The sequence below is a fragment of the Variovorax trehalosi genome, from assembly GCF_051216415.1.
Classification (GTDB): Bacteria; Pseudomonadota; Gammaproteobacteria; order Burkholderiales; family Burkholderiaceae_C; genus Variovorax.
Window position 1 is genome coordinate 109,667 of record NZ_JBPJZG010000005.1, and the last position, 109,750, is coordinate 219,416.

A 109,750-nucleotide genomic window follows, 5' to 3' on the forward strand; every position below is an offset into this window, starting at 1 on the left:
GAAATCAACGCCTTCGCCGAAGAACAGGGCCGCCGTCCGCGCGTGATGATCTCCAAGCTCGGGCAAGACGGCCACGACCGCGGCGCCAAGGTGGTGGCCACGGCCTTCGCCGACCTGGGCTTCGACGTGGACATGGGCCCGCTCTTCCAGACGCCCGAAGAGTGCGCGCGCCAGGCCATCGAGAACGACGTGCATGCCGTCGGCGTGAGCACCCTCGCAGCCGGCCACAAGACGCTCGTGCCCGCCATCATCAACGAGCTCAAGAAGCAGGGCGCGGACGACATCATCGTGTTCGTCGGTGGCGTGATCCCGCGGCAGGACTACGACTTCCTGTACGAAGCCGGCGTCAAGGGCATCTACGGGCCGGGCACGCCCATTCCGGCCAGCGCCAAGGACGTGCTGGAGCAGATCCGCGCGGCGGTCGCTGCCTGACCGGGGCGCCAGACGTGGGCGATCTCTTGTCGCGGCTGTCGCTGCAGCCCGTGGATTCCAGCGATTTCGAGGACATGCTGGCCGTGCGCATCGATGCGATGCGCCCGAGCCTGGAGCGTGTCGGACGTTTTGACCTCACGCGTTCGCGCGAACGGCTGAGCGCCGGTTTCGCCGTGCCGTTCATGCATCACATCGTGCTCGATGGCGATCAGCGCGTGGGCTTCGTCACGCTCAAGCCAGAAGGCGCCGATGCGCTGCGGCTCGATCACCTGTACCTGCGCACCGGCTTCCAGGGGAGCGGTATCGGCGAATGGGTGCTGCGCTGGGCCAAGGCCGAAGCGCGCGAGAAGAACCTCGACATCAAGCTCACCGCGCTCGTGCAGAGCGATGCCAACCGCTTCTATCTGCGGCATGGCTTCGTGCTCGAAGGCGAGGAGGGCGTCGATCTGCACTACCGTTGGCGCGTGACGGCCGCGGAGGCCGCGTGCTGAACACGGTGCAGGCGCTGGAAAGCGCCGTGACCGATTCGCCGGGCATGGCGCAGCGCCGCGCGATTGCCAAGGCGATCACGCTGCTCGAATCGACCCGCACCGACCATCGCGCGCAAGCCGACGAGTTGCTCACCACGCTCTTGCCGCGCACCGGCAATTCGTTTCGCCTCGGCATCTCGGGCGTGCCCGGCGTCGGTAAATCGACCTTCATCGAAACGCTCGGCCTGCTGTTGATCGACAAAGGCCATCGCGTCGCAGTGCTCACCATCGACCCGTCGTCCACTGTTTCGGGCGGCTCCATCCTCGGCGACAAGACGCGCATGGAGCGGCTCTCGGTGCACGAGCGCGCCTACATCCGCCCGAGTCCTTCGAGCGGCACGCTCGGCGGCGTGGCCGAGAAGACGCGCGAGGCAATGCTGGTTTGCGAGGCTGCCGGCTACGACGTCGTGATCGTCGAGACCGTGGGCGTGGGCCAGAGCGAAACGGCTGTGTCCGGCATGACCGACATGTTCGTGCTCATGCAGCTGCCCAATGCTGGCGACGACCTGCAGGCGATCAAGAAGGGCGTGATGGAACTGGCCGACCTCGTGGTCATCAACAAGGCCGACATCGACAAGGACGCCGCCACGCGCGCGCAGGCGCAGATCACCTCGGCGCTGCGGCTCTTCGGCCACCAAGGCAACCCCGACCATGCGCATGCGGTGCACGACGCGCACAGCGGCGCCGAGGTGCGCTTCTGGCTGCCGAAGGTGCTGCAGCTCAGCGCGCTGGCGGGCACGGGCGTCGATGCGTTCTGGGGCGCCGTCACCGAATTCAGGCAACTGCAGACCGCCAACGGCAAGCTCGCCAAGCGCCGCGAAAAACAGGCCACCGCGTGGATGTGGGAGCGCATCGACGCGGGGCTGAAGCAAGCCTTCAGGCAGCACCCGCAGGTGCGCGAACTGCTGCCGCAACTCACCCAGCAGGTGGCGCAGGGCGCGCTGCCCGCATCGACCGCGGCGCGCAGCCTGCTCGCCGCAGCGGCCATCACGGCCAAGCCCTGAGCCATCTCATTGAAGACCACAGCTTCGGAAGCACACCATGCAAGAACTGATTGAACAACTCGAACAGCGTCGCGCCAAGGCGCGCCTCGGCGGCGGGCAGAAGCGCATCGATGCGCAGCACGCCAAGGGCAAGCTCACGGCGCGCGAGCGCATCGAGCTCCTGCTCGACGACAACACCTTCGAAGAGTGGGACATGTTCGTCGAGCACCGCTCGGTCGACTTCGGCATGGCCGAGCAGAAGATCCCCGGCGACGGCGTGGTCACCGGCTACGGAATGATCAATGGCCGCCTGGTGTTTGTGTTCAGCCAGGACTTCACCGTCTTCGGCGGCGCGCTCAGCGAAGCGCATGCCGAGAAGATCTGCAAGGTGATGGACCAGGCGATGAAGGTCGGCGCACCCGTCATCGGCCTCAACGATTCGGGCGGCGCTCGCATTCAGGAAGGAGTGGCATCGCTGGGCGGCTATGCCGACGTGTTCCAGCGCAACGTGATGGCCTCGGGCGTGGTGCCGCAGATCAGCATGGTCATGGGCCCGTGCGCGGGCGGTGCGGTGTACTCGCCGGCCATGACCGACTTCATCTTCATGGTGAAGGACTCGAGCTACATGTTCGTCACCGGTCCGGACGTGGTGAAGACCGTGACGCACGAAACCGTGACGGCCGAAGAGCTCGGCGGCGCCATCACCCACACCACGCGCAGCGGCGTGGCCGACATGGCGTTCGAGAACGACGTCGAAGCGCTGATGATGCTGCGCCGCCTGTACAACTACCTGCCGCTCAACAACCGCGAGAAGCCGCCGGTGCGCCTGGGCAACAACGGCCAGGGCGACCCGGCCGACCGCCCTGACTACTCGCTGGACACGCTGGTGCCAGACAACCCGAACAAGCCCTACGACATCAAGGAGCTGATCCTCAAGGTGGTGGACGACGGCGACTTCTTCGAGCTGCAGCCCGACTATGCGAAGAACATCGTGATCGGCTTCGCGCGCATGGAAGGCCAGACGGTCGGCATCGTGGCGAACCAGCCGCTGGTGCTGGCGGGGTGCCTGGACATCAAGAGCAGCATCAAGGCTGCGCGCTTCGTTCGTTTTTGCGATGCGTTCAACATCCCGGTCATCACCTTCGTCGACGTGCCCGGCTTCATGCCCGGCACGGGGCAGGAGTACGGCGGCATCATCAAGCACGGCGCCAAGCTGCTCTACGCGTATGCGGAGTGCACGGTGCCGAAGATCACCGTCATCACGCGCAAGGCCTACGGCGGCGCGTACGACGTGATGGCATCCAAGCACCTGCGCGGCGACGTCAACCTCGCCTGGCCGCGCGCCGAAATCGCGGTGATGGGCGCGAAGGGCGCGGTGGAGATCATCTTCCGCGAGGACAAGAACGATCCCGAGAAGTTGGCAGCCCGCGAGGCCGAGTACAAGGCGCGTTTTGCGAACCCTTATGTGGCCAGTGCACGCGGCTACATCGACGACGTGATCCTGCCGCACGAGACGCGCAAGCGCATCTGCCGCTCGCTCGTGATGCTGCGCGAGAAGAAGCTCGAGAACCCGTGGCGCAAGCACGGGAACATTCCGCTCTGAGTTCGTATGCGCAGCCACTACCCCCAGTTTCGCGAGGGTGCGGAGCCTGGATTGGTACCCAAGCTGGGCGGCCTGCCCTGGGGCTTGCCGTCGAGCCTCTGGCCTCTTTGCCGTGAGTGCCATCGGCCCATGAGCCATCTGGCGCAGCTGCCGGCCGATGGCGACGCGCTGCCGCTCGCCAGCGGCGAGGTGCTTTTCCTCTTCAAGTGCGAGTGGGACAGCATCTGCAGCTTCTGGGAACACGACGCGGGTGCGAACGCCGCGTTCGTCGTGCAGCGCGACACGTTAGGGGCCGGGCCGACCACGCCGCCTGTGGATGCGGCCGACGAGCAGCCCTTCCTGTTGCGCGAGATCGCGATCACGGGCTGGCGCGCCGATGACGACGGCGCGCCGCCGGAACTGGAAGAGGCTTTCTACGACTACCAGGCTCACTCCGAACTGCCGGAGGAAGTGGCCTATCCCCATGACTGGGCGAGCGCATGGCGCACGAAGAGCGGCGGCGTGCCGTTCTGGACGGCCAACGGCGCGCAGCAGATGCCCGCGGGGCGTCTGTTCCTGCAGATCGACAGCTGGGTCGACGTGGATGGCGAAACCGCCGAGGTAGCGAATTTCTGTTCCGACGGCACGGCGTATGTGTTCGTCGATCGCTCGCAAGCGCAGCCGGTCTATTCGATGTTCATCAACCGCTGAGGCGGTCAACAATAAACGGATTCAGCATGTTCAAGAAGATCCTGATAGCGAACCGCGGCGAAATCGCCTGCCGCGTGATTCAAACGGCCAAGAAGATGGGCATCCTCACCGTCGCCGTCTATTCCGACGCCGACAAGGAAGCCCGCCACGTCGAGCTGGCCGACGAGGCCGTGCACATCGGCGCTGCGCCCAGTCGCGAAAGTTATCTGCAGGCCGACCGCATCATCGCGGCCTGCAAGCAGACGGGCGCCGAGGCGGTGCACCCGGGCTACGGCTTCCTCTCGGAGAACGAAGCCTTCGCCCGCAAGGTCGAGGAAGAGGGCATTGCTTTCATCGGACCGAAGCACTATTCGATCGCGGCGATGGGCGACAAGATCGCCTCGAAGAAGCTCGCGAACGAAGCCAAGGTCAACACCATTCCAGGCTGGAACGACGCCATCGAGACGGCCGAGCGTGCCGTGGAAATTGCCAAGGACATCGGCTACCCGGTGATGATCAAGGCGTCGGCTGGCGGCGGCGGCAAGGGCCTGCGCGTGGCTTTCAATGACAAGGAAGCCTTCGAGGGCTTCACCTCGTGCCGCAACGAGGCGCGCAACAGCTTCGGCGACGACCGCGTGTTCATCGAGAAGTTCGTCGAGGAGCCGCGCCATATCGAGATCCAGGTGCTGGGCGATTCGCACGGCAACGTGATCTACCTGAACGAACGCGAGTGCTCGATCCAGCGGCGCCACCAGAAGGTGATCGAAGAGGCGCCTTCGCCCTTCATCAGCGACGAGACGCGCAAGGCGATGGGCGCGCAGGCGGTGCAACTGGCCAAGGCCGTGAACTACCAGAGCGCGGGCACGGTGGAGTTCGTGGTCGGCAAGGACCAGAGCTTCTATTTCCTGGAGATGAACACGCGGCTGCAGGTGGAGCACCCGGTCACCGAATGCATCACGGGGCTGGACCTGGTCGAACTGATGATCCGCGTCGCGGCCGGCGAGAAGCTGCCGCTCACGCAGGACGAGGTCAAGCGCGACGGCTGGGCCATCGAGTGCCGCATCAACGCCGAAGACCCGTTCCGCAACTTCCTGCCTTCGACCGGCCGCCTCGTGAAATTCCAGCCGCCGGCCGAGACCATGTTCGCGAGCGACACGGAGCACCTGAACGGCGTGCGCGTGGACACCGGTGTGTACGACGGCGGCGAGATCCCGATGTACTACGACTCGATGATCGCCAAGCTCATCGTGCACGGCAAGGATCGCCAGCATGCGATTGCCCGCATGCGCGAGGCGCTCAATGGCTTCGTGATTCGCGGCATCAGCAGCAACATCCCGTTCCAGGCGGCGCTGCTCGCGCATCCGAAGTTCGTCGCGGGCGATTTCAACACCGGCTTCATCGCCGAGCACTACGGGAAGGGCTTCCATGCGGAAGACGTGCCGCACACCGATCCGTCGTTCCTTGTTGCGCTCGCGGCCTATGTGCACCGCCGCTATCGCGCGCGTGCCTCGGGCATCAGCGGGCAGCTCGAAGGCCACGGCGTGAAGGTGGGCGAGCAGTTCGTGGTGGTGGAGCTGGGGCCGGAGGGCAAGCATGTGCAGCACCCGGTGTCGGTGACCGACTTCCACGGCAAGACCGGCGCGAGCGCCATCGCGGTGGGCGACAAGAGCTACAAGATCGACAGCAGCTTCGCGCTCGGCGCGATCCGGGTGCAGGGCATGGTCAACGACAAGCCCTTCACCGCGCAGGTCGAGCGTGGCGCGGGCAAGAACCCGCTGGCGCTGCGCGTGTCGCACGACGGCACGCAGATCGAGGCCATGGTGCTGTCGCCGCTGGGTGCGCGTCTGCTCGAATTGATGCCCTACAAGGCGCCGCCGGACCTGAGCAAGTTCCTGATGTCGCCGATGCCGGGCCTTTTGGTCGAGGTGTCGGTGCAGCCGGGGCAGCAAGTGCGCGCCGGCGAGAAGCTGGCCGTCATCGAGGCGATGAAGATGGAAAACGTGCTGTTCGCCGCGCAAGACGGCGTGGTGGGCAAGATTTCGGCCGGCAAGGGCGAATCGCTCGCGGTCGATCAAATCATTCTGGAGTTTGCATAAAGCTCACCCCCAGGCTTCGCGCACTTCGTGTCGCTTCTCCAACCCCCTTCCGGGGGCAACACCTGCGGCCCGGCGAAGCCGGTTCCGCGGTGTTTCCCGAACAGGCAATGCTTTGGGCAGTTCTGAAAGAGTTTTATTGATATGACGACCTCCGATCTTTTTTTTGAAACGCCCATCTCGGCGCCTGTCACGCTGCACCGGCCCGCAAAGCCGGTAACGCCGGAAGGCCCGTGGTCGGTGGAGGCGATCCAGGCGCTGCTCGACAAGCCGCTGATGGACCTGCTGTTCGAGGCGCAGACCGTGCACCGCCAGCATTTCCCCGAAGGCGACATCGAACTCGCGACGCTGCTCTCGGTCAAGACCGGCGGCTGCCCCGAGAACTGCGGCTATTGCCCGCAGTCGGCCGAGTTCGACACCGGCGTGAAGGCGCAGAAGCTCATGGAGGTCGACGAGGTGGTGCGCGCCGCGCAGGCCGCCAAGGACGCGGGCGCCACGCGTTTCTGCATGGGCGCCGCCTGGCGCGCGCCGAAGGACCGCGACGTCGAGAAGGTGGCCGTGCTGGTCGAGGCGGTGAAGGGCCTCGGCATGCAGACCTGCGCCACGCTCGGCATGCTGGAGCCGCACCATGCGCACCAGCTCAAGGCCGCGGGCCTCGACTACTACAACCACAACCTGGACACCGCGCCCGAGTACTACACCGACATCGTCGACACGCGCAGCTACCAGGACCGGCTCGACACGCTGGCCCATGTGCGCAGCGCCGGCATCAGCGTGTGCTGCGGCGGCATCGTCGGCATGGGCGAGCAGCCGGTGCACCGCGCGGGGCTGATCGCTCAGCTGGCCAACCTGAACCCGTACCCGGAGTCGGTGCCCATCAACAGCCTGGTGCGCGTGCCGGGCACGCCGCTGGCCGACTCGGAGCCGGTCGATCCCTTCGACTTCGTGCGCATGATCGCGGTCGCGCGCATCACGATGCCGACCGCGCGCGTGCGGCTGTCGGCGGGGCGCCAGCAGATGGGCGATGCGGTGCAGGCGCTGTGCTTCATGGCGGGTGCGAATTCGATCTTCTATGGCGACAAGCTGCTGGTCACCGGCAATCCCGATGTGGATGCGGACGTGCAACTGCTGCGCAAGCTGGGCCTGCAGTCGCGCCGCACTACGACCACTGAAACAGTGGAGGTCTGCGCATGACGACCACGGCGCGTCCCTTCAAGGTGCTGGGCATCCAGCAGATCGCGATCGGCGGGCCCGACAAGCTGCGGCTGCAGAAGCTCTGGGTCGACATGCTGGGGCTCGAAGTCACCGGCACCTTCAAGAGCGAACGCGAGAACGTCGACGAGGACATCTGCGCGATCGGCAGCGGACCGTTCAAGGTCGAGGTCGACCTGATGCAGCCGCTGGACCCGGACAAGAAACCCGCGGTGCACGCCACGCCGCTCAACCACGTGGGGCTGTGGATCGACGACCTGCCCAAGGCGGTCGAATGGCTCACGGCGCAGGGTGTGCGCTTTGCGCCCGGTGGCATCCGCCAGGGCGCGGCGGGGTTCGACATCTGCTTCCTGCATCCGAAGGCGAACGAGGAATTCCCGATTGCGGGCGAGGGCGTCTTGATCGAGATGGTGCAGGCGCCGCCCGAGGTGGTGAAGGCCTTCAACGCGCTCGCTTCAGCTACGCATTGAGCACCTTCCGGATCGGCGGCTTCACGTCGGAACGGTGCGGCGGCAGCATCGGCTGGTGCTCGCGCGCCGGGTTCAGGATGATCGAGGTCGCCGTCTCGGTGAGGATGCAGAACTTGGTGACCACCGCGTCCAGGTGGCTTACATCGATCACGGCGATCTCGAGGATCCAGCTGTCCTCGCCGGTCACGTTGTAGGCGTTCACGCATTCGGGCGTGTCCTGCACGAGCTTCACGACGAGGTCGTAGTCGGCACGGCCGACGCGGATGATCGCGCGGATGCCGTAGCCCAGCTTGCCGAGGTTGACGGTCGCGCGGTAGCCGCTGATGACGCCTGCGGCCTCCAGCTTCTTCACGCGCTCGGTCACGGCTGGTTGGCTCAGGTGCACGCGGCGGCCGAGTTCGGCCATGGTGAGGCGCGCATCGCCCTGCAATTCGGCGAGGATGCGGGTGTCGTGCGCGTCCAGGGCAGGGTTCAAGGTGAAGTCCATGGAACTCCTTTAAATCGACGGTGATGGATCGGCAGAACCGTGAAATATCCATGGTTCCCGGAAGGCGGCTTTCATACCATGGGCGGCGCTTCGATACCAACAAAACAATCACTTCGATATGCCGACCCTCGCTTCTCCCGCCCAAGCCGCGCCCGGTCCCGTGCGGCCCGCGCTGCCGCCTTTGCTGTGGCTTTGCCTTGCCGCCACCTGGGTGGTCTGGGGCTCGACCTACCTGGCGATCAAGTACGCGCTGATCAGCTTTCCGCCGTTCCTGCAGATGGGGTCGCGCTTTCTGTTCGCGGGGCTGGTGCTCGCGGCCTGGATGCGGTGGCGCGGCGCTGCATGGCCTTCGAGGGTGCAGTGGCGCAATGCGCTGGTCGTGGGCGCGCTGATGCTCGGCGGCGGGATGGGTGGCACGGCGCATGCCGAGGTGTCGATCGGCTCGGGGCTGGTGGTGGCCTTCATCGCGGTGGTGCCGCTGTTGATCGCGCTGCTGAACCTCATCTGGGGCATCAAGCCGACGCGCATGGAGGCGGCAGGTATCGCGCTGGGCCTCATCGGCGTGCTGATGCTCACGCAGGGCAGCGGCTTCCAGTCGTCGCCCGCGGGGCTGGTGGCGATTTCGATTGCCTGCATCTGCTGGTCGATGGGCAGCGTGCTGAGCCAGCGCAGCCTGCCGCTCGCGCCCGGCGCGATGGGCTTTGCGAGCGAGATGATCTGTGGCGGCGTGGTGTTGCTGGTGCTGGCGGCCGTCTCGCGCGAGAGCCTGGTGTGGCCTCCGGCGCCCGAGGCGGTCTGGGCATGGCTGTACCTGGTGGTGTTCGGCTCGCTGATCGCCTTCAACGCCTACATGGTGCTGCTCGCGAAGGCGCCGGCCGCGCTGGCGGCGAGCTACACCTTCGTGAACCCGGTGATCGCGATGCTGCTGGGCGTGTGGATTGCCAACGAGACCGTCACGCGCTTCGAGTGGTATGCGGTGTCGGTCGTGCTGGCGGGGGTGCTGTTGCTGCTCTTCAAGCGCCCGAAAAAGACTGAAGAGAGCTGAAGCGCTTTCTTCAGGTGCCCGGACGGCGCCAGAACGCCAGCGTGGCCGCCAGCAGCCACATGCCGGCCGCGCAACTGCGGTTCAGCACCTTGAGGCCGCGGCGCGAGAGCCAGCGCACAGCCTGCGTGCCGGCAGCCGCATAGGCCAGCATCACGCAGGTGTCGAGCACCACGAAGATCGCGCCGAGCAGCAGGTACTGCGGGCCTTGCGGCTGGGTGATGTCGATGAACTGCGGCAGGAAGGCCGCGAAGAACAGCACCGTCTTCGGGTTCGACAGCGCCACGAGCAGGCTGCGCATCAGCGCGACGCGCCCATGCGGCCGGACCTCGACGGCGGACTTGGCCAGCGCCGTGCCGAGATCGGTCGCCTCGCTGCGCCAGAGCTTGATGCCGAGCCAGACGAGGTAGGCGACGCCCGCCACGCGGATCGCGTTGAAGAGCATTTCCGATGCCGCGAGCAACGAACCCAACCCGAGCGCGACGACCGCGATCAGCGTGATGCTGCCGAGCGACGCACCCGCAATGCCCCAGCTCGCGCGCCGCATGCCGCCGTCGATGCCGTTGGACAGCGCCAGCAGCATCGTGGGGCCGGGAATGACGGCGAGGGCGAGCGAGGCGACGACGTAGATCAGCAGGGTGTCGAGTGTCATGGCTTGGAGGTGGTGGTTTTGGCGCGTTGTTCGGCGGCGGCGCGGGCGCGCGCCAGGGCGGCTTCGACGATGGAGCGCTTGCGCGTGTCGGCGGCTTGCGGCTCGGCGACGGCGGGGGCCGGTTCGGCCTCGCGCTTTGCAGCGTCACGGTGCTGGTCGTGGAGCTTGTAGCGTTGCAGCGCGGCTTCGGCCTGTGCCTGAGACCAGGCCTGCCAGCCGCTGCGGCCCGGCGTTTCGACTTCGAGCGAGATGCAATCGACGGGGCAGACCGGGATGCAGAGTTCGCAGCCCGTGCAATGCGCCTCGACCACCGTGTGCATGCGCTTGTTGATGCCGACGATCGCATCCGTCGGGCAGGCATCGAGGCAGAGCGTGCAGCCGATGCACCAGGCCTCGTCGATGACGGCCATGGCGCGGGGGCCTTCGGTGCCGAATTGCGGATCGAGCGGCAGCGCGGGGCGGCCGGTGAGCAGGGCGAGGCGGGCGATGCCTTCGGCGCCGCCCGGCGGGCATTGGTTGATATCCGCTTCGCCGTCAGCGATGGCTTGCGCGTAGCCGGCGCAATCGGGGTAGCCGCACCGTGTGCACTGCGTTTGCGGCAGTGCGTCGTTGATGCGTGCGGCCAGCCCGTTCACTGTGGGTTGCGCGCGCCTCAGCGCGCGGTGCGGGCGCGCGGCTTCTTGGCTGCGGCCACGGGCTTCTTGGCGGGGGCGGCCACAACAGCCTTCTTCGCGGCCGGTGACTTCTTGGCCGCTGCGGTCGCGACCTTCTGGCCCGGCTTGATCCGGTCTTCGGCGGCGAGGCTTTCGCGCGCACCGGCGCGGCTTTGCGGCTGGTCGTTCGCGGCGATGAACTTCACCAGCTTCGGGTAGACCAGCTCGCGCCAGCGGCGGCCGCTGAAGATGCCGTAGTGGCCCGCGCCCTTGACCTCGTAGTGCTCGCGCTTCGAATCGGCAACGCCGGTGCACAGGCTGTGCGCGGCCTCGGTCTGGCCCGAGCCGGAGATGTCGTCGAGCTCGCCTTCGACCGTCAGCAGCGCGGCCGTGCGGATGTCCTGCGGGCGCACGCGTTCGATCTGGCCTTCGGGGTTCTTCACGTCCCAAGTGCCGTTCACGAGCTCGAACTGCTGGAACACGGTGCGGATGGTGTCGAGGTAGTAGTCGGCGTCCATGTCGAGCACGGCGTTGTACTCGTCGTAGAACTTGCGATGGGCCTCGGCGCTGGCGTCGTCGCCCTTGATCAGGTCCTTGAAGTAGTCGTAGTGACTCGAGGCATGGCGGTCGGGGTTCATCGCGACGAAGCCGGTGTGCTGCAGGAAGCCCGGGTACACGCGGCGGCCTTCACCCGGAAAGCCCTGCGGCACGCGGTAGATCACGTTGTTCTCGAACCATTCGTAGCTCTTGTTCATCGCGAGGTTGTTGACCGCGGTGGGCGACTTGCGGGCGTCGATCGGGCCGCCCATCATCGTCAGCGTGAGCGGCAGCGGCTCCTTGCGGCTCGCCATGAGCGACACCGCGGCCAGCACCGGCACGGTCGGCTGGCACACGCTCACCACGTGGCAGTTGCCGTACTCGGCCTGCAGGCGGCGGATGAACTCCTGCACGTAGTTGATGTAGTCGTCGAGGTGAAATTCGCCTTCCGACATCGGCACGAGGCGCGCATTCTTCCAGTCGGTGATGTAGACCTTGTGGTCCTGCAGCATGGTGCGCACGGTGTCGCGCAAGAGCGTCGCGTAGTGGCCCGACAACGGCGCCACGATCAGCACCACGGGCTGGCTCTTGAGCGTCTTGAGGATGTGCGGCTCGTCGGTGAAGCGCTTGAAGCGGCGCAGTTCGCAGAAGGGCTTGTCGAGCTCGACGGCCTCCTGGATGACGACCTCTTCGCCATCGACCTTCACCGACTTGATGTTGAACTCGGGCTTCTCGTAGTCCTTGCCCAGGCGGTAGAGCAGGTCGTAGCCGGCAGCCATGCGCTGGGCCATCGGCAACTGGCCCCACACGGCGCCTTGGCCGTAGAGCTTGGAGGCCGCTTGCGCGAAGTCCGAGAACGGCTCCATCAGGGAACGCTGGGCTTCGTAGAGTTGATAGAGCATCGCTGGTCTTGGAGTGGAATGTTGCGGTGCAATATATCAGTGCATTTGCGGGCACGCAGGGGGCCTAACCCCTAGTCCGACCCTGCGACAGGGCCCTTCCAGCGAAAGGTGTGAAGGAATCGTCGCAAGACGGAGTCCTTCACACGTTGCTGTCACTTAGATGACTTTGGCGATCGACGCGCAGACGTAGTCGATGTTCTTGCTGTTGAGCGCGGCGACGCACATGCGGCCGGTGTCGGTGCCGTACACGCCGAATTCATTGCGCAGGCGCACCATCTGGTCCTTGGTGAGGCCCGAATAGCTGAACATGCCGATCTGCGTGGTGATGAAGCTCATGTCTTCCTTCACGCCGGCGGCCTTCAGGCCATCGACCAGCTTCTGGCGCATGGCCTTGATGCGCACGCGCATCTCGCCGAGTTCCTTTTCCCACAGGGCGCGCAGTTCGGCGTTGCCGAGCACCGCGGCCACGACGGCGCCGCCGTGGATCGGCGGGTTGCTGTAGTTGGTGCGAATGGCGATCTTGAGTTGCGACAGCACGCGGCCGGCTTCTTCCTTGTTCTCGCACAGCACCGAGAGGGCGCCCACGCGTTCGCCGTAGAGGCTGAAGCTCTTGGAGAACGAGGTCGAGACGAAGAACGTGAGGCCCGCTTCGACGAACTTGGCGACGGCGGCGCCGTCTTCCTTCAAGCCGTACCCGAAGCCCTGGTAGGCCATGTCGAGGAAGGGCACGAGGCCCTTGGCCTTGACCGTGGCGACGACCTGGTCCCACTGGGCAGCAGTGATGTCGTAGCCGGTCGGGTTGTGGCAGCAGGCGTGCAGCACGACGACGGTGCCCGCGGGCGCTGCGTTGAGTGCAGCCAGCATGCCGTCGAAGTTGATGCCGCGCTTGGCGGCGTCGTAGTAGGGGTAGCTTTCGACTTCGAAGCCCGCGTTGGTGAACAGCGCACGGTGGTTTTCCCAGCTCGGGTCGCTGATCAGCACCTTGGCCTTGGGGTTGAGCTTCTTCAGGAAGTCGGCGCCGACCTTCAGGCCGCCGGTGCCGCCGATCGCTTGAATGGTGGCCACGCGGCCCGAGGTGACCGGTTCGCTGTCGGCACCGAAAACCAGCGTCTTCACGGCGTTGTCGTACGCCACGATGCCGTCGATGGGGAGATAACCGCGCGCCGAGGGCGCTTTCATCATGTCTTGCTCTGCGGCCTGCACGCACTGCAGCAGGGGCAGCTTGCCGTTGTCGTCGTAATAGACGCCGACGCCGAGATTGACCTTGTTGGGGTTGGTATCGGCTGCAAATTGCTCGTTGAGGCCGAGGATCGGGTCGCGCGGTGCCATTTCGACCGCGGTGAACATAGACATGGAAAGGTCCTTTGGGATGAAAGCTTCGCTGGCAACCGGACTTGCGCTACGCTTTCCGGTTGCCTTGAATTTTACCGGCGCCATCGCCACCTGTCGGGAACAGCCATGCCAGAGAACACCGAAGCCATAGCAGACCTGAAGAAACTGGACCCGATCGGTCCGGCCAAACAGGGCGAATTCATCAAGTACCCCGGGTCCCCGTTCGAGCTTTTTCAGCCTTATCCGCCGGCCGGCGACCAGCCCAAGGCGATCGACGGGCTGGTCGAAGGGGTGATCGATGGCGAAGTGTTCCAGACGCTGCTGGGCGTGACCGGTTCGGGCAAGACCTTCACCATGGCCAACGTGATCGCCCGGCTGGGCCGTCCGGCCATCGTGTTCGCGCCCAACAAGACGCTGGCGGCGCAGCTCTACAGCGAGTTCCGGGAGTTCTTTCCGAAGAACGCGGTCGAGTATTTCGTGAGCTACTACGACTACTACCAGCCCGAGGCCTACGTGCCCCAGCGCGACCTGTTCATCGAGAAGGACTCCTCGATCAACGAGCACATCGAGCAGATGCGCCTGTCGGCCACCAAGAGCGTGCTGGAGCGGCGCGACACGGTCATCGTGGCCACGGTGAGCGCGATCTACGGCATCGGCACGCCCGAGGACTACACGCAGATGCGTTTCATCATGCGAGTGGGCGACAAGATCGGGCAGCGTGACGTGATCAGCCGGCTGATCCGCATGCAGTACACGCGCAACGAGCAGGACTTTGCGCGTGGCACGTTCCGCGTGCGTGGCGACACGATCGACGTGTTTCCGGCCGAGCACAGCGAGCTGGCGATCCGCATCGAGCTGTTCGACGACGAGATCGAGTCGCTGCAGCTGTTCGACCCGCTCACTGGGCGCATCCGCCAGAAGATTCCGCGCTTCACGGTGTACCCGTCGAGCCACTACGTGACGCCGCGCGACAAGGTGCTGGGTGCGGTCGAGACCATCAAGATCGAGCTGGCCGAGCGCCTGAAGGAGTTCGTGGGGCAGGGCAAGCTCGTGGAGGCGCAGCGCCTGGAGCAGCGCACCCGCTTCGACCTCGAGATGCTCGCCGAGATCGGTCACTGCAAGGGCATCGAGAACTACTCGCGTCACCTCTCGGGCGCGGCGCCTGGCGACCCGCCGGCCACGCTGACCGACTACCTGCCGAAGGACGCTCTGATGTTCCTCGACGAGAGCCACCAGATGATCGGCCAGCTCAACGCCATGTACAGCGGCGACCGGGCGCGCAAGACCACGCTGGTCGAATACGGCTTCCGGCTGCCCTCTGCAATGGACAACCGGCCGCTCAAGTTCGAAGAATTCGAAAAGCGCATGCGGCAGGCGATCTTCGTTTCGGCCACGCCGGCGCAGTACGAGAAGGACCATTCGGGCAACGTCGTCGAGCAACTCGTGCGCCCGACGGGGCTGATCGACCCCGAGGTCGAGGTGCGTCCCGCGACGCACCAGGTGGACGACGTGCTCGGCGAGATTCGCATCCGCGTCGACAAGAACGAGCGAGTGCTCATCACCACGCTGACCAAGCGCATGGCCGAGCAATTGACCGACTACCTGGGCGACAACGGCGTCAAGGTGCGCTACCTGCACAGCGATGTGGACACGGTCGAGCGGGTGGAAATCCTGCGCGACCTGCGCCTGGGCGCTTTCGACGTGCTGGTGGGCATCAACCTGCTTCGCGAAGGCCTGGACATTCCGGAGGTGTCGCTGGTGGCGATCCTCGATGCTGACAAGGAAGGCTTTTTGCGCGCGGAGCGCTCGCTGATCCAGACCATTGGACGCGCGGCGCGGAATCTGAACGGCAAGGCGATCCTGTATGCCGACCGCATGACCGACTCGATGAAGAAAGCCATCGACGAAACCGAGCGCCGGCGCACCAAGCAGATCGCCCACAACCTGGCCAACGGCATCACGCCGCGCAGCATCGTCAAGCAGGTGCGAGACCTGATCGACGGCGTCTACAGCGAGAAGACCGGCAAGGAAATGGCCAAGCTTGACCTGGAGCGCGCCAAGGTCGAGGACATGAGCGAGAAGGACATTGCCCGGGAAATCAAGCGCCTGGAGAAGCTCATGCTGGAGCACGCCCGGAACCTCGAATTCGAGAAGGCGGCGCGGGTTCGGGACCAGTTGGCGCTGCTGCGCGAGCAGGCCTTCGGGGCGTCTGGTGGCGACAACATCGTGATCTTGCCGTCGTAGGCCGGAAGTCCGCGTTCTTCAAGGGGTCGGCGCTGGGGTTTACCCCAGCAGAGTTGAGGGGCTTCTGCTATACTTGACCGAAACACTCAACAACAAAAACTAGAACTTCGCGATGAAGGACCGACTCCTACCGACTGGTTCACCAGCGTCAAGGGTCGGGCAGGGCGGAGACGAAGTCACCGCGGTCCAGGACCAAGGTGTCATTTCAACGGTAAGCACTTGAAGGAGCTTGCGATGCGTCTCACTACCAAAGGCCGTTTTGCGGTCACCGCCATGATCGATCTGGCCCTGCGCCAGAATACAGGTCCGGTCACCTTGGCTGCAATCAGTCAGCGGCAGCAGATTTCGTTGTCATACCTCGAACAGCTGTTCGGCAAGCTGCGCCGTCACGAACTCGTCGAGTCGACCCGTGGCCCCGGCGGCGGCTATAGCCTCGGCCGCAAGGCTGCGGATATCACCGTGGCCGACATCATTGTTTCCGTCGATGAGCCCATCGATGCCACGCAATGCGGCGGCAAGGAAAACTGCCTCGGCGAAGCCGGCCGTTGCATGACCCATGAACTCTGGGCCTCGCTGAACCAGCGCATGGTCGAGTTTCTCGACTCGGTCACCCTGCAGAAGCTGGTCGACGATCAGATCGCCAAGGGCGTGCAGATCGAGAACAAGCCGGTCGTCAAGCGTGCGATCTCGGCGCAGCCGGTGGTCAAGCCGATTCGCGTGAATGCGCCGAATTCGGTGTTTGCCCTCGGCAACGCCTTCGCCAAGTCCTGATGCCCTGAGTCGCGGCAAGTGCCTTCGGGCGCTGCCGCGAGAGAAGCCCAGACCCAAGAACAACCACCCCCACGCCAGCCCGAGCCAGCCATGGACGTCACTCCTCATTTCCCGATCTATCTTGATTACGGCGCGACCACGCCGGTCGACCCGCGTGTGGTCGACGCCATGATTCCCTGGTTGCGCGAGCACTTCGGCAACCCGGCGTCGCGCAGTCACGCATGGGGCTGGGAAGCTGAAGAGGCGGTCGAGAAGGCGCGCGGCCAGGTGGCCGACCTGATCAATGCGGACCCCCGCGAGATCGTCTGGACCTCGGGTGCCACCGAGTCGATCAATCTCGCGCTCAAGGGCGCGGCCCAGTTCTACAAGGGCAAGGGCAAGCACCTGATCACGCTGAAGACCGAGCACAAGGCCGTGCTCGACACCATGCGTGAGCTTGAGCGCCAAGGCTTCGAAGTCACGTACCTCGACGTCGAGGAAAACGGCCTCGTTGATCTGGAGAAATTCAAGGCGGCGATCCGCCCCGACACCATCTTGGCCAGCGTGCTGTTCGTGAACAACGAAATCGGCGTGATCCAGGACGTGGTCGCGCTCGGCAACGTCTGCCGCGAAAAGGGCGTGATCTTTCACGTCGACTCGGCCCAGGCCACCGGCAAGGTCGAGATCGACATCACGAAGCTGCCCATCGACCTGATGAGCCTCGCCTCGCACAAGACCTACGGCCCCAAGGGCATCGGCGCCCTGTACGTGCGTCGCAAGCCGCGCATTCGCCTCGAAGCGCAAATGCACGGCGGTGGTCATGAGCGCGGCATGCGCTCGGGCACCTTGCCCACGCACCAGATCGTCGGCATGGGCGAGGCTTATCGCATCGCCAAGCTCGAGATGAAGGACGACATCGCTCACGCGGCTCGCCTGCAGAAGCGCCTGCTCGATGGCCTGAAGGATGTCGAACAGGTGTTCATCAACGGTGACCTCGAGCGCCGTGTGCCGCACAACCTGAACATGAGCTTCAACTACGTCGAAGGCGAGTCGTTGATCATGGGCATCAAGGGCCTGGCGGTGTCGTCGGGTTCGGCCTGCACCTCGGCCAGCCTCGAGCCCAGCTATGTGCTGCGCGCCCTGGGCCGCAGCGACGAGTTGGCCCACAGCAGCCTGCGCATGACCATCGGCCGCTTCACGACCGAAGAAGAAATCGACTACGCCATCTCGACCATCAAGCACAACGTCGCCAAGCTGCGCGAGCTGAGCCCCCTCTGGGAGATGTTCCAGGACGGCGTCGACATCAGCACGATCCAGTGGTCGGCCCACTGACTCCGGCCCGCCCAAGGCTCCACGATTGAACAAAGTTTGAGAGGCACACCATGGCATATTCTTCCAAGGTCATTGACCACTACGAAAACCCCCGCAACGTCGGCTCCTTCGAAAAGGGCGACGACTCGGTAGGGACCGGCATGGTCGGCGCACCGGCCTGCGGCGACGTGATGAAGCTGCAGATCAAGGTCAACCCTGAAACCGGCGTGATCGAAGACGCACGCTTCAAGACCTACGGCTGTGGCTCGGCCATTGCCTCGTCCTCGCTCGTGACCGAATGGGTCAAGGGCAAGACGCTCGACGAAGCGGCTGCGCTCAAGAACGCGCAGATCGCTGAAGAGCTGGCGCTGCCGCCGGTCAAGATCCACTGCTCGATCCTCGCGGAAGACGCCATCAAGGCCGCCGTGAGCGACTACAAGGCCAAGCACGGCGCCAAGACCGCCGAGTCGGCCGCCGAAGCTGTTCACTGAAATGGCCGTCACGCTGACCGAAGCCGCTGCGCGCCACGTCACCCGATACCTCGGCAAACGAGGCAAGGGCGTGGGCGTGCGGCTGGGCGTGAAGACCACGGGCTGCTCGGGTCTTGCCTACAAGCTCGAGTACGTCGACGAGTTCACGCCTGAAGATGTGGTGTTCGAAGACCACGGCGTGAAGGTGCTGGTCGATCCGAAGAGCCTGGCCTACATCGACGGCACGCAGCTGGACTTCGTGCGCGAAGGCCTGAACGAAGGCTTCAAGTTCATCAATCCGAACGAACGCGACCGTTGTGGCTGCGGGGAAAGCTTCCGCATCTGATGCGTCGTCGCTGACCGCGACCACAGCCGCCACCATGTCATGTGCTGGCGGTTTTTTCTTGCCATGAACCTGAACGACACCGACTTTCAACTGTTCGCCGTCCCGGCGACTTTCGCGCAGAACCGCGCCGCACTCGATGCGCGCTGGAAAGAACTGCAGCGCGAGGCGCACCCCGACCGCTTTGCTGCGCAGGGCGCCGCGGCGCAACGCGTGGCCATGCAGTGGTCGGTGCGGATCAACGAGGCCTACCAGCGGCTGAAGGATCCGATTCGCCTCGCGAGCTACATCTGCGAACTGCACGACGCGCCGCTCAACGCCGAGAACAACACGGCGATGCCGTCCGACTTCCTGATGCAACAGATGGAATGGCGCGAGGCGCTCGACGACGCCGGTGACATCGCCGCGGTCGAGAAGCTGCAGGCCGAGGTCGAGGCTGCCCGCACACGCGCGCTGTCGTCCCTCGACTGGCTGATCGACGAGAAGGGCGACTACCCCGCCGCCGCGCAGCAGGTGAGAGCCCTCATGTTCATTGAGCGCTTCGGCGAAGACGTCGAAGCCAAATTCGATCAGTTGGGACAATAAGCCCTTATGGCTCTTCTTCAGATTTCCGAACCCGGCCAGGCGCCCGATCCGCATCAGCGCCGCATTGCCGTGGGGATCGACCTCGGCACCACGCATTCGCTGGTGGCCGCGGTGCGCAACGGCGTGGCCGAGTGCCTGCCCGATGACCAGGGCCGCGTGCTGTTGCCCTCGGCCGTGCGCTACCTCGACGGCGACCGCCGGCAGATCGGCTTCGAGGCGCTCGCCGCGCGCGCGCAAGATCCTGCCAACACCATCACCTCAGTCAAGCGGCTCATGGGCCGAGGCCTTGCCGACATCGCGAACCGCGAAGCCATGTCGTACCGCATCGGCGGCGACGACGGCGGCATGGTGAAGGTGCAGACCTCGGTGGGCGAGAAGTCGCCGGTCGAGATCAGCGCGGAGATCCTGGCCACGCTGCGCTTTCGCGCCGAAGACACCTTCGACGATGAGCTCTACGGCGCCGTCATCACCGTGCCGGCCTACTTCGACGAAGGCCAGCGCCAGGCCACGAAAGACGCCGCGCAACTCGCCGGCCTCAATGTGCTGCGCCTGATCAGCGAGCCCACGGCCGCTGCGATCGCCTACGGCCTGGACAACGCGAGCGAAGGCGTCTACGCGGTCTACGACCTCGGCGGCGGCACCTTCGACATCTCGATCCTGCGATTGACCCAGGGCGTGTTCGAGGTCATTGCGACCGGCGGCGACTCGGCGCTCGGTGGTGATGACTACGACCACGCGCTCGCCGATTTCGTGCTCGAACGAACCGGCTTGAAAGTCGGCAGCGACGCCGACAAGGCCGCGGTGCTCGTGGCTGCGCGTGCGGCGAAAGAGGCGCTGACCGATGCGGACGCCGTGGCGTTCCACGCCGACGTGGCCGGCGCCGTTGCGCGATTCGACCTGACGCGCGCGCATTTCGATGCGGCCACCAAGGCGCTCACGGACAAGACCATCGCCGCCGTCCGCAAGGCCCTGCGCGATGCCAAGCTCAAGGCGGACGACCTGCAGGGCATCGTCTTGGTCGGCGGCTCCACCCGCATGCCGCAAATCCGCGAGGCCGTGGCCGCGTTCTTCGGCCGCAAGCCGCTGGTCAACCTGAACCCGGACGAAGTCGTCGCGCTCGGCGCGGCGATCCAGGCCAACCAGCTGGCCGGCAACAACGGCGCAGGCGAGTTGCTGCTGCTCGACGTGATCCCGCTTTCGCTCGGCATCGAGACGATGGGCGGCCTGGTCGAGCGCATCGTGCCGCGCAACCAGACCATCCCGACCGCGATGGCGCAGGACTTCACGACTTACCAGGATGGCCAGACGGCCCTTGCGCTGCATGTGGTGCAGGGCGAGCGCGACCTGGTGTCCGACTGCCGCAGCCTCGCGCGCTTCACGCTGCGCGGCATCCCGCCGATGACGGCCGGCGCGGCGCGCATCCGCGTGACCTTCACTGTCGATGCCGATGGCCTGCTGAGCGTCAGTGCCAAGGAACAGGGCAGCGGCGTCGAAGCCAGTGTGACCGTCAAGCCGTCGTATGGACTCTCCGACGACCAGATCGCGACCATGCTGCAGGAGAGTTTTTCTACGGCGCAGCAGGACATGCAGGCGCGCGCGCTGGTCGAGGCGCGCGTCGATGCCGACCGCATGCTCCTTGCCACGCAGAGCGCCCTCGATGCCGACGGCGACCTGCTGAACGAAGACGAACGCGCCGTCATCGATGCGTCGATGGCCAGGCTGCGCGAAGCCGCCAAGGACAGCAGCGAAGCCGCAGCCATCGAAGCCGCCACCAAGACGCTGGCCAACGACACCGAAGCCTTCGCCGCCCAGCGCATGAACGCGGGCATCGCGCGCGCCCTTGCCGGCCGCAATGTCGAATCCCTCTAGAACAACAACATGCCCACGATCAAGATCTACCCGCATCCCGAGTACTGCCCGCAAGGCGCCGAGATCACCGCGCCCGCCGGCACCTCGATCTGCGAGGCGCTGCTCGACAACCACATCAACATCGAGCACGCCTGCGAGATGAGCTGCGCCTGCACCACCTGCCACGTGATCGTGCGCGAGGGCTTCAATTCGCTCAACGAAGCGGAAGAGGGCGAAGAAGATTTGCTCGACCGCGCCTGGGGTCTGGAGCCGCAATCGCGCCTGAGTTGCCAATCGATCCTGGCGCAGGAGAATGTGGCGATCGAGATTCCGAAGTACTCGATCAACCACGCCAAGGAAAACCACTGATGTCGCGCCAGATCGTTCTCGATACCGAAACCACCGGGCTTTCCGCCGAGAACGGCGACCGCATCATCGAGCTCGGCTGCGTGGAGCTGTTCGCCCGCAAGCTCACCGGCAACGACCTGCACATCTATTTCAACCCCGAGCGCGAGAGTCATGAAGACGCGCTCAAGGTGCACGGGCTGACGACCGACTTCCTGCGCGACAAGCCGAAGTTCGCCACGCTGGGCAACGACATCATCGAGTACCTGCGCGGCGCCGAAATCATCATCCACAACGCGGCCTTCGACGTCGGGTTCCTCAACAAGGAATTCGAGCGCGCCGGGTTGCCGCCGCTGCGCAGCTTTGTCGGCGAAGTGACCGACACGCTGGCCATGGCCAAGCTGGTCTACCCGGGCAAACGCAACTCGCTCGATGCGTTGTGCGACCGCTTCGGCGTCGACCGCTCGAACCGCACCTTCCACGGCGCCAAGCTCGACGCGCAGCTGCTGGCCGACGTCTACATCAATCTCACGCGCGGGCAGGACGCGCTGCTGATCGACGTGGCATCGAACGAACCGGCGCAGGGCACCACCGTGGTGGCGATCGACCTGAGCCAGTTCGAGCTGCCGGTGATCACCGCCGGTGAGCAGGAGCTTGCGGCGCACGAAGCGGTGTTGTCGCAGCTCGACAAATCCAGCGGCGGCCGCACGCTGTTTCGCCAAAACGGTGGAAATGCTGTGGCATAATCGAAGGCTTCGCGCAACGCGATTAATTCCACGGCACAGCACTCGCTGTGCCACGGGCGGTTAGCTCAGGGGTAGAGCACAGCATTCACACTGCTGGGGTCGGAGGTTCGAAACCTCCACCGCCCACCAATTCCACGACACGGCACCTTCGGGTGCCGTTTTCGTTGGTGCGGCCGATGTCAGCGAAAAGGCACGCTGCGATAGGGGCTGCGGGCATCGCTCAGCAGCATGCGGTTGGTGCGCAGCAAGTGTTCTTCGCGCGCGTCGGAATACCGCCAGATCAAGCCGCTGGCGATGTATGCGGCACTCACTTGCGACCAGTCGGCGTAGGCCTCGCGCACTTGCGAGTTCAACGCGCCAGCGAAACCTGCGAATTCCGCGCGTTCGATGAAGCCCAGCTGCACCGCCCACCGCGACAGGCTGGCCAATCGCACGGCATCCCAGGCGACCAGGTCGGAGATCTGGGACGGCGAAACCTTGAAGTGCTTGCGCAAGGCATTGACCCAGCTCGTGCTGCCCGACACCAGTTGGCTCAGGTCCGTCACCGACCGCCCACTCTCCGCCGCCAGCGCGCGGTAGTCTAGGCTCTTGCGCGCCTTGATCTGGAAGAACGCGGGAAACCACGCATCCATGACCAATCGCAGCACGGCCGGCGTGCTCTGGGTTGCTGAATCGACCGCCGCAACGGCCTGCCACGTGGACAGGTAGGTCGAACGCTGTCCCTCCTCCGCGAGCCAACGCGCCGTTTCCTCGAAACTCTCCCGGTCATGCACGCTCCAGACTTCCGAGATGCCCTGGCGCAACTCGTCGTCGTCTTTTCCGGTGGCCACGGCATTCACGTAGTCACCGTTGAACGCGGACAGCGGCGCGCTCAGCGTGACCAGCCATTGCTCTTCTGCGGTGAGTGTCTCCGCGGTGCCGAAATGAAGCTTCTCGTTGTCGAGCAGCGCATGCCCGAGCGTGTCCCTGATGCCCATTGATTTCCCTCCGGTTTTTGAAGTCTGTCCGCGTCCGGCTCGGATGCCGGCGTCCGAGCCGGATCTTAAACAGCGGCTCGTGGATTCGATCTTCTTCTTTGAGGCGGAGCGCAAACTGTCGGCTCTCGCTGACGCGAAGTGCGGTTGCATGCTTGCCGGCCCTTTGCGGCAACGTCTTACAAGGAAGGAAAGGAGACGACCATGGCCACTCATCCCGATCTTCCGACCCCCGTCACACCCAACCTGCCCGTAGAGCCCGACGAAGGACCGAGCACACCGCCCGACGAGCCCACGGACCCGGAGCCGCCGCCCTCCGTCTCGTGAATCTGCAGCGCGGGCCGCGATAAGCTCGCGCCATGGACGAACTCGATTGCGCCGTCATCGGCGGTGGTGTGGTGGGGCTGGCAGTGGCGCGCGCATTGGCGCTCGCGGGCCGCGAAGTGCTGGTGCTCGAATCCGAAGGTGCCATCGGCACCGGGACCAGTTCGCGCAACAGCGAAGTCATTCATGCCGGCATCTATTACCCGCAGGGCTCGCTCAAGGCGAAGCTGTGTGTGAAAGGGCGGAACGCGCTTTACGCGTATGCGGCGGAGCGCGGCGTGCCGCACCAGCGTTGCGGCAAGCTCATCGTGGCGACCTCTGCCGAGCAGGTGGGCCAACTCGAAGCGATCCGCGTGAAAGCCGCCGCCAATGGCGTCGATGACCTCGTGCAGATCACCGCCCAACAGGCCCGAGAGATGGAGCCGCAACTGCATTGCACGGCGGCGCTGCATTCGCCCAGCACCGGCATCGTCGACAGCCACGCGCTCATGCTGAGCCTCCTCGGCGACCTGGAAAACGCGGGCGGCATGCTGGCACTGAAATCGCCCATCACCCGCGCCGAGTGCGGTAGCGGCGGCATCGTCCTGATCGCCGAGGACGGAACGGCGCTGCGGTGCCGCAGCGTCGTCAATGCAGCGGGGCTCTGCGCGCCATCGTTGGCCCGGCGCTTCGAAGGACTGCCTGCATCGGCAATCCCGACCGAGTATTTCGCCAAGGGCAACTACTTCACCCTGTCGGGCCGCGCACCCTTCAGCCGCCTCATCTACCCGGTGCCCGAGCCCGGTGGACTGGGCGTTCACCTGACGATCGACCTCGGCGGCCAGGCCAAGTTCGGCCCCGATGTGCAGTGGGTCGAGTCGGCCGACGACCTCGTGGTGAACCCCGCCCGCGGCGATGGCTTCTATGCCGAGGTGCGCAAGTACTGGCCCGCGCTGCCGGACGGCGGATTGATTCCCGGCTACGCCGGCATGCGGCCCAAGATCTCGGGCCCGGGCGAGCCGGCGGCCGACTTCATGATCGACGGCCCCGCGTCGCACGGCGTGCCGGGGCTGGTCAACCTGTTCGGCATCGAATCGCCGGGGCTCACCAGCAGCCTTGCAATCGGCGCCCATGTCGCCCGGCTGCTGGCCGATGCATGAGCCATCGCACGCACAAGTCTGCACATCTGCCGCGCATGAGGGGCTTTCGAGCCTGTAACATGACACCACGCCATTTGCTGGCGTGAAGCCGCCGGCGCGGTGCCGGTGTCATCACGGAGGAAAGATTCCAATGAGTGCATCCAACAATCTTGAAGCAGCAGCCGAAGACATCGCAAGCGACGTGCGTGGTGTGCTGGCCAGCAAGGACCTGGATTCGGTTCCCCACATCAAGGCGCTGCGCCAGCGCATCGATACCAAGCTCGCCATCGCGCGCGAACTCGCCGCCGAGAAGAGCAAGCTCGCCGCCAAGAAGGCGCGCGAGGCGGCCTCCGCCACCAACGCCTACGCCCACGACGAACCTTGGCAGATCGCAGGCGCCGCACTGGCCGTCGGCGTGCTGGTGGGTCTGTTGCTTGGCCGCCGCTGATCGCGCTGATCCAAGCGCGTACCGCCGGATTGTTCGTCACCGCTGGTTGAGCGGGGCTGGAGCATGCCCATGAGGCTACTCTCCCTGTTCGGGCTGAGCGGCCACATCCGCCGGTTGCGCATCGTCGCCGCCGAAGGCGCACTGGCGGCCGAAGACCGGGTGCAGCTTTTGCGCATGGCCTGGGAGGACGAGAAGCAGCGCCTGAAGCTGATGCTCATCCTCGTGGTGGCCGTGCTCGGGCTGACCACCGTCACCGTGGCCTTGCTGTCGATGGCAGTGGTGGTGCATTTCTGGGAAACGCCATACCGCATCACGGCTGCGTGGTCGGTGGCCGGCGTATGGATCGTGCTCTGGCTGGGCGCTGCCGCCGGCCTGTTGCTGACCCTGCGCAACGCTTCCAACAGCTTCATCCCGGCCCGCCAGGAGTTCGAGCGCGACTGGGCCTGGGTACAGGACAGCTTCGGGCTTGGCAAGGACCCGGAAGACGAAGAAGCGCCACGCCCCCCGCGCCCAGCCACGCGCGAGGAATTGCTGGCGCGAATGGCAATTCAGCGCGAGCGCATCGCGACCCTGAAAGGTGGCCGCGAGACGCAGCCGGCGAGTACCGGGCGCGAGGCTCCTCCGCCGAACGAAACGGCCACCGCCGCCGCGCTGCGGATCGCACGGGCGCATCCCGTGGCTGCCGGCGTGGCCGCTGCGGCCGCCGTGGTGGTGATCCGCCCGAAGCGCCTGCTGCGCTGGGCGGCGGTCATCGCGCCGATCCTCTGGCGCATGCGCTGAAGAAAGAAGGAAGGTCTCAGGCCTTGCTGCGATCGCGCAGCAGCGCTTGAGCCGTCTCGCGGACCAGCGCCGGGCCGCGGTAGATCAGCCCGGTGTAGATCTGCACCACGTCCGCGCCCGCGGCGATCTTGGCCTTGGCATCGGCCGCACTGAGGATGCCGCCCACGCCGATGATCGGGAAGTCTTTCCCCAACGCCGCGCGCAGCTGCGCAATCACGCGGTTGCTCGCTTCGCGCACCGGCGCACCCGACAGGCCGCCAGCTTCTTCAGCATGCGGCAGACCGACCACCGCGTCGCGCGCGAGCGTGGTGTTGGTAGCGATCACGCCGTCCATGCCGTGGCGCTGCAGCGTCGCGGCGATGACCGCGACCTGGGCTTCATCGAGATCGGGGGCGATCTTCACGAACAGCGGCGAGCGCTTGCCATGGCGCGTGGCCAGCGCTTCGCGCCGCTCGGCCACTGCACCGAGCAGCGCATCGAGCGCCTCGTCGCTCTGCAGCGTGCGCAGGTTGGCTGTGTTGGGGCTCGAGATGTTGATCGTCACGTAGTCGGCATGCGGGTACACGCCGTCGAGGCAAGCCAGGTAGTCGTCCACCGCGCGCTCGATCGGCGTGGTGGCGTTCTTGCCGATGTTCAGGCCGAGCAACATCGGCGTCTTGCCGCCGCCGCTCTTGCGGAAACGCGCTTTCTGTACGTTGGCCAGGAATGCGTCGAGCCCTTCGTTGTTGAAACCGAGCCGGTTGATCAGCGCATCGCGCTGGGGCAGGCGGAACATGCGCGGCTTGGGATTGCCCGGCTGCGCTTTCGGCGTCACCGTGCCGACTTCGACGAAGCCGAAACCCATGGCTGCGAAGGCGTCGATGCAGCGGGCGTTCTTGTCGAGGCCGGCCGCCAGGCCCACGCGGTTCGGAAAGGTCAGCCCGGCCAGCGTGACGGGATCGTCCACGCGCGGGGCGGAATAAGCACAGGCAAGCGGCGTGTTCTGCGTGCGGGCCAGGCCGTCCAGGGTGATTTCATGGGCGTGCTCGGGGTCGAAGCCGAACAGGAAAGGGCGGGCCAGGCCATAGAGCGAAGAGGGCAGCAGCAGGGGCATCGGATAATTCTCGACTTCAATGAGCCAAGGATTCTCCGCGATGACCGCACCCGCCTCCCCATCCCCCGCGCCCGCCGCGCTTTCCCAGGACGAACTCAAGGCCCAGGTCGGCCGCGCCGCATTGGCTTACGTGGTCAAGGGCGAGATCGTCGGCGTCGGCACCGGCTCGACGGTCAACAAGTTCATCGACGCGCTGGCGACGATCAAGGACGATATCAAGGGTGCCGTCTCGAGCTCCGTCGCGTCGACCGAGCGCCTGCGCGCGCTGGGCATCCCGGTGTTCGACAGCAACGAGGTGGAAGAACTCGCCGTCTACATCGACGGCGCCGATGAAATCGATCACCGGGGCTTCATGGTGAAGGGGGGCGGTGCGGCGCTCACGCGCGAGAAGATCGTCGCGGCGCAGTCGAAGCGCTTCGTCTGCATCGCCGATGCGTCCAAGCTGGTCCAGACGCTCGGCGCCTTCCCGCTGCCGGTGGAAGTGATCCCGATGGCGGCGCGCCGCGTGATGCGCCAGTTCGCCAGCCTGGGCGGCATCGCCCAGGTGCGCGAGAAAGACGGCCTGCCGCTGGTCACCGACAACGGCCAGCACATCGTCGATGTGACGGGCCTGCAGATCGCCGATCCGCTCGCGTTCGAATCCGAGGTGAGCCAATGGCCGGGCGTGGTGACGGTCGGCGTCTTCGCCCACCAGAAGGCCGATGTGTGCCTGCTGGGCACCGCGACGGGCGTGAAGACGATGCAGTTCGACTGAAGCGGCGAACCGCCTGGCGTCAGAACTTGATGCCGGCCGGGTTGCCTGCGCCCGGATCGCTCGGTGCGGCGGGCGGTGGCGCGGGTTGCGCGGCGGGTGCCGCAGCGCGGGGCGCAGGCGCGGCCTGCTGCGCTGCGATCAGGGGGCGAGCCGGCGCATTGCGGTAGCCGGCGGGCAGGCTGTTGCTCTTGGGATAGCCGGCCGCGTCGAGGTATTGCGACCACTCGTTGTCCGCGTACCCCTTGAGCTGCTGCGAACCGATGGTGAGCAGCGGCAGCGAACTCTGGCTGCTCAGGCGCTGCAGCGCCTCGATCTCTTCATTGCTCTTGACGGTGCGCTCGTCGAACGGAATGCCGCGCTTGGTGAGCAGCGTGCGCGCCGCGCTGCAGGGCGCGCAGTCGTCGCTGGTGTAGAGCGTGACGGGATAGCGTTGCGCCACCTGCCGCAGTTCGTACGGCAACCCCGCCGTGTTGGCCGGTGCGGCGGCGCCCTGCGGCCCCGCGGCGGGCTCGGTGCTGGCGGCGGGCGCGCGGTCGGAGAAAGTGACCTTGCCGTTCTTGTCGACGTTGCGATAGATCGGCTGGGCCATCGCGCCCGCCGCGACGAGCAGCAAGGCGAGGCCGGTCAGGCAATGCGACGGGGATTTGTAAGAGGTCAGATACATGTCCCGAGTATCGCAAGCTTCAGCGCCGCATCAAGCGGGCTGGGCCTCGGCCATGCCCTGGTGTCGCAGCAATGCATCAAGCTGGGGTTCGCGGCCGCGGAAAGCCTTGAACGAATCCATCGCGCTGCGGCTGCCGCCGGCCTCCAGGATGGCCTGGCGGTATTTGCGGCCGGTCTCGATGTTCGGCTCGCCGTCGGCGCCCACGGTTTCCTCGAAAGCCGCATAGGCGTCGGCGCTCAGCACCTCGGCCCACTTGTAGCTGTAGTAGCCGGCTGCGTAGCCGCCCGAGAAGATGTGGCTGAAAGTATTCGGCGTGCGGCTGAAAGGCGGCGAGGGCATCACCGCCACTTCGCTGCGCACCTTGCCGAGCAGCGCCATCACGTCACCCGTCTTGGCAGCGGCCGCTTGGTATTCGGTGTGCAGCAGCATGTCGAACAGCGAGAACTCGATCTGGCGCAGCGTTTGGAGCCCGCTCTGGAAGTTCTTGGCGGCGGTCATCTTGTCGAACAGCGCGCGCGGCAGCGGCTCGCCGGTGTCGACGTGGGCCGTCATGTGGCTGAGCACGTCCCACTCCCAGCAGAAGTTCTCCATGAACTGGCTGGGCAGCTCGACCGCATCCCACTCGACGCCGCTGATGCCCGAGACGTCGCGCTCGTTCACCTGCGTGAGCATGTGGTGCAGGCCGTGGCCGAACTCGTGGAAGAGGGTGGTCACGTCGTCGTGCGTGAGCAGCGGCGGCTTGCCATCGACACCGCTCGCGAAGTTGCAGACCAGCTGCGCGACCGGCGTCTGCAGCACGCCGTTGTCGGGGCGGAGCCACCGGGCGCGCACGTCGTCCATCCAGGCACCGCCGCGCTTGGCGGCGCGGGCGGAGGGGTCGAGGTAGAACTGGCCGACCTTCTGGCCGGCGCGCTCGATGCGATAGAACTCGACGCTCGGATGCCACGTCGGCGCGCTGTCGCGGCGGATCGACACTTCGAACAGCGTCTCCACGATCTTGAACAGTCCGGCCATCACCTTCGGCGCTGGGAAGTACTGCTTGACCTCCTGCTCGCTGAAGGCGTAGCGCGCTTCCTTGAGCTTCTCGCCGATGTAGCTCCAGTCCCAGGGCTGCGGGTCGGTGATGCTCAACTGCGCGGCGGCAAAGGCGCGCAGGTCAGCGAGATCGCGTTCGCCGTAGGGCTTGGCCTTGGTCGCAAGGTCGCGCAGGAACTTGACGACCTGCTCGGGCGATTCGGCCATCTTCGGCACGACCGAGAGCTCGCCGAAATTCTTGTAGCCCAGGAGCTTGGCCTCTTCTTCGCGCAGCGCGAGGATCTCGGTGATCAGCGCGGTGTTGTCGAAAGCCGCATCGCCGAATTCGCTCGCGCGCGTGACATAGGCGCGGTAGAGCGTTTCGCGCAGTGCGCTGCTCTTGGCGAACTGCATCACCGGCAGGTAGCACGGCATCTTGAGCGTGAGCTTGTAGCCGTCCTTGCCGTCGGCTTCGGCGGCCGCGCGTGCGGCGCTCACCACGTCTTCAGGCACGCCTTCGAGCTCGCCGAACTTGGCGTAGTAGGCGAAGGCGTCCGTGGCATCGAGCGCGTTCTCGCTGAACTTCTGGCTCAGCTCGGCCTGGCGTTCCTGGATGTCGGCAAAGCGCTTCTTGGCGTCGCCCTGCAGCTCGGCGCCACCCAGCACGAAGTTGCGCACGGCGTTGCGGTGCGCCTGGCGCTGCTCGGCGTTGAGCGTGGCGACGTCGATGGCCTTGTACTTCGCGTAGAGCCGTTCGTCGGAGCCCAGGCGGGTCCAGAAGGCGGTGACGCGCGGCATGGCCTCGTTGTAGGCGGCGCGCAGCTCGGGCGTGTCGGCCACGGCGTTGAGATGGCCGACGGCGCCCCAGGCGCGGCTGAAACGTTCGGAGGCCACGTCGAGCACCTTCGAGATCGCATTCCAGTCGGCGGGGAACTCGGACGCCGTCACGGCCTGCAGCGCTGCCTCGGCATCGGCCAGCAGCGTGTCCACGGCGGGCGCCACGTGCTCGGGCTTGATGCGGTCGAACAGCGGGAGGTCGTTGAAGTCCAGGAGCGGGTTGGTCATGTGAGATATCCAGGTCGAGCGTAGCGAAGCCGTTTCGGGAACCACCGTGGAACCAGCTTTGCCGGGCCACCGGTGGTGCCCCTTGAGGGGAAGGCGGCTACACGCAGTGAGCAAGCAACGGGGTGGTTCTTATCTTGCGGCGCGTTCGGCGGCTTCAAGGGTGTTGACGAGCAGCATGGCGCGGGTCATCGGACCGACGCCGCCGGGCACGGGGGTGATCCAGCCGGCCACTTCCTTCACGCCGTCGAAATCGACGTCGCCGGCGAGCTTGCCGTCTGCCTTGCGGTTCATGCCGACGTCGATGACGACCGCGCCGGGCTTCACCATGTCAGCGGTCAGCAGGTTGAGCTTGCCGACGGCCGCGACGATCACGTCGGCCTGCCGCGTGATGGCGCCCAGGTCTTGCGTGGCGCTGTGGCAGATGGTCACGGTGGCGCTCTTGGCCAGCAGCATCATGGCCATCGGCTTGCCGACGATATTGCTGCGGCCGATGACCACCGCGTGCTTGCCGCGCAGGTCGTAGCCGATGGCTTCGAGCATCTTCATGCAGCCGTGCGGCGTGCAGGGCCAGAAGCCGGGGGCACCGGTCATCAGCGCGCCGGCGCTGGCGACGTGGAAGCCGTCCACGTCCTTGGCGGGCGAGATGGTCTCGATGACCTTCTGGCTGTCCATGTGCTTCGGGAGCGGCAACTGCACCAGGATGCCATGCACCTTCGGGTCGTCGTTGAGGGCGCGGATGCGGGCCAGCAGGTCGGCCTCGGTCATGTCGGCGGGGTAGGTCTCCAGCGTGGCTTCGAGGCCGGTCTGCGTGCTGTCGTTGACCTTGTGCTTCGTGTAGACCTGGCTGGCCGGGTCTTCGCCCACGAGGATGATGGAAAGGGCCGGGTTCACGCCACGCGCCTTGAGTGCGGCGGTGCGGCCTGCGACTTCGGTGCGGATGGTTTTGGCGAGGGCGTTGCCGTCGATCAGTTGGGCGGTCATCGGTTTCGATTTTCCAAGTAAAAACGCCCGCTTGCGCAGGCGTGGGGGATATGCATTGCTATCGGGGAAATAGCTTCTAGGCCTTGGCCGCGGGGGCCGCCTGTCCGAGGGCGATCTTCAGCAGATCGGCCACGGTGTTGGCGTTGAGCTTTTCCATGATGTTGGCGCGGTGCGCCTCCACCGTCTTGATGCTGATGCCCAGGTCGTCGGCGATTTGCTTGTTGAGGCGGCCGGCGACGATGCGCTCGAGCACCTGCGCCTCGCGGCCGGTGAGCTTGGACAGCAGCGCGTCGCGGCTGGCCGACTGCTGGTGCTGCGTGAAGGCGCCGCGCGCGTGTTCGAGCATGCGCTCGACCAGCGTGACGAGTTCTTCGTCGTTGAAGGGCTTCTGGATGAAATCCATCGCGCCCTTCTTCATGCTGTCCACCGCCATCGGCACGTCGCCGTGGCCGGTGATGACCACGATCGGCAACGGAGAGCGCCGCTCGATCAGTCGATCCTGCAATTCGAGGCCGGTCATGCCGGCCATGCGGATGTCGACGATCAAACAGGCGACTTCGCGCGGGTCGTATCGGGAGAGAAAGGATTCGGCGGAATCGAAACAGCGGACTCTGTAGTCCTTGCCTTCGAGCAGCCATTGCAGCGAATCGCGTACGGCTTCGTCATCGTCGACGACGTAGACCGTGCCCTTCTTCGGAATCAAACTCATGCAGGTACCTTTGCCTCGTCGCTAGCTACGGAACTGATAGCGTCCAACACCGGAATCCAGAAGGAAAAACGGCATCCGATCACATCCGGGCCATTGTAGATGTTCTCCGCCTGCATCCGGCCGCGATGCGACTCGACGATGGTGCGGCACAAATTGAGCCCGATGCCCATGCCTTCGGGCTTGGTCGAGAAGAAGGCTTCGTAGAGCCGATCCATCACCTCGGGCGACAGGCCCTTGCCCGTGTCCTGCACCGAGAACTCGATGGCGTTCTGCCCCTCGATGGTCTTGGGCAGCACGCGCAGCTCGACGCTGCGGCGCGCGAGCGGCCTGTCGGCGAGGTCGATGGATTCGGCCGCGTTCTTCAACAGGTTGACCATCACCTGTTCGATCAGGATCGGGTCGACCCGCACCACCGGCAGCCGCGCGGCCACGTAGTGGTTCAGGCGCACGTTGCGCCGACGCAGCTCGATGCCCGCCAGTTCGACGGCTTCGCTCACCATGGTGGCGACGTCGGCGGGCGTGCGGTTGGGCTCGCTGCGCTTCACGAAGGAGCGGATGCGCTGGATGATCTGGCCCGCCCGCTGGGCCTGCTTGGACGTCTTCTCCAGCGCCGCGAGCAGAGCCTCGGTGTCGATCGTCTGGCCCTTGATGCGCGACATCATCCCGTTGCAATAGTTGGTGATGGCGGTCAGCGGCTGGTTGAGCTCGTGAGCGACGCTGGAGGCCATCTCGCCCATCGTGATGAGGCGGCTCGCGGCCTGGGCCTTGTCGGCCTGCGCGGCGGCTTGCTCTTCGGCATCGCGGCGCGGCGTGATGTCGGTGGCGATCACGAGTTGTGCGAGGCGGCCGTCCACCCATGTGAGGTAGCGCGAGCGCACTTCGAGCCATTTGCCCAAGTGCGGCACGAAGATTTCGTTGTTCGCGGCCTGTGCGGCAGTGAGCGTGTCGATGGGGAGGCCGGCATACGGGTCCACATCGTCCAGGCCTTCGTCGTGCGCGTTCGATGCCGGTACGCCAGCTTGTGCCACCATGCCCAGGTGGCCGACGGTGTCCGAGCCGAACCAGAGACGGTACAGCTTGTTCGCGAACAGCAACTCCTCGCTGCCGATGGGCGCGACCGACACCGCGGCGTCGAGCGCTTCGAGCACCGTGGTGAAGCGTTCGTAAGACGCCGACAACTGCTCGCGGATGCGTGTGGGCTCGGTGATGTCGGTCATCGACGTCATCCAGCCGGTCTGGTGGCCGCGTGCGTCGATCAGCGGAGAGACATAGAGGCGGGCGTTGAACACGCTGCCGTTCTTGCGCTTCACCCGCACCTGGAAGCCGCCGGGGAGGGCGCGGCCGTGCAATTCTTCTTCCAGCCGCTCGTTCATCACTTCGCGGTCGGATTCGAGCCAGTAGGGGAAGGGCGGCGACTGGCCGACCAGTTCGGCCTCGCTCCATCCGGTCATCGCGCAGAACGCGGCGTTCACGTAAGTGATGCGGCCTTGCAGGTCGAGCACGCGCATGCCGGTCAGCATGGAGTTTTCCATCGCGCGCCGGAAGTTGGTTTCTGCCACCAGCCGCTGCTGCGCCTGCAGGCGCCGGCGCGTGTGACGCCAGGTGCCGATCAGCATCCAGCTCGTGAGCACGCTGAGTGCGCAGACCAGCCAGAAGAGTCCGTTGCCCACCACGCCCTGCGAAGTGCGGTAGGCCTGTGCGCGCAGGATCAGCGCATTGCCGACGGGCGACACGGGCACTTCGTATTCATTGGTCCGCTCCGACCACGGCAGCAGCCGCGTGCCGCTGTCCTTCAGGCTGGTCGTGTTGCCGGCGATGACGTTGCCCTTAGCGTCGAGCAGCGAGACCGCGTAGCGCGCCTGTACCTCGGAGGGCATGCCGTAGCGCAGCAGTCCGTCGACCGAGAACTCGCCGAGCACGACGCCCGCGAACAGGCCCTGGTCGAAAAGAGGGATGTGCAGCTGCAGCATCGCGGCCGGGTCGCCGCCGGCCACCGGCTGCGAATACACCGGCTGTCGCAACTCGCGCGCCAGGGCGTAGTTGCTCTCGATGTCGCCGGGCCGCAGCACATCGCCGATCAGGTGCTGCTGCGCGGGGTGCACGCTGGGCGCCGCATAGCCGGCCTTGAAGCGGCGGCGGTCGTCGATCCAGGTGATGGTCTGCAGCTCGGGGAACTGGCTCACGAGCGATTCGGCGCGGCTCGTGAATTCGGTGGGATCGATCTCGCGGTTGGAGGCATCTCGCGCGATGCGCATCAGCTGTTCCTGGCGCTCCAGCAACCGAAGGCGCATGCGCTGCTGGGCGTATTCGACGTCGCGGCGCACCGACTCCTGCTCGCGCTCGACCTCCTCGGTGCGCAGGTACCAGAAGGCGGAAACGATGGCGGCAAGGAACAGCAGCACCGCCGCCATCGGCGCGAGCATGGCGACCGCGTCCTGCAGCACCGGCGTTTGCCGGCGCCACCAGCGGCGCCACCAGGAAAGTGGCGAGGCGTTCACGGCACTGCGGGCAACCGCTAGCGGGGAGGAAAAAGGCATCGCGCGAGTTTAGGGGATGCCCCTCGGGAAACATCGGAAAAGCGCCAGTGCCATTGATCCCGTCGCGGTCGGGTCTTGTCGGTGAAATTCACAAAAATATCACATTAAGAAATCATCACGCGCCATTTGAAATTGGAAAGTTTCTATGCGAAACTCGCCCGCGTTTATTGCAGAGCGCACTAAATTACAGCCACAGCCCTAAAAGGAGAGACAAGCATGTCGGCAAATCCCGAGAACCTGTTCGGCTCGGCCGCAAACGATGCGGACGCCCAGGAGACCCGTGAATGGATGGATGCACTGTCTTCCGTCATCCAGAGCGAGGGTCCCGAGCGGGCCCACTTCCTTCTCGAGCAGCTGCTCGAACATGCCCGGCAGCACAGCATCGACAAGCCGTTCTCTGCCAACACCGCCTATGTCAACACCATCGAGCCCGATCAGGAAGAGCGTTGCCCCGGCAACCTCGAGATCGAGGAGCGTCTGCGCGCCTACATGCGCTGGAACGCGATGGCGATGGTGGTCAAGGCCAACCGCCACCACCCCGCCGAAGGCGGCGACCTGGGCGGCCACATCGGCTCCTTCGCCTCGCTGGCGAACATGTTCGGCGCCGGTTTCAACCACTTCTGGCACGCCGAGAGCGAGAACCACGGCGGTGACTGCCTCTACATCCAGGGCCACGTCTCCCCCGGCATCTATGCCCGCGCCTACCTCGAAGGTCGCCTGACCGAAGAGCAACTGCTCAACTTCCGCCAGGAAGTGGACGGCAAGGGCCTCTCCAGCTACCCGCATCCGAAGCTGATGCCCCAGTTCTGGCAGTTCCCCACGGTGTCGATGGGCCTCGGCCCGCTGATGGCGATCTACCAGGCGCGCTTTCTCAAGTACCTGCATGCCCGCGGCATTGCCAATACCGAGAACCGCAAGGTCTGGGTGTTCTGCGGCGACGGCGAAATGGACGAAGTCGAATCGATGGGCGCCATCGGCCTCGCAGCGCGTGAGGGCCTCGACAACCTCGTCTTCGTCATCAACTGCAACCTGCAGCGCCTGGACGGCCCGGTGCGCGGCAACGGCAAGATCATCCAGGAGCTGGAAGGCGAGTTCCGCGGCTCGGGCTGGAACGTCATCAAGCTGATCTGGGGCAGCGGCTGGGACCAGCTGATCGCACGCGACAAGGAAGGTGCGCTGCGCAAGATCATGATGGAGACGAACGACGGCGATTACCAGTCGTTCAAGGCCAACGACGGCGCCTACGTTCGCAAGCACTTCTTCGGCCGCGACCCGCGCACGCTGGAGATGGTCGCCAAGATGAGCGACGACGACATCTGGCAGCTGCGTCGCGGCGGCCACGACTCGCAGAAGGTCTATGCGGCCTTCGACGCGGCCGTCAAGCACAAGGGCCAGCCCACGGTGCTCCTGATCAAGACGGTCAAGGGCTTCGGCATGGGCAAGATCGGCGAGGGCAAGAACAACGTCCACCAAACGAAGAAGCTCAGCGACGAGGACATCATGGCCTTTCGCGACCGCTTCAACATTCCGATTCCGGACAGCCAGATCGCCGACCTGCCGTTCTACAAGCCGGCCGACGACACCCCGGAAATGAAGTACCTGCACGAGCGCCGCAAGGCCCTCGGCGGCTACCTGCCGCACCGCCGCACCAAGGCCGACGAGAGCTTCACGGTGCCCTCGCTGGACACTTTCAAGTCGGTGATGGAGCCCACGGCCGAAGGCCGCGAGATCTCGACGACGCAGGCCTATGTTCGCTTTCTCACGCAACTCCTGCGCGACAAGGCGCTCGGCCCGCGCGTGGTGCCCATCCTGGTGGACGAGGCCCGCACCTTCGGCATGGAAGGCTTGTTCCGCCAGATCGGCATCTACAACCCCGCAGGCCAGCAGTACACCCCGGTCGATAAAGACCAGGTCATGTACTACAAGGAAGACAAGGCCGGCCAGATCCTGCAGGAAGGCATCAACGAGGCCGGCGGCATGTCCAGCTGGATCGCCGCGGCCACCTCGTACAGCACGAACAACCGCATCATGGTGCCGTTCTACGTGTACTACTCGATGTTCGGCTTCCAGCGCATCGGCGACCTGGCCTGGGCGGCCGGCGACATGCAGGCCCGCGGCTTCCTGCTGGGCGGCACCTCGGGACGCACCACGCTGAACGGCGAAGGCCTGCAGCACGAAGACGGTCACAGCCACATCCTGGCCAACACCATCCCGAACTGCGTGAGCTACGACCCGACCTTCGCGCACGAAGTGGGCGTGATCCTGCACCATGGCTTGAAGCGCATGGTCGAGAAGCAGGACAACGTCTATTACTACTTGACGCTGCTGAACGAGAACTACGCGATGCCCGGCCTTCAGCCCGGCACCGAAGAGCAGATCATCAAGGGCATGTACCTGTCCAAGCAGGGCCCGGTGGTCAAAGCTGCCAAGGGCAAGGAAGCACCGACAGTGCAACTGCTGGGCAGCGGCACCATCCTGCGCGAGAGCTTCGCGGCGCAAGAGTTGCTCGAGAAGGACTGGGGCGTGTCGGCTTCCGTGTGGAGCTGCCCGAGCTTCAATGAGCTCACCCGCGACGGCCAGGACGCCGACCGCTGGAACCTGCTGCACCCGGACCAGACCCCGCGCGTGCCCTTCGTGGCGGAGCAACTCGCGCCCTCCACCGGCCCGGTGGTCGCATCGACCGACTACATGAAGGCCTATGCGGAACAGATCCGCCCCTTCATCCCGAAGGGCCGCACCTACAAGGTGCTGGGCACCGACGGCTTCGGCCGCAGCGACTTCCGCAACAAGCTGCGCGAACACTTCGAGATCAACCGCCACTACATCGTGGTGGCTGCGCTCAAGGCGCTGAGCGAAGATGGCACCGTGCCGGTGGCCAAGGTGGTGGAAGCGATCAAGAAGTACGGCATCAATGTCGACAAGGTCAACCCGCTCTACGCTTGAACATCAACAACCAACGAACGAACGGCGCCTTACGGCGGGAGACAACGATATGGCAGCAGTGGAAGTGAAGGTGCCGGACATCGGCGATTTCGATGAAGTCGCGGTGATCGAGGTGCTGGTGAAGGTGGGCGACACGGTCAAGGCCGAGCAGTCGCTCATCACGGTGGAATCGGACAAGGCGTCGATGGAGATTCCTTCGTCGACCGCCGGTGTGGTCAAGGAAATCAAGGTCGAGGTCGGTGGCAAGGTGAAAGAGGGCTCGGTGGTGCTCGTGCTCGAGGCCGAAGGTGCCGCTGCCGCACCGGCCCCCGCGGCTGCAGCAGCCCCGGCTCCTGCGGCCGCTGCCCCGGCGCCCGCACCGGCGGCGGCACCTGCCGCAGCCTCCGGCCCGGTCGAGATCAAGGTGCCGGACATCGGCGACTTCAAGGACGTCGCGGTCATCGAGCTGCTGGTGAAGCCCGGCGACACGATCGCGGCCGACCAGTCGCTGATCACGGTGGAGTCGGACAAGGCATCGATGGAGATTCCGTCGTCGGCTGCCGGCGTGTTGAAGGAACTCAAGGTCAAGGTCGGCGACACGGTCAACATCGGTGACCTGATCGCGATCCTGGAAGGTTCGGCAGGCGCTGCGGCGCCCGCGCCGGCACAAGCTGCTGCCGCCGCCCCGGCTGCGGCAACCGCCAGCGCCCCCGCGCCGGCCGCTGCTTCGCCGGCCCCGGCCGCAAGCCCCGCCGCCGCTGCACCGCACGACCCCACCACGGCGCCCAATGCCAGCCTGCCGCACGCCTCGCCCTCGGTACGCAAGTTCGCCCGCGAACTCGGCGTGCCGCTCGAAGAGGTCAAGGGCTCCGGTCCCAAGGGCCGCATCACGCAGGAAGACGTCCAGGGCTTCACCAAGGCCGTGATGAGCGGACAGGCCAGCACGAAGGCCTCGGCGGCCAAGGCGCCGGCCGGTGGCGGCAGCGCCGATGGCGCGGCGCTGGGCCTCATTCCGTGGCCCAAGGTCGACTTCACGAAGTTCGGTCCGGTCGAGCGCAAGGACCTCTCGCGCATCAAGAAGCTCAGCGGCGCGAACCTGCACCGCAACTGGGTGATGATTCCGCACGTCACCAACAACGACGAAGCTGACATCACCGAGCTCGAGGCCTTCCGCGTCTCCACCAACAAGGAGAACGAGAAGTCGGGCGTGAAGGTCACGATGCTGGCTTTCGTGATCAAGGCGGTGGTTGCCGCGCTGAAGAAATTCCCCGACTTCAACGCCAGCCTCGATGGCGACCAGCTCGTCTACAAGCAGTACTTCAACATCGGCTTCGCGGCGGACACGCCCAACGGGCTCGTGGTGCCGGTGCTGAAAGATGCCGACAAGAAGGGCATCCTGCAGATCAGCGCCGAGATGGGCGAACTCGCGAAGAAGGCGCGCGACGGCAAGCTCGGTTCGGCCGACATGCAGGGCGGGTGCTTTTCGATCAGCTCGCTCGGCGGCATCGGCGGGACGCATTTCACGCCCATCATCAACGCCCCCGAAGTGGCCATCCTCGGCCTCTCCAAGGGCCAGATGAAGCCGGTGTGGGACGGCAAGCAGTTCGTGCCGCGCCTGACGCTGCCGCTGTCGCTGTCGTACGACCACCGCGTGATCGATGGTGCCCTGGCTGCGCGCTTCAACGCCTACCTGGGCCAGGTGCTCGCGGACTACCGTCGAATCCTCCTATGACCACGGTAGTGGCCGTCCGCAAGGGCGGCCAGGTCACGATGGCAGCCGATTCTCTGGTGACCTTCGGCGACACGCGGCTCTCGCACCGTGCCGAGAAGAACCAGAAGATCTTCACCGTCGAGGATGCGGCGGGCACCAGCCTGTTCGCCATGGCCGGCGCCGCGGCGCACTTCCTGGTGCTGCAGCACGCGCTGGCCGCGCAGGAGCGCGAGAAGCTCCTGTTCGGCAGCAAGCACGAGATCTTCCGCACCTTCACGATGCTGCATCCGGTGCTCAAGGACTCGTTCTTCATGCAGACCAAGGAAGACGACCACGAGCCGTACGAGTCGAGCCAGTTCACGATGCTGATGGCCAACCAGAGCGGCATCTACGGCATCTACAGCTACCGCGAGGTGTTCGAGTTCAAGCAGTTCTGGGCCATCGGCTCGGGACGCAGCTTTGCGCTCGGCGCCATGCACGCGGCCTATGACATCAAGTCGCGCACCTCGCGCGACGTGGCGGAGGCGGGGATCGCCGCCGCCTGCGAATTCGATCGCAATTCGGCCCCACCGGTCGACGTTCTCACACTCAAACTGAAAGTGTCCAAATGAGCGAACAACAAATCAAGGTGCCCGACATCGGCGACTTCGACGAAGTCGCGGTGATCGAGGTGCTGGTCAATGTCGGAGACACGGTCAAGGCCGAGCAGTCGCTGATCACGGTCGAATCGGACAAGGCGTCGATGGAAATTCCTTCGTCCGCCGCGGGCGTGGTGAAGGCCGTCGCCGTGAAGGTGGGCGACAAGGTCAAGCAGGGCTCGGTCGTGTTGACGCTGGAGGTGGACGGTGCCGCGGCGCCTGCCCCTGCGGCCGCCGCACCCGCGCCTGCCGCGGCGGCTCCTGCGCCCAAGGCTGCGGCACCTGCGCCGGCGCCGGCCGCAGCGCCCGTCGCTTCCACCTACGGCGGCAAGGTCGATGTCGAGTGCGACGTGATCGTGCTCGGCGCAGGCCCCGGCGGTTATTCGGCAGCCTTCCGCGCGGCCGACCTGGGCCTGAAGGTCGTGCTGATCGAACGCTACGCCACGCTCGGCGGCGTGTGCCTGAACGTGGGTTGCATCCCCTCGAAGGCGCTGCTGCACGTGGCTTCCGTCATGGATGAAGTGAAGCACTTCGCCGACCTCGGCGTGAGCTTCGCCGCACCCACGGTCGACCGCGCCAAGCTGCTCGGCCACAAGAACAAGGTGGTGGGCAAGCTCACCGGCGGCCTGACGGCCATGGCCAAGATGCGCAAGGTGACGGTGCTGCGCGGCGTGGGCAACTTCATCGACCCGTACCACCTGGAAGTCGAAGAGACCTCGGGCACCAGCTGGGACACTACCGGCAAGAAGCAGACCGTCAAGTTCCGCAACGCGATCATCGCGGCCGGCTCGCAGTCGGTCAGCCTGCCGTTCATGCCCAAGGGCGATCCGCGCATCGTGGATTCCACCGGCGCGCTCGAAATGGGCACCGATCCCAAGCGCATGCTCGTCTTGGGCGGCGGCATCATCGGCCTCGAAATGGGCACGGTGTACTCCACGCTCGGCGCGCGCCTGGACGTGGTCGAAATGCTCGACGGCCTCATGCAGGGCGCAGACCGCGACCTCGTGAAGGTCTGGCAGAAGATGAACGCGCCGCGCTTCGACAACATCATGTTGAAGACCAAGACGGTCGGCGCCGAAGCCACGAAGGAGGGCATCAAGGTCACCTTCGAGGGCGAGAACGCGCCGAAGGAGCCACAGGTGTACGACCTCGTGCTGCAGGCCGTGGGCCGCAGCCCCAACGGCAAGAAGATCGGTGCCGAGAAGGCCGGCGTCACGGTGAGCGACCGCGGCTTCATTCCGGTCGACATCCAGATGCGCACCAATGTGCCCCACATCTTCGCCATCGGCGACATCGTGGGCCAGCCCATGCTGGCGCACAAGGCGGTGCACGAGGCGCACGTGGCGGCCGAGGTGATCGCCGGCGAGCAGAAGGGCGACAAGGAGCTCTCCAGCGCCGCCTTCAACGCCCGCGTGATCCCCAGCGTGGCCTACACCGACCCCGAGGTGGCGTGGGTCGGTCTCACGGAAGACCAGGCCAAGGCCGAAGGGATCAAGGTCAAGAAGGGCCACTTCCCGTGGACCGCTTCGGGCCGGGCCATCGCCAACGGCCGCGACGAGGGCTTCACCAAGCTGCTGTTCGACGCCGAGACGCACCGCATCCTGGGCGGCGGCATCGTCGGCACGCATGCCGGTGACATGATCGGCGAGATCGCGCTGGCCATCGAGATGGGCGCGGACGAGATCGACATCGGCAAGACCATCCACCCGCACCCGACGCTGGGCGAGAGCATCGGCATGGCGGCGGAAGTGGCACACGGTACCTGTACCGACCTGCCGCCGGCGAAGAAGGCGGCATGAGCAAGGCGCCGGGGCGCAATCGAGCGCCCACAAAAAATCCCGCCGCGGCGGGATTTTTTTCGTCCTGATCCTGGCGGATCGGAAGGGAGATCAGTCGTCGCCGGTGCGGGCGTTGGCTGCAGCGGCCTTGATCTCTTCGGTCGGTGCGCCGCCGAGCACGCGACGGGCGCCGTCGAAGCGGCGCTGCCAGTAGCTGCCGTTCATGTCTTCGACACGAACCTGGGCACCCGAGCGGGGCGAGTGGATGAACTTGCCTTCGCCGACATAGATGCCGACATGGCTGAAGGCGCGGCGCATGGTGTTGAAGAACACGAGGTCGCCGGGCTTGAGCTGGCTGCGGTCGATTTTCTCGGTGGCGGCGGCTTGCTCTTCGGCGCGGCGGGGGAGCATGTGGCCGACGGTCTGGTTGTACATCGCGCGGACGAAGCCGCTGCAATCGAAACCGGACTCTGCCGTGTTGCCGCCACGGCGGTAAGGAACGCCCAAGAAGCCGATGGCGGTGACCACCAGGTCGGAAGTTCGCTCGGTGACTGTTTGACGGACCTGCTTGAGTTGCCCGATCAGACCTTTGTCTGCAAGCAGGCCGGCCAGTTCGTCATCGGGTCGGTCCTGTTGAGGGGCTGCATGAACAGCGACGGCAAAGAGGAGGGACGCGGGTAGGACGAAAAAACGCATGGCGCGTAGGATATTGATGACGCGCGGTTATGTCAATTTAATCTGAATTAGCGAATGTGTCTGCAAATCGTTGATTTGCTTGATGTTTTTCGATCCGGTCGAAGAAAAAATGTAACGGTCGACCTTTATGGCCCATAAGTGATTCGTTTCGAATGGGCCTTCGCCGCCGGGGTGAACTGTCGGAAGGACTGGGTGCTGACGCTATTTCCCGCCAAGATGGCTTCAACTATCCGGAAAAGACATGAACTTTCGATTTAAGGCTCTTATTCGCCTTTTGCGCCGCACCGCCGTGGTCACTGGCTTGGGTTTTTGCGGCTTTGCCCTGGCGCAGGCGCGGCCTGAAACATTGGCATCCGGCCTCGAGAACCCTTGGGGCGTCAGCTTTCTGCCGGGCGGCCGCTTCGTTGTGACCGAGCGCCCCGGGCGACTGAGGTTGATCGGCGCAGACGGCAAGCTCGGCCCGCCCATCGCAGGCTTGCCTGCCATCGCGGCGGGCGGCCAAGGCGGTTTGCTCGACGTGCTGGCCGACTCGGCCTTCGAGAAAAACCGCACGCTGTACTTCTGCTTCTCCGAGCCCGAGGCCAGCGGTTCCGGCAACAGCACCGCGCTGGCGAGCACGCAGTTGTCGGCCGATGGCGCGCGGCTGGAGAACCTGAAAATCATCTTCAGCCAGAAACCCAAGGTGGCGAGCCGCGCGCATTTCGGCTGCCGCATCGTCGAGGCGCGCGACGGCACGCTGTTTCTCACGCTGGGCGACCGCTTCAGCCGCAAGGAAGATGCGCAGAAGCTCGACAACCACCTGGGCAAGGTGGTGCGTGTCAACAAGGATGGTTCGGTGCCGAAGGACAACCCCTTCGTCGGCAAGGCGGGCGCGCTGCCCGAGATCTGGAGCTACGGCCATCGCAACGGGCAGGGCGCCGCACTCGCGCCCGATGGCCGCTTCTGGATGACGGAGCACGGCCCGCAGGGTGGCGACGAAATCAACATCCCGCAGGCCGGCCGCAATTACGGCTGGCCGGTGATCACCTATGGCGAGAACTACGGCGGCGGGAAGATCGGCGACGGCATCACCGCCAAGGACGGCATGGAGCAGCCGCTGCACTATTGGGTGCCGTCGATCGCGACATCGGGCATGGCGTTCCTGACGAGCGACCGCTACGGCGCTGCCTGGAAGGGCAACCTTTTCGTGGGCTCGCTGAAATTCGGCTACCTCGACCGCATCGAACTGAAGGACGGCAAGATGGTCGCCGAGCACAAATTGCTGGCCGACAGCCGGGCACGCATCCGCGACGTGAAGCAGGGACCGGACGGCCTGCTCTACGTGCTGACGGACGAAGCCGACGGGAAGCTGCTGCGCCTGCGCCCGAACTGAGGGCGCGTTCAGCCGGGGCAGCCCGGCAGCGGCAGGGTCGGCAGCATGCGGCGCCAGAGCCGCGTCCACTCGGGCCAGTCGTGGCGGCCTTCCGTCGTGAAGACGCGATCCGCGGGCAATGCGGCCGCGAGCAATCGGTGGCTGTAGGCAAAGCGGTCGTCGACCGCATAGCCGAGATAGAGCGGCGGTCGCGCGCCGAAGGTGGCGGTGGTGCCGACGTAGCCGCGCAGCCATTGCCAGAGCTGGGTTTCGTTCGGCGTGCGCGGGTCGCTGCCCGGGGGATCGCTCAACGGGCCGGTCCAGCGGGCGATGCCGCCGGCATTGGCGATGTCGGTGCTGAGTCCGCGCTCGCCAAGATAGGGCGCCAGGGTGACGAGCCCTGCGAGTTCACCGGGATGGGTCTGCGCATAGAGCAGCCCACCGAAACCGCCGACCGAGATGCCGACGATCCAGATCGACTTGTAGCCCTGGCTGCGCGCGGGTGCCATCACGTCATGGCTCAGGCGGTCGAGGATGGTCTTGCTGTTGTAGTAGCCGAGGTGCGCGTCGACCCGCATCACGTCCACCGCGAGTCTGTTGTCGTTCAGGGCGCTGACGAAGCCTTCGCGCACGAACTCGTCGGGGTGCGAGTACGCGCCGGGCAGCATCACGATCAGCGTGTCGGCGTTTGCTGTGCAGGTGCTTTTCTCGAGCGTGGTCTCCAGCGGGGCCTTGGCCGTGCGCAGGCCGCCGCAGCCGGTGGCCAGGAGGGCCGCACAAAGCGCCGAAAGAATTCGCATCCGCCGAAGTCTAGGCGCGCAACGACACCGGCAGGTCGACCATCACCGGTTGGCCGGGCGCGGTGCAACCGGTGTCGCAGCACTTGCCGGGCTGGCGGTTCTTCGTGATGGCGCGTGCGGGGTCGTGCGGCGCCGCGGCTGCTGATCCGTCCGCCGCGATGCCGCGTTCGAGGATGCGTTCGACCAACTCGACCTTGGAGCCGACCGGATAGTTGCGCCAGATCTCCTGCTTCATCGCTGCCGGCGAGCCGCCGCCATGCAGGCTGATCACGCTGTACCAGCCGCCTTGGTAGCCCGCAGTCAGGTCTTCGATGAAGCGGGCTGTCTCGATGCGCTGCTCGTAGGGAATCGCCGGATTGGCGCGCAGCACATCGGACAGGCGGGCAGCGGTCTCGGGGTTGTGGTCTTCATCCGGGCCGGGCAGGGTGACGATCAGGCCGCCGCTCACGTAGTGCGCGATGCGGTGCATGTCGTAGATCTTGGTGGCCAGCAGCAGCTTGCCGATGTTGCTGAACACGGGGTCGGGCATGAAGACTTCGCAATGCTCGTCGGCCTTGCCGTAGACGCTGGCGGCCACGCCGCAGGCGAAGAAGCTCTCGGTGATGGTGATGAGTTCGACCATCTGCTCGCGCAGGTGGCTCTCCTTGCCGGGGTCGAAGCCGTTGGCCTCGCACATCAGCGCGCCGGCGCCGATCAGCAGGTCGCCGAAGCCCGCGCGGGCGCCGATGCAGCTGTGGCGATGGTGGGTGGCGTAGCTGTAGGTCAGGTGTCCGGAGTGCTCCCATTCACCGGCGTAGAACACGCGGTCCCATGGCACGAAGACCCGGTCGAACATGCACACGCCGGTGCTCTGGCCGTATTTGCGGCTGAAGAGGGCGTCGCCGTGCTCCAGCTTTTCGCCGGGCCGACCGGCCGGGCGCGCGACGATGGTGAGGCCGGGCGCGTCCAGCGGCACGGCGCAGCACACGGCGAAATCGGCGTCTTCGCGGCCCATGTTGCGGCAGGGCATGACCAGCAGCTCGTGCACATAGGGCGCGCCGGTCACGATGGCCTTGGTGCCCGAGATGACGATGCCGCGCGCATTTCGTTCGACCACATGCAGGTAGCTGTCGACGTTCGCCTGCTCGTGCGGCCGGCGGCTGCGGTCGCCCTTGGCGTCGGTCATGGCGACGCCCAGGGTCAGGTCCTGGTCCTGCACGCGGTGCAGGTACTCGTGGAAGCGCGCGGTGTGCTCGGTGCTGCCGCGCGCGTCGTCGATGCGGGCGGACACCTGGGCGATTGCGTTGAGCGCATCGTGCGTGAGGTAACGCTGGGCGCAGCCGGTTTCCTGGCAGACCAGCCGCACGGCCTCCAGCTTGTTGAGCAGGTCGCCCGAGCCGGTGTTGATGTGCGAGAGCCGGTTCACCCGCTTGCCGCTGGTGTGCTGCACCGCGGTCATCAGGGGCTCGTACTGCGTCTTCAGTGCGTAGTCGTAAGTGAGGGCGATGGCATTGATGCCGGGCTGGAAGGCGGCTTCGTCGGCCACGCTGTCGACGCGGCGGCCGTCCACGAACACGTTGGGGCTGTAGCGGCGAAGCGATTCGCGGTAGTCGGCGCCGGACATGAGGGCGGCGGCGGGGAGTGGGGCGTTCATCGTTTGTCTCCGGATTTTGATCGTCGGCGCAAATATTTGAACACCGTTCATTTTTTATATCAATGTTAAAAAATATGAGCTAGAGCGCGGTCCCAGGCCTATAGTGCCGCCCATGCACGCCAAGCTCCAACGCCGACAGACCCTCACCGACGCCCGCCGTGCCCTGGTGCTCGACGCCGCCCGCACGGTGTTTTCGGAGGCGGGGATCGAGGGCGCGAGCATCCGGGAGATCGCCAGGAAGGCCGGCTACACGCCGGGCGCCATCTATTCGTACTTCGAGAGCAAGGAGGCGATCTACGCTGCGCTGCTCGACGAATCGCTGCTGCGCCTGCAGGCTGCGGTGGCCGAGGCGAAGGTGTCCAAATCCCGGCCCGAAAAGACCTTGGCTGCCAAGGCGCAGGCCTGGTTCGACTTCTACGCGGCGAACCCGCGCGACCTCGACCTCGGCTTCTATCTGGTCCACGGCATGCGGCCCCGGGGGCTGACCAGCGAGCTGGACCACGAACTCAACGATCGCCTCTACGACGCCCTGCGCCCCTGCGAAGACGCGCTGCTGGCCATGGGTCTCGACGCTGCCCTCGCGCTGCAGGAAAACACGGCCCTCTTCGCCCACGGCGTCGGCCTCTTGCTGATGCAGCACACCGGCCGCATCCGCATGTTCCGGCAGTCGGCCGATGCCCTGTTCAAGACCTATCTGGCGCAGCTGACGCAGCGTTCCGCCATCCCGTCGGCGAACGAAGATGCCGGCGAGCCGGCCCGGGCGGGCCAACCTGATCTTTTCGGTGGTACGGTTCAGCCCCATTCATCCGATACCTGAAAGACCCCGTTCATGCTGCTCGACGCCTCGCTCTCCCAACTCGTTCTGGTCGACTACCAGGCGCGGCTGATGCCGGCGATCTTCGAGGGCGAAGCGGTCGCGCAGAACGCGGTGCGGCTGGGCAAGCTGGCGCGGCTGTTCGAGGTGCCGGTGTTCGGCACCGAGCACAACCCCTCCAAGCTGGGCGAGAACGTGGCCGACATTCGGGCGCTCTGCCAGCGCACCCTTCCGAAGATGCATTTCAGCGGCGTGGAAGAGGGCCTGGGCGAATGGCTGCGCGTGCCGGCCAAGGCGCCGCAGGGCAATGCGCGGAGCCTGCCCAAGCATCTGCAGAAGCCGGCCGCCTCGGCCGAGGAGCGCAACACCATCGTGATCGCCGGCTGCGAAGCCCATGTCTGCCTGCTGCAGACCGCGCTCGACCTGCTAGAAGACGAGTTCGAAGTCTGGGTGGTTACCGACGCCTGCGGCTCGCGCACCGAGCGCAACCGCGACGCCGCCTTCGACCGGCTGGCCGGCGCCGGCGCCGAGCTCGTGACGACCGAGATGGTCGCTTTCGAGTGGCTGCGCACCGCGGAACACCCCGCATTTCCGGAAGTGCTCGCGCTGGTCCGATAGGCGGACCGCGGCCTGCCGGGCAGGGCTCGGCCGGATTGTTCCGGCCGTCAGCTTGCTGCAAGATCGGTCCCCATAATTATGAATTCAGTTTTGGCGACGCTGCCAGGACCGGACGAATAACAGGAGACAAATCCAGATGAGCCGCTACGAAGAGTTCTATCGCCAGTCCGTCGACGCGCCCGAGGCCTTCTGGGCCGAGCAGGCGAAGCTGATCGACTGGCAAAACCCCGCAGAGCAGATCCTCGACGCCAGCCAGCCGCCGTTCGCGCGCTGGTTCGTGGGCGGCACGACCAACCTGTGCCACAACGCGGTCGACCGGCATCTGGCCGCGCGCGGCGACCAGCCGGCGCTGATCTTCGTTTCCACCGAAACCGGCGTCGAGAAGAGCTACAGCTTTCACGAACTGCACGCCGAGGTGCAGCGCACCGCCGCCAGCCTGGTCGAACTCGGCGTGGGGAAGGGCGATCGCGTACTGATCTATATGCCGATGATTCCCGAGGCCGCCTTCGCGATGCTGGCCTGCGCGCGCATCGGCGCGATCCACTGCGTGGTATTCGGCGGCTTCGCGAGCGGCTCGCTCGCCACGCGCATCGAGGATGCCGAGCCCAAGGTCGTCGTGAGCGCGGATGCGGGCTCACGCGGCGGCAAGGTCATCGCATACAAGCCGCTGCTCGACGAGGCGATCCGCCTGTCGAAGTACAAGCCGGCCGCGGTGCTGCTCACCGACCGCGGTCTCGCGCCCATGGACCTGACCGCCGGCCGCGACCACCTGGCCAGCGAACTGCGCCAGAAACACCTCGATGCCCAGGTGCCCTGCACGTGGCTCGCCTCGACCGACATCAGCTACACCATCTACACGAGCGGCACCACCGGCAAGCCCAAAGGCGTGCAGCGCGACGTGGGCGGCTACGCCGTGGCGCTGGCCGCGAGCATGAAGCACATCTTCGACGGCCGGCCCGGCGAAACGTATTTCTCCACCAGCGACATCGGCTGGGTCGTGGGCCACAGCTACATCGTCTACGGTCCGCTGATCGCCGGCATGGCGACGATCATGTACGAGGGCCTCCCCACCCAGGGCATCGACCAGCAGCCCGACGGCGGCATCTGGTGGCGCCTGGTCGAGAAGTACAAGGTGACGGTGATGTTCAGCGCGCCCACCGCCGTGCGCGTGCTCAAGAAGCAGGACCCGGCGCTGCTGAAGAAATACGACCTGTCGACCCTGCGCGCGCTGTTCCTCGCGGGCGAGCCGCTCGACGAGCCGACCGCGCGCTGGATCAGCGAGGGCCTGGGCGTGCCGATCATCGACAACTACTGGCAGACCGAATCGGGCTGGCCGATGATCACCATCGCCAATGGCGTCGAGGCCAAGCCCAGCAAGTTCGGCAGTCCGGGCATCCCGATGTATGGCTACCGCATCAAGATCCTTCACGAATCGACCGGCGAGGAACTGACGGCGCCGAACGAAAAGGGCGTGGTGGTGGTTGAGGGTCCGACGCCGCCCGGCTTCATGCAGACCGTGTGGAAGGACGACGCGCGCTTCGTCAACACCTACTGGAAGAGCGTGCCCGGAAAGATGGTTTATTCGACCTTCGACTGGGGCATCCGCGACGCGGACGGCTACTTCTACATCCTGGGCCGCACCGACGACGTGATCAACGTCGCGGGCCATCGGCTCGGCACCCGCGAGATCGAGGAAAGCATCTCGGGCCACGCCAGCGTGGCCGAGGTCGCGGTGGTCGGCGTGGCCGACGCGCTCAAGGGACAGGTGGCGATGGCCTTCGTCGTCCCGAAGGACGGCCGCGCCGTGACCGACGCCGATGCGGCCCTCAAGCTCGAGGGCGAGATCATGAAAGTCGTGGCCGACCAGCTCGGCGCCCTGGCGCGGCCCGCCCGCGTGCGCTTCGTCTCGGGCCTGCCCAAGACCCGCAGCGGAAAATTGCTGCGCCGCGCCATCCAGGCGGTGTGCGAGCAGCGCGACCCGGGCGACCTGACCACCATCGACGACCCGGCCGCGCTGCAGCAGATCAAACAGTTACTCAATCAGGGCTGACATCTCTCCAATGGGGGTTGCAGACCCCCATGGAGCCGTCATATGGTTGACGTGGCACAATGCCAAGGTACTCAGGCCCTTCCCCAGCCACAGTCGCATCCGCCAATCGGTTCAGCCGTGTCGCGGAAGGTTTCTTAACCAGCTAGTGCTTCCTTCAGGGAAGCGAAGGTCAGCGGATCATGAGCGATTCCTCTACGCCCACGGCGTACACCGCCTATCAAGGCAACACCTACCTCTTCGGCGGCAATGCGCCCTATGTCGAAGAGATGTACGAAAACTACCTCTCCAATCCCGGCAGCGTTCCCGACAACTGGCGTTCGTACTTCGACGCCCTGCAGAACGTTCCCGCGGCCGACGGCACCAACACCCGCGACGTCCCGCACCTGCCGGTCATCAACGCCTTCGCCGAACGCGCGAAGCAGGGCACGACCAAGGTCGTACAGGCCAGCGGTGCCGACTCCGAACTCGGCCGCAAGCGCACCTCCGTCCAGCAACTGATCGCCGCCTACCGCAACGTCGGCGCACGCTGGGCCGACCTCGACCCCCTCAAGCGCGCCGAGCGCCCGGCCATTCCGGAACTCGAGCCCTCGTTCTACGGCTTCACCGATGCCGACCTCGAGACGGTGTTCAACACCAGCAACACCTTCTTCGGCAAGGAGACCATGTCGCTGCGCGACCTGCTCAACGCCTTGCGCGAAACGTACTGCGGCACGATGGGCGCCGAGTACATGTACACCACCGATCAGAACCACAAGCGCTGGTGGCAGCAGAAGCTCGAAAGCGCCCGCACCAACCCGAAGCTGAGCGCCGAGCAGAAGAAGCATGTGCTGAACCGCCTCACGGCCGCCGAAGGCCTTGAGCGCTTCCTGCACACCAAGTACGTCGGGCAGAAGCGCTTCTCGCTCGAAGGCGGCGAGAGCTTCATCGTCTCGATGGACGAGCTGATCACCCAGGCCGGCGCCAAGGGCGTGCAGGAAATCGTGATCGGCATGGCCCACCGCGGCCGCCTGAACGTGCTGGTCAATTCGCTCGGCAAGATGCCGGCCGACCTGTTCGCCGAGTTCGACCACACCGCTCCGGAAGACCTGCCCAGCGGCGACGTGAAGTACCACCAGGGCTTCAGCTCGGACGTGACCACCCCCGGCGGCCCGGTGCACCTGAGCCTCGCGTTCAACCCCTCGCACCTTGAAATCGTGAACCCCGTGGTCGAAGGCTCGGTGCGCGCCCGCATGGACCGACGCGCCGACCCGTTGGGCAAGCAGGTGCTGCCCGTGATCGTGCACGGCGACGCCGCCTTCGCAGGCCAGGGCGTCGTGATGGAAACGCTGGCGCTGGCCGAAACCCGTGGTTACTCCACGGGCGGCACGGTGCACATCGTCATCAACAACCAGATCGGCTTCACCACCAGCGACCCGCGCGACAGCCGCTCGACGCTGTACTGCACCGACATCGTCAAGATGGTCGATGCGCCGGTGCTGCACGTGAACGGCGACGACCCCGAAGCCGTGGTGCTCGCCACCCAGCTCGCGCTGGAGTTCCGCATGGAATTCCAGAAGGACGTGGTCGTGGACATCATCTGTTTCCGCAAGCTGGGCCACAACGAGCAGGACACCCCCTCGCTCACCCAGCCGCTCATGTACAAGAAGATCGCCCAGCACCCCGGCACGCGCAAGCTGTACGCCGACAAGCTGGCCGCGCAAGGCCTGGGCGACACGCTCGGCGACGACATGGTCAAGGCGCAGCGCGCCGCTTTCGACGAAGGCAAGAACACCGTCGATCCGGTGCTCACCAACTTCAAGAGCAAGTACGCCGTCGACTGGAGTCCGTACCTCAACAAGAAGTGGACCGACGCCGGCGACACCGCCATCCCGTCGTCCGAGTGGAAGCGCCTGGCCGAGAAGATCACCACGGTGCCGGCCGGCTTCACGGTGCATCCGCTCGTGAAGAAGGTGCTGGACGACCGCGCCGCCATGGGCCGCGGCGACGTGAACGTCGACTGGGGCATGGGCGAGCACATGGCCTTCGCCTCGCTGGTGGCCAGCGGCTACCCGGTGCGCCTGTCGGGCGAAGACTCGGGTCGCGGCACGTTCACGCACCGCCACGCCGTGCTGCACGACCAGAACCGCGAGAAGTTCGACGAAGGCACCTACACGCCACTGCAGAACGTGGCTGAAAACCAGGCACCGTTCGTAGTGATCGACTCGATCCTGTCGGAAGAAGCCGTGCTCGCGTTCGAATACGGCTATGCCTCCAACGACCCGAACACGCTCGTCATCTGGGAAGCCCAGTTCGGCGACTTCGTGAACGGCGCGCAAGTTGTGATCGACCAGTTCATCGCCTCGGGCGAAGTGAAGTGGGGCCGCGTCAATGGCCTGACCATGATGCTGCCGCACGGCTACGAAGGCCAGGGCCCCGAGCACAGCTCGGCACGCCTGGAGCGCTTCATGCAGCTGAGCGCCGACACCAACATGCAGGTGGTGCAGCCCACCACGGCCAGCCAGATCTTCCACGTGCTGCGTCGCCAGATGGTGCGCAACCTGCGCAAGCCGCTGATCATCATGACGCCCAAGTCGCTGCTGCGGAACAAGGACGCGACCTCGCCGCTGTCCGAGTTCACCAAGGGCAGCTTCCAGACCGTCATTCCCGACAGCAAGGGCCTGAAGGCCGAGAAGGTCAAGCGCCTGATCGCCTGCTCGGGCAAGGTCTACTACGACCTGGCCAAGAAGCGCGAAGAGCAGGGCAACGACGACGTGGCGATCATCCGCGTCGAGCAGCTCTATCCGTTCCCGCACAAGGCCTTTGCCGCCGAGATCAAGAAGTACCCGAACCTCGTGGACGTGGTGTGGTGCCAGGACGAACCGCAGAACCAGGGCGCCTGGTTCTTCGTGCAGCACTACATCCACGAAAACATGCAGGACGGCCAGAAGCTGGGCTACTCCGGCCGTGCCGCTTCGGCATCGCCGGCGGTCGGGTACTCGCACCTGCACCAGGAACAGCAGAAGGCGCTCGTCGATGGCGCATTTGGCAAGCTCAAGGGCTTCGTGCTGACCAAGTAATCCAAGCCTCTTTCACACGAACACCCTCAAGAAAAACACGGAGCAATCTCCAAATGTCTATCGTAGAAGTCAAAGTCCCCCAGCTTTCCGAATCCGTGGCCGAAGCCACCATGCTCACCTGGAAGAAGAAGGCCGGCGACGCCGTCGCCGTCGATGAAATCCTGATCGAGATCGAGACCGACAAGGTCGTGCTGGAAGTGCCTGCGCCCTCGGCCGGCGTGCTCGCCGAAATCGTGCAACCCGATGGCGCCACCGTGGTGGCCGACCAGCTGATCGCCAAGATCGACACCGAAGGCAAGGCCAGCGCCGCTGCCCCGGCTGCAGCACCCGCCGCCGCCCCGGCACCTGCACCTGCAGCTGCAGCTGCTGCTCCGGCAGCCGCTGCAGCCGCCACCGGTGGCTCGAAGTCCGACGTTGCCATGCCCGCCGCCGCCAAGTTGCTGGCCGACAACAACCTCAAGACCGGCGACGTCGCCGGCACCGGCAAGGACGGCCGCGTCACCAAGGGCGACGTGCTCGGTGCCGTGGCTTCGGGCGCCAAGCCCGCGGCTGCCGCCATTCCCGCACCAGCCGCCAAGCCTGCACTGCCACAGGTCGCCGCACCGGTCGGTTCGTCCGACCTGGGCGAGCGTCCGGAACAGCGCGTGCCAATGAGCCGCCTGCGCGCCCGCATCGCCGAGCGCCTGATCCAGTCGCAATCGACCAACGCGATCCTGACGACCTTCAACGAAGTGAACATGGCGCCCGTCATGGAACTGCGCAAGCGCTTCCAGGACAGCTTCACCAAGGAACACGGCGTGAAGCTCGGCTTCATGTCCTTCTTCGTGAAGGCCGCGGTGCATGCGCTCAAGAAGTACCCGGTGATCAACGCCTCGGTCGACGGCAACGACATCCTGTACCACGGCTACTTCGACATCGGCATCGCCGTCGGTTCGCCGCGCGGCCTGGTGGTGCCGATCCTGCGCAACGCCGACCAGATGAGCTTTGCCGACATCGAGAAGAAGATCGCCGAGTACGGCAAGAAGGCGCAAGACGGCAAGCTGGGCATCGAAGAGATGACCGGCGGTACCTTCTCCATCTCGAACGGCGGCACCTTCGGCTCGATGCTCTCGACGCCGATCATCAACCCGCCCCAGTCGGCGATCCTCGGCGTGCATGCCACGAAGGACCGCGCCGTGGTGGAGAACGGCCAGATCGTCATCCGCCCGATGAACTACCTGGCCATGAGCTACGACCACCGCATCATCGACGGCCGCGAAGCCGTGCTGGGCCTGGTCGCGATGAAGGAAGCGCTGGAAGATCCGTCGCGCCTCCTGTTCGACATCTGATCCACCCCCAGTCTTTGCGCACTTCGTGTCGCTTCGCCAACCCCCTCAAAGGGGGCAACACCTGCGGTCCGGCAAAGCCGGTTCCGCGGTGTTCGCGAAGGAAACCTGATCCACGCTGCGCGATGGACAACTGAAACGGAAACCCAATGACCAAACAATTCGACGTCGTCGTCATCGGTGGCGGCCCCGGCGGCTACATTGCCGCCATTCGTGCCGCTCAACTCGGCTTCAACGTGGCCTGCATCGACGAGTGGAAGAACGCCAAGGGCGGTCCCGCACTCGGCGGCACCTGCACGAACGTGGGCTGCATTCCCTCGAAGGCGCTGCTGCAATCGTCGGAGCACTTCGAGCACGCCGGCCACGGCTTTGCGGACCACGGCATCAACGTGTCGGGCCTCTCGCTCGACATCGCCAAGATGCTGGCCCGCAAGGACCAGGTCGTGAAGCAGAACAACGACGGCATCACCTACCTGTTCAAGAAGAACAAGATCACGTCGTTCCACGGTCGCGGCTCGTTCGTGAAGGCTGTCGAAGGCGGCTACGAGATCAAGGTGGCGGGCGCCGCCGAGGAATCCATCGTCGGCAAGCACATCATCGTGGCCACGGGCTCCAATGCCCGCGCGCTGCCGGGTGCGGCCTTCGACGAAGAAAACATCCTCTCGAACGACGGCGCGCTGCGCATCGGCGCCGTGCCCAAGAAGCTCGCGCTGATCGGCTCGGGCGTCATCGGCCTGGAAATGGGCTCGGTGTGGCGCCGCCTCGGCTCGGAAGTGACGGTGCTCGAAGCGCTGCCCACGTTCCTGGGCGCGGTGGACGAGCAGATTGCCAAGGAAGCCAAGAAGGCCTTCGACAAGCAGGGCCTGAAGATCGAGCTGGGCGTGAAGGTCGGCGAGATCAAGTCGGGCAAGAAGGGCGTCTCGATCGCCTGGACCAACGCCAAGGGCGAAGCCCAGGTGCTGGACGTCGACAAGCTGATCGTGTCGATCGGCCGCGTGCCCAACACCATCGGCCTGGCGGCCGATGCCGTGGGCCTGGCGCTCGACGAGCGCGGTGCGATCACCGTGGACGGCGACTGCAAGACGAACCTGCCCAACGTGTGGGCCATCGGCGACGTGGTGCGCGGCCCGATGCTGGCGCACAAGGCCGAGGAAGAGGGCGTTGCCGTGGCCGAGCGCATTGCCGGCCAGCATGGTCACGTCAACTTCAACACGATTCCGTGGGTGATCTACACGCACCCCGAAATCGCGTGGGTCGGCCAGACCGAGCAGCAGCTCAAGGCCGAAGGCCGCGCCTACAAGGCCGGCACCTTCCCGTTCCTGGCGAACGGCCGCGCGCGCGCACTGGGCGACACGACCGGCATGGTCAAGTTCCTGGCCGATGCCGCGACCGACGAGATCCTGGGCGTGCACATGGTGGGCCCGCAGGTCAGCGAACTGATCTCCGAAGCCGTGGTGGCGATGGAGTTCAAGGCAAGCGCCGAAGACATCGCGCGCATCTGCCATGCGCACCCGTCGCTGTCGGAAGCCACGAAGGAAGCCGCCCTGGCGGTGGACAAGCGCACGCTCAACTTCTGATGCGCTGATCCCTTGGCCAGCGTCAAAGAGGCTTACGAGAAGGAACTCGCCGTGCGCGGGTTCCACAGCGATCCCGCGCAACTGCGCGCCGTGGAGGCGCTGGATCGCTGTGCGAACGAATGGGCCGAGTACAAGGCCCAGCGTTCGAATGCGCTGAAGAAGTTCATCAACCGGCCCGAGCTGCCGCGCGGCGTCTACATGTACGGTGGCGTCGGGCGGGGCAAGAGCTTCCTGATGGACCTGTTCTTCAACGCGGTGCCGTTGCGCCGCAAGACGCGCCTGCACTTCCACGAATTCATGCGCGAGGTGCACCGCGAGCTGCGGGAGCTCCAGGGCACGGTCAATCCGCTCGACGAGCTGGGGCTGCGCATCTCCAAGCGCTACAAGCTGATCTGCTTCGACGAGTTCCACGTGGCGGACATCACCGACGCGATGATTCTTCATCGGCTGCTGGTATCGCTGTTCGAGAACGGCGTGGGTTTCGTCACCACCTCCAATTTCAAGCCCGACGACCTGTATCCCGGCGGGCTGCACCGCGACCGCATCCTGCCCGCGATCGCGCTGCTCAACGAGAAGCTCGAAGTGCTGAGCGTGGACAACGGCACCGACTATCGCCGCCGCACGCTCGAGCAGTTGCGCATGTACCTCACGCCGAACGATGCCTCGGCCGAGAAGGAAATGCGCAAGGCCTTCGACAAGCTGGCCGAGACGGCCGACGAAAACCCGGTGCTGCACATCGAGTCGCGCGAGATCCGCGCGCGGCGCAAGGCCGGCGGCGTGGTCTGGTTCGACTTCAAGACGCTCTGCGGTGGTCCGCGTTCGCAGAACGACTATCTGGAAATCGCGAGCCAGTTCCACACGGTGCTGCTGTCCGATGTGCCGCACATGCCGGTGCGCATGGCCTCGGAAGCACGCCGTTTCACCTGGCTGGTGGACGTCTTGTACGACCGTCGCGTGAAGCTCATCATGTCGGCCGAGGTTCCGCCGGAGGCGTTGTACACCGAGGGGCCGCTGGCGCACGAGTTTCCGCGCACGGTTTCCCGGCTCACCGAAATGCAGTCGAGCGAGTTCCTCTCCCTGGAACGCCGCATCGTCGATACCCGACTCACATGAAAAAAATCGCCCTTGCCCTGCTGATGACGTTGGCCAGCCTGCCGCTTTGGGCGCAGTCGAACGCCGCGGCCGGCAATGCCAACCTTGAGGCCGAGCGCAGCCGGCTGTCCGCCGAGCGCGACGCGATCGAGGCGCGCTTCGTGCAGGAGCGAACCGCCTGCTACAAGAAGTTCGCGGTCGAAGACTGCCTGCGCGAAAGCCGTGGGCGGCGGCGCCAGGAGCTCGACAGCATCAAGCGCCAGGAAACGGCGATCAACGACATCCAGCGCCAGCGCGCCGGCGCGGCGGAGCAGCAGAAGCTCGACCAGAAGGCGGCCACACAGCGCCCGGCGGACAGCCAGGAAAAGCGCGACCAGTCGGCCAAGGAACAGAAGGACCGCGAGCAGCGCGCTGCCGACCATGCCACCAGCCGGGCGGCCAATGCGGGCGAAGCCGCCGAGCGCCAGAAGCAGTTCGACGACAAGCAGAAGGCGCATGCCGACGCGCAGGCCAAGGCCGCTCAGCGCCGTGCCGAGGGGCCCGCCGAGGCGGAGCGTTTTGCAGAAAAGCAGCGCAAGGCGGAAGAGCACAAGGCGAGCCGCGAGCGCCAGAACGCCAACCGCTCCAAGCCGCGCGGCGCACCGCTGCCGCCAGCGGCGCCCGCGTCATCGCCGGCGCGCTGAGGGCGCGGCAATCAGGCCGCCGTTGCGGTGGCCGTCGCCGTTGTCGGCAGCGGATCGAGCTTCAGCACGGCAATCGAAATGTTGTCGCCCGTGCCGCGGGCCCGACGACGCGCTTCGCCTACCAGGATCTCGACCGCATCGCGCGGCGGCTGCGCGTACAGCACGCTTGCGAGCTCCGCGGGGCTGAAGTAGTGCCAAAGGCCGTCGCTGCACGCCATCAGCAGGTCGCCCGTCTGCATCTTCGGGATGTAGTGCGGGGCGATGGGCGGTGGCGTCGTGGCCATGCCAAGGCAGCCGAGCAGGATGTTGCCCTGGGGATGCACGTTGGCCTCGGCCTCGCTGATCTGGCCGCGATCGACCAGCGCCTGCACGTACGAATGGTCGCGCGTGCGCTTGATCAGTTGCCCGTCGCGGAAGTGGTAGATGCGGGAGTCGCCCGCATGGATCCAGGCGCAGTCGCCCTTGGGATTCATGAGGAACGCCGCCAGCGTGCTGTGCGGCTCCTGCTCGCTCGAGATCGCGGTGAGCTTGATGACCGTGTGCGCGTCGTCGAGCAACTGGCGCAACACGGCTTCGGGGTCGTCGCGGTCGGGGTGGTAACGGGTGAAGAGCTGGCGCGCGGTCATCAGCACCTGGTCGGAGGCCTTGCGGCCCCCGCTGCGGCCACCCATGCCATCGGCGATGACGCCCAGGACACAGCCCGGCGTGCGCGGATGGCTCATCATCAACACCTGGTCCTGTTGATAGGGGCGGTCTCCCTTGTGGAGTCCGGTGGCGGCGGCAAGTCGAAAGCCTTGGGTCATGAGCACATGTGCGCCAAAGGCGCGCTTCCTGTCTTCTCGTAAATTCGTATCAGGACGTATTATCGAATGAACATGCGCCGCGCAAACCCTGCGTTCGCACACCCACCGTTGGACTCCAATCTCCACTCCCTTTCCCGCCAGCTGATCGAACTGCGCATCGAGCACGCCGATCTCGACGCCACCATCGATCGCCTCGCCGAAGCCTCGCCGCAAGACGAGCTTTTGCTGCGGCGCCTGAAGAAGCGCCGTCTCGCGCTGCGCGACCAGATCACGCGCGTGGAGAACATGCTCGATCCGAGAGAGCCCGCGTGAGCGACACGCTCGAAGACAAGGTGCGCGATGCGTTCGCGCAGGGCGGGGCGCTTTCGCACGCCGCCGATCAATTTCGCGAGCGCACGGGCCAGACCGACATGGCGATGGCGGTGGCCCGCACCATCGACCAGGGCGGCGTGCTGGTGGTCGAGGCCGGCACCGGCGTCGGCAAGACTTTTTCGTACCTCGTGCCGGCGCTGTTGAGCGGCGAGCGCGTGTTGCTGTCGACCGCTACCAAGACATTGCAAGACCAACTTTTCGGCCGCGATCTGCCGCGGCTGGTCGAAGCCTTCGGCTTGCCGGTGCGCACGGCACTCCTGAAGGGGCGTGGCAGCTACCTCTGCCTGCACCGGCTCGACACGGCGCGCCACGACGCCTCCTTGCCCGAGCGCGGCAGCCTGCGCACGCTCGCCAAGATCGAGCAATGGTCCAAGGCCACGCGCACCGGCGACCTGGCCGAACTGCCGGGGCTCGACGAGCGCTCGCCGCTGATTCCGCTGATCACGTCCACACGCGAGAACTGCCTGGGCGCGCAGTGCCCGCAGTTCAAGCCCTGTCACGTCAACTTGGCGCGGCGCGAGGCGCTGGCGGCGGACATCGTGGTCATCAACCACCACCTGTTCTTTGCCGATCTCGCGGTGCGCGAGACCGGCATGGCCGAACTGCTGCCGACCGTGAGCGTGGTGGTGTTCGACGAAGCGCACCAGCTCAACGAGACCGGCGTGCAGTTTCTCGGCGCGCAGCTCGGCAGCGGCCAGGCGCTCGATTTCGCGCGCGACATGCTGGGCGCCGGCCTGCAGCATGCGCGCGGGCTGGTCGATTGGCAGCAACTGGTGGCAGCGGTCGAGCGAGCCGCGCGCGAGCTGCGGCTCGTGGTCGGCAAGCAATGGCCCGGTGCCAAGCTGCGCTGGCTGGGCGAGTCGCCAGAGGGCGTCGATTCGAGTGCCTGGCAGAAGGCGCTCGAAGATCTGCAGCATTCGTTCGAACTCGCGGCCGAAGGGCTCGATACCGTCAGTGAAATTTCTCCCGACTTCGTGCGGCTGCACGAGCGGGCGCAGCAGCTCGCCAAGCGGGCTGCACGTTTCGCGTTGCCATGCGCGGTCGATTCGGTGCGCTGGGTGGATGTGGGCTCGCAACTGCGGCTGGTCGAATCGCCGCTCGACATTGCCGAGGCGATGCGCAAGCGCGTGCTCAAGATCAGCGAACCGGACGACAGCGATGACAGTGACACCGACGCGTACGGCGAGCGCCCTGCGGCACAGGAGCGGGAACACGACCGCCGCGCCTGGGTGTTCACCTCCGCCACGCTGGGCGATGAGCCAACCCTGCGCTGGTTCACCGAACCGTGCGGGCTGGGCGATGCCGAGGTGCTGCGCGTGCAGAGCCCGTTCGACTACGCATCGCAGGCTGCGCTCTACGTACCGCGCGTTTTTCCGAAACCGAACGATGCCTCGCACAGCGCGAAGGTTGCGCAACTGGCCGCACGCGGCGCAGCAGAGCTCGGCGGGCGTACGCTGGTGCTGACGACCACGCTGCGCGCATTGCGCACCATCGGCGATGCGATGAAGCAGCACTTCGAGCTGCTCGATGCGGCGGTGCGGCCCGAGGTGCTGGTCCAGGGCGAGTTGCCCAAGCGCGTGCTGATGGAGCGATTCCGTGAAGGCGCGAACGAGGGCCGCGCCGGTTGCGTGCTGGTGGCGTCGGCGTCGTTCTGGGAGGGCTTCGATGCGCCCGGCGATGCGCTGCAACTGGTGGTGATCGACAAGCTGCCGTTCCCGCCGCCCAACGATCCGCTGGTCGAAGCCCGTTCACAGCGCCTGGAAGCGCAAGGGCGCAGTTCGTTCAGCGACTATTCGTTGCCTGAGGCGGCCGTGGCGCTCAAGCAGGGGGCGGGGCGCTTGATTCGCCGCGAGACCGACAGCGGCGTGCTGGCGATCTGCGACACGCGGCTGGTGGCGATGGGCTATGGCCGCCGCTTGCTGGCGGCGCTGCCGCCGATGCGGCGGCTGGAGAGCGAAGCGGACTTCGAGAGCGCCATCGGCGCCCTCAAGAATCCGTACTAGCCAGCGCTGGTTACCAGACCTTCCACCAGGGGTCGTTGTTGCCCTTGAAGCCGTTCGCCAGGTAGGTGCTCTGCGGATAGTTGGTGGTCAGCACGCGCTGGGCATCGTCGCGCAGGTCCTTCATGCCGAGGGCGTCGTACGACTTCACCATGATGTACAGGGCTTCTTCGAGCGCCGGCACTTCGCGGTAGTCGGCCAGCGCGATCTGCGCCCGGTTGATCGCCGCCAGGTAGGCGCCGCGTGTGTAGTAGTAGCGCGCCACGTGAACCTCGTACTGCGCGAGCGAGTTCACGATGTAGTTCATGCGCTGGCGCGCGTCGGGGGCGTAACGCGAATCGGGGAAGCGCGTGACGAGGTCGCGGAACGACTCGAACGATTCCTTGGCGGCCTTCTGGTCGCGCTCGGACAGGTCCTGGCGCGTCAGGAACGCGAACATGCCCAGGTCGTCGTTGAAATTGATCACGCCCTTGAGGTAAAGCGCGTAGTCGAGCGCCGGGCTGGCCGGGTGCAGCTTCATGAAGCGGTCGATGGTGGCGATGGCATTGGCCTTTTCGCCGCCCTTGTACTGGGCGTAGGCCTTTTCCAACTGCGCCTGCTGCGCGAGCGGGGTGCCGGCGGCGCGGCCTTCGAGCTTCTCGTACAGCGGCACGGCCTTGTCGTAGGCGCCCGAACTGGACTCTTCCTTGGCTTCCGAGTAAATGCGGTTGGGGCTCCAGGAAGCGGTCTTGTCTTCCTTGGTGGTGGAGCAGCCGGTAGCGAGCAGAGCCGCCGCGCTGAGCGCGATCCAGGCGGGGACCGATAATTTGGCGCGAAACATCACATACGGCTTTCGTGAAACAGTTGCCTTCAATTATATCGACCGACCCTTTGGCCGATCCCCCGGAAACCATGGAGCTCGAAGAGGGCGCCGATCCGGTCGATGCAAGCGAGTTGCGCCCCTTTGTGGTCAGCGAGGTGCTGCACGGCCAACGGCTCGACCGAGCGCTGACCGCCCTGGTGCCCGAGTTTTCCAGAAGTTACCTGCAGCAGTTGATCGAGGCCGGCGCCGTCGAGTTCCAGGGCCGCACGCTCACCAAGGCTTCGGCCACCGTGCGCGCGGGGCAGGCGGGGCACATCGAACTGCGCCCCACGCCGCAGAGCCAGGCCTTCCGGCCGGAGCCGATGGACCTGGTCACCGTGTTCGAGGACGAGCACCTGCGCATCGTCGACAAGCCGGCCGGCCTGGTCGTCCATCCGGCCCCCGGCCACTGGAGCGGCACGCTGCTGAACGGGTTGCTGGCGCTCGACCCGAAGGCCGTGCTGCTGCCCCGCGCAGGCATCGTGCACCGGCTCGACCGCGATACCAGCGGTCTGATGGTCGTCGCGCGCACCCGCGCCGCGATGGATGCGATGGTGGCGTTGATTGCCGCGCGCGAGGTCAAACGGCAGTACCTGGCGATCGGACAAAAGCCGTGGATCGGTGCCGCCGCCCGCCAGGTCGATGCCCCGATCGGGCGCGATCCGCGCAACCGCCTGCGCATGGCCGTGGTCGACCTGGAGCGCAACTCGGGCAAGACGGCCCGTACGTTGATAGAGCGCCTCGACAGCCATTCGGAAGGCTGCGTGGTGCGTTGCACGCTCGAAACCGGCCGTACCCACCAGATCCGTGTGCACATGGCGTCGATCGGCCATCCGCTGGTCGGCGATGCGCTGTACGGCGGCGCCCCGGCCGTCGGACTGGCGCGCCAGGCGCTCCACGCGTTCCGGCTGGCCTTCGTGCACCCCGTCACGCAAGCCGCGCTCGAGTTCCGTTCGCCGCCGCCATCCGACATCGCTCAGGCTTTGCAGTCCTGGGGGCTGGACTACAATCGCGCCTGACGGCCCAAGGGCCGCGCCGGCCCCCCGAAGCCGGCCCTGCGTTGCACTCGCCGCGTGCCGGCAACGCCTCCTTCTTTCATCCTTCTGAACAAGCGCCCCCGAGGCGCCTTTTTCCCGGATAACGCGAACCATGAATACGGCGGATGCCAAGCGCATTCTCGAAACCGCCTTGATCTGTTCGAGCCAGCCGTTGCCGGTGCGCGATCTGCGCGTGCTGTTCGACGACGAGTTGGGTGTGGACACCATCAAGGTGCTGTTGCTTGAACTGCAGGAAGACTGGGCGCAACGCGGCCTGGAGCTGGTGAGCGTCGGCAGCGGCTGGCGCTTTCAGAGCCGGCCCGAGATGCGCGACCACCTCGATCGCCTGCACCCCGAGAAGCCGCCGCGCTACACGCGCGCCGCGCTCGAGACGCTGGCCATCATTGCCTACCGCCAGCCGGCCACGCGCGGCGACATGGAAGACATCCGGGGCGTCACGATCAACTCGCTGATCCTGAAACAGCTCGAAGACCGCGGCTGGGTCGAGGTGATCGGCCACCGCGAAACCGTCGGCCGGCCCGCGCTGTATGCAACCACGCGCCAGTTTCTCGATGATCTCGGTCTTGCCTCGCTCGACCAGTTGCCGCTGATCGAAACGCCCGCGCAGCAGGCCGCGCTGGTCGATGCGCTCGAGCAGGCCTCCGGCAACCAGCCGGGCCTGCCCATGGACGCCATCCCCGAGTCGGATGCCGATGCATCCGCCGATGGCGATGCGGAGGCGATGCCGGAAGAAGCGCCGATCCCAGCCGGCGACTCCGTCGAAGCCGCTCCCGAAGTGCTGGAAGCCGCCGCTGCGCAGGTGGCTGAAGACGCCGTGTCCGCCGAAGCGGACGAAGCACCGCTTCCCGCACCCGACGAAGCCGCGTCTCCCGCCGAAGCCGAACCCACCCCCGTCACCGATTCCGACCCCGATGCCGCGTCCCAGGACGAGGTCGATCCCCACGCAGTTTCTCCGGAAAAACCTCATGAGCCCATCTGACACCGACGACGCGGGAATCCTGCCGATCGCGCCTGAATCCGAGAAGAAAGAGGCGCAAGCGCCCGAACAGGCTGCGGATGCTGGGATCGATTCCGCCGCGCCTGCGGATGGCGAGGCGCCCAAGAAGCGGCGTCCGCGCAAGAAGAAGGTGGTCGAGGCCGCCGCCGATGAGGCCGAGGCATCTCCGGCGGTCGAGGAGGCGGCTCCTGCAGCGCCTGCGGTCGAGTCGCCTGTTGTCGTTGCCGAGTCAGAGGAAGCCGCTCCGGTAGCGACCGTTCACCAGGAGCGCCCGACAGAGGAAGCTTCCCGCGGTGACCAGAGCGACCAGGGTGATGACGAGGACGAGGACGAAGAGCCCGACGAGGAAGAAGACGACCTCGACCGCGCCCGCCGTGCCGCCGAGCGCGAGCAGCGCAACGCGCTGCCGCCCGAGCCGATCCGCTTCGCGGACGTCATCTCCGGCCAGTTCGACGCCGACGAGGAAAGCCCCGAGGTGCCGCCGCTCAAGCGCGTGCTGCTGCCCGAGGCCGATTCGCCCAAGCTGCACAAGGTGCTGGCCCAGGCCGGCCTGGGTTCGCGGCTCGAGATGGAATCGCTGATCCTGCAGGGGCGGATCTCGGTCAACAATGAGCCGGCGCACATCGGCCAGCGCATCCAGTACGGCGACCAGGTCAAGATCAACGGCAAGCCGATCCGCTACCGCATCGCACCGCCGCCGCCGCGCGTGATCGCGTACCACAAGCCCGTCGGCGAAGTGGTCACGCATGACGATCCGCAGAACCGGCCCACCGTGTTCCGCAAGCTCCCGCGCCTGCAACAAGGCAAGTGGCAGTCGGTCGGCCGGCTCGACCTGAACACCGAAGGCCTGCTGCTGTTCAGCAGCTCCGGTGACCTCGCCAATCAACTGATGCATCCGCGCTTTGGCCTGGAGCGCGAATACGCGGTGCGCGTCCTGGGCGCCCTCAGCAGCGAAGAGAAGCAGAAGCTGCTCGACGGCGTGCGCCTCGAGGACGGCATGGCCCAGTTCGGCACCATCGAAGAGGGCGGCGGCGAAGGTTCTAACTGCTGGTACCGCGTCACGATTTCCGAAGGCCGCAACCGCGAAGTGCGCCGGCTGTTCGAGTCGGTGGGCCATGCGGTCAGCCGGCTGATCCGCATCCGCTACGGCGCGATGGTGCTGCCGCGCGGCCTGAAGCGCGGCGCCTGGATGGAGCTCGACGAGCGCGACATCCGCGCGCTGTTCCAGGCCTCCGGCGGTGCGGCTGCGCGCCCCGCGGCACCTCAGCAACGCGGCCCAGGTGGCCCCGAGGGTGGCGGTCGCAATGGGCGCAACAAGAAGCGCCGTGGCAACCGCAATGGCGGTGGTCAGGGGCAGGGTCAGCAGCCCCGCGAAATGCGCGATGACGGGCGCGAGGCGCCCATTCCGAATCCGCTGGGCGACGGTCGGCCGCCGCGCGGCGATCGCGGTGGCCGTGCCAACCGCGGCGGCGGCAACGGCGGCCCGCCGCAGCAGCGCCGCGGCAATGCCGGCGGCAACAACCGCCAGGGGCAGGGCGGCGGCAATCGCCAGCAAGGTGATGATCGCCAGCCGAGCGGTGCCAACCAGCCCGATCCGATGAAGACTTCGCTGGGCTACATCGGTGCCGACAGCTTCTCGCGCCAGCGCAAGGAGCAGCGCGGAGGGCAGGGGCGCCGCAGCGGTGGCGGTGGCGCCCCGGGTGGCGGCGGTTACGGCGGCCCGGCCGGCTCGCGCCGCCGCGGACGCTGAAAGCCAGCCGTCACGGCGCGGCTTTCGCGGGGTTTTCACCAACCCTGAGGGCTGCGCCGGTTAAAATCAGAGGCTTTGTCGACTCGTGACGAAACAAATTCGTTGCAGTTGTGACAAAACACTTCAAAATCAAAGCTGCAGGAAGCATTTCAATGGCTATCGAACGTACCCTCTCCATCATCAAGCCCGACGCCGTCGCCAAGAACGTCATCGGCAAGATCGTCTCCCGCTTCGAAGCTGCCGGCCTCAAGATCGTCGCCGCCAAGCTGGTGCATCTGTCGCGCAACGAAGCCGAACAGTTCTACTCGGTCCACAAGGAGCGTCCCTTCTTCAAGGACCTGGTCGAGTTCATGATCTCGGGCCCCGTGTTCGTGCAAGTGCTCGAAGGCGAAAACGCCATCGCCAAGAACCGTGACCTGATGGGCGCCACCGACCCCAAGAAGGCAGCCGCCGGCACCATCCGCGCCGACTTCGCCGACAGCATCGACGCCAACGCCGTGCACGGTTCGGACGCCGCTGAAACCGCAGCGAACGAAGTCTCGTTCTTCTTCGCCGGCCTCAACGTCTACGCACGCTGAAGCTGTCTGCCGACTGATTCCATGACCACGGCCAACCTGCTCGACTTCGATCTCGAGGGTTTGGCTGCGTTCTGCGAAAAACTCGGCGAGAAGCGTTTCCGCGCCACGCAGCTGTTCCGCTGGATCCACCAGCGTGGCGCCAGCGACTTCACCCAGATGACCGATCTGGCCAAGTCGCTGCGCGAGAAACTCGCGACCACCGCGCGCGTTGAGGCCCTGCCGGTCCTCACGCAGCACGAATCCAAGGACGGCACGATCAAGTGGCTGTTCGACGTCGGCGGCGGCGATGCCGTCGAAGCCGTATTCATTCCCGAGGACGACCGCGGCACCCTGTGCGTGTCGTCCCAGGCCGGCTGTGCGGTCGGTTGCCGCTTTTGCTCGACCGGGCATCAGGGCTTCAGCCGCAATCTCAGCACGGGCGAAATCACCGCTCAGCTGTGGTTTGCCGAACATTTCCTGCGCAAGCACCTCAAGCGCGACGACCGCGTCATCTCCAACGTGGTGATGATGGGCATGGGCGAGCCGCTGCAGAACTACACCGCGCTGGTGCCCGCCTTGCGCACCATGCTCGACGACAACGCCTACGGGCTGTCGCGCCGCCGTGTCACCGTGTCGACCTCCGGCGTCGTGCCGATGATCGACCGCCTGGGCACCGACTGCGCGGTGGCCATGGCTGTTTCGCTGCACGCGCCCAACGATGCGCTGCGCGACGACCTCGTGCCGCTCAATCGCAAGTACCCGATTGCCGAACTGCTCGAAGCCTGCAAGCGCTATCTCGAACATGCGCCGCGCGACTTCATCACCTTCGAGTACTGCATGCTCGATGGCGTGAACGACCAGCCCGAGCACGCGCGCCAACTGATCGAGCTCGTGCGCAAGCACGATGTCTCGTGCAAGTTCAACCTGATTCCGTTCAACCCGTTTCCGGCCTCGGGCCTGCTGCGCTCGCCGCAGCCGCGCGTGCTGGCATTCGCCCGCACGCTGAGCGAGGCGGGCCTCGTGACCACCGTGCGCAAGACGCGCGGCGACGACATCGACGCCGCCTGCGGGCAGCTCGCCGGCGACGTCAAGGACCGCACCCGCGCCGCCGAACGCATGGCCCAGCGCCGTGCGACGGAACGCCCCGTTGTCTTGCATCCGATGCGCAAGACCCCCACCGTCCCCCAGGAGCATTGAAGCGATGAGCCAGGCCTTTCCGATGACCACCGCGAGCACGCAGCGCCTGCTGGCTGCAAGCCTTGCCGGTGTCGCCGTGGCGTTTCTGCTCGCGGGCTGCGTCAACACGCGGACCACCACCACCAGCCTGGCCGACACCAGCTCGGGCAAGGGCGCCGAGATGGTCACGGAGTCCGACGAGACCAACCGCCAACGCCGCGCGCGCCTGCGCATGGAACTGGCTTCGGGCTACTTCGAGCATGGCCAGACCACCGTTGCGCTCGACGAAATCAAGCAGGCGCTGGTGGCCGACCCCAACTACGCGGACGCCTACAACCTGCGCGGCCTCGTCTACATGCGCCTGGAAGATGCCGGCCTGGCCGAAGACAGCTTCCGCCGCGCGATCGCGATCGCTCCGCGCGATCCCAACATCCGCCACAACTACGGCTGGTTGCTGTGTCAGCAGAACCGCTTTGGCGATGCCGCGCAGCAGTTCACCGAAGCGCTGGCCGTGCCCAGCTACAACGACCGCGCCAAGACGCTCATGACGCAGGGCGTTTGCGAACTCAAGGCCGGGCTGCGCCCGCAGGCCGAGCGCAGCCTGTTGCAGGCCTATGAAATCGATGCCGGCAATCCGGTGGTCGGCTTCAACCTGGCCTCGGTGCTGGCGCAGCGCGAGGAGTGGCAGCGTGCGCAGTTCTACATCCGCCGCGTCAACAACAGCCCCTCGGCCAGCGCCGAGACGCTCTGGCTCGGCATCAAGATCGAACGGAAGCTCAACAACCGCGAGGCCATCGCGCAGTTGGGAGGCCAACTGCAACGCCGCTTCCCCCAATCGCGGGAGGCATCAGCGTACGAGCGCGGGAATTTCAATGACTGAACGGGTTTCGGAGTTCGGCACTTCCGCGGCATTGCCGCTCGAGGAAGGCGACATCACGCACAAGACAGCCGGCGACCTGCTGCGCGAGGCGCGCGAGGCGCACGGACTGCACATCGAAATGGTGGCGGCCGCCCTCAAGGTGCCGCCGCAGAAGCTCGCGGCGCTGGAAGCAGACGACATCGATTCACTGCCCGACCCGGTCTTCGCGCGCGCCCTGGCCAGCAGCGTCTGCCGGGCCTTGCGCATCGATCCGGCGCCGGTGCTCGCCAAGCTGCCGAACACCAAACAGGCGGGTCTGGCGGTGGCCGACCGGACCCTCAAGACCAACATCGTCTCCGGCACGCCACGCTGGAACGGCGGGCGCTCCAGCGTGCTGCCTTCGCGACCGCTGCTGACGGTGGTCGTGCTTCTGCTGATCGGCGCAGGCGCGCTGTTCTGGCTGCCGCAGTCGGTCTTCGATCAGATCGGCGCTTCGGTGTCGCGCCTCACGTCACGCAGCGCGTCCGACGCGGCCCCGACGGGCGACGCGCCTGCGGCCGGGTCGGCTTCGGGCACGCCGGGCGTTGTTGCCGAAAATGTTCCCGTGCAGGCCGTCGCGCCCACCGGACCGGCGGGTGAAGCGTCTGCGGTGGCTGCAAATGCCCCTGCAGCTGCAGCTCCTGCAGCCGTCGCGCCCGCCGCGGCATCTCCTGTTGCCGCCGCAAACAGCAGCCAGCAACTGGTTTTCGTGGCTCGCGAAGAGTGCTGGATCACCGTGACCGAAGCCGGCGGCAAGCAACTGCTGCGCCGCAGCCTGCAGGCCGGCGAAACCGTCGGGCTGTCGGGCACGCTGCCGCTCTCGGTGGTGGTGGGCCGCGCCTCGGCCGTCGATGTGCAGGTGCGCGGAAAGGCCTACGATCTGAAGCCTGTCACGCGCGGCGGCGGCGTGGCGCGTTTCGAGGTGACATCGTGACCAATCTCGTAGCCTGCACTCCCCAGCCCATCGAATCGGCAGCGCCCAAGGCGCGCCGCTCGCGCCAGGCCAGCGTGGCCTGGGGCCCGCGTGTCGTCACGGTGGGCGGCGACGCGCCGGTGCGCGTGCAGTCGATGACCAACACCGACACGGTCGACGCCATCGGCACGGCCATCCAGGTCAAGGAACTCGCCATCGCGGGCTCCGAGATGGTCCGCATCACGGTCAACACGCCCGAAGCCGCGGCGCAGGTGCCCTACATCCGCGAGCAGCTCGATCGCATGGGCATCGACGTGCCCCTGATCGGCGACTTCCATTACAACGGCCACCGCCTCCTTACCGACTATCCGGCCTGCGCCGAGGCGCTGAGCAAGTACCGCATCAACCCCGGCAACGTGGGCAAGGGCGACAAGAAGGACAAGCAGTTCGGCCAGATGATCGACGCCGCGATGCGCTGGAACAAGCCGGTGCGCATCGGCGTGAACTGGGGCAGTCTCGACCAGGAGCTGCTCGCCAGCCTCATGGACACGAACAGCCAGCGCGCCGAGCCCTGGGACGCCAAGCAGGTGATGTACGAGGCGCTGATCACCTCGGCCATCGAATCCGCGAAGCTTGCCGAATCGATGGGCATGGCCGGCAACCAGGTCATCCTGTCGTGCAAGGTGAGTGGCGTACAGGACCTGATTTCGGTCTACCGCGAGCTCGCCAAGCGCTGCGACAACCCGCTGCACCTGGGCCTGACCGAAGCCGGCATGGGCACCAAGGGCACGGTGGCGTCGGCCACGGCGCTGTCGATCCTGCTGCAGGAGGGCATCGGCGACACGATTCGCGTGTCGCTCACGCCGCAGCCGGGCGAATCGCGAACGCAGGAAGTGCTGATCGCCAATGAAATCCTCCAGGCCCTGGGCCTGCGCGTGTTCGTGCCGAGCGTCACGGCCTGCCCGGGCTGCGGGCGCACAACAAGCACGACCTTCCAGGAGCTGGCCAAGCAGATCGACGACTACCTGCGTCTGCAGATGCCGGTCTGGCGCAAGAAATACCCGGGCGTCGAGACGATGAAGGTGGCCGTCATGGGCTGCATCGTCAACGGCCCCGGCGAGAGCAAGCACGCCGACATCGGCATCAGCCTGCCCGGCACCGGCGAGGCGCCCGCTGCGCCGGTCTTCATCGACGGCGAAAAGGCCCTCACGCTGCGCGGCGACAATATCGCCAACGAGTTCCACCAGCTCGTCGAAACCTACATCGAAAAGCGCTTCGGCCAGCCCCAGGCTGCCGACGTCGCCTGACCACTTTCTCCCATGGCTGACAAGATCAATGCCGTCAAAGGCATGAACGACATATTGCCGGCGAGCGTGCCGCGCACCGACCGCTTGCCCGATTCGGCCCTGTGGTCGTGGTTCGAGCAGACGGTTCGCGGACTGCTGGCCCGCTACGGCTACCAGTACATGCTGACCCCGGTGGTCGAGCCGACCGCACTCTTCGTGCGCGGGCTGGGCGAGGTGACCGACATCGTCGAGAAGGAGATGTACTCCTTCACCGACTCGATGAACGGTGACAAGTTGACGCTGCGCCCCGAGGCCACCGCCGGCATCGTGCGGGCCATGGTCGAGCACAACGCGCTCTACAACGGCCCGCTGCGCCTATGGACGATGGGCCCGATGTTCCGGCACGAGCGCCCGCAGAAGGGCCGCTACCGCCAGTTCCACCAACTCGACGTTGAGGCGCTGGGCTTCGCCGGGCCGGACGTGGACGCCGAGCTGATCCTCATGGTGCGTGCGCTGTGGCGCGAACTCGGCCTCCTCGAGGGCCAGCACGTGCGGCTCGAGATCAACAGTCTCGGCCAGCCGGCTGAGCGCCAGGCCCACCGCGAGGCGCTGATTTGCCACTTCGAGGCGCATGCCGGGCTGCTCGATGCCGATGCACAGCGCCGTCTGCACAGCAATCCGCTGCGCATCCTCGACACGAAGAACCCCGCCATGCAGGCGATGGTCGAGGCTGCGCCTCAACTGATGGATTTTCTCGGCGAAGAATCGCGCGCGCACTTCGATGCGGTGCGCGCGGTTCTCGATGCTGCCGGCCTTGCCTACCGCGTCAACCCTCGCTTGGTGCGTGGCATGGACTACTACAACCTGACCGTGTTCGAATGGGTCACCGACCAGCTCGGATCTCAAGGCACGGTCTGCGGAGGAGGGCGCTACGACGGCCTCATCGGCCAGATGGGCGGCAAGCCCGCGCCGGCGGTGGGCTTCGGCCTCGGCATCGAGCGCCTGCTGCTGTTGATCCAGGAACTCGGCCTGCCGGTGCCAGGCACTGCGCCCGCGGCTTACGCCATCGTGCCTTCGGCTGTAGCACTGCCGCAGGCGATGGTGGTGCTGGAGCAACTGCGCGCGGCCGGTGTGTCCGTCGTGCAGCACGCGGGCGGGGGCAATATGAAGGCGCAGTTCAAGAAGGCCGATGCGAGCGGAGCACGCTTTGCGCTGGTCTTCGGCGAGGACGAGCTTGCCCGCGGCGAAGTCACGGTGAAATCCCTGCGCGACGGCAGTGGTGCGCAAGTGGCTCGCTCGCTTGCGGATGTGACCGCCTGGGCCGCCACCCTACAATTGCCGGCTCCCGGGGAATCATCGGACCATTCCTGAATCTTTAAGCCTCATGGAGACGCAGGGCGTGCAACCCGGCGCACCGCGGCTTTCGAGTCCTTCCAACCACTGACAGCGCATGGCAACCCATCTCGATCTCGAAGAACAGGAACAGCTCGACCAGCTCAAGCATTTCTGGAATACCTACGGCACCCTGATCACCTGGGTCGTGCTGCTCGTCGCCGGCGCCTTCGTGGCTTGGAACGGCTGGCAGTACTTCCAGCGCAGCAAGGCTGCCCAGGCTGCAGCCCTTTACGACGAGGTCGAGCGCAGCACGCAGTCCGGCGACGTCGAGCGCATCCAGCGTGTGCTGGGCGACATGAAGGAACGCTTCGCCGGCACCGCCTATGCGCAGCAGGCGGGCCTGCTGGCCGCCAAGACGCTGTACGAAAAAGGCAAGGTCGAGGAATCGCGTGCCGCGCTGGGCTGGGTGGCGCAGAGCGCCATCGACCCGGGCTACCAGGCCATCGCGAAGCTGCGGCTCGCGGCCGAACTGCTCGACGGCAAGTCGTACGACGAGGCCCTCAAGCAACTCGACGGCAAGGTGCCCAAGGATTTCGAGCCGCTGGTGGCCGACCGCAAGGGCGACATCTACATGGCACAGGGCAAGCGCGACGAGGCGCAGCAGGAATACCGCAAGGCCTGGACGGGCCTGGGCGCGACCTCCGACTACCGCCGCCTGGTCGAGATCAAGCTGAACGCGGTCGGTGTCGACCCGAAGAGCCTGGCGCCCACCATCACTGTCACACCCGCAGCCCCCAAAAACTCCTGATCGCATCATGAATTTCAAGCGTCTCATGCCTGAATCGGGCGCCTTGCGCGCAGGTTCCGCTCTTGTTCTGGTAGCGCTGTTGGCCGCCTGTTCCGGCACCAGCAAGCCGAAGCCGGCCGAGCTGCCCGCCAATCCCGCCTTGCTCGGCGTGCGCCAGGCCTGGAGCGTGAAGATTCCGGAAGTGAGCTTCCCGCTCACCACCGACGTCAGCGGCGACATCGTGACCGTGGCCGGCAACGACGGCACCATCGTGGCCATCGACGCCCGCGCCGGCCGTGAAACCTGGCGCGCCAATGCGGGCGCCACGCTGGCGGCAGGCGTCGGCAGCGACGGCACGATGGCCGCAGTGGTCACCACCAACAACGAACTTGTTGCCATCGAAGGCGGCAAGGTCCTGTGGAAGCAGAAGCTGTCGGCCCAGGCCTTCACCGCACCGCTGGTCGCAGGCCGCCGCGTGTTCGTGCAGACGGCCGACCGCAGCATCAGCGCCTGGGACGGCCAGAGCGGCCGCCGCCTCTGGCTGCAGCAGCGCCCCGGTGAAAACCTGGTGCTGCGCAAGTCCGGCGTGCTGATCGCCGTGGGCGACACCCTGGTCGCGGGCATCGGCGGCCGGCTGGTCGGCATCAATCCGGCCAACGGCACGTCGCGCTGGGAGTCGCCCATCGCAGCACCGCGCGGCACGAACGACGTGGAGCGCCTGGTTGATCTGACCGGCAGCGTGAGCCGCTTCGGCGATGGTGTTTGCGCGCGGGCCTATTACGCCAGCGTCGGCTGTGTCGAGACACAGCGCGGTGCGCTGGTCTGGAGCAAGCCGGCCTCGGGCGCGGATGGTGTCACCGGCGACGAAGGCTTTGTCTACGGCACCGAATCCGACGGCAGCGTCACGGCCTGGCGCCGCGGCGACGGCGAACGCGCCTGGCAGTCGACCCGTTTCAAGAACCGTGTGCTGACCTCGCCGCTCGCGGTGGGCCGCTCGCTGATCCTCGGCGAGGACACCGGGTCCCTGCATTTCGTTTCGCGCGAAGACGGCGCGTTGCTCAATCGCGTCACGCCCGATGGCTCCGCCATCACCGTTGCGCCGGTCCTGGCCGGCAACACGGTCGTGGTCGTGACTGCCAAGGGCGGCGTGTTTGGCTATCGCCCTGAATAATTTCTTCTTTTCCCACTCTCAAGGCCCGACCATGAAAACCGCGCCATCGAAAGGCCGGCCATGAAGCCGGTCGTGGCCCTGGTCGGCCGTCCCAACGTCGGCAAGTCGACGCTCTTCAACCGCCTGACCCAGACGCGCGACGCCATCGTCGCCGACTTCGCCGGCCTCACGCGCGACCGCCACTACGGCAACGGTCGCCTGGGCAAGCACGAGTTCATCGTGATCGACACCGGCGGCTTCGAGCCCGATGCCGGCAGCGGCATCTACAAGGAAATGGCCAAGCAGACGCGGCAGGCCGTGGCCGAGGCCGACGTGGTGATCTTCGTGGTCGACGCCCGCGAAGGCCTCTCGGCGCAGGACCACGACATCGCGAACGAACTGCGCCGGCTGGGCAAGCCCTGCGTGCTGGCGGCCAACAAGGCCGAAGGCATGCACGACGGCACCAAGCTGGTCGATTTCTATGAATTGGGCTTCGGCGACGTGCATGGCGTGTCCGCGGCGCACGGGCAGGGCATGCGCGACCTGGTCGAGCTGGCGCTCGAGCCGCTGAACCTGCCGGACCCGGATGACGAGACGGACGAAGACGACGTCAACAAGCCGATCAAGCTGGCGGTGGCCGGCCGGCCCAATGTCGGCAAATCCACGCTGATCAATACCTGGCTCGGCGAAGAGCGCCTGGTGGCCTTCGACATGCCGGGCACCACGCGCGACGCCATCTCGGTGCCGTTCGAGCGCAACGGCCAACGCTTCGAGTTGATCGACACCGCGGGCCTGCGCCGCAAGGGCAAGGTGTTCGAGGCGATCGAGAAGTTCTCGGTGGTCAAGACGCTGCAGGCCATCGAGTCGGCCAATGTCGTGCTGCTGCTGCTGGACGCCACACAGGGTGTGACCGACCAGGACGCGCATATTGCCGGCTACATCCTCGAGAGCGGCCGCGCGGTGGTGATCGCCATCAACAAATGGGACGCGGTCGACAGCTACCAGCGCGAGCAGATCCAGCGGCAGATCGAAACCCGGTTGCCGTTCCTGAAATTTGCGTCATTGCATTTCATTTCGGCCATCAAGCGCCAGGGTCTCGGTCCTGTGTGGCAGGCCATTGCACAGGCCCACAAGTCGGCCACCCGCAAGATGTCGACGCCGGTGCTCACGCGTCTATTGTTGGAGGCGGTGCAATTCCAGGCGCCCCAGCGCGGCGGCATGTTCCGGCCCAAGCTGCGCTATGCGCACCAAGGCGGCATGAATCCGCCGGTCATCATCATTCACGGCAATTCGCTGGAGCATGTGACCGACGCGTACAAGCGATTCCTGGAAGGACGCTTCCGCAAGGAATTCGACCTGGTGGGCACGCCCTTGCGGATCCAGTTCAAGAGCTCGCAGAATCCCTTTGCGGACAAGGACAGCTGAATTGCGTTTTGGGGTGCTTGGCCACCGATGGCGGCCGATGAGTTGCAGCTGGAACGGAAGTTCCGTCTTTTGAGAACCGTTATTTTCTCAAGGCTTTTGACTCCGATTGCTGCAGCGCAGAAACCCTGTGTTAAGGTCATCTCTCCAACAACTACTCTTGAACACGGAGAATATCGTGAGCAATAAAGGGCAACTTCTGCAAGACCCGTTTCTGAACACCCTGCGTCGCGAGCATGTGCCGGTTTCCATTTATTTGGTGAACGGCATCAAGCTGCAGGGCCAGATCGAGTCTTTTGACCAATACGTCGTGTTGCTCCGCAACACAGTGACGCAAATGGTCTACAAGCACGCCATTTCCACCATCGTGCCGGGTCGTGCCGTCAACTTCTCGGCTGCCGAGAACGACGACGCCGCAGCCTGATCGCGCGGAGCGCGGCGGAGCCCCCTCCGTCGCGCTTTTTCCATTTTCTGATTCCGCTTGTCTGAACTGATCCACCGCCAGGAAGGCGCCGCCGTTCTCGTCGGCGTCGACTTTGGGCTGCCCCATTTCGACAGCGAACTTGAGGAACTCGGCCTGCTCGCGCAGACCGCGGGCCTCACGCCTGTCGCCCGACTCACCTGCAAACGCAAGGCGCCCGATGCGGCGCTGTTCGTGGGCAGCGGCAAGGCCGACGAGATCAAGGAGCTCGCCGCCATGCACCAGGCGAGCGAGGTCATCTTCGACCAGTCGCTGAGCCCGGCGCAGCAGCGCAACCTCGAGCGCCAGCTCGACATCGCGGTCTACGACCGCACCTTCCTCATTCTCGAAATCTTCGCCCAGCGCGCGCGTTCGCACGAAGGCAAGCTGCAGGTCGAGCTGGCTCGCCTGCAGTACCTCAGCACGCGGCTGGTCCGCCGCTGGTCTCACCTGGAGCGCCAGACGGGCGGCGCAGGTGTGCGCGGCGGCCCGGGCGAAAAGCAGATCGAGCTCGACCGCCGGATGATCAGCGAGTCGATCAAACGCACGCGCGAGCGCCTGGCCAAGGTGCAGAAGCAGCGCAGCACGCAACGCCGGCAGCGGGAGCGCCGCGAGACCTTCAACATCTCGCTCGTGGGCTACACGAACGCGGGCAAGTCGTCGATCTTCAATGCACTGGTCAAGGCGCGCGCCTATGCGGCCGACCAGCTTTTCGCCACGCTCGACACCACGACCCGCAACCTCTACCTCGGCGATGCGAAACGCCAGGTGTCGATTTCCGACACCGTCGGCTTCATTCGCGACCTGCCGCACGGGCTGGTCGATGCGTTCAAGGCCACGCTGCAGGAGGCGGTCGATGCCGACCTGTTGTTGCACGTGATTGATGCTTCCAACCCGCATTACCCCGAGCAGATGGTCGAGGTGCAGTCCGTCTTGCGCGAGATTGGCGCGGACGCCGTTCCGCAATTGTTGGTATTCAACAAGCTCGACGCTCTTGAAAGCGCGCAACGTCCACTGCATCTGCAGGACGAGATGGAAATCGATGGCGTTCAGGTCCCCCGCATCTTCCTCAGCGCCAAAAGCGGCGAGGGCGTGCCGTTGCTGCGCGCCGAGCTGGCACGGCTATCGGGCTCCGTAGCCGATACGATGACCCCTGCGGACGACACTGAATTGCACGATGCTGCCCTTTGATTGGGCACAATCCCGCCACTGACAAGAGAACGAAGCGAATGAATGCAAAGCCAGCGTGGAGAGGGTTTCTGGGCATGTTCAATCTGAACGATGGCCGATGGGGTCGCGGCGATGAGCCGTCGTCCTCCAACGGCGACCGCCCAGCCGGCAACCGGCCCCCCGATGCCGATCCTCCGGGCGCACCGACGCCCCCGCCTTCGGGCAACAACAACAACAACGGCAACCGCCCCCGCGGCCAGGGGCCCAACCAGGGCCCGCCCGACCTCGATGAACTCTGGCGCGACCTCAATCGCAAGCTCGGTGGGTTCTTCGGCGGCGGCAAGGGCGGCGGCAACCGTCCCAACGGCAGCAACAGCGGCGGTGGCGGCAACGGCTACAGACCCGACATGAAAAACGCAGGATTCGGCCTCGGCCTGGTGGCTGCCGTGGCCCTCCTCATCTGGCTCGGTACCGGCTTCTTCATCGTGAACGAAGGCCAGCAGGCCGTGGTCACGCAGTTCGGCCGCTACAAGTCGACCGTGAACGCCGGCTTCAACTGGCGCCTGCCGTACCCGATCCAGCGCCACGAGGTGGTGGTGACCACGCAGATCCGTTCCACCGACGTGGGCCGCGACGCCATCGTGCGTTCCACGGGCCTGCGCGAATCGGCCATGCTCACGGAAGACGAGAACATCGTCGAAATCAAGTTTGCCGTGCAGTACCGCCTGAGCAATGCGCAGGCCTGGCTCTACGAGAGCAAGTCGCCGGCCGAAACCATCGTTCAGGTGGCCGAGAGCTCCGTGCGCGAAGTGGTCGGCAAGATGAAGATGGACGCGGCGCTCGCCGAAGAGCGTGACCAGATTGCCCCGCGCGTTCGCGCGCTGATGCAAACCATCCTGGATCGCTACAAGATCGGCGTCGAAGTCGTCGGCATCAACCTGCAGCAGGGTGGTGTGCGTCCTCCCGAGCAGGTGCAGGCAGCGTTCGACGACGTGCTCAAGGCCGGCCAGGAGCGCGAGCGCGCCAAGAACGATGCGCAGGCCTACGCCAACAACGTGGTGCCGCTCGCCACCGGTACGTCTTCGCGCTTGAAGGAAGAATCCGAGGCCTACAAGGCGCGCATCGTGGCGCAAGCGCAAGGTGATGCCGGCCGATTCAGCGCCGTGCTGGCCGAGTACCAGAAGGCGCCGCAGGTAACCCGCGATCGCATGTACACCGACGCCATGCAGCAGATCTACGCCAGCACCACCAAGGTTCTGGTCGACACCAAGGCAGGCTCCAACCTGCTGTACCTGCCGCTCGACAAGATCATGCAGCTGAGCGGCAACAACGCGGCCGCCACACCCGTCGATGCTGCCAGCCCGAGCGTGGCTGGCACCGCACCTGCCCAGTCGTCGGTGATTCCGGTGGCTCCGCCCACGGGCGAGACCCGTGCACGCGACGGTCGTTCGCGTGAACGCGACGTGCGCTGAAAAAGGCCAAGAAGAACATGAACAGAATCGGATTCATCGCCTCGTCGATCCTCGTCTTGCTCGTGCTGCTGAGCTCGACCCTCTTCGTGGTCGACCAGCGCCAGTTCGGCGTGGTCTATGCCCTTGGTCAGATCAAGAGCGTCATCACCGAGCCCGGCCTCAACTTCAAATTGCCGCCGCCGTTCCAGAACGTGTCGTACATCGACAAGCGCCTCCTGACGCTGTCGAGCATCGACACCGAACCCATGCTCACGGCTGAAAAGCAGCGCGTGGTGATCGACTGGTATGTGCGCTGGCGCATCAGCGATCCGCAGGCCTACATCCGCAACGTCGGCCTCGACGAGAACGCGGGCGCCATGCAGCTCAACCGCGTGGTGCGCAATGCGTTCCAGGAAAACATCAACAAGCGAACCGTGCGCGACTTGATCTCGTTGCGTCGCGAGGCCCTCATGGCCGACGTGCAGCGCGAAGTTCTGGCCGTGGTGAAGGGTGCCAAGCCCTGGGGCGTCGATGTGGTCGACGTGCGGATCACCCGCGTGGACTACGTGGAAGCCATTACCGAATCCGTCTATCGCCGCATGGAAGCCGAGCGCAAGCGCGTGGCCAACGAGCTGCGTTCGACCGGCACGGCTGAAGGCGAAAAGATCCGCGCCGATGCCGACCGCCAGCGCGAAGTGATCGTGGCGAACGCCTACCGCGACGCCCAGAAGATCAAGGGCGAGGGCGATGCCCAGGCTGCCGCTTCCTACAGCGAGGCCTTCGGCCGCGACCCGCAGTTCGCCCAGTTCTATCGCAGCCTCGAGGCCTACAAGCAGAGTTTCAACAAGAAGAGCGACGTGATGGTGGTCGACCCGTCGTCCGACTTCTTCCGCGCCATGCAGGGCTCCGGCTCGGCGGGCAACGCACCGCGTCGCTGATCCGCTCCGGGGCTTCGTGAGCGCCGAGACCTTCTGGAGCGCGCTGGCGCTCGTCCTGGTGATCGAAGGCATCCTGCCCTTCGTGTCGCCAGGAGGGTGGCGGCGCGGCTTCGGGCAGCTGATGCAATTGCGCGACGGGCAGCTGCGTTTTTTCGGTCTTTGCAGCATCTTGCTGGGCTTGGTACTCCTTTGGGTTTTGGCGTAGCGCGGTCCCGGTAGAATCCCGGTTTAACCACGCCCCCGATCCCCATGTCCGCCTGGGTCCTCCCGGATCACATTGCCGATGTGCTGCCTTCCGAGGCGCGCCACATCGAAGAACTTCGACGCCAGCTGCTCGATACCGCCCGTGGCTATGGCTACGAGCTGGTGATGCCGCCGCTGCTCGAGCACCTCGAGTCGCTGCTTTCGGGCACCGGCGAGGCGCTCGACCTTCAAACCTTCAAGCTCGTGGACCAGCTCTCCGGCCGCAGCATGGGCCTTCGCGCCGACACCACCCCCCAGGTGGCACGCATCGACGCCCACCTGCTGAACCGCGACGGCGTGGCGCGCCTGTGCTACTGCGGCCCGGTGCTTCACACCCGGCCCGACCGTCCGCATGCGACGCGCGAGCCGCTGCAGTTCGGCGCCGAGATCTACGGCCACGCCGGCCTCGAGGCCGACACCGAAACGCTGCTGCTCGCACTCGACTGCCTCGATGCCGCGGGCCTGCGCGACGGCGTGATCGTCGACCTGGCCGATGCCCGCATCGTGCGTGCGCTGTTTGCCGGCGTGCCGGTCGATGCCGCCGCGCTCGCTCGCGTGCATGCCGCGCTGGCCGCCAAGGATGCAAGCGAGCTGCACGGGCTCACCAAGGATTTCCCGGCCGCTTCACGCGACGGGCTGCGCGCGCTGGTCCAGCTGTATGGCGACGCGGCGGTACTCGACGAGGCAGCCAAGGCCCTGAAGGGCACGCCGGCCGTGGCCGCAGCGTTGGCCGACCTGAAGCAGCTTGCCGCGGGCCTGAACGGCACCGCAGGGCGCGAAATCAGCTTCGACCTGGCCGACCTGCGTGGCTACGCCTACTACAGCGGCATGCGCTTCGGCATCTACGTGCCGGGCGCCGCCGATTCGCTGGTGCGCGGCGGCCGCTACGACGAGGTGGGCGCCGTGTTCGGCCGCAACCGCCCGGCCGTCGGCTTCAGCCTGGACGTGCGCGAGCTGGTCGGCGTGCTGCCGGCGCGCCCGCTGCGCGCCGCCATCCGCGCGCCCTGGAGTGACGCGGCGGGCCTGCGTCAGGCCATCGCCCAATTGCGCAAGGCCGGTGAAACGGTTGTCTGTGTGCTGCCGGGACACGGCAGCGAAATCGATGAATTCCATTGCGACCGCGAGCTTGTCGAGCAAGCCGGCCAATGGAGTGTCCGAGCGATCTGAATTTTTAAGCAATGGAACGAGCATGAGCGTAACCACCGGAAGAAACGTGGTCGTCGTCGGCACCCAGTGGGGCGATGAGGGCAAGGGCAAGCTGGTCGACTGGCTGACGGAGAGCGCCCAGGGCGTGGTCCGCTTCCAGGGCGGCCACAACGCGGGCCACACGCTGGTCATCAACGGCGTGAAGACCGCGTTGCACCTGATCCCGAGCGGCATCATGCGGCCCGGCGTCAAGTGCTACATCGGCAACGGCGTGGTGTTGTCGGCCGCCAAGCTGTTCGAGGAAATCGAAGGCCTGGAGAAAGCCGGCGTCGAAGTGCGCTCGCGTCTGCGCATCAGCGAGGCCTGCCCGCTGATCCTGCCGTTCCACGCCGCGCTGGACATCGCGCGCGAGGCCTACCGCGAGAAGGGCGGCGTCGAGAAGATCGGCACCACCGGCCGCGGCATCGGTCCGGCCTACGAAGACAAGATCGCCCGCCGCGCGCTGCGCGTGCAGGATCTGAAGCACCCCGAGCGCTTCGCCACCAAGCTGCGCGTGCTGCTCGACCTGCACAACCACGTGCTCACACAGGTGCTGGGCGCGCCGGCCGTCGATTTCGACACCGTCTTCGACGAAGCCATGCGCCACGCCGTGCTGCTCAAGCCAATGATGGCCGACGTGTCGCGCGAGCTGAACGACGCTCACAAGGCCGGCGCCAACCTGCTGTTCGAAGGCGCGCAGGGCACGCTGCTCGATGTGGACCACGGCACCTACCCGTACGTCACCTCCAGCAACTGCGTGGCCGGCAACGCCGCCGCCGGTTCGGGCGTGGGCCCGGGCATGCTGCACTACATCCTGGGCATCACGAAGGCCTACTGCACGCGCGTCGGCGGCGGTCCGTTCCCGACCGAACTCGACTGGGCCACGCCGGGCACCCCCGGCTATCACATGAGCACCGTGGGCGCCGAAAAGGGCGTGACCACCGGCCGCAGCCGCCGTTGCGGCTGGTTCGACGCCGCGCTGCTCAAGCGGTCGGCGCAGGTCAATGGCCTGTCGGGTCTGTGCATCACCAAGCTCGACGTGCTGGACGGCCTCGAGAAGCTCGAGCTGTGCACCGGCTACGAGCTCGATGGCGAAACGACCGACATCCTGCCGATGGGCGCGGACGAAATCGAGCGCTGCACGCCGATCTATGAAACGCTCGAAGGCTGGACCGAAAGCACCGTGGGCGTCACGCAGTACGACAAGCTGCCGGTCAACGCGCGACTCTATCTGCAGCGCATCGAGCAGATCACCGGCGTGCCGATCCACATGGTGTCCACGAGCCCGGATCGCGACCACACGATCATGATGCGTCACCCCTACCTCGCAGACTGAACAGGAACGAACAGACCATGTTGACCGAAGACGGCAAGCATCTCTACGTCAGCTACGACGAGTACCACAACCTGATCGAGAAGCTCGCGATCAAGGTGCACCAGTCGGGCTGGGAGTTCGACACCATCCTGTGTCTCGCGCGCGGCGGCATGCGCCCGGGCGATGTGCTCTCGCGCATCTTCGACAAGCCGTTGGCGATCATGTCGACCAGCTCGTACCGCGCCGACGCCGGCACGGTGCAGGGCCACCTGGACATCGCGCGTTTCATCACCACCCCCAAGGGCGAGATCGCCGGCAAGGTGCTGCTGGTGGACGACCTGGCCGACTCGGGCCACACGCTGCATGCCGTGATGGACATGCTGCGCAACAACTACAAGCCCATCACCGAGCTGCGCAGCGCGGTGATCTGGACCAAGGCGCTGTCGACCTTCACGCCCGACTACTCGGTCGAGTACCTGGCGACCAACCCCTGGATCCACCAGCCCTTCGAGGGCTACGACTCGCTCGGCGCCGAGAAGCTGCTCGAGAAGTGGTCGGTCTGATCAAGCCCTGATCAGGACCCGCACGATCTGTCGCCGGAAGTGAGCATCGCGGTGTAGCGCCGCTGCATCTCTTCCGGCGTCAGTTTTTCGATGCTGTGGCCCACGTTCCAGCGGTGGCCGAAGGGGTCGCGAAAAACCCCCGAGCGCTCGCCATAGAACTGATCCTGCGGCGCCATGTCGAGTGTTGCGCCGGCCGCCACGGCCCGTGCCACCACCGCATCCGCATCGTCTACGTGCAGGTGCAGCGTCACCGCGCTGCCACCCAGGGTCTTGGCGCTGCGGATGTTGTATTCGGCGAACTCGTCCGAAATCATCAGGATCGCGCCGTTGTGGAAGTCCAGTTCCGCGTGGCCGATGCGCCCGCTGGGCTCGGTGAGGCGGAAGATCTCCTTCACCTCGAACACCTCGCAATAGAAGTCGATGGCCGCGCCGGCATCGTCGACGCAGAGGTACGGGAACAGTTCGTGGATCGCCATGGTGGATTGCCTTTCGAGAGAAAGAAGCAGTTATCGTGGCGTCGATTCTGGAGCGCCGCGCCACTAGCGTCTTGAACGAATTTGACCTGTTGTCGTGTCCGCCGGCACGTGCCGCGGCGACGTGGCCCCGGTCTGCCGCCATGCCTGCGGCGACATGCCCGCCAGCGCGGAGAACTCGCGGCTCAGGTGCGCCTGGTCACTGTAGCCGGCAGTGAGCGCAATCTCGGCCCAGCTTTGCGCGGGATCGCCTGCCAGCGTCAGCGCGCGGTCGAAGCGCATCACGCGGGCGTACTCCTTGGGGCTGAGGCCGATGGCGCCGCGAAAGAGCGCGATGAAGCGGCGGTGGCTGTAGCCGCTGCGTGTCACCAGCCCGGCGATCGAAGGGTTCTCATGGGCCAGCGGCCCGAGTGTTGCGGCGATGGCCGGATGCAGGCCGCGCAGGCCGACACCGAGCGAGTCGATGACACGCTGGGCGAGCAGGGCTTCGAAGACGTTCAGCTGTCCTTCGAGGTCGCCCGCCGCATGGACTTGTTCAAGCGCGGCATCGGTCTGCCGCGCGCCCCAGAGCGCATCGAGCGGCGTGTGCTGACCGGTCAGCGCATCCTCGGGCGCGCCGAGCAAGGCGCGGGCGGCGCCAGGCTGAAGCTGCGCGCCAACGGATCGCGTGGCCACCGAAACGTCACGCATGTAGGAGGCGGCGCGTGCGCCGCCGACGATCGCGTAGCCGCAGGTCTGGCCGCGCATGTCGTCGGGGCCGCCGAACAACTTCAGCGGCGGGCCCGACAGCCGGAACACCAGATGCATGCCGCCGGTGGGCAGCACGTGCTCGCGCGCGCCGGGGCGTTCGGCCGGTGCACTTTCGGGCACCGATGCCCACAGCAGCTTCACGAAGGGCCGCAGATGAAGAGGAGGGGGCCGCGTCAGCTGCATCGGCGCATTGTGCGGGCGGAAGCCGCGACAAAGGCTCAGTCCCACCAAGCGGCGAGCACGTGCGTGTCGTGGCCTTTCTGGATGTCCGATGGAATGTCGCTGTCTTCGGTCTTCCAGATCTCGTCGGGTTCGAGCGGCGCAAGTGCTTCTGCCAGTTCGTTCTCAGACAGGGAGCCGACCACAAAAATGGTGTCGGCGAAAGGCCAGCAATCCTCGCCCGGATCGAGCTCCGCAATCTGCGCGTAGACGGCCGTGACGTCCGGCCGCCGGGCGATGCGGGCGAAGGTATCGCGAAACACATCCATGCCCGGATGTTCCATGAGATTGCAGCCGATGGAGCCCAGGTCGTCATTCCCGTCGAAGAACGCTTCGATGGAAACGATCTGCGGCTCCGGCTTCGGTGCGAGCTGCTCGATCAGGCGGGTTCGTTTGGAGGTGTCCACGGTGTGATCCTGTGTTCGAAGTTTTTTGAGCGCATGCGGCGGCGGTCTGGAAGACTTTCTCACAACCGGGCGGCAGGGGCGTGACCGTCCGACGGACCGGCCCAACGCGCGCTCGCGCTAGCATTCACCCATGAGCAAGCCTTCGACGACCCTGATCCACCATCCCTACACCCCGCCGGCCACCTTTGCCGCGCCGCAGCCCGGCGTGTTCAAGGCATCGACCGTCTTCTTCGCCGACGTGGCTGCCATGCGCGCGCGCGATTGGAAGACCAAGGCCGGCTACACCTACGGCCTGCACGGCACGCCCACCACCTTCACGCTCGAGGAGCGCCTGGCCACGCTCGAAGGCGGCACCGAGTGCCTGCTGGTGCCCAGCGGCCTGGCGGCCATCTCGCTGGTCTCGTTCGCGTTCCTGAAAACCGGCGACGAGGTGCTGATTCCCGATAACGCCTACGGCCCCAACAAGGCGCTGGCCACCGGCGAACTGGCCAACTTCGGCATCACCCACCGCCTGTACGACGCGATGAACCCGGCCGACCTGGAGGCCAAGATCTCGCACCGCACACGGCTGGTGTGGGTCGAGGCGGCGGGCTCGGTCACGATGGAGTTTCCGAACCTGCCCGCGCTCGTGGACATCTGCCGCGCGCGCGGCGTTGTCACGGCGCTGGACAACACCTGGGGCGCGGGCCTGGCCTTCGCGCCCTTCGACTTCAACGGCACGGGGCAGGGCGTCGACATCTCGGTGCACGCGCTCACCAAGTACCCGAGCGGCGGCGGCGATGTGCTGATGGGCAGCGTGGTCACCAACGACGAGCGGCTGCACCGCGCGCTCAAGCTCGCGCACATGCGCATCGGCTTCGGTGCCGGCGTGGGCGATGTCGAGACGCTGCTGCGCTCGCTGCCGAGCATCGGCCTGCGTTATGCGGCGCACGACCGTGTGGCGCGCGAACTGGCCGGCTGGCTCAACGGCTGCGAGGAGATCGCGCAGGTGCTGCACCCCGCGCTGGAAGATTCACCCGGCCACGCCAACTGGCGCGCGCTGTGCGGCGCCACCGACCTGGCCGCGGGCCTGTTCTCGGTGGTGTTCGACGAGCGCTACAGCACCGAGCAGGTCGACCGCTTCTGCGACAGCCTGCGGCTTTTCCGCCTCGGCTATTCGTGGGGCGGCCCGATCAGCCTGGTGGTGCCCTACGACATCGGCCTGATGCGCGATGCGAGCGTGGCGCGCTGGCCCTACAAGGGCACGCTGGTGCGCTTCTCGATCGGGCTGGAGGACGTCGACGACCTGCGCGCCGACCTGCAGCAGGCGCTGGTGCAGATGTAGGGCCTGCTGCGCGCAGTGGGCAGAAAACACCGCAAGAGCCAGTACGTCGCGCCGCCTGCTGCACGCGAGGTGGTGCCGCCCGTGTCGCAGGTCGTTGCGCCGCGGGTGCTGACCGTGCCCGCGCATGTGCTGGAGGCGTTCGCACAGGCGGGTCCGCTGGAAGGCGTGCCGGACCTGCGCGGGACGCGGCTCCTGATCGGTGGCCTCGTGGCGTTTTTCGTGTTGATGGCGGCAGTACTCGCCGCCGGTGCCGTGGCGCAGGAGGACTGGTCCAACGCACGCGGCAACGAGGCGATCCTCGTGCTCCTCGGACTGGCGTTGTTCGGGCTGTTGGGGGGCGGCATCTGGTATCTGTTGCGCCAGTTTTCGCAGGTGGGCAAAGGGACGATGCTGCGGATCGACGCGCAAGGAATGCGCTGGGGCGATCCGGCGTCGCCGCAGGCCGTGGCATGGCGCGAGGCGTGCCGTGCGCGCATGGGTTTCCATGACGTGAAGACCGAGTTCGCATCGAGCGAAGCCATCGTCAAGCGGCTGGTGTTCCAGCAGGCGGTGCAGGGCGGCGAGCCCAGGGAGATCCGGCTGCCGCTGGCGCTGACCATCGACACCGGCCGCGTCCTTCGCTTTCGCAACCGGGCCGTGCTCCTGCGCGCGCTGTTGCTGCATCTGGCGACCCAGCCCCGGCCGCGCCTGCGCTTCGATGCCGAGGTGTTTATCGATGCCGGCATCGATCCGCAGACCTGGGAGCCGATGCTCGCCCCGAGGCGCTGGATGTGGGTGTCGTCCCTCGGCGGACTGGTGCCGGTGGTGGCGGTGGTCTTCCTCTGGCCGCCGGGCGAACACGTCGGCTGGATGGTGTTCGCGATGCTCATGGCCATGCTGGTCGGCGCGGGTGCAATGGGCTGGTTCATGCACCAGCGCTACCCCGGTTTGCAAGGTGTGTTCGAGTTCGAAACTGCACCCGGCGCCACGTCTTGAGACTGCACCGTTATCGCTTACAGTAGGCGACGCACAGTCACCGTGACTGTCTCGCCTCAAGGAGAAGCAGTGGCAACACCAAATTACGGCTACGAGAAGCGCCAGAAAGAGCTGGCCAAGAAGAAGAAGAAGGAAGACAAGCTCCGCGAGAAGCAGTACCGCAAGCTCAGCCCGAGCAGCGACGGGCTGGCCCCCGGAGACCCGGAAACCGACGTGGCATCGCTCGAACGCGATCCCCCCACGGTGCCCGAGTTGCCCACCAAGAACGGTTGATCCGCTCCTGGCGTCCCCATCGAAAAGCCGCCGCAGGCCTGCGCCTGCGGCGGCTTTTTTCTTGTGCGCTGCCGGCCTTACTTGGGCAGCAGCTTGCGCAGTTCGGGCCAGACGTTGTCGAGCAACTGCGGCTGTGCCACGGCCGTCGGATGAATGCGGTCGGCCTGGAACAGCGAGAGCGCATCGGGCGCATCGGCCACGCCCTTGAGCAGGAAGGGCACGAGCGCCGACTTGGTCGCGCTCGCCACCTTGGAGAATACCGCCTCGAAGCGCCGCGTGTAGTCGCCACCGTAGTTCGGCGGCACCTGGATGCCGACGATCAGCACCTTGGCGCCCGCGGCCTGCGCGGCCTTGGTGATCTGCAGCAGGTTGCTCTCGGTGTCAGAGAGCGGCAGGCCCCGCAATGCGTCGTTGGCGCCGAGTTCCAGCACCACGTGGCTGGGCTTGTGCTGCGAGAGCAGCGCGGGAAAGCGGGCGCGTCCGCCGGAACTGGTGTCGCCGCTGATGCTGGCATTGACCACGGTGGCCGCGATCTTCTGCTGGGCAAGCCTTTTTTCCAGCAAGGGTACCCAGCCCTCGCCGCGCTTCAAGCCGTACTCTGCGCTCAGCGAATCGCCCAGCACCAGGATGACCGGCTTGCCGGCCGCGTTGGTGGCCTGGACCTGCGCCGCGGCCGTCCATGCCCCCGCGCTGCCTAGCGCGGCGGTGGTCAAGATAAAGTCACGTCGATTCAAAACCAAAGCCTTTCCATGTCCCAACCCCCGTCTGATGCCATTGTCGCCGTCGAGCATGTCTTCAAGTCCGTCACCGATTCGGCTGGCACCCTGGACATTCTGCAGGACATCGATTTCACCCTCGGCGCGCGGGAAACCGCCGCCATCGTCGGCGCCTCGGGCTCCGGCAAGAGCACCTTGCTGTCGATCATCGCGGGCCTCGATACGCCCACGCGCGGCACGGTCAAGCTCGCGGGCGACGACATCTTCGCCATCGACGAGGACGAACGCGCCGCCCTGCGCGCGCAGCGCGTGGGCTTCGTGTTCCAGAGCTTCCAGTTGCTGGGCAACCTGAGCGCGCTCGAAAACGTGATGCTGCCGCTGGAGCTGGCCAACCGCAAGGACGCGCGCAAGGCCGCCACCGAGATGCTCGGCCGCGTCGGCCTCGGGCAGCGCCTGGGCCACTACCCCAAGGTGCTTTCGGGCGGCGAGCAGCAGCGCGTGGCGCTGGCCCGGGCCTTCGTGGTCCAGCCGGCCCTGCTGCTGGCCGACGAGCCCACCGGCAGCCTCGACTTTGCGACCGGCGAGCAGGTGATGAAGCTGATGTTCGACCTGAACCGCGAACTCGGCACGACGCTGGTGCTGGTCACCCACGACCGCGGCATCGCGTCCCGCTGCGAGCGCCGCATCACCATCGAGGCCGGGCGCGTGTCGCTCAACGAGAAAACGCCGGTCTCGACGGTCGAGCAAGCCGCCTGAACCTCGAAGACGCAGCGAAGAGACGGCAACAACAACGAACCGAGGAGAGGTCCATGGACAAGCAGCTTCCACCCGAAGCCGTTGCGGCACTGCAGCGCGGCAGCCTGATCGAGGCCATCAAGATCGTGCGCGACAAGACCGGCCTGGACCTCAAGTCGGCCAAGGAAGCGGTCGAGCGCTACGCCAATGGCGAAGGAGCGACAGGGGACTGGCAAGAGGGCGACTGGGGCCGCGGCGAACCCGAGGGCGCGGGCATGCAGGGCAACGGGCCCGCGACGGTGCCGTCGGCCGCGCTCACGGCCCTGGCCAAGGGCAACAAGATCGAGGCGATTCGTCTCACGCGCGAGGCCACCGGCCTCGGGCTGGCCGAGGCCAAGCAGCTGGTCGAGAACCACCAGAACCCGGCGGCCGGCGATTTCGGGCATCTGCCGTCGGGCATTCCGACGAATCCGATGGCCGAGCCGGGGCGGGTGCCGCAAGGGGGCTTCAAGTTGCTGCCCATCGTCATCGTCGTCCTGGTCGTGGTGCTGGCCTGGCTGTATTTCGTGAAGGGCGCTTGAAGCGATGATCGTTCCCCAGTTCTGGGCCGAGGGCCGCATCCAGGAGCGCACGGCCGGCAAGCAGATCACCGTGCGGCGCTACGGCTGGTCCGACGACAGCCCGCTGGCCGCGCAGGCCCATGCCGACCAGCGCACCCGCGAGGCCTTCGACCGCATCGTGAGCGGCGAACAACTCGAGCGCCGCGAGCGCAAGCTGGCCTACAACGGCGCCGACGGCGTGCCGATTCGCGAGGAAATCGTCGAGCGGCAGGGCGAGAGTGTCATCACCCGCAACGGCTACGGTGCGCGCTGCCTCAACACCCCCGACGTGATGTTCGTCGACATCGATTTCGATGAACCCCTGCGCACCAGCGTGTTCGGCTTTGCGTTGGTGCCGGCGCTGATCGCGGGCATTGTCGGCGGATGGACGGCCAAGACCTGGGTGGGCGGGCTGATTGCCGCCATCGTCGTCTTCATCGTCGCCTACCGTATCGGCCTGGCCAAGAAGCGCGGGGAGGCCAGCACGAACCCCTCGCCCGAGAAGCGCGCGGCCGAGCGCATCGGGCGCTTCCTGCACCAGCATCCCGACTGGCACCTGCGGGTGTACCGCACGCCCGCGGGCTTCCGCCTGCTGGCGATGCACGATGTCTTCAGCCCGGCTGACATGAAAGTGGCCGACTGCTTCCAGGCGATGGGCGTGGACAAGGTCTACGCACGCATGTGCCGCAACCAGAACTGCTTTCGCGCCCGCCTGAGCGCCAAGCCCTGGCGCATCGGCATCGGCGATCACATCCGGCCGCAGCCGGGCGTCTGGCCCGTCTCGCCCGAGAAGCTGCCCGCACGCGACGCCTGGATCGCGCAGTATGAAAAGGCCGCTGAAGGCCATGCCGCCTGCCAGTACCTGGAGAGCGTCGGCAACACCGGGCGGGTGCATCCGAGCGCGCTGGCGGTGCAGGAACTTCACGACGAGCGCACGCGTGCGCTCAGCGGCCTGCCGATCGCCTGAGAGGCAAACCCCGGGGTAGGGATAATCGGAGGAATGTCTTCCCCTAAAGTGATCTTCGGCTTCCATGCCGTGGGCGTGCGAATCAAGACCGCGCCGAAATCGGTGCTCGAGGTTCTGTTCGACGCCAGCCGGCGCGATGCGCGCATGAAACAGTTCATCGCGCGCGCGCAAGAAGCCGGTGTGCGGTTAGTCGAGGCCGACAGCCTGCGCATCGCCAAGCTCAGCGGCAGCCACGGTCACCAGGGCGTGGCGGCGCGGGTCGAGCCCACCGCGCAAATCCATTCGCTCGACGAACTGCTCGAAGGCCTCGAAGAGGCCGGCATCGTGCCCCTGCTGCTGGTGCTCGACGGCGTGACCGATCCCCACAACCTGGGTGCCTGCCTGCGCGTGGCCGATGGCGCCGGCGCCCATGCGGTGATCGCGCCCAAGGACCACGCGGCCGGCATCAACGCCACCGTGGCCAAGGTGGCGAGCGGGGCGGCCGAGACGGTGCCGTATTTCATGGTGACCAATCTGGCGCGCACGCTCAACGAGCTCAAGGAACGCAACATCTGGTGCGTGGGCACCAGCGACGACGCGCCGGGCACCATCTACCAGAGCGATCTGAAACGCCCCCTGGCGCTGGTGCTGGGCGCCGAGGGCGAGGGCATGCGCCAACTGACGCGCAAGACCTGCGACGAACTGGTCAGTATCCCGATGGCCGGCGCGGTCGAGAGCCTGAATGTCTCGGTGGCCAGCGGCGTGTGCCTCTACGAGGCGATGCGCCAGCGCAGCGCCTGATCCGTCGTTAGCCCTTCTTCTGCAACGGCCCGCCTTTGCGGTGGAAGTAGACGAGTTCGGCCATGCGCCGCATCTGCGGCGTGCCGAGCAGGTGGTTGAACATCCAGTCGCTCTGGAAGTGGTCGAAGGCCCAGCGCAGCGAGCGCTTGAGCAGGAAGCGCGGGTAGCTGCGCACGAACCACGTCGCAGGGTCGCCCACTTCGCCGCGCATGAAGCGCGCCACCGCCTCGCCCGCGCGCTCGCCGTGCTGCAGCGCGGTGTGGATGCCGCCGGCCGTGACCGGCGACACCATGCCGGCTGCGTCGCCCACCAGCAGCGCCCGCTCGCGTGCCACCACCGGGAGCACGCCGCCGCAGGGGATCATCCCGGCGCGCACGGCCACTGGGGGCGCATCGCCCGGCGACACCACCGATTCGATCTTCTTCAGGAACGGGGCGAGCCGCAGCGCGTTCGCATCGTTGTGGCCCAGGCGCCGGGCCAGGCCGATCTGGCTCACGCCCACACCGTCAAGTGCCCAGCCGATGTAGCCGGGCGCGAGCTGGCGGTCGATGAAGCAGTGGAGAAGGTCAGGCGCCATGCGTGCGCCCTGGTATTCGTGTTCGACGCCGTAGAGAAAGCGCGTGTTGCGCGAAAGGCCCAGCGCCTTGGCGACGCGTGAATGCGGGCCGTCGGCGCCCACGAGGTAGGTGGCGGTGATACAGGGGCCGTCCGTCACCGGGACTTCCCAGCGGTCGTTCATCCATAGCGCCTGCTCGAAGAGCGTGCCGAGCCGCACATCGACGCCGCAGGCCCGGGCGGAGTCGACCATCCAGTCGAGCAGTGCGGGCGCATCGGTAGCCCAGAACCAGTAGCCGGGCGCGTGCAGGTCGACGTGCCGCATGTTCGGCGCGTAGAGGCGGACGCCCTCGATGCGCCGCACCAGCGAAGGCGGCACTTCCGCCAGCCAGGGGACGCTGTCGACCGCGTCCTTCACGATGATGCCGGTGGTGTGGAGCTTGGCGCCGGCGCTGGTTTTCTTCTCCAGCACCATCACGCTGAGTCCGGCGAGCGCCGCGGCGCGGGCGCAGGCGAGACCCGCGAAGCTCGCGCCGATGACGAGCAGGTCTACCTTGGTGTTGGCGAGGCCGCTGCTCGCGGTGGGCGGCACAGGACACGGCGCCGTGGATGAGGTGGAGAGCGGGGAAAAGAGGCAGGAAGAGGAGTGCATGGGCAGCTGACTGAAGCAACGCGCACCACGGTTTGTGGTGCGCGAGCGAAGTTAGCTACGCCATGTGCGCTCGGCGTGAAGGCTATGTGAACTCGACGCCGGGCCAGCGTGTCAGGACGGGTCCTTGCTGCGTGTGCGGGCCACCGCGCTGAAGATGCCGATGCCCAGAAGAATCAGCGCACCGATGCCGATGTAGAGCGTGGGAACGCCAGCCACTGAAGCACCCCAGGCGATGCCGCCCAGGAAGATCAGGAACCCGATCATGTAAAGCGCAAAAGACATCATGTTCCTCCGAAGCTGAGATGGCTTGCAGTATCCCGACCAGCCCTCCAGCCCGGACCAGCCTGAATCGCCTCTGCGTGTGGGAGCGTGCCTACCGTACGGCTAGTCCGACGCGACTAGCAGGTACCGGCAGGCCGTGCGCCCCAGCGCCTTGAAAACCAGCGGCCGGTCCACGCCGAAATCCAGGCAATCCCCGGGGGCCAGCTCGAAACGCTCTTCGCCGTAGTCGACCTGCAGCGCGCCCTCCAGCATCCAGAGGCATTGGCGATAAGGCTTGCCGCTCCATCGCGGATAGCCGACCTGCGCCGAACGCGGCAGCTCGACCTCGACCAGTTCCACCCCGCTGCCCGTCGTGCCGCGCTCGGCAACCTGGCGGCGCAGGTAGCCCGCCTCGGGGTCGCGCCAGACTTCCTGCATGGCTTTCGTGCGAAGCCGCTGGGGGCCTTCCTTTTCCTCGGTGAGCAACTGCGCCAGCGACACGCCCAGGCCCGCGGCCAGCCGGCCCAGCAGCACGGCCGTAGGGCTGCTCTGCGCACGTTCCACTTTCGAGATCATGGCCTTGCTGACACCCGACAGCTCAGCCAGCTCGGCCAGGCTGAGCCCCTTGGCTTGGCGCAGCGCCAGCAACCGGGTCGCGATGAGGGCGTCGATGTGGCCGGCGGATTCGCCTGAAATGGGTGATTTGTTTCTCATATGAGATTATTATTCTCCTATATTGAACGACAGAGAAGCACCATGCGCCTCATCACCTGCACCGAGGAAGCCCACGCCAGCGCCATCCTCGCCATCCTCAACGACGCCATCGTCACCTCCACCGCCCTGTACGACTACAAGCCGCGCACGCCCGAGAACATGGTCGCGTGGTTCGCTACCAAGCGCGCCAACGGCTTCCCGGTGATCGGTGCGGAGGACGAGAACGGCAAGCTGCTGGGCTTTGCGAGCTACGGCACCTTCCGCGCCTTTCCGGCCTACAAGTACACGGTCGAGCACTCGGTGTACGTCGAGGCCGGCCATCGGGGCGCGGGGCTGGGGCGCACGCTCATGGAGGCGATCATTGCCGAGGCGATCGCGCGGGATGTGCATGTGATGGTCGGTGCGATCGATGCTGCCAATGCCGGCAGCATCGGCCTGCACGAGCGGTTGGGGTTCGAGCACTCGGGCACGGTGCGGCAAGCCGGCTTCAAGTTCGGCCGCTGGCTCGACGTGGCGTTCTACCAGCGGATTCTCGCGACGCCTCTGAACCCGGTCGACGGCTAGGCAAGCGCGAAGAAGCGCATCACGACCTCGGCCGGGTGCCTGACACCGGCGCCGACGAACATCCGCTCGTTGATCCATCGCAGCGCGGCCGAGGACGTCTCGAAACGCGGGTTGCAGCGGAAGTAGACCTCTGCCGGATCGACCGGCTCGCCGCGCAGCAGCTTTGCCATCACCTCCGGCGCGGCCGATCGCACCGCGTGGTTCTGTACGTAGATCAGATCTCCCGCGTCGGTCTCGAGGCCGTAGCGCGCGTCGAGTTCGGAGAGCGTGTCGCTCACGATCAACTGGAAGTCGCTGCCGCCCGGCAGCACGCGTGCGCGCCAGCCGTGGCCCGATGCCTCGCCGCCCGTGATGGGCACCACGCGCCGCAGTCCGCGCGCGCTCTGGCCCAGCACCTGCGGCACGCCCACTTCGACGCGCAGGTCGGCGAAGTGCTCCAGCGCGGGCGCGGCGATCGAATCGAAGCGGTTGCTGCTCATCGCCGGAAACGGTTCAGGCGGCTGCCGTCTCCGCGCTCGCGCGATCGAGCATCTCGATGGTGCCTGCGTCGAGCTTCAGCTGCGTGGCCACCACCAGCTCTTCGAGCTGCGCAATCGAGGTGGCGCTGGCGATGGGCGCCGTCACGCCCGGCCGTGCGATCTGCCACGCGATGGCGACCTGGCCCGGCTTGGCGTTGTACTGCTGGGCGACCTTGTCGAGCGCATCGAGGATGCGCAGGCCGCGCTCGTTGAGGTACTTCTTCGTGGTGTTGGCGCCGCGTGCGCTCTTGGCGGCATCGGCTTCGGTGCGGTACTTGCCGGTGAGGAAGCCGGCCGCGAGCGCGTAGAAGTTGATCACGCCCACTTCGCGCTTGACGCACAGCGGCTCCAGTTCGTCCTCGAACACCGCGCGGTCGTACAGGTTGTAGAGCGGCTGCAGGCTCTCGTAGCGCGCGATGCCCAGGCGCTCCGACACGTCCAGCGCCTCGGCCAGCCGGGGCGCCGTGTAGTTGGAAGCGCCGATGGCGCGCACCTTGCCTTCCTTGATGAGCGCATCGAACGCGCCGAGCGACTCTTCGAGCGGCGTGTTGGCGTCGTCGTCGTGCGATTGGTAGAGGTCGATGTAGTCCGTCTGCAGGCGCTTGAGCGAAGCTTCGACCGCTTCGCGGATGTACTTGGGCGACAGGCCCACCTTGCCTTCGCCCATCGGCTTGCCGACCTTGGTGGCCAGCACCACGCGGTTGCGCTTGCCGCTTTGCTTGAGCCACTTGCCGATGATGGTTTCCGACTCGCCGCCGGTGTGGCCCGGCACCCAGGCCGAGTAGACGTCGGCGGTGTCCACGAAGTTGAAGCCCGCGTCCAGCCAGGCGTCGAGCAGCTTGAACGAGGCGGCCTCGTCGACCGTCCAGCCGAACACGTTGCCCCCGAAGGCGAGCGGCGAAACCAGGAGGCCGGAGCGGCCGAGCGGGCGAAGTTGCGACATGACGAAGTTTCCTGAAGAAGAAAAAGCGAGAGGGATGATCAGACGAAGCCGACGGCGCCGAGCAGCGCGCCCGCGCCCAGCAGCCAGAGTAAGTGGATGCGCGTGCGCCAGACGATAAGCGCGGCCACGCCGGTCAGCAGCCACAGGTGCCAGGCAGGCGTGTCGCCAGCATGGTTACCCGTGGCCAGCACCCAGCCGGTGGCGATCAGGAGACCCACCACCACCGGCGCCATGCCCTGCTTGAAGGCGCGCACTTCGCGGCGGGTGCGGTTGCGGTGGCCCCAGCGGGTGGCGACATAGGTGAGGGTGGTGCTGGGCACCATGATGCCGACCATGGTCACCATCAGGCCGAAGAAGCCGAGCAGCCAGGCCATCGGCCCGGCGCCGATGCCGCCGCCCGCGTTGAGCCCGACGTTCCAGCCCATCAGCGCGACGAACAGCACGTTGGGCCCGGGCGCCGCCTGGGCGATGGCGACCGACGAGCTGAACTGCGCATCGGTGAGCCAGCCGTGCTGGGTGACGAGGTAGCGGTGCATGTCGGGCACCGTGGTGATGGCGCCGCTGATCGACAGCAGCGAGAGCAGCAGGTACTGGCCGAAGAGGGCGAGCCAGTCGTGCCATTGCATCGCGATGGTCATTCGAAAACCTCCGCCTTCGGCTGCGGTGCGAGCTTGCTTGGGGCGGCCCGGCGCGCGCTCATGGGGAGATCTTTCGCCAGGTCCAGATGCAGGCCATGCCGCCGACCACCAGCAGCACCCAGCCGAGCGGCACCTTGAACACCGCGATGGCCGCGAACACCAGCGCCATGAACGCCAGGCAAACCGGAAAACCCAGCGGGTGCTTGCGCAGTTGCGGAATCAGCTTGATGCCCGTGGCGGCGATCAGCCCGCCCGACACCGCGCCCATGCCCCGCAGTGCCGCCGCCACCTGCGGGTTGCCGGCGTAGTGCGCATAGAGCACGGCCAGCGCGAGAATCACGACCAGCGGGATGGTCAGCATGCCTGCCACCGCGGCAATGGCGCCGCGCAGGCCGAAGTAGCGGTCGCCGATCATCAAGGCGAGGTTGATCACGTTGGGCCCGGGCATCACCTGGGCCACGGCCCAGTCTTCGAGGAACTGCTCGGGGGTGAGCCACTTCTTCTTCTCGACCATCTCGCGCTGGACGATGGCGAGGACGCCGCCGAAGCCCTGCAGCGCGAGCCAGGTGAATGAAACAAAAAGGTCGCGCGGCGACTGGGGCTGGGGCGGAGCCTGCGGCGTTGCCGCATCGGGGAGGGGCGGTTGCATGTGGATGCGATTATCGTAGGCAGGCCTGCACCATGCCGGGCATCGCGCCGACATGACCCCGGCCGATTCACCAGGGAGACTCCATGCTCATGCAAATCCGCGCGCTCTTCGATCTCTGCAAACGGGCCTTCGCATCGTGGTCGAACGACTACGCACCCAGCATGGGGGCGGCGCTGGCGTACTACACGGTGTTTTCCATCGCGCCGCTGCTGCTGATCGTGATCGCGGTGGCGGGCCTGGTTTTCGGGCAGGAGGCCGCGCGCGGCGAGATCTTCGCGCAGCTCTCGGGCCTCATGGGCGCACAGGGCGCGGCGGCGGTGCAGGGCATGCTGCAGGCGGTGAACAAGCCGACCGAAGGCATCGTGGCCACGGTGATCGGCATCGGCCTCCTCGTGGTCGGCGCGACCACCGTGTTCGGCGAACTGCAGGATGCGCTCGACCGCATCTGGCGCGCGCCGGCCCGTGCCAAGAGCTCGGGCATCTTCAACCTGCTGCGGGTGCGGCTGCTGTCGTTCAGCATGATCATGGGCATCGGCTTCTTGCTCATGGTGTCGCTGGTGGCCAGCGCGGCGCTGGCGGCGCTGGGCAAGTGGTGGTCGCCGGTGTTCGGCGCGTGGGAGAGCCTGGCGCAGGTGGTGAACTTCGTCTTCAGCTTCGCGATGGTGACGGTGATCTTCGCGATGATCTACAAGATCATGCCGCGCGCGAAGGTGCAGTGGCGCGACGTGTGGGTGGGCGCGGCGGTCACCGCGCTGCTCTTCACGGTGGGCAAGCACCTGATCGGCCTGTACATCGGCAAGAGCAGCGTGGCCTCGGGCTACGGCGCTGCGGGCTCGCTGGTGGTGGTGCTGGTGTGGGTGTACTACTCGGCGCAGATCTTCCTCCTGGGCGCCGAGTTCACCTGGGTCTATGCGCGCACCTACGGCTCGATGAAGGACAAGGCGGACTTGCCCGATGCGAATCCGTCGCCGACGCGCGACGTGCCCCTGGCGCAGAACGACGCCTGAGGGCGAACGTCAACCGGCGAAGCCGCCTTCGTCGAGAAACTTCTGTTCTTCCGCGGTGGTGCTGCGTCCCAGCATCCGGTTGCGATGCGGAAATTGGCCGAAGCGCGCAACGATGTCCCGGTGCAGCACGGCGAAGCGCTGCGTGTTGGCGTCGAGGGCCGCATTGAGTTCGACCGAGCGCTCCTGTTCGGCCAGCACTTCGGAGTGCATGAAGGGCAGGTAGAAGAAGGGGCGCAATTCCTTTTCGAACTGCTGGTCGAAGCCCGCATCGAGTGCCTTCTTTGCTACGGCCAGCGCCAGGCCGTCGGTGGCGAGCATGTGCGGGTTGTTGCGCCAGGCGTTGCGCGGCAACTGGTCGAGCAACACAAGAAGGGCCAGTGTGCCCTCCGCATCGTCGGTCCAGTGATCGAGTTCGCCACGGGCGGCGGCCTGGTGCGCGGCCAGGAAGCGCGAGAGAAATTCGGTGTCGAATGCGTCGCTCTTGGCGAACCAGCGCGATGGACCGGCTTCGCGCCAGAAATCGACCACTTCGCGGGCGGCAGGGAGGGCTTGGAAAGTCATCGTTGCATTCTCTTTCACTCTGTGGCGGACCTGCAAAGACGGGGCGGTGGCCGACATGACGAGGCGCAGGCGCTGCCTATGCTGTGGAAGCTTTCACAACTTCAGGAGACAAGCTCATGACCAAATACGGCACCTTTTTGCGCGCAGCCCTCATCACCGGCGTGGCCAGTGCGGCCCTGGTCGGCTGCGGGATGATGTCCAAGTCGAACACCGCCAGCTTCAGCGGCGCGATGAACGCGGCCAGCGAAGTCCCGCCCAACATGACGCGCGGCAGTGGCATGGCCGAGGCTTGGCTCAATCGGGACACCAACGTCCTCAAGTACAAGATCACCTACACGGGCCTCAGCGGCCCGGCCACCGCGGCGCATTTCCACGGTCCTGCCGCGGCTGGTGCGAATGCCGGCGTGGTGCTGCCGTTCGCCAATGCGGCCAGCCCGATCGAAGGCCAGGCCACGCTCACGCCGGCCCAGGCGGCCGACCTGGTGGCGGGCAAGTGGTACGCGAACATCCACACCGCGGCCAACCCGGGCGGCGAGATCCGCGGGCAGATGCTGCCGAAGATGTGATCTTCTCCCGGGGACTTCGGTCCCCGGTCAGGTTGCTGTCGCGGGGCTGGTGTCAAATGAATACATGACGACGTCCCCCAAGAAGAAACCCCGTGCGGCATCCTCCTCCCAACCCCTCAATCCTTTCGCGTCACGCCGCGAAGACATGCGCCAGGCCCGCAAGGCCCTGGTGCTGCAGGGCGGCGGCGCGCTCGGCGCCTATCAGGCGGGCGTGTATGCCGCGCTCAGCGAGACCGAGCTGCAGCCGCACTGGATCGCCGGCGTATCGATCGGCGCCATCAATGCGGCCCTGATCGCGGGCAACGCGCCCGAGCACCGGGTCGACAGGTTGCGCGAGTTCTGGCACCTCGTGTCTTCGGGGCCTTCGCAGCGCCTGCCGTCGTGGTTCGGTGACCGGGCCACGCAGAACCAGTACAGCGCGGCGATGGCCTCGCTGGTCGGCATTCCAGGATTTTTCGAACCGCGTTATTCGCCGGCCCTGCTGATGGGCGGTGCGGCGCCGCTCCTGAGCTACTACGACACCTCGCCGCTCAAGGCCACGCTCGAGCGCCTCATCGACTTCGACCGCATCAACGCTTGCGAAGCCCGCTTCAGCGTGGGCGCGGTCAACGTGCGCACCGGCAACTCGGTGTACTTCGACAACACGCGCCAGCGCATCGGCCCCGAGCACATCATGGCCAGCGGCGCATTGCCGCCGGGCTTTGCGCCGGTGCACATCGACGGCGACGACTACTGGGACGGCGGCATCGTCTCGAACACGCCATTGCAGTACGTGCTGGACATCCATCCCCGCAACGAACCCCTGGTGGTGCTGCAGGTGGATCTGTTCAATGCGCGCGGCGAAATGCCGCACAACATGGCGGGCGTGATGGAGCGGCAGAAGGACATCACCTATTCGAGCCGCACCCGCATGAACACCGACGCGATGGCCGCGAACATGAACCTGCAGCAGGCCATTGCCGACCTGATCACCAAGCTGCCGGCCAGCCTGCGCAAGGACCCGAGCGTGCTCGCGGTGCAGTCGCAGCTCACGCACGAGCCCATCGACATCTTTCACCTGATCTACCGCGACAAGCCTTACGAACTGGAGTCGAAGGATTACGAGTTCTCGCGCGCCGCTGTCGAGGAGCATTGGGAGTCGGGAGCGCGCGACATGCGCGTGACGCTGGCGCATCCGGAGACCCTGCGCGCCGATGCCACCGTCAATGGCGTGACGACCTTCGACTTGGGCGACCACGGCTCGGGCCGGGTCAAGCGGCCGGGCCTCTCGCGCTGAAGGAGCGCGATTCAGCTTCGACTAAGAAACCAGCGCCAGACTGGATCGGTCACTTCATCAGGAGGAAATGTTCATGAACATTGAAGATGTACGGCGACAGGCTTTCGCCATGCCGCTCACCAGCCCCGCCTTCCCGCCCGGACCGTACCGGTTCGTGCGCCGCGAATTTCTCATCGTCACCTACCGCACCGACATGGACGCGCTGCGCGCCGTGGTGCCCGAGCCGCTCGAAGTGGTCGAGCCGCTCGTGAAGTACGAATTCATCCGCATGCCCGACTCCACCGGCTTCGGCGACTACACCGAGTCGGGCCAGGTCATTCCGGTGCAGCTGCGCACCGCCAAGGGCGTGGAGCAGGGCGCGTACGTGCATGCGATGTACCTGAACGACCATCCGCCGATTGCCGGCGGCCGCGAACTCTGGGGCTTTCCGAAGAAGCTCGCCTCGCCGGTGCTCGACTACGAGACCGACGTGATCGTCGGCACGCTGGACTACGGCAAGGTGCGCGTGGCCAAGGCCACCATGGGCTTCAAGCACCGCGCGCTCGACCCCGCGCCGATTCTTGCGGGCATCGCGCAGCCGAACTTCCTGCTCAAGATCATTCCGCACGTCGACGGCACGGCCCGCATCTGCGAGCTGGTGCGCTATCACATGGTCGATGTCACGCTGCACGGCGCGTGGACCGCGCCGGCATCGCTCGAACTGCATCCGCATGCGCTGGCACCGGTGGCCGATTTGCCGGTGCTGAAGGTCGAATCGGCGGTGCACTACATCGCGGACATGACGCTGGCGCTCGGTACCGTCGAGCACGACTACCTCGCCTGATTCCTGCTTGTCTTCTTTTCATCCCAACCTCGAAGGAACATTCACCATGCAACTCAAGGACAAGGTCGCCTACATCACCGGCTCGGCCAGCGGTATCGGCAAGGAAATCGCCATCCTCTTCGCACAGGAAGGAGCCAAGATCATCATTGCCGACCTCAACAAGGAAGCGGCCGACGCCACCGCCGCCGAACTCAAGGCCACGGGCGCCGAGGCCATTGGCGTGGCGGTGGACGTGACCAACGAAGACCAGGTCAACGCCTCGGTCGAGGAGGGCGCCAAGGCCTTCGGAGGCATCGACATCCTGATCAGCAATGCCGGCATCCAGATCGTGCATCCGGTCGAGGAGTTCAGCTTCGCCGACTGGAAGAAGATGCTCGCCATTCACCTGGACGGCGCGTTCCTCACCACCAAGGCGTGCCTGAAGCACATGTACGCGCAGGGCCGCGGCGGCAGCGTGATCTACATGGGCTCGGTGCACTCGAAGGAAGCGTCGCTGCTGAAGGCGCCCTACGTCACGGCCAAGCATGGACTCATCGGCCTGGCCAAGACGGTCGCGAAGGAAGGCGCCAAGCACGGCGTGCGCGCCAACGTGATCTGTCCGGGGTTCGTGCGCACGCCGCTGGTCGAGAAGCAGATTCCCGAGCAGGCCAAGACCCTGGGCATCAGCGAAGAGGAAGTCATCAAGAACGTGATGCTGAAGGAAACGGTCGATGGCGAATTCACCACGACCGAGGACGTGGCGCGCGTGGCACTGCTGTTCGCGGGCTTCCCGACCAATGCGCTGACAGGCCAGTCGCTCGTCGTGAGCCACGGCTGGTTCATGCAGTAGCCACTACAGCTTCAGCTCCCAGGTTTCGCCCACAAGCTGCTTCCCATAGCTCTCGTGCGGCTCCGATTTGGTGAGCTGGAAGCCGCGCTTGGCATAGACGGCGCGGGCGGCCACAAGGTCGCTGTTGGTCCACAGCACCATCTTCTTGTAGCCCTTGCGGCGCGCGAAGGCGATGCATTCGTCGACCAGCTTGCCGCCCAGGCCCAACCCGCGCGCGGCTGGTGACAGGATCAACAGGCGCAGTTGTGCCACGCCGGCCGACTTGCGCATCACGAAGATCGAGCCCATGCGCTCGCCGTTGAGCTCCGCGATCCAGCAGCGCTCCCATTCGGGCTGGAACTTGAGCAGGAACTCCCCCGCGATCTGCGCCACCAGCGCCTCGAAGCTGCTGTCCCAACCGTACTCGCGCGCGTAGATCTCGCCGTGCTGCTGCACGACCCAGCCGATGTCGCCGGGCGCGGGATCACGCAGGACTGCGGCCTGGGGCCTGGGGGTTGCGGCGGCAGGGTCGAGCAGCGATTGCATCGTGGTCATCGCCTGCACCAGCTGCTGTCGCTGGGCTGGCGCGAGCGGCGTGAGCAGCGCGGCGGCTTCGTCGCGCGATTTCTGTTGCAGCGGCGCGAATGCGGCATGGCCGGCCTCGGTCAGGCGCAGCACGCTCTGGCGGGCGTCCCGCGGGTGGGGTTCCCGTGTGAGCCAGCCTTCGGATTCGAAGCGGCGCAGGATGCGGCTCATGTAGCCGGCGTCGAGCCCGAGATCGCGGCCGATCTCGCTGGCCACCGGCGTTTCGCGGTGCGCCAGCTCGTACAGCAGGCGCACGTCGGTCAGCGACATGTCGCTGCCGAGATACGGATCGAGGGCGCCGATCTGGCGTGTGTAGAAGCGATTGAACTGCCGGATGGCCTTGACGGCGGCGGCGTCGACGATGGGCGAGGGCGTTGACATGTTTGCCATTGTCATCTTATTGATTGACTTTGGCAACCAAATGAAGACTGCGCCAGCGCCCGGTCACTGGATGTTTGTAGCGACAGGCATGCTCGAAAACCCTAAAATCGCGGGTTGCCCACGACAGCACCGCACAGCACCGCCGCGGGCTGTCCCTGACTCCCCACTGATGAACGCCCCCGTCGACGTCTCCTTTTTTGCACGTGCCGCCAAGCCGCTGACCAGCTACCGCAAGTACTGGGCGGCCCGTTTCGGCACGGCCAAGTTCCTGCCGACTTCGCGCAAAGAAATGGAGGCCCTCGGCTGGGACAGCTGCGACATCATCGTGGTGACGGGCGATGCCTACGTCGACCATCCGAGCTTCGGCATGTCGGTGATCGGCCGCATGCTCGAGGGGCAGGGCTTCCGCGTGGGCATCATCGCCCAGCCCGACTGGCAGAGCGCCGAGCCCTTCAAGGCGCTGGGCAAGCCGAACCTGTTCTTCGGCGTGACCGCCGGCAACATGGATTCGATGATCAACCGCTACACCGCGGACCGAAAGATCCGCAGCGACGACGCCTACACCCCCGGCGACATCGGCGGCTCGCGCCCCGACCGTGCGGCCATCGTGTATTCGCAGCGCTGCAAGGAAGCCTGGAACGACGTGCCGATCATCCTGGGCGGCATCGAAGGGTCGCTGCGCCGCATCGCGCACTACGACTATTGGTCGGACAAGGTGCGCCGCTCCATCGTCGTCGACGCCAAGTGCGACCTGCTCCTGTACGGCAACGCTGAGCGCGCCATCGTCGAGATCGCGCACCGCCTGGCCGCCAAGGAGCCGGTACAGCAGATCACCGACGTGCGCGGCACCGCCTATGTGCGGCGCGAAACACCCGAGGGCTGGTTCGAGATCAACTCCACCAGTGTGGACGAGCCGGGCCGCGTCGAAGCGCATGTCAATCCGTACCTGATGGTGTCCGACCAGGCCAAGGCCAACGGCGCCACCTGCGCCAAGGAAGACGAGGCGAAGGACGTGGCCAAGGCCGCGGAAGCTGCCGGTTCGCCGGCGCTTCAGTCAATGCAGTCGGTGGTGAACCCCGCCATCAAGCCGCTGACCTTCATGCCCAACCCCGCGCTGCAGAGCCGCGGCAAGATCACTGTCCCGCCGCGCGACCGCTCGGTGATCCGGCTGCCTTCGTACGAGCAGGTGCGCAGCGATCCGGTGCTTTACGCCCACGCCAACCGCGTGCTGCACCTGGAGACCAACCCCGGCAACGCCCGCGCGCTGGTGCAGGCGCACGGCGAGGGCACCACGGCGCGCGACGTGTGGATCAACCCGCCGCCCATTCCGCTCACCACGGCGGAAATGGACTACGTGTTCGACCTGCCGTACGCGCGCAGCCCGCATCCGCGCTACGCCGATAAGAACGGCAGCCACGACGGCGCGACCAAGATCCCCGCGTGGGAAATGATCCGCTTCAGCGTGAACATCATGCGCGGCTGCTTTGGCGGCTGCACCTTCTGCTCGATCACCGAGCACGAGGGCCGCATCATCCAGAGCCGCTCCGAGGAGTCGATCATCAAGGAGGTCGAGGCCATCCGCGACTCGGTCAGCGGCTTCACCGGCACCATCTCCGACCTCGGCGGCCCCACGGCCAACATGTATCGCCTGGGCTGCAAGAGCCCCGAGATCGAATCGGCCTGCCGCAAGCCCAGCTGCGTGTACCCCGGCATCTGCCCGAACCTGGGCACGAACCACGACCCGCTCATCAAGATCTACCGCCGCGCGCGAGCGCTGCGCGGCATCAAGAAGATCCTGATCGGCTCGGGCCTGCGCTACGACCTGGCCGTGCAGTCGCCCGAGTACGTGAAGGAGCTGGTGCAGCACCACGTCGGCGGTTATCTCAAGATCGCGCCGGAGCACACCGAGCAGGGCCCGCTCACCAAGATGATGAAGCCCGGCATCGGCAGCTACGACAAGTTCAAGCAGATGTTCGAGAAGTTCTCGGCCGAAGCGGGCAAGAAGCAGTACCTCATTCCGTACTTCATCGCCGCGCATCCGGGCACCAGCGACGAGGACATGATGAACCTCGCGATCTGGCTCAAGAAGAACGGTTTCCGCGCCGACCAGGTGCAGACGTTCTATCCGAGCCCGATGGCCACGGCCACGACGATGTACCACACCAACAAGAACCCGCTGCGCAAGATCACGCGCGAGAGCGAGACGGTGGACATCGTGCGCGGCGACAAGCGCCGCCGCCTGCACAAGGCGTTCCTGCGCTACCACGACGCCAACAACTGGCCGCTGCTGCGCGAAGCGCTCAAGACCATGGGCCGCGCCGACCTGATCGGCAACGGCAAGCACCACCTCATCCCGACGTGGCAGCCGCTGACCGATGGCGGCTACACGAGCGCACGGCGCAAGAACTCGACTTCCGCGCCGGTGGCCACCAAGGCCTCGGCGCCGGTCAGGCTCGCACCGGTGAAGCCCTCCAAGGGCCGCATCCTCACGCAGCACACCGGGCTGCCGCCTCGCGACAACGGCAGCGGCAAGACGGTCAACAAGCCTTCATCGCGCAAGGTGCGTTGATCAGACGGGTAGCGGGCCACCGCTACGCGTACTGCATCTCGCCGTTCCCGAACGACCAGTTCTCCTTCACCACCTCCACGAGGTTGATGAACACGTCCTCGCGCCGGATGCCCAGCTTCTGGTGCAGGCCGTCGGCCACGCGCTTGTAAAAGGCCTTCTTTATTTCGACCGTGCGCCCATGGTTCAGCGTGATCTGGATCAGCACGAAGCCCGCCGAATATTCGACGCCCAGGTAGCTCTGCGGATGCACCAGGTCCTGCGCGGCATGCCGCGTGATGACCTGGAACTTGTCGTCCTTCGGCACGTTGATGGTTTCGGTCATCGCCTGGTAGACCAGGTCGCCGATGGCGGGGCCCAGTGTTTCGGGCGAGGCATCGGACAGTTCGATTCGAACGAGGGGCATGGGAGGTTTCTCCTGGATGGGGACCGTTTCAGTCTAGGACCGCACGCAGCGAGCGTCAGGCCACGGCAGGAAGACCCCGCAGCCAGAAAACCCAAGCGAGCAATGCCGCGCAGTGCAAGACAACGGTGGCACGGTACACGAGCAGGAAGCTCTGCTTGCTCGACTTGTGGCGCAGCAGCCTTTGCGCGGCCCAGGCACCCGGCCAGCCGCCCGCCAGCGCGAGCAGGTGCAGGGTGCTTTCCTTCGTGCGCCAGCGGCCGGCTTGTGCGGCGTTCTTGTCGAGGGCGTAGGCGAAGAAGGCCAGCAGGCTGAGCCCCGGGACCACGCCGAGCGCCAGCAGGGGCAAACGGCCGGACCAGACGGCTGTGCCGAGCAGCACCCCGTACCCCAGAAGGAAAAGCAGACCCCACGAGGCCGAGGGTTCGGAAGTACTCGCGCGGCGCGGATTCACCCGCCTCGATGCGGGGTGCCGATGGCTATTGATGGGCGTGTGCTTCGGCGCGGATCGCGACGCACCGACCGATGCCACCTGCACCGCCACGGCGCGCGGCCCCTTGCCGCCGACATGGATCTCTTCGAAGCTCAGTTCCATGCCCACCTGAGGCTTCACTTGCCGGTCGCTGAAGTCGCGCAGGTGCACGAACACATCGGCCGACACCTCGGGGCTGCGGATGAAACCGAAGCCGCGGTCGGCCTCCCAGCGGACGAGTCGGCCTTGGCGTTTCATGCGGCGTGACGAGCGGGAAGAGGGCACATGGCCGCGATTCTCTCTTGCCCCTCCTGGCCTCGGCTTCTATCATCGGCCGCTCATGCACCTGCACCACTCTCCCCCGCCATCGACCTGCCTCTGACGCGCGCCTCGCGCCGCGCTCAGACCCGCAAGTGGTCGCCGTCGTCCGCCTTTTGCAAGGCTGGGTGACGGCCGGATGGTCATGCCCGCCCTCTGCAGAAAAGAGCGGCGGGCGTCATGGAGAACTTTCAACAATGAACGCAAGAATGTCTGCCGCCCTGGCCTGGGGCGGCGTGTTGCTGGCTGGCGCACTGTGGGGCGGTGGCGCGCTGGTGGCGCAATTCCTCATCGATGGCGGCATTGCGCCGCAGAGCCTGTCGCTGGCGCGCTTCGCGCTTGGGGTGCCGCTGTTGTGGTGGCTGCACTGGCGTGCGCAACGTACGCCGCAGTCCGCCGACGCGCACTGGCGCAACCTGACCCGGCGCGAGCAGTTCCAGGTCGTCGGCACCGGTGCCGCGATGGCACTCAATGTGAGCTGCTGGTTCGCCGGCATCGCGCATCTGGGGGCCGCATTGCCGACGGTGATTTCGATCTGCTGCGCGCCGGTGATCGTCGCGCTCGTTTCGGTGCTGCGTGGCTACGAGCGCTTCGGCCTCCGCTTGCTCGGCGGCCTCGGGCTGGCGCTTGCCGGCGTCGCACTGCTGGTGATGCCTGCCGACGGATGGGGTCCGCTGCCTGCAGGGTATGCCGCGGGGCTCGCCTGGTCATTCGGCTCGGCCTTCTGCTACGCGCTGGTGGTGCTCGGCAACGCGCGCATGCCGGTGCGCGTGCCGGCCGTCACCGCGTCGGCATGGGGCATGAGCGTGGCGGCGCTGTGCATGCTCGCGGTCGCGTGGCCGAGCGGCATCACCTGGCCCAGCGACGCGCGCCAATGGCTGGGCGCGAGCTACACCGGCGTGGTGACGACCTCGGTGGCCTATCTGGCCTTCGCCTGGGGCGCACGGCGCCTGTCGCCGACGGCGGCCGTGGTCGGCACGTTGATCGAGCCACTGGTGGCCGCGTTGCTGGCGGCGCTGCTGTTTGCCCAGCCGATGGCACCGCGACAGTGGCTGGGCGCCGTGCTGCTCGCGGTGGCCATGCTGCTGCTCATGCGGCGCGGCGCGAAGGCGGCACCCGAAACAGAAGTCGACTGAAGCCAAAAGTGGTCGCTCCGTTGTATGGTGTGGCCCCATGAGCAGCTCGCCCCACCTGCCGGCATCTTGGACACGCACCCTGTGCGGCGCCGTCCTGTTCGCAGCCTCGCTGCAGCTGTGTGCCGCAGCACCCACCGAGTCCGCCGCGCCGGCCCAGGCGCTGCGCGAGACGCACCAGCGCCTGAGCGACAAGCTCGACCGCAGCAGCTTCGGCCGCCCCGTGCAGCTGGACTCGAGCGAAACGCCCGGCGGGCTCGAGGGCGACGTCTACGCCGTGATCGACCATCCGCTGTCGGAAGTCACTGCCGCGTTCAAGGGATCGGCTCACTGGTGCGAACTGCTCACGCTGCACATCAACAACCGGCGCTGCAAGACCGGCACGGCGCAAGGGCGCGAGACGCTGACGCTCTACGTCGTGCGCCGCTACGACAAGCCGGTCGACCAGGCCTTCGAGCTGCCCTTCGTCTACCGCGTGGCGAATGCGACGCCCGAGCACCTGTCGGTCGAGCTCTCGGCCGCGAGCGGGCCGTTCGGCACGAGCAACTACCGCGTCACGCTCGAGGCGATTGCGCTCGATGCGCAGAAGAGCTTCGTGCATTTCGGCTACAGCTACGACCACAACATGATGGTGCGGCTCGCCACCCAGGCCTACCTCGCGACCTTCGGCCGCGACAAGGTCGGCTTCACGGTGATGGGCAAGGCGCCCGATGGCAAGCCCGAGTATATCCGGGGCCTCCGGGGGCTGGTGGAGCGCAATGCGATGCGCTACTTCCTCACGCTCGATGCCTACCTCTCGAGCGACGCGAAGGATGCCGACGAGCGCCGGCAGCGCCACTGGTTCGCGGCAGCCGAGCAGTACCCGCGGCAGCTGCACGAGGTCGACCTGGACACCTACCTCGCGCTCAAGCGCGAAGACCGGCAGCGCGACAGCGCCGGCCGTTGAAACGCCTCAGCCGGCCAGCGTGAGCAGCGGCACGTCGCGCTCGCGGCCCATGGCATCGAGCTCGGCGCGCGTGCGCGTCGCGAGCCAGGCCGCCAGCGCCTCGTGCGTGGCCGTTGCCATCATGTCGGGTGGCGTCACGCCGGCGACTTCGCACAGGCGCTGCGCGAAATGCGGCTCCAGCGCCGCCACCGCTACGCGGCCGTCAGCACACGGGTAGACGCGATAGCCCGCATGCGCGCCGCCGACCGCGCCCGAGGGCTGCGTGAGGCCCCAGGTGCGCGGCAGGGCCAGCCAGTCGGCCGAGGCGTTCAGGGCGACTTCGAGGTAGATGCCCGCGGCCTTTTCACCGCCACGGGCGTGCCGCAGAACGGCCGTCAGCACCGCTTCACTGGCGAGCAGTGCGCCGCCCATGTCGGCATAGAGCGTGGGCGGCAGCTCGGTGCCGGTCACGAGACCACTCTCGGCGACGTAGGTGAGGTCGTGGCCCGGCTCTTCAGCGCGCTCGCCCGGTGCACCGACGATGGCCACTTGCGACAGCGACGGATGGCGCGCCTGCAGCGCGGGCCAGTCGAGGCCGAGCTTGCGCAGCGCGGAAGGGCGGAACGAGGTGAGCAGCACGTCGGTCTTCGCGAGTGCTTCGTGCAGTGCCTGCTGTCCCGCTTCCGCCTTGAGGTCCGCGGTTTCGATGGCGATGCCTTCGTGCAGCGCGGCATACGCCGGCTGGTTGTAGAGCGCCATCGGGTCGCCGGCCGGCGGCTCCAGCTTCAGGCAGGTGGCGCCCATCTGGCGGCAGCGCAGCAGCGCGGCCGGACCGGGCAGGTTGAGCGCAAGGCTCAGGACGCGCACGCCTTCGAGCGGCAGGAAGGAGGTGGGGCTGGACATGGGTATCGATCCGCAAAACAGGTCAATGGTCATTCTCACCCGAGCGGCAGGGGAGCCAGATTCCGCAAGCCGCCGCTCCGGCGGCGCGCGTAGCATGCGCCATGGCAGCGTGCGTCCTTGCCGTTGCCGCGCGATCCAACGTGACCCAAGGAGACTCCCCATGTTCCAACCTTCCCTGATGAGCGGCCAGCGGATCCTCGTGACCGGTGGCGGCACCGGCCTCGGCCGCGCGATGGCCGAGCGTTTCCTCGGCCTGGGCGCAGACGTCGCCATCTGCGGCCGGCGCCAGGCGGTGTGCGAGGAAACCGCTGCCGAGTGGCGCCAGCAGTTTCCCGGCCGGCGCATCGACACCTTCGGCGTGGACATCCGGATCGCGCAAAGCGTCGACGAGATGGTCGAGAGCCTGTTCCAGAGCGGCGGCCTCACCGGGCTCGTCAACAACGCCGCGGGCAACTTCGTGGCGCCGACCGAGAGTCTTTCGCCGCGCGCCTTCGACGCGATCGCGAACATCGTCTTCCACGGCAGCTTCTACGTGACGCAGGCGGTGGGCAAGCGCTGGGTGGCGGAGGCCAAGTCGGGCAAGTGGAAGCAGGGTGACCCTTTCCGCAGCGTGATGAGCATCATCACGACCTGGGTCGACAACGGCAGTCCCTATGTGGTGCCGTCGGCCATGAGCAAGGCCGGCATCGACGTGATGACCAAGTCGCTCGCGGTGGAATGGGCGCGGCACGGCATTCGCCTGAACGCCGTGGGCCCGGGCGAGATCCCGACCGAGGGCATGAGCAAGCGCCTGAACCCCGGCGAGGAGCCTGGCGCGCGCAGCAAGCAGAACAACCCGATGGCGCGCACCGGCCGCATGAGCGAGCTGCAGAACCTTGCGGCCTTCCTGATGGCGCCGGGCCAGTGCGACTGGCTCACGGGCCAGAGCATCATGATGGACGGCGGCAACGCGCTGGCCACGGGCGGCAACTTCTACGAACTGCGCCAGTGGAGCGACACCGACTGGCAGGATGCGCGCGAACGCATCGAGGCGCAGAACCAGAAGGACAAGGCGCAGCGCTGACGGCTACTTGCGCGGCGGCTTGGCCGCGTGCACGGTGACGTGCTTGTTCACGGGGCTCGACAGCACCAGCGAGGTGGTCACCGCGCCGTCCACCGCCAGCGCATCGACCACACGCTCCAGGTCGGCCGGCTCGG

The 109,750-nt window shown here is 66.2% G+C and carries 109 protein-coding genes and 1 tRNA gene (2 of these 110 cut by a window edge); 76 read left to right on the top strand and 34 right to left on the bottom strand.

The window, feature by feature from the left end:
* The 8 genes from scpA to ACSFA7_RS19445 form a co-directional block, all read left to right on the top strand.
* A protein-coding gene (scpA, locus tag ACSFA7_RS19410; RefSeq protein WP_435500900.1) for a methylmalonyl-CoA mutase crosses the window boundary here: on the top strand, positions 1-432 show its final stretch. The gene continues 1,731 nt to the left of window position 1, outside the view; the window shows 432 of its 2,163 coding nt (coding positions 1,732-2,163); its start codon lies beyond the left edge, outside the window; its stop codon occupies positions 430-432.
* 14 nt (positions 433-446) lie between these two features.
* The gene (locus tag ACSFA7_RS19415; protein WP_435500901.1) at positions 447-923 is read left to right on the top strand and encodes a GNAT family N-acetyltransferase; all 477 of its coding nucleotides are present in this window, start codon (positions 447-449) and stop codon (positions 921-923) included.
* On the top strand, positions 917-1,966 hold the full coding sequence (meaB, locus tag ACSFA7_RS19420; RefSeq protein WP_435500902.1) for a methylmalonyl Co-A mutase-associated GTPase MeaB: 1,050 nt from the start codon (positions 917-919) through the stop codon (positions 1,964-1,966). Before ACSFA7_RS19415 ends, meaB begins: the two co-directional genes overlap by 7 nt.
* A gap of 37 nt (positions 1,967-2,003) precedes the next feature.
* Positions 2,004-3,548, top strand: a complete 1,545-nt coding sequence (locus ACSFA7_RS19425; RefSeq protein ID WP_042577190.1) for an acyl-CoA carboxylase subunit beta — start codon at positions 2,004-2,006, stop codon at positions 3,546-3,548.
* A 129-nt stretch (positions 3,549-3,677) separates the two neighbouring features.
* A complete protein-coding gene (locus ACSFA7_RS19430) occupies positions 3,678-4,238 on the top strand; it encodes a hypothetical protein (RefSeq protein ID WP_435500903.1) in 561 nt (186 codons plus the stop codon).
* A 26-nt stretch (positions 4,239-4,264) separates the two neighbouring features.
* Positions 4,265-6,313 (top strand): acetyl-CoA carboxylase biotin carboxylase subunit, encoded by a 2,049-nt coding sequence (gene accC / locus ACSFA7_RS19435; RefSeq protein ID WP_435500904.1) that lies wholly within the window; start codon positions 4,265-4,267, stop codon positions 6,311-6,313.
* Between the two features lie 141 nt (positions 6,314-6,454).
* Positions 6,455-7,504: a biotin synthase BioB gene (gene bioB / locus ACSFA7_RS19440; protein ID WP_435500905.1), complete on the top strand. Its 1,050-nt coding sequence runs from the start codon at positions 6,455-6,457 to the stop codon at positions 7,502-7,504.
* Positions 7,501-7,992 (top strand): VOC family protein, encoded by a 492-nt coding sequence (locus ACSFA7_RS19445; RefSeq protein WP_435500906.1) that lies wholly within the window; start codon positions 7,501-7,503, stop codon positions 7,990-7,992. Before bioB ends, ACSFA7_RS19445 begins: the two co-directional genes overlap by 4 nt.
* Here ACSFA7_RS19445 and ACSFA7_RS19450 read toward each other — a convergent pair.
* Complete coding sequence (locus ACSFA7_RS19450; RefSeq protein ID WP_206173951.1) at positions 7,982-8,479, bottom strand: Lrp/AsnC family transcriptional regulator; 498 nt, start codon at positions 8,477-8,479, stop codon at positions 7,982-7,984. The genes ACSFA7_RS19445 and ACSFA7_RS19450 overlap by 11 nt on opposite strands.
* A gap of 118 nt (positions 8,480-8,597) precedes the next feature.
* Between ACSFA7_RS19450 and yedA the strand changes: the two genes are divergently transcribed.
* Complete coding sequence (gene yedA, locus ACSFA7_RS19455; protein WP_435500907.1) at positions 8,598-9,524, top strand: drug/metabolite exporter YedA; 927 nt, start codon at positions 8,598-8,600, stop codon at positions 9,522-9,524.
* 10 nt (positions 9,525-9,534) lie between these two features.
* Here yedA and ACSFA7_RS19460 read toward each other — a convergent pair whose 3' ends face one another.
* From ACSFA7_RS19460 to ACSFA7_RS19475, 4 genes are all read right to left on the bottom strand, one after another.
* Complete coding sequence (locus tag ACSFA7_RS19460) at positions 9,535-10,173, bottom strand: LysE family translocator (RefSeq protein ID WP_435500908.1); 639 nt, start codon at positions 10,171-10,173, stop codon at positions 9,535-9,537.
* On the bottom strand, positions 10,170-10,808 hold the full coding sequence (locus ACSFA7_RS19465; protein ID WP_435500909.1) for an RnfABCDGE type electron transport complex subunit B: 639 nt from the start codon (positions 10,806-10,808) through the stop codon (positions 10,170-10,172). Before ACSFA7_RS19465 ends, ACSFA7_RS19460 begins: the two co-directional genes overlap by 4 nt.
* Before the next feature lie 17 nt (positions 10,809-10,825).
* Complete coding sequence (locus ACSFA7_RS19470) at positions 10,826-12,265, bottom strand: polyhydroxyalkanoate depolymerase (protein ID WP_435500910.1); 1,440 nt, start codon at positions 12,263-12,265, stop codon at positions 10,826-10,828.
* A 156-nt stretch (positions 12,266-12,421) separates the two neighbouring features.
* Positions 12,422-13,618 (bottom strand): amino acid aminotransferase, encoded by a 1,197-nt coding sequence (locus tag ACSFA7_RS19475; RefSeq protein WP_435500911.1) that lies wholly within the window; start codon positions 13,616-13,618, stop codon positions 12,422-12,424.
* 105 nt (positions 13,619-13,723) lie between these two features.
* On the opposite strand from ACSFA7_RS19475, the gene uvrB reads away from it, so the two are divergent.
* From uvrB to ACSFA7_RS19525, 10 genes are all read left to right on the top strand, one after another.
* Positions 13,724-15,841: an excinuclease ABC subunit UvrB gene (gene uvrB / locus ACSFA7_RS19480; RefSeq protein ID WP_435500912.1), complete on the top strand. Its 2,118-nt coding sequence runs from the start codon at positions 13,724-13,726 to the stop codon at positions 15,839-15,841.
* 234 nt (positions 15,842-16,075) lie between these two features.
* On the top strand, positions 16,076-16,612 hold the full coding sequence (gene iscR, locus ACSFA7_RS19485; protein WP_007828186.1) for a Fe-S cluster assembly transcriptional regulator IscR: 537 nt from the start codon (positions 16,076-16,078) through the stop codon (positions 16,610-16,612).
* Between the two features lie 90 nt (positions 16,613-16,702).
* Positions 16,703-17,923 (top strand): IscS subfamily cysteine desulfurase, encoded by a 1,221-nt coding sequence (locus ACSFA7_RS19490; RefSeq protein WP_435500913.1) that lies wholly within the window; start codon positions 16,703-16,705, stop codon positions 17,921-17,923.
* A gap of 50 nt (positions 17,924-17,973) precedes the next feature.
* The gene (gene iscU, locus ACSFA7_RS19495) at positions 17,974-18,393 is read left to right on the top strand and encodes a Fe-S cluster assembly scaffold IscU (protein ID WP_013542156.1); all 420 of its coding nucleotides are present in this window, start codon (positions 17,974-17,976) and stop codon (positions 18,391-18,393) included.
* A gap of 1 nt (position 18,394) precedes the next feature.
* Positions 18,395-18,718, top strand: coding sequence for an iron-sulfur cluster assembly protein IscA (gene iscA / locus ACSFA7_RS19500; RefSeq protein ID WP_007828190.1), 324 nt, complete (start codon positions 18,395-18,397; stop codon positions 18,716-18,718).
* Between the two features lie 63 nt (positions 18,719-18,781).
* The gene (hscB, locus tag ACSFA7_RS19505) at positions 18,782-19,300 is read left to right on the top strand and encodes a Fe-S protein assembly co-chaperone HscB (protein WP_435500914.1); all 519 of its coding nucleotides are present in this window, start codon (positions 18,782-18,784) and stop codon (positions 19,298-19,300) included.
* A gap of 6 nt (positions 19,301-19,306) precedes the next feature.
* Complete coding sequence (gene hscA / locus ACSFA7_RS19510; RefSeq protein ID WP_435500915.1) at positions 19,307-21,169, top strand: Fe-S protein assembly chaperone HscA; 1,863 nt, start codon at positions 19,307-19,309, stop codon at positions 21,167-21,169.
* Between the two features lie 9 nt (positions 21,170-21,178).
* Positions 21,179-21,517 (top strand): ISC system 2Fe-2S type ferredoxin, encoded by a 339-nt coding sequence (fdx, locus tag ACSFA7_RS19515; protein WP_435500916.1) that lies wholly within the window; start codon positions 21,179-21,181, stop codon positions 21,515-21,517.
* Positions 21,517-22,239: a DNA polymerase III subunit epsilon gene (gene dnaQ / locus ACSFA7_RS19520; protein WP_435500917.1), complete on the top strand. Its 723-nt coding sequence runs from the start codon at positions 21,517-21,519 to the stop codon at positions 22,237-22,239. Before fdx ends, dnaQ begins: the two co-directional genes overlap by 1 nt.
* 54 nt (positions 22,240-22,293) lie before the next feature.
* Positions 22,294-22,368: transfer RNA gene (locus tag ACSFA7_RS19525), tRNA-Val, on the top strand.
* Between the two features lie 50 nt (positions 22,369-22,418).
* On the opposite strand, the gene ACSFA7_RS19530 is transcribed toward ACSFA7_RS19525, so the two are convergent.
* On the bottom strand, positions 22,419-23,366 hold the full coding sequence (locus ACSFA7_RS19530; RefSeq protein WP_435500918.1) for a DUF1266 domain-containing protein: 948 nt from the start codon (positions 23,364-23,366) through the stop codon (positions 22,419-22,421).
* Positions 23,367-23,417: 51 nt separating this feature from the next.
* On the opposite strand from ACSFA7_RS19530, the gene ACSFA7_RS19535 reads away from it, so the two are divergent.
* The 4 genes from ACSFA7_RS19535 to ACSFA7_RS19550 all read left to right on the top strand — a co-directional run bounded on the left by ACSFA7_RS19535 (position 23,418) and on the right by ACSFA7_RS19550 (position 25,883).
* Positions 23,418-23,540 carry a stereocilin gene (locus ACSFA7_RS19535; protein ID WP_093431835.1) on the top strand — a complete coding sequence of 41 codons (123 nt, stop codon included), beginning with the start codon at positions 23,418-23,420 and terminating at the stop codon, positions 23,538-23,540.
* Positions 23,541-23,572: 32 nt separating this feature from the next.
* Positions 23,573-24,676 carry an NAD(P)/FAD-dependent oxidoreductase gene (locus tag ACSFA7_RS19540; protein ID WP_435500919.1) on the top strand — a complete coding sequence of 368 codons (1,104 nt, stop codon included), beginning with the start codon at positions 23,573-23,575 and terminating at the stop codon, positions 24,674-24,676.
* Between the two features lie 130 nt (positions 24,677-24,806).
* Positions 24,807-25,103 carry a glycine zipper domain-containing protein gene (locus tag ACSFA7_RS19545; protein WP_093431838.1) on the top strand — a complete coding sequence of 99 codons (297 nt, stop codon included), beginning with the start codon at positions 24,807-24,809 and terminating at the stop codon, positions 25,101-25,103.
* A 69-nt stretch (positions 25,104-25,172) separates the two neighbouring features.
* Positions 25,173-25,883 carry a phage holin family protein gene (locus tag ACSFA7_RS19550; RefSeq protein WP_435500920.1) on the top strand — a complete coding sequence of 237 codons (711 nt, stop codon included), beginning with the start codon at positions 25,173-25,175 and terminating at the stop codon, positions 25,881-25,883.
* A 16-nt stretch (positions 25,884-25,899) separates the two neighbouring features.
* Here ACSFA7_RS19550 and ACSFA7_RS19555 read toward each other — a convergent pair whose 3' ends face one another.
* On the bottom strand, positions 25,900-26,976 hold the full coding sequence (locus ACSFA7_RS19555; RefSeq protein ID WP_435500921.1) for a quinone-dependent dihydroorotate dehydrogenase: 1,077 nt from the start codon (positions 26,974-26,976) through the stop codon (positions 25,900-25,902).
* A 40-nt stretch (positions 26,977-27,016) separates the two neighbouring features.
* Between ACSFA7_RS19555 and rpiA the strand changes: the two genes are divergently transcribed.
* The gene (rpiA, locus tag ACSFA7_RS19560; protein ID WP_435500922.1) at positions 27,017-27,730 is read left to right on the top strand and encodes a ribose-5-phosphate isomerase RpiA; all 714 of its coding nucleotides are present in this window, start codon (positions 27,017-27,019) and stop codon (positions 27,728-27,730) included.
* Between the two features lie 19 nt (positions 27,731-27,749).
* Here the strand turns inward: rpiA and ACSFA7_RS19565 are convergent, their stop codons facing one another.
* The 5 genes from ACSFA7_RS19565 to ACSFA7_RS19585 form a co-directional block, all read right to left on the bottom strand.
* Positions 27,750-28,394 carry a glutaredoxin family protein gene (locus tag ACSFA7_RS19565; RefSeq protein ID WP_435500923.1) on the bottom strand — a complete coding sequence of 215 codons (645 nt, stop codon included), beginning with the start codon at positions 28,392-28,394 and terminating at the stop codon, positions 27,750-27,752.
* A 30-nt stretch (positions 28,395-28,424) separates the two neighbouring features.
* Positions 28,425-30,473: a M3 family metallopeptidase gene (locus tag ACSFA7_RS19570; RefSeq protein ID WP_435500924.1), complete on the bottom strand. Its 2,049-nt coding sequence runs from the start codon at positions 30,471-30,473 to the stop codon at positions 28,425-28,427.
* 129 nt (positions 30,474-30,602) lie between these two features.
* Complete coding sequence (gene folD, locus ACSFA7_RS19575; protein ID WP_435500925.1) at positions 30,603-31,454, bottom strand: bifunctional methylenetetrahydrofolate dehydrogenase/methenyltetrahydrofolate cyclohydrolase FolD; 852 nt, start codon at positions 31,452-31,454, stop codon at positions 30,603-30,605.
* A 76-nt stretch (positions 31,455-31,530) separates the two neighbouring features.
* Positions 31,531-32,163 (bottom strand): response regulator transcription factor, encoded by a 633-nt coding sequence (locus tag ACSFA7_RS19580; protein WP_012747279.1) that lies wholly within the window; start codon positions 32,161-32,163, stop codon positions 31,531-31,533.
* Positions 32,160-34,700 (bottom strand): PAS domain-containing sensor histidine kinase, encoded by a 2,541-nt coding sequence (locus ACSFA7_RS19585; protein ID WP_435500926.1) that lies wholly within the window; start codon positions 34,698-34,700, stop codon positions 32,160-32,162. The genes ACSFA7_RS19580 and ACSFA7_RS19585 overlap by 4 nt, the downstream gene beginning before the upstream one ends.
* Positions 34,701-34,916: 216 nt before the next feature.
* Here ACSFA7_RS19585 and aceE point away from each other — a divergent pair, with 216 nt between their 5' ends.
* Genes aceE through lpdA (ACSFA7_RS19605) form a run of 4 tightly spaced genes read left to right on the top strand, consistent with a single transcriptional unit; the run spans position 34,917 to position 41,770 of the window.
* Entirely contained in the window at positions 34,917-37,643 is a 2,727-nt protein-coding gene (aceE, locus tag ACSFA7_RS19590; RefSeq protein ID WP_435500927.1) for a pyruvate dehydrogenase (acetyl-transferring), homodimeric type, read from the top strand.
* A gap of 49 nt (positions 37,644-37,692) precedes the next feature.
* On the top strand, positions 37,693-39,354 hold the full coding sequence (aceF, locus tag ACSFA7_RS19595; protein WP_435500928.1) for a dihydrolipoyllysine-residue acetyltransferase: 1,662 nt from the start codon (positions 37,693-37,695) through the stop codon (positions 39,352-39,354).
* Positions 39,351-39,944 (top strand): Ntn hydrolase family protein, encoded by a 594-nt coding sequence (locus ACSFA7_RS19600; RefSeq protein ID WP_435500929.1) that lies wholly within the window; start codon positions 39,351-39,353, stop codon positions 39,942-39,944. The genes aceF and ACSFA7_RS19600 overlap by 4 nt, the downstream gene beginning before the upstream one ends.
* A complete protein-coding gene (lpdA, locus tag ACSFA7_RS19605; RefSeq protein ID WP_435500930.1) occupies positions 39,941-41,770 on the top strand; it encodes a dihydrolipoyl dehydrogenase in 1,830 nt (609 codons plus the stop codon). Before ACSFA7_RS19600 ends, lpdA (ACSFA7_RS19605) begins: the two co-directional genes overlap by 4 nt.
* A gap of 90 nt (positions 41,771-41,860) precedes the next feature.
* On the opposite strand, the gene ACSFA7_RS19610 is transcribed toward lpdA (ACSFA7_RS19605), so the two are convergent.
* Positions 41,861-42,445 (bottom strand): C40 family peptidase, encoded by a 585-nt coding sequence (locus ACSFA7_RS19610; protein WP_042580847.1) that lies wholly within the window; start codon positions 42,443-42,445, stop codon positions 41,861-41,863.
* Positions 42,446-42,686: 241 nt separating this feature from the next.
* On the opposite strand from ACSFA7_RS19610, the gene ACSFA7_RS19615 reads away from it, so the two are divergent.
* The gene (locus ACSFA7_RS19615) at positions 42,687-43,817 is read left to right on the top strand and encodes a PQQ-dependent sugar dehydrogenase (protein WP_435500931.1); all 1,131 of its coding nucleotides are present in this window, start codon (positions 42,687-42,689) and stop codon (positions 43,815-43,817) included.
* An 8-nt stretch (positions 43,818-43,825) separates the two neighbouring features.
* Here ACSFA7_RS19615 and ACSFA7_RS19620 read toward each other — a convergent pair whose 3' ends face one another.
* Both ACSFA7_RS19620 and ACSFA7_RS19625 read right to left on the bottom strand, forming a co-directional pair.
* Positions 43,826-44,596, bottom strand: coding sequence for an alpha/beta hydrolase family protein (locus ACSFA7_RS19620; RefSeq protein WP_435500932.1), 771 nt, complete (start codon positions 44,594-44,596; stop codon positions 43,826-43,828).
* Between the two features lie 10 nt (positions 44,597-44,606).
* Complete coding sequence (locus ACSFA7_RS19625) at positions 44,607-46,229, bottom strand: 4-hydroxyphenylacetate 3-hydroxylase family protein (RefSeq protein ID WP_435500933.1); 1,623 nt, start codon at positions 46,227-46,229, stop codon at positions 44,607-44,609.
* A 112-nt stretch (positions 46,230-46,341) separates the two neighbouring features.
* Here ACSFA7_RS19625 and ACSFA7_RS19630 point away from each other — a divergent pair, with 112 nt between their 5' ends.
* From ACSFA7_RS19630 to ACSFA7_RS19665, 8 genes are all read left to right on the top strand, one after another.
* Complete coding sequence (locus ACSFA7_RS19630; protein ID WP_435500934.1) at positions 46,342-47,046, top strand: TetR/AcrR family transcriptional regulator; 705 nt, start codon at positions 46,342-46,344, stop codon at positions 47,044-47,046.
* Positions 47,047-47,058: 12 nt separating this feature from the next.
* Positions 47,059-47,661 (top strand): isochorismatase family protein, encoded by a 603-nt coding sequence (locus ACSFA7_RS19635; RefSeq protein WP_435500935.1) that lies wholly within the window; start codon positions 47,059-47,061, stop codon positions 47,659-47,661.
* 82 nt (positions 47,662-47,743) lie between these two features.
* Positions 47,744-49,711, top strand: coding sequence for a propionate--CoA ligase (locus tag ACSFA7_RS19640; RefSeq protein WP_435501315.1), 1,968 nt, complete (start codon positions 47,744-47,746; stop codon positions 49,709-49,711).
* A gap of 179 nt (positions 49,712-49,890) precedes the next feature.
* A complete protein-coding gene (locus tag ACSFA7_RS19645; protein ID WP_435500936.1) occupies positions 49,891-52,767 on the top strand; it encodes a 2-oxoglutarate dehydrogenase E1 component in 2,877 nt (958 codons plus the stop codon).
* Positions 52,768-52,820: 53 nt separating this feature from the next.
* The gene (odhB, locus tag ACSFA7_RS19650) at positions 52,821-54,095 is read left to right on the top strand and encodes a 2-oxoglutarate dehydrogenase complex dihydrolipoyllysine-residue succinyltransferase (protein ID WP_435500937.1); all 1,275 of its coding nucleotides are present in this window, start codon (positions 52,821-52,823) and stop codon (positions 54,093-54,095) included.
* 146 nt (positions 54,096-54,241) lie between these two features.
* Positions 54,242-55,669 (top strand): dihydrolipoyl dehydrogenase, encoded by a 1,428-nt coding sequence (gene lpdA, locus ACSFA7_RS19655; protein ID WP_435500938.1) that lies wholly within the window; start codon positions 54,242-54,244, stop codon positions 55,667-55,669.
* A 12-nt stretch (positions 55,670-55,681) separates the two neighbouring features.
* Positions 55,682-56,782 (top strand): cell division protein ZapE, encoded by a 1,101-nt coding sequence (gene zapE / locus ACSFA7_RS19660; protein ID WP_435500939.1) that lies wholly within the window; start codon positions 55,682-55,684, stop codon positions 56,780-56,782.
* Positions 56,779-57,444: a hypothetical protein gene (locus ACSFA7_RS19665; RefSeq protein ID WP_435500940.1), complete on the top strand. Its 666-nt coding sequence runs from the start codon at positions 56,779-56,781 to the stop codon at positions 57,442-57,444. The genes zapE and ACSFA7_RS19665 overlap by 4 nt, the downstream gene beginning before the upstream one ends.
* A gap of 11 nt (positions 57,445-57,455) precedes the next feature.
* Here ACSFA7_RS19665 and ACSFA7_RS19670 read toward each other — a convergent pair whose 3' ends face one another.
* Positions 57,456-58,247, bottom strand: coding sequence for a PP2C family protein-serine/threonine phosphatase (locus ACSFA7_RS19670; protein ID WP_206173915.1), 792 nt, complete (start codon positions 58,245-58,247; stop codon positions 57,456-57,458).
* Between the two features lie 108 nt (positions 58,248-58,355).
* Between ACSFA7_RS19670 and ACSFA7_RS19675 the strand changes: the two genes are divergently transcribed.
* Both ACSFA7_RS19675 and ACSFA7_RS19680 read left to right on the top strand, forming a co-directional pair.
* Positions 58,356-58,559 carry a YdcH family protein gene (locus ACSFA7_RS19675; RefSeq protein ID WP_041943815.1) on the top strand — a complete coding sequence of 68 codons (204 nt, stop codon included), beginning with the start codon at positions 58,356-58,358 and terminating at the stop codon, positions 58,557-58,559.
* A complete protein-coding gene (locus ACSFA7_RS19680; protein ID WP_435500941.1) occupies positions 58,556-60,622 on the top strand; it encodes a DNA repair helicase YoaA in 2,067 nt (688 codons plus the stop codon). The genes ACSFA7_RS19675 and ACSFA7_RS19680 overlap by 4 nt, the downstream gene beginning before the upstream one ends.
* 10 nt (positions 60,623-60,632) lie before the next feature.
* On the opposite strand, the gene ACSFA7_RS19685 is transcribed toward ACSFA7_RS19680, so the two are convergent.
* Positions 60,633-61,439 (bottom strand): outer membrane protein assembly factor BamD, encoded by an 807-nt coding sequence (locus ACSFA7_RS19685; RefSeq protein ID WP_435500942.1) that lies wholly within the window; start codon positions 61,437-61,439, stop codon positions 60,633-60,635.
* 71 nt (positions 61,440-61,510) lie between these two features.
* Between ACSFA7_RS19685 and ACSFA7_RS19690 the strand changes: the two genes are divergently transcribed.
* The 20 genes from ACSFA7_RS19690 to ACSFA7_RS19785 all read left to right on the top strand — a co-directional run bounded on the left by ACSFA7_RS19690 (position 61,511) and on the right by ACSFA7_RS19785 (position 82,114).
* A complete protein-coding gene (locus ACSFA7_RS19690) occupies positions 61,511-62,479 on the top strand; it encodes an RluA family pseudouridine synthase (protein WP_435500943.1) in 969 nt (322 codons plus the stop codon).
* A gap of 130 nt (positions 62,480-62,609) precedes the next feature.
* Positions 62,610-63,497, top strand: a complete 888-nt coding sequence (gene scpB, locus ACSFA7_RS19695; RefSeq protein WP_435500944.1) for an SMC-Scp complex subunit ScpB — start codon at positions 62,610-62,612, stop codon at positions 63,495-63,497.
* Positions 63,484-65,265, top strand: coding sequence for a pseudouridine synthase (locus ACSFA7_RS19700; RefSeq protein ID WP_435500945.1), 1,782 nt, complete (start codon positions 63,484-63,486; stop codon positions 65,263-65,265). Before scpB ends, ACSFA7_RS19700 begins: the two co-directional genes overlap by 14 nt.
* A gap of 152 nt (positions 65,266-65,417) precedes the next feature.
* Positions 65,418-65,843: a nucleoside-diphosphate kinase gene (gene ndk / locus ACSFA7_RS19705; protein ID WP_093431883.1), complete on the top strand. Its 426-nt coding sequence runs from the start codon at positions 65,418-65,420 to the stop codon at positions 65,841-65,843.
* Positions 65,844-65,864: 21 nt separating this feature from the next.
* Positions 65,865-67,019 (top strand): dual-specificity RNA methyltransferase RlmN, encoded by a 1,155-nt coding sequence (gene rlmN / locus ACSFA7_RS19710; RefSeq protein ID WP_435500946.1) that lies wholly within the window; start codon positions 65,865-65,867, stop codon positions 67,017-67,019.
* Positions 67,020-67,023: 4 nt separating this feature from the next.
* The gene (gene pilW / locus ACSFA7_RS19715) at positions 67,024-67,878 is read left to right on the top strand and encodes a type IV pilus biogenesis/stability protein PilW (protein WP_435500947.1); all 855 of its coding nucleotides are present in this window, start codon (positions 67,024-67,026) and stop codon (positions 67,876-67,878) included.
* Positions 67,871-68,830 carry a helix-turn-helix domain-containing protein gene (locus tag ACSFA7_RS19720; RefSeq protein ID WP_435500948.1) on the top strand — a complete coding sequence of 320 codons (960 nt, stop codon included), beginning with the start codon at positions 67,871-67,873 and terminating at the stop codon, positions 68,828-68,830. The genes pilW and ACSFA7_RS19720 overlap by 8 nt, the downstream gene beginning before the upstream one ends.
* Positions 68,827-70,116 (top strand): flavodoxin-dependent (E)-4-hydroxy-3-methylbut-2-enyl-diphosphate synthase, encoded by a 1,290-nt coding sequence (ispG, locus tag ACSFA7_RS19725; RefSeq protein ID WP_435500949.1) that lies wholly within the window; start codon positions 68,827-68,829, stop codon positions 70,114-70,116. The genes ACSFA7_RS19720 and ispG overlap by 4 nt, the downstream gene beginning before the upstream one ends.
* Positions 70,117-70,128: 12 nt before the next feature.
* Positions 70,129-71,466: a histidine--tRNA ligase gene (gene hisS / locus ACSFA7_RS19730; RefSeq protein ID WP_435500950.1), complete on the top strand. Its 1,338-nt coding sequence runs from the start codon at positions 70,129-70,131 to the stop codon at positions 71,464-71,466.
* 79 nt (positions 71,467-71,545) lie between these two features.
* A complete protein-coding gene (locus ACSFA7_RS19735; RefSeq protein WP_257860420.1) occupies positions 71,546-72,238 on the top strand; it encodes a YfgM family protein in 693 nt (230 codons plus the stop codon).
* A gap of 7 nt (positions 72,239-72,245) precedes the next feature.
* Entirely contained in the window at positions 72,246-73,388 is a 1,143-nt protein-coding gene (bamB, locus tag ACSFA7_RS19740) for an outer membrane protein assembly factor BamB (RefSeq protein WP_435500951.1), read from the top strand.
* Between the two features lie 60 nt (positions 73,389-73,448).
* Entirely contained in the window at positions 73,449-74,792 is a 1,344-nt protein-coding gene (gene der, locus ACSFA7_RS19745; RefSeq protein WP_280807116.1) for a ribosome biogenesis GTPase Der, read from the top strand.
* A gap of 175 nt (positions 74,793-74,967) precedes the next feature.
* On the top strand, positions 74,968-75,213 hold the full coding sequence (gene hfq, locus ACSFA7_RS19750; protein ID WP_012747311.1) for an RNA chaperone Hfq: 246 nt from the start codon (positions 74,968-74,970) through the stop codon (positions 75,211-75,213).
* A 57-nt stretch (positions 75,214-75,270) separates the two neighbouring features.
* On the top strand, positions 75,271-76,440 hold the full coding sequence (gene hflX, locus ACSFA7_RS19755) for a GTPase HflX (RefSeq protein ID WP_435500952.1): 1,170 nt from the start codon (positions 75,271-75,273) through the stop codon (positions 76,438-76,440).
* A gap of 74 nt (positions 76,441-76,514) precedes the next feature.
* Positions 76,515-77,891: an FtsH protease activity modulator HflK gene (hflK, locus tag ACSFA7_RS19760; protein ID WP_435500953.1), complete on the top strand. Its 1,377-nt coding sequence runs from the start codon at positions 76,515-76,517 to the stop codon at positions 77,889-77,891.
* A 17-nt stretch (positions 77,892-77,908) separates the two neighbouring features.
* Positions 77,909-78,808 (top strand): protease modulator HflC, encoded by a 900-nt coding sequence (hflC, locus tag ACSFA7_RS19765; protein ID WP_435500954.1) that lies wholly within the window; start codon positions 77,909-77,911, stop codon positions 78,806-78,808.
* A 16-nt stretch (positions 78,809-78,824) separates the two neighbouring features.
* Entirely contained in the window at positions 78,825-79,013 is a 189-nt protein-coding gene (locus ACSFA7_RS19770) for a DUF2065 domain-containing protein (protein ID WP_013542105.1), read from the top strand.
* Between the two features lie 44 nt (positions 79,014-79,057).
* Positions 79,058-80,218, top strand: coding sequence for an ATP phosphoribosyltransferase regulatory subunit (locus ACSFA7_RS19775; protein ID WP_435500955.1), 1,161 nt, complete (start codon positions 79,058-79,060; stop codon positions 80,216-80,218).
* Positions 80,219-80,240: 22 nt separating this feature from the next.
* Positions 80,241-81,572, top strand: coding sequence for an adenylosuccinate synthase (locus tag ACSFA7_RS19780; protein ID WP_042580879.1), 1,332 nt, complete (start codon positions 80,241-80,243; stop codon positions 81,570-81,572).
* A 17-nt stretch (positions 81,573-81,589) separates the two neighbouring features.
* Complete coding sequence (locus ACSFA7_RS19785) at positions 81,590-82,114, top strand: phosphoribosyltransferase (protein WP_013542102.1); 525 nt, start codon at positions 81,590-81,592, stop codon at positions 82,112-82,114.
* Positions 82,115-82,125: 11 nt separating this feature from the next.
* Here the strand turns inward: ACSFA7_RS19785 and ACSFA7_RS19790 are convergent, their stop codons facing one another.
* From ACSFA7_RS19790 to ACSFA7_RS19800, 3 genes are all read right to left on the bottom strand, one after another.
* Entirely contained in the window at positions 82,126-82,590 is a 465-nt protein-coding gene (locus ACSFA7_RS19790; RefSeq protein WP_435500956.1) for a VOC family protein, read from the bottom strand.
* A 63-nt stretch (positions 82,591-82,653) separates the two neighbouring features.
* Positions 82,654-83,520 carry a helix-turn-helix domain-containing protein gene (locus ACSFA7_RS19795; protein ID WP_435500957.1) on the bottom strand — a complete coding sequence of 289 codons (867 nt, stop codon included), beginning with the start codon at positions 83,518-83,520 and terminating at the stop codon, positions 82,654-82,656.
* A 35-nt stretch (positions 83,521-83,555) separates the two neighbouring features.
* Positions 83,556-83,963, bottom strand: coding sequence for a hypothetical protein (locus tag ACSFA7_RS19800; protein ID WP_435500958.1), 408 nt, complete (start codon positions 83,961-83,963; stop codon positions 83,556-83,558).
* A 130-nt stretch (positions 83,964-84,093) separates the two neighbouring features.
* Here ACSFA7_RS19800 and ACSFA7_RS19805 point away from each other — a divergent pair, with 130 nt between their 5' ends.
* From ACSFA7_RS19805 to ACSFA7_RS19815, 3 genes are all read left to right on the top strand, one after another.
* Entirely contained in the window at positions 84,094-85,287 is a 1,194-nt protein-coding gene (locus ACSFA7_RS19805; protein ID WP_435500959.1) for a PLP-dependent transferase, read from the top strand.
* A 15-nt stretch (positions 85,288-85,302) separates the two neighbouring features.
* Positions 85,303-86,262: a hypothetical protein gene (locus ACSFA7_RS19810; RefSeq protein WP_435500960.1), complete on the top strand. Its 960-nt coding sequence runs from the start codon at positions 85,303-85,305 to the stop codon at positions 86,260-86,262.
* A gap of 69 nt (positions 86,263-86,331) precedes the next feature.
* Positions 86,332-86,535, top strand: coding sequence for a hypothetical protein (locus ACSFA7_RS19815; protein WP_042580885.1), 204 nt, complete (start codon positions 86,332-86,334; stop codon positions 86,533-86,535).
* A 77-nt stretch (positions 86,536-86,612) separates the two neighbouring features.
* Here ACSFA7_RS19815 and ACSFA7_RS19820 read toward each other — a convergent pair whose 3' ends face one another.
* Entirely contained in the window at positions 86,613-87,248 is a 636-nt protein-coding gene (locus ACSFA7_RS19820) for an arylesterase (RefSeq protein WP_435500961.1), read from the bottom strand.
* Between the two features lie 36 nt (positions 87,249-87,284).
* Here ACSFA7_RS19820 and ACSFA7_RS19825 point away from each other — a divergent pair, with 36 nt between their 5' ends.
* Genes ACSFA7_RS19825 through rlmB form a run of 4 tightly spaced genes read left to right on the top strand, consistent with a single transcriptional unit; the run spans position 87,285 to position 90,332 of the window.
* The gene (locus tag ACSFA7_RS19825) at positions 87,285-88,007 is read left to right on the top strand and encodes an ABC transporter ATP-binding protein (RefSeq protein WP_280807105.1); all 723 of its coding nucleotides are present in this window, start codon (positions 87,285-87,287) and stop codon (positions 88,005-88,007) included.
* 53 nt (positions 88,008-88,060) lie between these two features.
* On the top strand, positions 88,061-88,567 hold the full coding sequence (locus ACSFA7_RS19830; protein WP_435500962.1) for a ribosomal protein L7/L12: 507 nt from the start codon (positions 88,061-88,063) through the stop codon (positions 88,565-88,567).
* Positions 88,568-88,571: 4 nt separating this feature from the next.
* Entirely contained in the window at positions 88,572-89,552 is a 981-nt protein-coding gene (locus ACSFA7_RS19835; protein ID WP_435500963.1) for a hypothetical protein, read from the top strand.
* A 33-nt stretch (positions 89,553-89,585) separates the two neighbouring features.
* Entirely contained in the window at positions 89,586-90,332 is a 747-nt protein-coding gene (rlmB, locus tag ACSFA7_RS19840) for a 23S rRNA (guanosine(2251)-2'-O)-methyltransferase RlmB (protein ID WP_435500964.1), read from the top strand.
* Positions 90,333-90,339: 7 nt separating this feature from the next.
* On the opposite strand, the gene ACSFA7_RS19845 is transcribed toward rlmB, so the two are convergent.
* The 3 genes from ACSFA7_RS19845 to ACSFA7_RS19855 form a co-directional block, all read right to left on the bottom strand.
* Positions 90,340-91,539: an NAD(P)/FAD-dependent oxidoreductase gene (locus ACSFA7_RS19845; protein ID WP_435500965.1), complete on the bottom strand. Its 1,200-nt coding sequence runs from the start codon at positions 91,537-91,539 to the stop codon at positions 90,340-90,342.
* 111 nt (positions 91,540-91,650) lie between these two features.
* Complete coding sequence (locus ACSFA7_RS19850; RefSeq protein WP_280807101.1) at positions 91,651-91,821, bottom strand: hypothetical protein; 171 nt, start codon at positions 91,819-91,821, stop codon at positions 91,651-91,653.
* 102 nt (positions 91,822-91,923) lie between these two features.
* The gene (locus ACSFA7_RS19855; protein ID WP_435500966.1) at positions 91,924-92,514 is read right to left on the bottom strand and encodes a helix-turn-helix domain-containing protein; all 591 of its coding nucleotides are present in this window, start codon (positions 92,512-92,514) and stop codon (positions 91,924-91,926) included.
* Positions 92,515-92,556: 42 nt separating this feature from the next.
* On the opposite strand from ACSFA7_RS19855, the gene ACSFA7_RS19860 reads away from it, so the two are divergent.
* The gene (locus tag ACSFA7_RS19860; RefSeq protein WP_435500967.1) at positions 92,557-93,078 is read left to right on the top strand and encodes a GNAT family N-acetyltransferase; all 522 of its coding nucleotides are present in this window, start codon (positions 92,557-92,559) and stop codon (positions 93,076-93,078) included.
* On the opposite strand, the gene ACSFA7_RS19865 is transcribed toward ACSFA7_RS19860, so the two are convergent.
* From ACSFA7_RS19865 to ACSFA7_RS19880, 4 genes are read right to left on the bottom strand one after another with little or no spacing between them, the layout of a single operon-like run.
* Positions 93,075-93,557 (bottom strand): DUF3237 domain-containing protein, encoded by a 483-nt coding sequence (locus ACSFA7_RS19865; RefSeq protein ID WP_435500968.1) that lies wholly within the window; start codon positions 93,555-93,557, stop codon positions 93,075-93,077. The two genes, ACSFA7_RS19860 and ACSFA7_RS19865, sit on opposite strands and share 4 nt — an antisense overlap.
* 13 nt (positions 93,558-93,570) lie before the next feature.
* Entirely contained in the window at positions 93,571-94,539 is a 969-nt protein-coding gene (locus ACSFA7_RS19870) for an aldo/keto reductase (protein ID WP_435500969.1), read from the bottom strand.
* Positions 94,540-94,577: 38 nt separating this feature from the next.
* A complete protein-coding gene (locus tag ACSFA7_RS19875; protein ID WP_435500970.1) occupies positions 94,578-95,177 on the bottom strand; it encodes a chromate transporter in 600 nt (199 codons plus the stop codon).
* Between the two features lie 58 nt (positions 95,178-95,235).
* Positions 95,236-95,826 (bottom strand): chromate transporter, encoded by a 591-nt coding sequence (locus ACSFA7_RS19880; protein WP_435500971.1) that lies wholly within the window; start codon positions 95,824-95,826, stop codon positions 95,236-95,238.
* 83 nt (positions 95,827-95,909) lie between these two features.
* Here ACSFA7_RS19880 and ACSFA7_RS19885 point away from each other — a divergent pair, with 83 nt between their 5' ends.
* A complete protein-coding gene (locus ACSFA7_RS19885; protein WP_435500972.1) occupies positions 95,910-96,833 on the top strand; it encodes a YihY/virulence factor BrkB family protein in 924 nt (307 codons plus the stop codon).
* 9 nt (positions 96,834-96,842) lie between these two features.
* Here the strand turns inward: ACSFA7_RS19885 and ACSFA7_RS19890 are convergent, their stop codons facing one another.
* Entirely contained in the window at positions 96,843-97,394 is a 552-nt protein-coding gene (locus tag ACSFA7_RS19890) for a DUF924 family protein (RefSeq protein ID WP_435500973.1), read from the bottom strand.
* Between the two features lie 116 nt (positions 97,395-97,510).
* Between ACSFA7_RS19890 and ACSFA7_RS19895 the strand changes: the two genes are divergently transcribed.
* The 4 genes from ACSFA7_RS19895 (at position 97,511) to ACSFA7_RS19910 (ending at position 100,888) form a co-directional block, all read left to right on the top strand.
* Positions 97,511-97,960, top strand: a complete 450-nt coding sequence (locus tag ACSFA7_RS19895) for a CHRD domain-containing protein (protein WP_206173882.1) — start codon at positions 97,511-97,513, stop codon at positions 97,958-97,960.
* 64 nt (positions 97,961-98,024) lie between these two features.
* The gene (locus ACSFA7_RS19900; RefSeq protein WP_435500974.1) at positions 98,025-99,236 is read left to right on the top strand and encodes a patatin-like phospholipase family protein; all 1,212 of its coding nucleotides are present in this window, start codon (positions 98,025-98,027) and stop codon (positions 99,234-99,236) included.
* Positions 99,237-99,309: 73 nt separating this feature from the next.
* Positions 99,310-100,059 (top strand): acetoacetate decarboxylase, encoded by a 750-nt coding sequence (locus ACSFA7_RS19905; protein ID WP_206173880.1) that lies wholly within the window; start codon positions 99,310-99,312, stop codon positions 100,057-100,059.
* A 46-nt stretch (positions 100,060-100,105) separates the two neighbouring features.
* The gene (locus tag ACSFA7_RS19910; RefSeq protein WP_013542077.1) at positions 100,106-100,888 is read left to right on the top strand and encodes a 3-hydroxybutyrate dehydrogenase; all 783 of its coding nucleotides are present in this window, start codon (positions 100,106-100,108) and stop codon (positions 100,886-100,888) included.
* 3 nt (positions 100,889-100,891) lie between these two features.
* On the opposite strand, the gene ACSFA7_RS19915 is transcribed toward ACSFA7_RS19910, so the two are convergent.
* Positions 100,892-101,842 (bottom strand): bifunctional helix-turn-helix transcriptional regulator/GNAT family N-acetyltransferase, encoded by a 951-nt coding sequence (locus tag ACSFA7_RS19915; RefSeq protein ID WP_435500975.1) that lies wholly within the window; start codon positions 101,840-101,842, stop codon positions 100,892-100,894.
* 160 nt (positions 101,843-102,002) lie between these two features.
* Here ACSFA7_RS19915 and ACSFA7_RS19920 point away from each other — a divergent pair, with 160 nt between their 5' ends.
* A complete protein-coding gene (locus tag ACSFA7_RS19920) occupies positions 102,003-104,402 on the top strand; it encodes a YgiQ family radical SAM protein (RefSeq protein WP_435500976.1) in 2,400 nt (799 codons plus the stop codon).
* Between the two features lie 22 nt (positions 104,403-104,424).
* Here the strand turns inward: ACSFA7_RS19920 and ACSFA7_RS19925 are convergent, their stop codons facing one another.
* Together ACSFA7_RS19925 and ACSFA7_RS19930 are read right to left on the bottom strand one after the other, a co-directional pair.
* Complete coding sequence (locus ACSFA7_RS19925) at positions 104,425-104,805, bottom strand: tautomerase family protein (protein WP_435500977.1); 381 nt, start codon at positions 104,803-104,805, stop codon at positions 104,425-104,427.
* A 55-nt stretch (positions 104,806-104,860) separates the two neighbouring features.
* The gene (locus ACSFA7_RS19930; protein WP_435500978.1) at positions 104,861-105,532 is read right to left on the bottom strand and encodes a DUF1294 domain-containing protein; all 672 of its coding nucleotides are present in this window, start codon (positions 105,530-105,532) and stop codon (positions 104,861-104,863) included.
* Between the two features lie 269 nt (positions 105,533-105,801).
* Here ACSFA7_RS19930 and ACSFA7_RS19935 point away from each other — a divergent pair, with 269 nt between their 5' ends.
* Positions 105,802-106,728, top strand: coding sequence for a DMT family transporter (locus ACSFA7_RS19935; RefSeq protein WP_435500979.1), 927 nt, complete (start codon positions 105,802-105,804; stop codon positions 106,726-106,728).
* A gap of 37 nt (positions 106,729-106,765) precedes the next feature.
* Positions 106,766-107,671 carry a hypothetical protein gene (locus tag ACSFA7_RS19940; RefSeq protein ID WP_435500980.1) on the top strand — a complete coding sequence of 302 codons (906 nt, stop codon included), beginning with the start codon at positions 106,766-106,768 and terminating at the stop codon, positions 107,669-107,671.
* Between the two features lie 6 nt (positions 107,672-107,677).
* On the opposite strand, the gene ACSFA7_RS19945 is transcribed toward ACSFA7_RS19940, so the two are convergent.
* Positions 107,678-108,553 carry a CoA transferase gene (locus ACSFA7_RS19945; RefSeq protein WP_435500981.1) on the bottom strand — a complete coding sequence of 292 codons (876 nt, stop codon included), beginning with the start codon at positions 108,551-108,553 and terminating at the stop codon, positions 107,678-107,680.
* 160 nt (positions 108,554-108,713) lie between these two features.
* Between ACSFA7_RS19945 and ACSFA7_RS19950 the strand changes: the two genes are divergently transcribed.
* Positions 108,714-109,616 (top strand): SDR family oxidoreductase, encoded by a 903-nt coding sequence (locus ACSFA7_RS19950; protein ID WP_435500982.1) that lies wholly within the window; start codon positions 108,714-108,716, stop codon positions 109,614-109,616.
* 3 nt (positions 109,617-109,619) lie between these two features.
* Here ACSFA7_RS19950 and ACSFA7_RS19955 read toward each other — a convergent pair whose 3' ends face one another.
* Positions 109,620-109,750, bottom strand: the final stretch of a protein-coding gene (locus ACSFA7_RS19955) for an Lrp/AsnC family transcriptional regulator (protein WP_206179569.1). It continues 328 nt past the right edge of the window; 131 of the gene's 459 nt are visible here — the last part of the coding sequence; the start codon falls outside the window, past its right edge — the gene reads right to left on this strand; its stop codon occupies positions 109,620-109,622.

What these genes read in the sequence shown, in the direction of transcription:
- ACSFA7_RS19425 (WP_042577190.1), top strand. Translation starts at nt 2,004, where the DNA reads ATGCAAGAACTGATTGAACAACTCGAACAGCGTCGCGCCAAGGCGCGC.
- ACSFA7_RS19430 (WP_435500903.1), top strand. Translation starts at nt 3,678, where the DNA reads ATGAGCCATCTGGCGCAGCTGCCGGCCGATGGCGACGCGCTGCCGCTC.
- accC (WP_435500904.1), top strand. Translation starts at nt 4,265, where the DNA reads ATGTTCAAGAAGATCCTGATAGCGAACCGCGGCGAAATCGCCTGCCGC.
- bioB (WP_435500905.1), top strand. Translation starts at nt 6,455, where the DNA reads ATGACGACCTCCGATCTTTTTTTTGAAACGCCCATCTCGGCGCCTGTC.
- ACSFA7_RS19445 (WP_435500906.1), top strand. Translation starts at nt 7,501, where the DNA reads ATGACGACCACGGCGCGTCCCTTCAAGGTGCTGGGCATCCAGCAGATC.
- ACSFA7_RS19450 (WP_206173951.1), bottom strand. Translation starts at nt 8,479, where the DNA reads ATGGACTTCACCTTGAACCCTGCCCTGGACGCGCACGACACCCGCATC.
- yedA (WP_435500907.1), top strand. Translation starts at nt 8,598, where the DNA reads ATGCCGACCCTCGCTTCTCCCGCCCAAGCCGCGCCCGGTCCCGTGCGG.
- ACSFA7_RS19460 (WP_435500908.1), bottom strand. Translation starts at nt 10,173, where the DNA reads ATGACACTCGACACCCTGCTGATCTACGTCGTCGCCTCGCTCGCCCTC.
- ACSFA7_RS19470 (WP_435500910.1), bottom strand. Translation starts at nt 12,265, where the DNA reads ATGCTCTATCAACTCTACGAAGCCCAGCGTTCCCTGATGGAGCCGTTC.
- ACSFA7_RS19475 (WP_435500911.1), bottom strand. Translation starts at nt 13,618, where the DNA reads ATGTCTATGTTCACCGCGGTCGAAATGGCACCGCGCGACCCGATCCTC.
- uvrB (WP_435500912.1), top strand. Translation starts at nt 13,724, where the DNA reads ATGCCAGAGAACACCGAAGCCATAGCAGACCTGAAGAAACTGGACCCG.
- iscR (WP_007828186.1), top strand. Translation starts at nt 16,076, where the DNA reads ATGCGTCTCACTACCAAAGGCCGTTTTGCGGTCACCGCCATGATCGAT.
- ACSFA7_RS19490 (WP_435500913.1), top strand. Translation starts at nt 16,703, where the DNA reads ATGGACGTCACTCCTCATTTCCCGATCTATCTTGATTACGGCGCGACC.
- iscU (WP_013542156.1), top strand. Translation starts at nt 17,974, where the DNA reads ATGGCATATTCTTCCAAGGTCATTGACCACTACGAAAACCCCCGCAAC.
- iscA (WP_007828190.1), top strand. Translation starts at nt 18,395, where the DNA reads ATGGCCGTCACGCTGACCGAAGCCGCTGCGCGCCACGTCACCCGATAC.
- hscB (WP_435500914.1), top strand. Translation starts at nt 18,782, where the DNA reads ATGAACCTGAACGACACCGACTTTCAACTGTTCGCCGTCCCGGCGACT.
- hscA (WP_435500915.1), top strand. Translation starts at nt 19,307, where the DNA reads ATGGCTCTTCTTCAGATTTCCGAACCCGGCCAGGCGCCCGATCCGCAT.
- fdx (WP_435500916.1), top strand. Translation starts at nt 21,179, where the DNA reads ATGCCCACGATCAAGATCTACCCGCATCCCGAGTACTGCCCGCAAGGC.
- dnaQ (WP_435500917.1), top strand. Translation starts at nt 21,517, where the DNA reads ATGTCGCGCCAGATCGTTCTCGATACCGAAACCACCGGGCTTTCCGCC.
- ACSFA7_RS19530 (WP_435500918.1), bottom strand. Translation starts at nt 23,366, where the DNA reads ATGCAACCGCACTTCGCGTCAGCGAGAGCCGACAGTTTGCGCTCCGCC.
- ACSFA7_RS19535 (WP_093431835.1), top strand. Translation starts at nt 23,418, where the DNA reads ATGGCCACTCATCCCGATCTTCCGACCCCCGTCACACCCAACCTGCCC.
- ACSFA7_RS19540 (WP_435500919.1), top strand. Translation starts at nt 23,573, where the DNA reads ATGGACGAACTCGATTGCGCCGTCATCGGCGGTGGTGTGGTGGGGCTG.
- ACSFA7_RS19545 (WP_093431838.1), top strand. Translation starts at nt 24,807, where the DNA reads ATGAGTGCATCCAACAATCTTGAAGCAGCAGCCGAAGACATCGCAAGC.
- ACSFA7_RS19550 (WP_435500920.1), top strand. Translation starts at nt 25,173, where the DNA reads ATGAGGCTACTCTCCCTGTTCGGGCTGAGCGGCCACATCCGCCGGTTG.
- ACSFA7_RS19555 (WP_435500921.1), bottom strand. Translation starts at nt 26,976, where the DNA reads ATGCCCCTGCTGCTGCCCTCTTCGCTCTATGGCCTGGCCCGCCCTTTC.
- rpiA (WP_435500922.1), top strand. Translation starts at nt 27,017, where the DNA reads ATGACCGCACCCGCCTCCCCATCCCCCGCGCCCGCCGCGCTTTCCCAG.
- ACSFA7_RS19565 (WP_435500923.1), bottom strand. Translation starts at nt 28,394, where the DNA reads ATGTATCTGACCTCTTACAAATCCCCGTCGCATTGCCTGACCGGCCTC.
- ACSFA7_RS19570 (WP_435500924.1), bottom strand. Translation starts at nt 30,473, where the DNA reads ATGACCAACCCGCTCCTGGACTTCAACGACCTCCCGCTGTTCGACCGC.
- folD (WP_435500925.1), bottom strand. Translation starts at nt 31,454, where the DNA reads ATGACCGCCCAACTGATCGACGGCAACGCCCTCGCCAAAACCATCCGC.
- ACSFA7_RS19580 (WP_012747279.1), bottom strand. Translation starts at nt 32,163, where the DNA reads ATGAGTTTGATTCCGAAGAAGGGCACGGTCTACGTCGTCGACGATGAC.
- ACSFA7_RS19585 (WP_435500926.1), bottom strand. Translation starts at nt 34,700, where the DNA reads ATGCCTTTTTCCTCCCCGCTAGCGGTTGCCCGCAGTGCCGTGAACGCC.
- aceE (WP_435500927.1), top strand. Translation starts at nt 34,917, where the DNA reads ATGTCGGCAAATCCCGAGAACCTGTTCGGCTCGGCCGCAAACGATGCG.
- aceF (WP_435500928.1), top strand. Translation starts at nt 37,693, where the DNA reads ATGGCAGCAGTGGAAGTGAAGGTGCCGGACATCGGCGATTTCGATGAA.
- ACSFA7_RS19600 (WP_435500929.1), top strand. Translation starts at nt 39,351, where the DNA reads ATGACCACGGTAGTGGCCGTCCGCAAGGGCGGCCAGGTCACGATGGCA.
- lpdA (WP_435500930.1), top strand. Translation starts at nt 39,941, where the DNA reads ATGAGCGAACAACAAATCAAGGTGCCCGACATCGGCGACTTCGACGAA.
- ACSFA7_RS19610 (WP_042580847.1), bottom strand. Translation starts at nt 42,445, where the DNA reads ATGCGTTTTTTCGTCCTACCCGCGTCCCTCCTCTTTGCCGTCGCTGTT.
- ACSFA7_RS19615 (WP_435500931.1), top strand. Translation starts at nt 42,687, where the DNA reads ATGAACTTTCGATTTAAGGCTCTTATTCGCCTTTTGCGCCGCACCGCC.
- ACSFA7_RS19620 (WP_435500932.1), bottom strand. Translation starts at nt 44,596, where the DNA reads ATGCGAATTCTTTCGGCGCTTTGTGCGGCCCTCCTGGCCACCGGCTGC.
- ACSFA7_RS19625 (WP_435500933.1), bottom strand. Translation starts at nt 46,229, where the DNA reads ATGAACGCCCCACTCCCCGCCGCCGCCCTCATGTCCGGCGCCGACTAC.
- ACSFA7_RS19630 (WP_435500934.1), top strand. Translation starts at nt 46,342, where the DNA reads ATGCACGCCAAGCTCCAACGCCGACAGACCCTCACCGACGCCCGCCGT.
- ACSFA7_RS19635 (WP_435500935.1), top strand. Translation starts at nt 47,059, where the DNA reads ATGCTGCTCGACGCCTCGCTCTCCCAACTCGTTCTGGTCGACTACCAG.
- ACSFA7_RS19645 (WP_435500936.1), top strand. Translation starts at nt 49,891, where the DNA reads ATGAGCGATTCCTCTACGCCCACGGCGTACACCGCCTATCAAGGCAAC.
- odhB (WP_435500937.1), top strand. Translation starts at nt 52,821, where the DNA reads ATGTCTATCGTAGAAGTCAAAGTCCCCCAGCTTTCCGAATCCGTGGCC.
- lpdA (WP_435500938.1), top strand. Translation starts at nt 54,242, where the DNA reads ATGACCAAACAATTCGACGTCGTCGTCATCGGTGGCGGCCCCGGCGGC.
- ACSFA7_RS19665 (WP_435500940.1), top strand. Translation starts at nt 56,779, where the DNA reads ATGAAAAAAATCGCCCTTGCCCTGCTGATGACGTTGGCCAGCCTGCCG.
- ACSFA7_RS19670 (WP_206173915.1), bottom strand. Translation starts at nt 58,247, where the DNA reads ATGACCCAAGGCTTTCGACTTGCCGCCGCCACCGGACTCCACAAGGGA.
- ACSFA7_RS19685 (WP_435500942.1), bottom strand. Translation starts at nt 61,439, where the DNA reads ATGTTTCGCGCCAAATTATCGGTCCCCGCCTGGATCGCGCTCAGCGCG.
- ACSFA7_RS19690 (WP_435500943.1), top strand. Translation starts at nt 61,511, where the DNA reads ATGGAGCTCGAAGAGGGCGCCGATCCGGTCGATGCAAGCGAGTTGCGC.
- scpB (WP_435500944.1), top strand. Translation starts at nt 62,610, where the DNA reads ATGAATACGGCGGATGCCAAGCGCATTCTCGAAACCGCCTTGATCTGT.
- ACSFA7_RS19700 (WP_435500945.1), top strand. Translation starts at nt 63,484, where the DNA reads ATGAGCCCATCTGACACCGACGACGCGGGAATCCTGCCGATCGCGCCT.
- ndk (WP_093431883.1), top strand. Translation starts at nt 65,418, where the DNA reads ATGGCTATCGAACGTACCCTCTCCATCATCAAGCCCGACGCCGTCGCC.
- rlmN (WP_435500946.1), top strand. Translation starts at nt 65,865, where the DNA reads ATGACCACGGCCAACCTGCTCGACTTCGATCTCGAGGGTTTGGCTGCG.
- pilW (WP_435500947.1), top strand. Translation starts at nt 67,024, where the DNA reads ATGAGCCAGGCCTTTCCGATGACCACCGCGAGCACGCAGCGCCTGCTG.
- ACSFA7_RS19720 (WP_435500948.1), top strand. Translation starts at nt 67,871, where the DNA reads ATGACTGAACGGGTTTCGGAGTTCGGCACTTCCGCGGCATTGCCGCTC.
- hisS (WP_435500950.1), top strand. Translation starts at nt 70,129, where the DNA reads ATGGCTGACAAGATCAATGCCGTCAAAGGCATGAACGACATATTGCCG.
- ACSFA7_RS19735 (WP_257860420.1), top strand. Translation starts at nt 71,546, where the DNA reads ATGGCAACCCATCTCGATCTCGAAGAACAGGAACAGCTCGACCAGCTC.
- bamB (WP_435500951.1), top strand. Translation starts at nt 72,246, where the DNA reads ATGAATTTCAAGCGTCTCATGCCTGAATCGGGCGCCTTGCGCGCAGGT.
- der (WP_280807116.1), top strand. Translation starts at nt 73,449, where the DNA reads ATGAAGCCGGTCGTGGCCCTGGTCGGCCGTCCCAACGTCGGCAAGTCG.
- hflK (WP_435500953.1), top strand. Translation starts at nt 76,515, where the DNA reads ATGTTCAATCTGAACGATGGCCGATGGGGTCGCGGCGATGAGCCGTCG.
- hflC (WP_435500954.1), top strand. Translation starts at nt 77,909, where the DNA reads ATGAACAGAATCGGATTCATCGCCTCGTCGATCCTCGTCTTGCTCGTG.
- ACSFA7_RS19775 (WP_435500955.1), top strand. Translation starts at nt 79,058, where the DNA reads ATGTCCGCCTGGGTCCTCCCGGATCACATTGCCGATGTGCTGCCTTCC.
- ACSFA7_RS19780 (WP_042580879.1), top strand. Translation starts at nt 80,241, where the DNA reads ATGAGCGTAACCACCGGAAGAAACGTGGTCGTCGTCGGCACCCAGTGG.
- ACSFA7_RS19785 (WP_013542102.1), top strand. Translation starts at nt 81,590, where the DNA reads ATGTTGACCGAAGACGGCAAGCATCTCTACGTCAGCTACGACGAGTAC.
- ACSFA7_RS19790 (WP_435500956.1), bottom strand. Translation starts at nt 82,590, where the DNA reads ATGGCGATCCACGAACTGTTCCCGTACCTCTGCGTCGACGATGCCGGC.
- ACSFA7_RS19795 (WP_435500957.1), bottom strand. Translation starts at nt 83,520, where the DNA reads ATGCAGCTGACGCGGCCCCCTCCTCTTCATCTGCGGCCCTTCGTGAAG.
- ACSFA7_RS19805 (WP_435500959.1), top strand. Translation starts at nt 84,094, where the DNA reads ATGAGCAAGCCTTCGACGACCCTGATCCACCATCCCTACACCCCGCCG.
- ACSFA7_RS19825 (WP_280807105.1), top strand. Translation starts at nt 87,285, where the DNA reads ATGTCCCAACCCCCGTCTGATGCCATTGTCGCCGTCGAGCATGTCTTC.
- ACSFA7_RS19830 (WP_435500962.1), top strand. Translation starts at nt 88,061, where the DNA reads ATGGACAAGCAGCTTCCACCCGAAGCCGTTGCGGCACTGCAGCGCGGC.
- ACSFA7_RS19835 (WP_435500963.1), top strand. Translation starts at nt 88,572, where the DNA reads ATGATCGTTCCCCAGTTCTGGGCCGAGGGCCGCATCCAGGAGCGCACG.
- rlmB (WP_435500964.1), top strand. Translation starts at nt 89,586, where the DNA reads ATGTCTTCCCCTAAAGTGATCTTCGGCTTCCATGCCGTGGGCGTGCGA.
- ACSFA7_RS19845 (WP_435500965.1), bottom strand. Translation starts at nt 91,539, where the DNA reads ATGCACTCCTCTTCCTGCCTCTTTTCCCCGCTCTCCACCTCATCCACG.
- ACSFA7_RS19850 (WP_280807101.1), bottom strand. Translation starts at nt 91,821, where the DNA reads ATGTCTTTTGCGCTTTACATGATCGGGTTCCTGATCTTCCTGGGCGGC.
- ACSFA7_RS19855 (WP_435500966.1), bottom strand. Translation starts at nt 92,514, where the DNA reads ATGAGAAACAAATCACCCATTTCAGGCGAATCCGCCGGCCACATCGAC.
- ACSFA7_RS19860 (WP_435500967.1), top strand. Translation starts at nt 92,557, where the DNA reads ATGCGCCTCATCACCTGCACCGAGGAAGCCCACGCCAGCGCCATCCTC.
- ACSFA7_RS19865 (WP_435500968.1), bottom strand. Translation starts at nt 93,557, where the DNA reads ATGAGCAGCAACCGCTTCGATTCGATCGCCGCGCCCGCGCTGGAGCAC.
- ACSFA7_RS19870 (WP_435500969.1), bottom strand. Translation starts at nt 94,539, where the DNA reads ATGTCGCAACTTCGCCCGCTCGGCCGCTCCGGCCTCCTGGTTTCGCCG.
- ACSFA7_RS19875 (WP_435500970.1), bottom strand. Translation starts at nt 95,177, where the DNA reads ATGACCATCGCGATGCAATGGCACGACTGGCTCGCCCTCTTCGGCCAG.
- ACSFA7_RS19880 (WP_435500971.1), bottom strand. Translation starts at nt 95,826, where the DNA reads ATGCAACCGCCCCTCCCCGATGCGGCAACGCCGCAGGCTCCGCCCCAG.
- ACSFA7_RS19885 (WP_435500972.1), top strand. Translation starts at nt 95,910, where the DNA reads ATGCTCATGCAAATCCGCGCGCTCTTCGATCTCTGCAAACGGGCCTTC.
- ACSFA7_RS19890 (WP_435500973.1), bottom strand. Translation starts at nt 97,394, where the DNA reads ATGACTTTCCAAGCCCTCCCTGCCGCCCGCGAAGTGGTCGATTTCTGG.
- ACSFA7_RS19895 (WP_206173882.1), top strand. Translation starts at nt 97,511, where the DNA reads ATGACCAAATACGGCACCTTTTTGCGCGCAGCCCTCATCACCGGCGTG.
- ACSFA7_RS19900 (WP_435500974.1), top strand. Translation starts at nt 98,025, where the DNA reads ATGACGACGTCCCCCAAGAAGAAACCCCGTGCGGCATCCTCCTCCCAA.
- ACSFA7_RS19905 (WP_206173880.1), top strand. Translation starts at nt 99,310, where the DNA reads ATGAACATTGAAGATGTACGGCGACAGGCTTTCGCCATGCCGCTCACC.
- ACSFA7_RS19910 (WP_013542077.1), top strand. Translation starts at nt 100,106, where the DNA reads ATGCAACTCAAGGACAAGGTCGCCTACATCACCGGCTCGGCCAGCGGT.
- ACSFA7_RS19915 (WP_435500975.1), bottom strand. Translation starts at nt 101,842, where the DNA reads ATGGCAAACATGTCAACGCCCTCGCCCATCGTCGACGCCGCCGCCGTC.
- ACSFA7_RS19920 (WP_435500976.1), top strand. Translation starts at nt 102,003, where the DNA reads ATGAACGCCCCCGTCGACGTCTCCTTTTTTGCACGTGCCGCCAAGCCG.
- ACSFA7_RS19925 (WP_435500977.1), bottom strand. Translation starts at nt 104,805, where the DNA reads ATGCCCCTCGTTCGAATCGAACTGTCCGATGCCTCGCCCGAAACACTG.
- ACSFA7_RS19930 (WP_435500978.1), bottom strand. Translation starts at nt 105,532, where the DNA reads ATGAAACGCCAAGGCCGACTCGTCCGCTGGGAGGCCGACCGCGGCTTC.
- ACSFA7_RS19935 (WP_435500979.1), top strand. Translation starts at nt 105,802, where the DNA reads ATGTCTGCCGCCCTGGCCTGGGGCGGCGTGTTGCTGGCTGGCGCACTG.
- ACSFA7_RS19940 (WP_435500980.1), top strand. Translation starts at nt 106,766, where the DNA reads ATGAGCAGCTCGCCCCACCTGCCGGCATCTTGGACACGCACCCTGTGC.
- ACSFA7_RS19945 (WP_435500981.1), bottom strand. Translation starts at nt 108,553, where the DNA reads ATGTCCAGCCCCACCTCCTTCCTGCCGCTCGAAGGCGTGCGCGTCCTG.
- ACSFA7_RS19950 (WP_435500982.1), top strand. Translation starts at nt 108,714, where the DNA reads ATGTTCCAACCTTCCCTGATGAGCGGCCAGCGGATCCTCGTGACCGGT.